Raw genomic sequence first — 103,835 nt, 5'->3', positions numbered from 1 at the left:
AGACTCAACCGAACAGCTCGAGGACGGGGTCTGGCTGACTGGCGAGGTGGGCCGCCAGGGCCACAGCAATGGCCTCGGCATCCTTCTCTTGAGAGGTCCAGCGATTGCTGCGGGCAAGGACCTGCCGGACGCTTTTGTCTTTGCCCACCTTGGAGAACGCTGTCCCGATGCTCAGTTCACACCCGCTGTGGCGCAACAGGATGTGTCCATATTCGTGCGCCACGATGTGCCTGACGAACGCATCGGACTGCACGCATCCCTCGTCATGGAAAATGTAGGACTGCGTCTCTGTCCTCATCCACACGCCAGTGACTGAACGACCAAGGCTCTGCGGAGCTGGTCCAACGCTGATCTTGTATCCGTGCTGCCGTTCAACGGCCGCGTGTATGTCCGGCCAGGACCTCAATGACGAGGCATTGGGTAGTAACTGGTCGAGATCAACGCTGGGAAGGCGCAGGGGGAGAGCCAGGACTTTCACCTCATGACTGTACCGGGAGTGGCGCGCACGAGTCGGCTCGCGCCTGAAGGGTGGGGCTAGTGCGTATGTCGGTAGAAGAGCCTACCGGTCATGTTCTACCATGAACATGTTCACGCTTCCTTGTAGAGCGCCTTGTGCAAATGTACTTCAGCTGGGAAACACGCCGCTTTGCTGTGGGCAAATGTGCATTTACCGTGGCAGACTGGCGCTATGACCGAGTACAAGCCACCGAAGATGATCGGGCGCAAAGTGCCGTTCAGCATGCGCCTGACCCTGGATCAACACCGGTTGGCAGCAGAGAACGCTTCTCACGTGGGGCTCTCCATGGCTGAGTACATCGGCGCGCTCATCGAGCGTGACTCGGGAAGGACCAACAAGCTCGACAACCCACAGGAGACAGAACTCCCCCTCAGCAACACCGCTTAAACGACTGACGGCCCGCCGGGCAAGGCGGGCCGTCGAAGTCAATCAGCTGTCCCAGGTCGCCAAACTCGTGACAGCTGGTTCAACAGAACTGAATCAGGAACCTCATGAACCCAATACCAGGGGACTGTTGTGTCCCCTAGTGTACCTGAGGCGCGTCCGCAAATGGACCCCTCTTCACTCAGTCACGCCGATTTTCGGTCACATTCCGCCCCTGACGTTGCCCTCGAGGCCGCTGGGGAGTTCCCCTCACGTCGCCGGCGGGTGCGGGTGGAGCACGAGCGTTCCAAGGCCGTCGTGCTGCGGGCGGTGCCCAAGGGTTGCCAGCTCGCCAAGCACGTCGCCGCCTGGCGCCGGGCGGTGCTGGAGCACCCCAGCCTCGACCAGCTGCGTGCCGATGCCCGAGCGAACCTGCTGGCCGTGGTCGAGATCATCTGCCACCAGCAGGACCCCGCCTCGCGCACCTGGCGCACGACCTGGGACTGGGTCGCTGCGAAGATCGACCGCTCCCGCTCCACCGTGGCGCGGGTGATCCGCCACTTGCGCGAGTGCGGGCTGCTGGCCGTGGTGGCCACCGGCCGCAGCGCGGGGCGCACCCCGGCCGCCACCGGTCGCACCCGGGGCGAGGCCCCCGTCTACGCGCTCATCCACAGCACCGTCCAGCCGGCAGTCGAGCCTGTGGAACTAACTGACACCCCGGTCCCCACGAAGTGGGAGAATCTTTCCCCGCACGCGCGCGAAGAGGTTTCCCCAAAGGACGCGGCTGCGCCGCGACCCACCCGAAAGCGCGCCGCGCAGCGGCGCGAGGTGGTCACCGCCCTGAAACGTCGTACAGCCCCGCTGTGGCCCCGTCATGCGACGACGGAGCCTTTGACGAAGCGGGTGACCCGTCGGGCGCAGAAGGAGACTCAGCGGGCGGCCGCCCTGGAGCTCCAGCACGAGGCCATCGTGCTGCGCCAGCTCACCACCGCCCACGTCACCAGCGTGTGCAAGCCGTTCTTCGAGGCCAGATGGACCATCGCCGACGTGCTCACCGCCCTGGACTGGACCCCTCAGGGCACCCGCTACGGCTTCCTCACCGTGGAGGGCATCGACAACCCCGCCGCCTGGCTGGCCGCCCGCATGCGCGCCTGGACCCACCCCGACGGCACCCCCCTACGCTCCCGCGACCAGCGTGTCGCCGCCGAGGCCGCCCAGCGCCGCGCGGCAGCACGGGCAGCCGCCGAACGCTACGCCGCCCGCACGGCTGCCTCCGCGGCCTCCCCAGCGTCCTCCCCCGTGCCTGGCCCCCGCCGGCCGTTCCGGCAACGCTGGGCCGCCCAGATCGCCGCCGGCCAGAACCAAGCCGCCGGCGCCGCCTCGGCTCCGTAGTCGGGCCCCTTGGCGTGTCCGGTCAGCGGGGGAGAATCCGCAGCATCGGCACTAGCCAAACCGTATATTTGTACGGTTCTATTGTGTTTATGGGCTGAGGTTTAGAATATGTGTTCTATTCTGACGGCATGAGACACCCAGTACCGCTCACCATTGACCGCCCCGTGCTGGTCTCTGCGGTCCTGGTCCGAGTCCCGGCTGGCTTCCCCTCCCCTGCCCAGGACAGCTTCGACGACGGCCGGATCGACCTCAACGAGGTCCTGATCAGAGACGTGACCTCCACCTACCTCTTCCGCGTCACCGGAGACTCCATGGAAGGCATCGGGATCTACTCCGGCGACGAAGTCCTCGTGGACCGCTCCCTGACCCCCAGGCACGGCGATGTCGTGATCGCCGTCCTCGACGGGGACTTCACCATCAAAACCCTCCACGTCCACCCCGAGAAGGTCGTGCTGCACCCGGAGAACCCGGCCTACCCCGACGTGGAGGTCCCGTCCCTGTCGACCCTGCAGATCTGGGGTGTCGTGGTCTACGGCATCCGCCACGTCAACCAGCGGAAGCTGCACTAGGACGGTGGCCCGCGGTGATCGCCCTGGTCGACGTGAACAACTTCTACGCCTCCTGCGAGGCCCTCTTCGAACCCTCGCTGGCCGGCAAGCCGCTGGTGGTGCTCTCCAACAACGACGGGTGTGTCGTTGCCCGCAGCGCTGAGGCCAAAGCCCTGGGGATCAAGATGGGTGACCCCTGGTTCCAGCTGCGCGCCGACGCGAGTCGGTGGGGACTGGAAAAGCGGTCCTCCAACTACCAGCTGTATGCGGATCTGTCCGAGCGGGTGATGCTGCTGCTGGCCCGCCACGCGCTGGGTCAGGAGGTGTACTCCATCGATGAGTGCTTCCTCCTGCCCCCGGAGGGCACCCCGGCCGATCAGGTGCGGTGGGCACGCCGGCTCAAAGCCACCGTGGCCCGCAATGTCGGGCTGCCGGTGAGCATTGGGATCGCCAGCTCGAAGACGCGGGCGAAGATCGCCACCGAGGCCGCGAAGAAGCTGCCGGCCACCGGTGGGGTGGTGCACTGGGACCAGGCCCCGGAGGGATACTGGGACCGGCTCATGGAGGCGTTGCCGGTCACAGAGGTCTGGGGGATCGCCGGGCGGCTGGCGAAACGACTGGAGGCGATGGGGATCGAGACCGTCGCCGACCTGCGCGATGCCGACCCGGTGGCCATCCGGCACCAGTTCTCCGTGGTGCAGATGCGCACGGTGCTCGAGCTCAACGGCTTCCCCGCCATCCCCGTCGAAGACGAGGTCGCGACCAAGCAACAGATCTTGGTCTCCCGGTCGTTTCCGGACCCGATTTGGGATCCGGAGATCGTCGGGGCGGCGGTGGCCGAGTTCTCCCAACGCGCCTCCCGTCGGCTCCGGAAGGAAGGCGAGGTCGCCGGACGCCTCACCGTCTTCGCCACCACCTCACCCCACCGGCCCGGACCCACCCACAATGTCTCCGCCCACGTGCGCCTGGCCGTGCCCACCAACGAGCCCGGACCCCTGGTGGCCGCAGCCCGGGCGGCCCTGGTGCCCAAGCTCATGCACGGGATGTCCTACATGCGCGCCGGGATCCTCTGCGCGGACCTCGCTCCCGAGGGCGCCGTGCCGGTTCTGCCCGGGGTGCTCGAGCAGCCCGCCCCGATCGGGGAGCTCATCGACGCGGTCAACCGACGCTTTGGCACCGGCACCCTCGCCCTGGGAAGGCTCGGCGCCCACTCCCCCGCCCCCTGGGCCAATCGCCAAGCAGATCTCTCCCCGCGCTACACCACCGACTGGAACGAGCTCCGCACCGTCTCCTGAACACGCGCTTCTTAGCTGGGCCGCATTAGGACTGACCTACTCCCCCAGCCGATCAAGGCGACAGTCCTCCTTGGGACTGGGGTGGCGGACGATGGCTGCCGCACATTTCCTCGGCCCTGGCGGGCCTCCAAAATGATTGCCCAAGGGAAGCTGCGGGAACCTGGGAGCCCGGACTGGACCGGGATCACTACCAGCACCTTGTTTGGGGTCGAGGTGGCGTACAACAGTTATGGGGTAAAAGGATAGTTTGGAAATAATGGAGGCTAATACTCCAATTAGGGAGTGTGAGGGGGTGGAGGTGTCCAGGGAGAATGGGAGCTTTGGGCGTCCGCTCAGCCCTCTGAGCTCCACCGGCTCAGTCATTTTCTGGGCACTGGGGTTCACGAGAAGTAGCAGGCTGGGGTGAGCCGGCATCCGCAGGCTTCGACGCATGCCCACCCCGCTGAAGCTTTAGCAGGGTGGGCATGTCGCTGCACGAAGAAGGAGCCCAACATGAAGATCGTCGGCAGGATCCGATTCACGGCGACCCAGGAGGTTGAAGCGGAGGCTGAGAATTATGTTGCCGCCCGCGAGCAGCTGCTCGCGTCCATCTCCGAGGGATTCGAGCTATTCCACGTTCGCAGGGACTCTTAGACGGCCATCCTTGCGCGTGATGTCCGCGCGGATGCTGACGCCCCCTGCCGACTGCTCGTTGGTGGGGGCTTTTGTCCGCCCGACTATCCCTAACTTCTTCCTCAAAATCATCCATTCACGCCATTTACCCCATTCATATAATGGAGTAAATCGATGGTATAAGTTCCGAAGTCAGACCGGTTGGCGAGGATGGCCTCAGTACTTCGACATCGCCCAAGTGCTCTACCCGTACGGTGTTCCCGGTGCAGGCACCGCCGGAGTCGTTGCCGTCCTCGACGATGACGATGACGGTGCGGTCGCCGGGCACAACCTCTACGTCAAGGACCTGCTCTTCCATTGAGCCCAGGAGGGCATCATGACCACCATCACCCTTTACACCCTCCCTGGGTGTGTGGACTGCCAGGCCGCCGGCCAGGCCATGGACCGCAAGGACATCCCCTTCGGCCTGATCAATGTCGCCTCCCTGCCCGCGGCCGCCGACTTCCTCCGCGACCTGGGCTACCAGGGAGTGCCCGTGACTGTCGTCCGCGACGGCGACGGCACAGTCCAGGACCACTGGCACGGCCTGCGCCCGGACAAGCTTCACGCCCTGGTGCGACAACGCGCCGAGCTGACCTGACCGATCACCCGCAGATCCACGGCACCCCTCACGTCCGGACCCCGCGAAGTCCATCCGCCCCCCAGGAGGACGCCATGACCGTCCAGCCCGAACACGCAACCAGCAAGCACCGGGCGACCGCCCAAGAAGCGACACGGGCCGCCCAGGAGGTCCTGGCCGAGATCGAGAAGCTACGCGCGGCCGCCCAGGCCGCTGCCGACAACGAGAAGTACACCCAGTGGCTCACCCGCCACGCCCAGCGCCTCGAGGTGCTGGCGCGGAAGGCCCAGCATCTGGCGGATGCCGCCACCGAGGCGTGCCTCAACGCCGGCCACCTCCACGGGGAGCACCTGGTGGAGGTCACCGCCACCGCCTGTCGCGCCCGCGACGACCTCTACCGCGTGTACTTCTCCATCACCGCCTGAGACCCGTCAACACACCTCTGCATTCCATTTACTTAACGACTCCATTTACTAAACTGAGGCAAACACTCAAAGGAGGCACCGTATGGACATCCTTGCCACCGTGCTGCAGAAGGGTGGCGTGGGCAAGACCACCACGGCCTACCACCTCATCCGCGCCGCCCAGCGCGCGGACAAGCGCGTGCTCGCCATCGACATGGACCCGCAGGGCAACCTCACCACCGCCCTAACCCCCGAACGGCTCCCCCTGGACGAGGTCAGCCTGGCCGATGTCATCAACCCCCAGCAGGCACCGGGGGAGGACCCTGTCACGCTGGCCGACGTCATCGTGTCGACCATCTGGCCCGGCGTGGACCTGGCCCCCACGGTGGGGCGGGCCCTGGCGATCATCGAGCAAGAACTCACCCAGGCACCCCGCACCGAGGAACGCGCCCGGACCCTCCAGCGCGCCCTTCAGGGGGTGGGGGAGCGCTACGACCTGGTCATCATCGACTGCCCGCCGAACCTGGGCATGCTCACCGTCAACGCCCTGGTGGCCGCCCACGGGGCCGTGCTGGTCACCGAGGCCGGCCTGTTCGCCGCCGATGGGGTGGCCCTGATGCGCGACACCATCGGCTCCGTGCAGCAGCACTACAACCCCGACCTCACCATCCGCGGGGTGCTACTCAACAAGTGGGAGCCGACGACCCTGGCCGGGCGCGAATGGCGACTGACCCTCCAAGAAGCCCTGGGGGAGCAGCTGCTGGACCCGCCCATCCCCAAACGCGCGGTGATCCGCGACGCCATCGAGACCGGCGACGCCCTGGACCACATCAAGGGCGGCCAGTCCATGGCCGAGCTCTACACCCGCCACCTGGCCAAGATCACCAGCCGCTGAGCCGTCCCGGCACGAAAGGAACGACCCCCACCATGAGCACCGCAGGACGCCGCCGGAAATCCACCTTCCTCACCGGCCAAGACGCCGTCGCCCCCTCCATCACCGACACCACCGCCCCCGCGCCGGAGGTCGCAGCACCCGCCGCACCACAGGAGACGGCGCCGGCGCCTGCGGCCGAGCAGAAGAAGGGGAACGCCACGGACACCCGCCGTCGCCTCCAGGTCCAGATGGACATCGACGACCTCGCCGAACTGCGCTCGGCCTACAACCACGTCGCCCAACGTGGGCAGACCCTCAGCGACTTCGTCGCCGGCATCATCACCGACCGGATCCACCAGTACCGCGACGAGATCAATGACGGACGGCCCTTCGGCGGTGCAGGCACCGTGACCCGGGGCCGCCCTCCCAAGTACTAGCCGAGAATCCAAACATCCCATTTACTCCATTAAATGAATGGGGTAAATGGGATGTTTTTGCATAAGGGGCCAAGTGGTCCAGCCGATGGCCCCGTGCCGGATCAGGGCGAGTAACTCGTCACCGGCTGCTCGCCGTGCGGAGGAACCGCCGTGACGGCCCCCGTGCTCGAGCCCTGCCCGAGACGTTCCATGGCCATGTCGCAGCGGTGGCCGGCCAGCATTGGGCCTGCCGTCGCGGAACGCCCGGAAAGTCGAGTGCTGTCCGGTGGGGGAGTGGGGGGTCTACTGGGCGGCGTAGTAGGCGTCTTTGACGGACTGGTGGATGCGGCCGCGGTCGGAGACCTCGTATCCGTTCTCCTTCGCCCAGGCCCGGATCTTCGCCGTCTCCGGGTTACCACCGGCGGAGGAACGGGGCCCGGTGGCCCGGGAGGGCTTGCCCTGGGCCCGCCGACCAGCGGCAGCATAAGGGCGCAGGGCCTCCCGCAGCTTCTCTGCGTTAGCGGTGGACAGGTCGATCTCGTACTGCCGGCCGTCCAAACCGAACTGGACGGTCTCATCAGCAGGACCACCCTCGAGGTCGTCCTCCAAAATGATCTGCACGCTCTGGGCCATCACAGCACCTTCCTCTCAATTTCTTCATAGCATTACTCGACACGCGTCCACGGCCAGAGAATCAGCACCGACCCGCTTTCCCACATGCGTTTTGAGGAAGTCGAGGGTGCCGATCATCGTGGTCGCTGTCGGACATTGACTCACCCTATCGAGAAAGGCCAATCATTTCTGGGTGCCACTGAAAGCACTGAGGTTGGCCACATGGAAGTCCTACGAAACGGTGCTTCGAGAAGGGCAGGATTGGGCGTGCCCCTATCGCCACCCTGGGGCAACAAAAACTGTTCGCACCACAGCCGCAGGGGCCGTTACGGCGGGAGTGCTCGCCGATGCTGGAAAGGTGTGGGGTGTCCACCCTGCGTTCATCGCCTCCAGTGCGGTCGTGGAGATGGTGGTCATGGAACAGCTCAATATGCACTGACCAGGCGGATGCGCCAGATAACCTGAACAGGTTCCATTTGAACGATTGCAAAGGCGGAAGTTGCTGTGGAGACCCTCGCTGACCTCACTGCTCGGATTGCTCATCGAGATCCGGCGAGGGCGGAAGTCATGCTTCAGGCCGATATCCGCAGCTTCATCCTTGAAGCCAAGTTGAATCTGCACGCCGAGCAGTTGGCTATGGACCCGGATCCGGTGTCGCTGGAGTCCCAGCTAGGGGATGGGACCAAGCGGCGAATCGACATCGAGGCCGGTACCACCGTCATCGAAGTCAAACGCAATCTGGCCCAAGGCACCGTGCTTGCAGACGCAGAAGAACAGCTGGGCGGATACGTCCGGCATCGGGTGAATAGCACCGGCGCCCGGTACCTGGGAGTGCTCACTGATGGGGCGCAATGGCGGCTCTATGTCCCTGATCTTGACGGGACCGGCGACATCATCCCCGCCGGTGAACCGTTGCACATCAGTAATGCTGCGGACGCCGAACGGTTGAGGCACTGGCTGGGCACCATCCTGGCCACTGACACGGCACTGCCGCCCACTCCGGAGAACATCGCTACCCGGCTTGGGGCCACCTCACCGGCCCACGAAGCTGATCACACCACCCTGCACGCGCTCTACGATGCCGGCAAAAACCACCCCACCGTGCAGATCAAACGCGAGCTATGGACCAAACTGCTCCGCACCGCCTTTGGTGAAGCCTTCGCCGAAGCCGATCACCTCTTCATCGACCACACCCTGCTAGTACTCACAGCTGAGGCCATCGCTCACGCCGTGCTGGGTTTCGACATCTCCCGCAACGGTCCAATCACCCCGCAAGCGCTGGCTGATGGGGAGCACTTCCGGGGAGCACAGATTCTTGGGGTGGTTGAGGCTGACTTCTTCGACTGGCCGCTGGAGCTACCTGGTGGGGAGCAGTTCGTGAGGTCCCTGGCCGATCGCATTTCTCGGTTCGATTGGTCGCATGTGCAGCACGATGTTCTGAAGCACCTGTATGAGTCCGTGATCAGTCAGCAGACCCGTGAGGCCCTGGGGGAGTACTACACTCCGGACTGGCTGGCGGATCGAGTAATTGATCATGCTGACACGGAGCCGTTGACCACCACTGTCATGGATGTCTCGGCCGGCTCGGGTACGTTCCTTTTCCACGCTGTGCGCGCATACCTGGCGGCGGCTCGCGAATCGGGGGTGGCGGACGGGGAAGCTGTGCACGGGGTGGTCCAGCACGTATTCGGCATGGACATTCATCCGGTGGCGGTCACGCTGGCTCGTGTGACCTATCTGCTGGCGATCGGTCGGGATCGCCTCACTGCACCGGGGCGGGGGACGATTACGATCCCGGTTCATCTGGGTGATGCTCTGCAATGGGAGCAAGGGTCGTCTCTGCTGGCTCGGGCTGATGTCATCACCGTTCCAACCACCGGTGAGGACATTCTTACCGGGTCCGGCGGCGGGGTGTTGTTCGGGGACGACCTATTGTTCCCGCATTCGGTGCTCGCCGATGCTCAGCGCTTCGATCAGTTGGTCTCCGAAATGGCTGACCTGGTACTCACTGCCACTCCCCACCATGTGAAGCAGGGCGGAGGTGCTAAGGCCAATGCGAGCGTCCGGCTTGTGGAACCGGTGCTGAAGCGTCACCACGTGCCGGAAGAGGACCGGCCGCTGCTGCGCGAGACCTTTGACACTATGCGCCGGCTCAACGACAGCGGCCGCAACCACATTTGGGGCTATTACGTTCGCAATCTGATCCGTCCCTTGTACTTCTCACTGCCTGAGCATCGAGTGGACCTACTGGTGGGCAACCCGCCATGGCTGCGTTACAGCAAGATGGGCAAGGCCATGCAGACCCGATATAAGCGGCTTGCTCAGGCCCGCAACCTGCTCTCTGGGGCACTTGGGGCTTCCGGACGTGATCTATCGACCCTGTTCGTGACTCGGGCCGTTGAGCTCTATCTCAAACCCGGGGGGCGTTTCAGCTACGTTATGCCGCACGGCACGCTCTCTCGGAAACCGCACCATGGATTCCGCACCGGCCGGTGGACGCGTGGACACGGAGCAGAGACTGGACTGGCGGTGCAGTTCGAGGAGTCTTGGGACCTGCATCAAGCTCCCACCGGATTTCCGATGAGTTCCTGCGTCATCTTCGGAATCCGCCACGATTACGCGAACCGTGCCATGCCTTCGACTGTGCAGAACTGGCACGGTCGTTTCAGCAACCCTGCCCACACTTGGGAACAGGTCGCGGACAAGTTCAGAATCACCTCGGCCACCGTCACCCAGCACGACCCTAACGACCCGGCCCCCGTGTCGCCTTACGCTTCGGTGTTCCGGGCCGGCGCCATTCTGTATCCACGGATGCTGATGTGCGGCGAAGAACTCCCCGCAGGCCCCTTGGGAGCGGGTGCTGGTCGTATCCGGATAACCTCACGACGGGGCAATCTCGACAAGCCACCTTGGAAGGATCTTCCCTCTGTCGAGGCTGCCGTGGGGCAGGAGTACCTCTTTCCAATGTTGCTGGGAGAAACGGTCGCACCCTACCGAGTTTTGGAACCTCTCCTGTCGGTGCTTCCAATCCATGAAAGGACGTTGCTGAAGACCGAAGAAGTGCATGAGCACCCCAACCTAGCCTCCTGGTGGCAGCAGGCTGAGGGTCTCTGGGAGGCTAACCGGGTTGCCAGCGAAACCAAATCCCTGGCCGAGCGTATCGACTACCACGGTCAACTCACCGCCCAGTTGGGACGCGAACACGACTACCGGGTGGTCTACAGCAGTTCCGGAAATCGCTTGGCCGCCGCGACACTCACAGACCCCCAAGGCATCGTCGAGCATAAGCTTTACTGGGCTCCGGTATCCACGCTCAACGAGGCGCGCTACCTCACAGCGATTCTCAACTCCGCGGCCCTGCTGGAGCGGGTAAAGCCCTTGCAGACCCTTGGGTTATTCGGTGCACGAGACTTCGACAAGTACGTGTTCAAAATTCCTTTCCCCCGCTACGACAACACCAACGATGCTCACGTGCACCTCACCACACTTGCGGCGCAGGCGGAGAATCTCGCAGCCGAAGTGGACGTCTCTCAGGTGCGGCGGTTCCAGGACGCCCGCAAATCCATTGATCATGCCTTGAAGACTGCAGGACTAGCTGAACAGCTTGAGGCGACAGTGCAAGCGGTGCTCCCCATCGTTGATGTGGCAGTCCTCGAGGAATGAAGGGTCGAAAGCCAAATGGTCCAGGCGCGGCTGAACCGATCCAGGGCTGGGGGTGGAGGCGCTGGGCATTCATTGTAGGTGTGGCCGTCCTCGTCACTGGATTAGTGCTGGGGTCGTGGTGGCTCACCGAGGTAGATGAGTCCGTGAACGGCAATACCTGGGTAGGGCTTGTCGGATCCGTGCTGGGAGGCGCGGTAGGTGGCCTGGTAGCTGTGCTGATCTACCGTCACACGGTAGAGGTCGAGCGAGTGAGAGAAAACCTGCGACAAGAAGAAGAACGGGAGCAACAGGCGGCTGCTTGGCAACGAGAACGAGAAGCACGCCGCGAAGCCATGCGCTCAGATGTGGGCCGTAAAGCCGCCGAGATTGTGCAGCCGATGTGGGCAGTGGAACATAGTCACGAGGTGCAGGTAAGACCTCGAAAAGCAGCAGAGTCGTTGGGTTCGTTAGCCTCGTTCTTGCACGAGGCCTGGGAGCCCGGAAGCAATCAAGATGTGCCCAGCCTCAATGCTTTGCAACAGCTTTGCATTTACTTCCTTATGTGGTCCGAAGATGAGCAAGGGAATCCGCCAGGACACCTTCAAGGAATTTCTTGGGACCAAGTTGGGCGGGCTGTTCTGGAGTGGGTTGCTGCGTTGACAGCGGGTGGGGGTCAGCGCATTTTCGAAACGTCACACCAACTTTACGGTACCGTCGTCGCCGCACGCGCGATGAGCACCCAGCCACCCCGGAATGGCTAAACGTCCAAGAGGACTAGGGGCTGCCGCACAAGGAGGTCAAGGCGTCGCCTATTTTTGTGCGGGAGTCCCTAGCATCCGCTAATGATCAAGGAGTTTTCTCGCGGCCTGCAAAATTTCAGCGATGGCACCTGATGGCGGAGTGGCGCATTGCTGGGCCGCGAGTCGATACGTTGCCTCATGTTTATCTGACGCAACCCCGTCGCCTCCATCGATAACGGATTGACGGGTCTCGAAAAACTCGGGCCAGTCGGCGGAAAGCATCGTTTCCAGCGTGTCCTCGACTGCATAGAGGTTCTTGGAAAGAAGACCTTTAGGGTAATCGTCCGTAAGTTTAACTCCCATGAATTCTGCAATTTGCTTATTGAAGCCGGCTGCGTCATTATACTTAGCGCGTTGAATATCTGCCAGTTCGATTTCAGTTAGCTCCCGCTTTTCCCCGGCCTTGCGAAGCTTTTCCAGTTTTTTAGTTCTAGCTCTTGTATCGACATCGGAGTCGTTGTCCCAAATAACCAAAACAGGGATTCCGAATTCTTTGAGAACAATCTGAGGTAGAAATAAAGAATTTTTGCCTCTGACGGAAGTCGCTGTGATGCCAAGGACGTCGAACGAGGCGGTGTGATTGCTCGCGCCTTCCAGTACAGCTGCATCATCCGCGCCTTCACACAATACAACCGCATTGGCAAAAAGGGCTTCACGTAAATCAAGGAGAATAAGCTTAGACCATTCTGAGGTGATGGTCCATGATTTCGACATGTATGATTGAACAAGATCGGATACGGCGTCCCGAGTCGTCGAGGAAACCTTGAAGTTCCCTAATGCATCTCTGGACACCCTTCTAACTTCGTGGAACTCGAAGGGGTCGACAAAGTACAGGCTATGGGTGGCATACGCAATTTGCAGCTTACGGTCTGCATCTCCAGCGAGCTTTCGTAGCACGGAGGCAAATGCTCGAGCTTGAGTGGGGTGCTGGAATAATTCAGGCTCCTCGATAGCTAGGAAGAGTGTGTTTTCCTCGAATGAATCTGTGGAATATTCGGCGAGGACTTGCAGGCTCGCAACAAGAGCAGCTCTTTGAAAACCGTGACCTTGATGCGTAAGAGGTGTTTCGACTATTTTATCGATTACCCTAATGTCAACCTTGGCCTTAGGCGGTGCGTACAAGGATCCCTGAGGTTGGAGTTTAATGTTCCGGCCAGCGGTGAATCTATTAATTCCTTCACTAAGGCGTTGGGATATGGTCTCCAGTTGCGGGCCGAGGTGTTCGTCATTGATGGCGTTGTGTTTTTGCGTCACTTCGTTTGCAAGATCGGTCAGGGCTGCTTCGGCAGGGGAGCGATCGAGGGCACGACTAAGGAGTTTTCCGAGAATCGTCTTGCTCGAGTCTTCAGCTTCGTCGTAGGCCCGCAAGTCAGCGTCAACGAAAACATATGTGAAGATTTTTGCAAGTTCTCCTTGGCCAGCAAATCCAAACATTTGATTATCTGTGACGAAATCTAATGCCAGTTCGCTCGGATTTTCCTTCTCCCATGCGTCCAGCGCTTTGATAATTGCGGGCTTGGTTTTGGCTTCTGGAAGTACAATTGAATTTTCCATCAACTTTTCGCGCACGTCATCGTAGGCGGATTTTACCGGCCCAGCGGGTCCGTCGATTAGTCTGCGAACAGGGACAAAGGCCGGGTATCCTTTAGATGCGCCTGCGAGGCGGTCGCCAGTTGCGGAGCTCCATTCACGTCTTACCGAAAACGTGTCTGATTGTGGCGGCGCATATCTTTCTGTTAGAACTTCACGGTCCCGCGGTGTAATTTCCGTGAAGGTAACTGTGACTGCGATTGTCTTATCGGTTTGCTCGAAGGCACCAAAAACGTCTGTGGGTGCAAGAGAGTCTTTCGCGCTATTAAATACCCAGTCGAGAGCCCGGAGCACCGTCGACTTCCCCGCTCCGTTGGGACCTATGAAACTAGTTATTTTTTCGAACTTTATCGAGTGATCAGCTACGCATCTGAAATTTTTTATGTGAATGGTGTCGATGATCACGAAGACTCCTGGAACTATAGGGTTCTGATTTGACCTTGAGTCGAGTGTCTCGCATGCGTAGCCGAGTAACGCGGCGACACGAAGGTCAGCAACTGACAGTTTCGACAGTCCGCATGTTCCGGGTTGCGACGTCCTGCTCGCGGAGACTTCTCGGATCCCAAGGGTTGTGCGACGCCTTGGTTGCGAGACTGGAGCCAGTAGGAGGAACGCGTGTCCTGGTGCCAGCTTGGAGTGCTTGACCTCGTAACAGTGTCAGGAGATCCTGACAGTGTCAGGGTTTCATTACACCCCGGAGGTGAACATGCTTGAGCATGATGGAAAGCAGGGCGTCACGGCGCCGCACGCGGCGTGGGAGCTGGGGGCGGCCCTGGCTGACCATTCCGTGCCGGTGGATGACCGTGACGGAGTGGCTGTAGCCCAGTTCCTGCGCATGGCTGCGGATGCGTGGGCGACCGCGAGGACCGAGGAGAGCACCGACCGTGCTTTGGAGCGAGTGAGGTTCCTGCGCCTGCTCGAGCGCGGTGCCGGCGTGGCGTTGCGCGATGCCGTGGGAGACGCTCGGGGGAGCGGGGCCTCGTGGGCCGGGGTGGGATGGGCGTTGAACACTTCCCGGCAGAGTGCCTATGAACGGTTCGCCGGCTGACCCTGTCTCTGGTGAAGGTTCGCCGGCGGGTGAGACCGAGTCTTATGGGCTTTCGGCGCGTTGTCACGTCTCGCAGGTCATGGGTTAGGAGGCGTTCTGGTTGCGAGACAGGTGCGGTGCTTGGCACCTACACCTGGTCTCATAACTCCCTCGTCTGGCGCAGTCGGCGGAGGTAGATGAGGGTGACGGCCAGTAGCAACAGTGGGAGCGGCGTGGTTGTGGTGCGGTCGTAGCGAAGCCCAAGACGCTTGAAGCGCAACACCCAGGAGATGATGTGCTCCACCACCCAGCGGTGCCGGTCGTTGCGCTGTGGTGTAGCCGGCGGCCAATGACGTACTGAATGCCTGGTGGCTGGGGCGGCTGGAGTGCTTGGGGCGGGTCTGTGGACCTCCAGTCACAGCGCGGGGAATTCGTGGGCAATAGGCATCTTGTGCTGGTGCAGGGGGCGGGCGACGTATGCCCTGCGACCGGCGACGGTGCCACCCAGGGTGGGAGGTACTGGGTAATGGGACATCTGCCGAAACTTCAAGTGATTTCATCGGAGTAGTCATGCCCGGGTAACGAGCATGGGTCGAAGCTGATCCCGTGGTTTCGTCCTTGTCGTCATGTTGTTTGGGGCAGGTTGGCAAGCGCCACCACATCACCTATCAGTGTGGATTGCCTAGGGAGCGATCCTTCAAAATCTAAGGAGCACATGATGGTCGAGCACAATGATGTAGCGGACTCACCGTCGCTCGGGCCTACGGCATGGTGGTCCCGGCGTAGCTTTTTGACGGCTGGTACAGCGTTGGCCTCGATGGCAGCCGTCGGCGCGGTGTCGCCAGTGGGGGCCGCGCCAGTGAGCACAGCGGCGATGTGGAGTGCCTGGTTCAACCTGGGCCGTCCCTCCTCCGGATTCATCGGCGGACCGGCCACGATTTCCCGGAACAAGGACGTGGCCAATATCTACGTCCGCGGCACGGACAACGCGCTGTGGCAACGGGCCTACTACAACAACAGGTGGCACAACTGGGCCCGCCACAACGACGGCGGCGTTCTCGCCTCCACGCCTGCCCTCGGATCCATGGGCCCGGACCACGAGCACGTCTTCGTGCGCGGCACCGACAACAACGTCTGGCAGAAGTACTGGACCCGCACCGGTGGATGGAGTGCCTGGTTCAACCTGGGCCGTCCCTCCTCCGGATTCATCGGCGGACCGGCCACGATTTCCCGGAACAAGGACGTGGCCAATATCTACGTCCGCGGCACGGACAACGCGCTGTGGCAACGGGCCTACTACAACAACAGGTGGCACAACTGGGCCCGCCACAACGACGGCGGCGTTCTCGCCTCCACGCCTGCCCTCGGATCCATGGGCCCGGACCACGAGCACGTCTTCGTGCGCGGCACCGACAACAACGTCTGGCAGAAGTACTGGACCCGCACCGGTGGATGGAGTGCCTGGTTCAACCTGGGCCGTCCCTCCTCCGGATTCATCGGCGGACCGGCCACGATTTCCCGGAACAAGGACGTGGCCAATATCTACGTCCGCGGCACGGACAACGCGCTGTGGCAACGGGCCTACTACAACAACAGGTGGCACAACTGGGCCCGCCACAACGACGGCGGCGTTCTCGCCTCCACGCCTGCCCTCGGATCCATGGGCCCGGACCACGAGCACGTCTTCGTGCGCGGCACCGACAACAACGTCTGGCAGAAGTACTGGAAGTAAGTAGCCCAAGAGACGGTTTCAATAGTCCTTCCGGGACAGTCGCCGGGCGCAGATGGCGGTGACGGCCAGGATCGCCACGGCGGCGATCGTGGTGCCGTTGCGGTCGTAGCGGACGGCCAGACGGCGAAAGGCCAGCAACCAGGAGATGGTGCAGTCCACGACCCAACGGTGCCGGCCCAGCCGTTCGCTGCTCTCCACCCCGATTCGGGCGGCCCGGGCGGTGATGCCGCGCCGGCGCAGGTAACGGCGCACCCGTTTGTTGTCGTAGGCCTTGTCCGCGCGCGGTTTCCCCGGCCGGCGGCGAGGTCGGCTGCGACCTCGCCCCTTGACCGGGACCAGTCCGTCCAGGATCGGCTCCACCAGCGTGGAGTCGTGCCGGTTGGCCTCGGTGATCGCCACCGCCAGGGGCAGTCCATCGGCCGTGACCAGCAGGTGGTACTTGGTGTCCGCCTTGCCGCGTCCTGGCTCAGTTGCTCGAGCACGGCGTGGTGGAGTTTCTTCCACACTCTGGCCTCACTCCAGGCCCGCCGTCGACGCCAGCAGGCGATCTAGATCGTTGCCGTGGTCTTGGTGCGGTTGCCGGTGATGACGGTGCCCTCAAAGGTGAGGTCCACACAGAGCATGCCGTCCTCGATGAACGGCTTTCACCGCCAGTGGCAACGGGGTCAATCCCGGAGTGGGCGGTGAAGGCGGTGCCCGAGACAATCGCCTGTCCGGGGCCGCGCCTGGACCCGGTGCGGACGGCATAGGCATGAGGGGAGGAGTTATCGGCGACGCGCAGTGACATGACCTGCCAGCTGCGGTCGTGAAGCAGTTCCACCGTTTTAGCGTTGTCTACCAGATCGTGGGCGGCCCTGTTGAGCAAAATCACTCCCCGCTTTGAATCGTGACACTGAGCGCCTGGGCCAGCGGCGTCATTCTTATGTTGAAAACTTCAAACGGTATGACTCCTCTCATAGTTGGTCGGTGTAGAGGGCGGTATGCATCGTATTCATTGCACCGTCTGCGTGCAGACTCACTGAGCACGTGCAGCGATGTGTCTTGGCAGGTAAGGGGTGCGAGACGTCTCGTCAAGCGTGCGGTGACTGTCCCACTTCCTTGGTGGTGGGACTGCCGACATTGGAGTCCCTGCTTGGGGGTCGGAACGGCGAGTGGCGTCCACGCCGCGGCGGGGCGAAGTTCGTTAGCTGGTGAGACTGAGTCTTGGGAACTTCTAGTGCACCTGTGTGTCCTGTAATTCAAGGGATGCAAGACGTCTCGTAAAAATTCTTAGAATGTCCCCTTGGTGGGAGGGCTGATTTGTGCGGTGTATGACAAATAATCAACAAAGGAGCCAGCGCACAGCCAGCGATATGGGCGCGCAGTTCAGCCAACATTGAGGAAAGTGACATTTACTGCATTATAGCGAGGATATTTGCTGAAAGCACTGAATCGCCATCAGTATTCTACTTTATTGAACTAGTTCTAAAATTCTTTTATATTTATTTTTTCGGCACCGTGGCGAGCAAGGTACTCGTTAAGATGCGCAGTCCATCGCATGGTAACTTTTTCGGGTGCATCGAGCCACTGGGTGGGTGTTGATGGAAGAGGGAGATTGATTGCTTTGAAGAAACACTCGACTGGAATCCATGCGACGGTTCTCTCTCGCACGTCAAGTATCTCCTCATAAAGGGTATCTAGACGGTCGCGGGATCCGACAAGCATAGCGTCACAGAACTCGGCCAATGCATATCGAGTTGAAACCGCCCCAGTAGTTGAAGATGACTGGTCCAGGGATTTTAGTCGACTAAGGGCTCCGGAGAGGTGTGCGGAATCACCCTCGTGATGCAACACGATGGCCAGTAGGGCACTTCGGATGGCCACGATATGCCCCACGAGCTCCGCCTCTTCGAGGAAGTCGTTGAGGGTGCGCGCGTCAATATCATTGCGAAGAAGGGCCCGTCGGACGAGGTAAGTTCCGCGTTCTTCTAGATACTCGCGTTGACGGCCAGCGGTCCGGCGTTGAGCGAGCTTATCCTTAATATCGGCGAAATATCGATCGGGGAGACCATGATAATATTCGGATTTACGCTTGACTAGAGCAGAGGCAGGAATGCCATCGGCTGCCTTTCGGGCTTCAATAAAACGCCGCGCCTCAACAAATACTTGGGATTTTTGTCCAAGGTTCAGGGGTGTGGGGGCGATCATGGATACCTCATCAAATACCGCCAATGCCTCATCCCAGTGATGCTTAAGTTTTAGGGTATATCCAAGATGCCTACCAGCCGCCAGTCGAAGGGGGTGGCTGGAGTTGAAAATATTCCGTAGTAACCGTAGGCGATCCTCAAATGGAGTACTGATCGACTTGGCGGTTATAAAGTCGAGTACGTGCTGACCATATTCGGTTTTACTGGTGCTGGGAATTCTGGGCTGTAGGCCTTGAATAGATGGACTGAAAACAATGGCTTTAGAAAGCCAGTCCTCGTATGAGTCGTTATCAGCTGGTTCAACGGTAGTTTCCTGACCGCACACCAAACTTATGGCAACGCCTATTGCATCAAGGACATCGCGATTGTTTTCTCGTTGTTTGGCGGCGATATGCATCTGGTGTGCTGCTGTGGCAGCACGACTTGCAGCCACCTGCCAGTCCCGTTCGGACCAGCCGCCGGCGAGCTGGTGACCTGCTTCACGAATGGCCTCGCGAACGGCATCATGCATGCGATAAGGGAATCGTTCGCTACCGTGACTATCAATCATTGGACGTCGGACTGCTCGCTCAGCGCACCCATGATCAACGTTAGCCGCAGCGGCCATAAGGTCGGCGTCGAAGGTGCGGAACAGGCAGGCGCCGCGTATTGCCCGTTGTTCGTCAGTAGGAATGTCGTCGAGTACCCTTTCCACTAAGGAGGCAAGAGAGCCGGTGACGTCGCTCACCGCCACCTGCCGACCGCCACCAGCATCTCTGATACCGACAGCTACTATTCGAGCCAATTCTAGGTACTGCGGCAGGCCACCCGAGGCAACGGTGAGCTCGTCGACGACTTCATCGCTCATAGGGAGTTCGAGTATTCGTCGCCCCCGAAGGATCACCGTTCGAGTGTCCTCAGGGGAGAGGTTGCCGACTAAATGTTGCCGTGGATTCTCTTGGGCACCTGGCACCAGGCCGGGCCATGTCCACGCCCCCCGGTGGGGTAAATCGACTCGGTTCTGGTCATACCAGTCCAGCATGTCACGGCCGGTGAGTACGAACAGGACGTTAGGCATTTGATGTATCAGCCTGTTCAAGTGTTTTTCGGAGACCCGACGAGGGTCAAGAGCGAGACGCTCGGTTGTGTCGACAAATGCCACCATAAGCGGGCATGGGGATAAGCGGGAAATTTCCCATGCCAATATGCCGGCAATCGTGCATGCCAGGTCCGGTCGAGGATCGGTCGGGCTAGGTTCGTCACCGCACTGAACGAGGAATTCTTTGAAGCCGGCGAAGGCCTCGATGCCAAGTTGCAGGTCATGCCGTCGACGAAGCTCACCAATGAGTTTACGAATACCGAGAACGCCCAGACCTGCCCCGGTGCCTGCAGCGGCAAGTTCGGCCCACGAACCGAGGTCGGTGAGAGAGTCGCGAATAGTTCCAACAACAGCGGCGTTGAGGTCATCACGACCTCCAATTCTCGGGAATGGTTCGCCAGGGCGCACCGCCGACCAGTAGGCGGCAAAGGCCAGATCAAAAAGCGGCCACCGGGGACGTACCTCCGCAACTCCAGCTCTAAAAGCGCTGAGCACCGTCAATAGATCCATTCGCCCGGCCGAGTTGTGCAGGTCAATACGGGCAGTCGCCTGCACTTTGGTGGCCGGCACCGATCCCCAGCCGCTGATCAAGGGCAACTTACCGTTCACCCAATGCTCCAGTCGCTCCGATAGAGACGACTTCCCGATGCCACCCAGTCCATAAAAGGTCAGCACATTACAGCGCGCGATCTCCGTTGCGTCACTGCTGTCGACGTACCGACGGAAACGGGCCAGTGCATCCTTGAAAGCCAGTGACTCACTCTGACGGTCGGTGAACAGCTCATCGACGGGCCCCAATGGAGCATGGTCTTGGGCGCTTCCAAGCGGATCAAGTTCCATAGGACGAATCTACTTCTGAATCGGTTCTTTTTGATACGCCTTCATCATCAAGTTGACACGTCCAGGGACTTGAGGGTTGCGAGACGTCTGGTCGAGCTCCACATGGGCGTCCCACTTCCTAGGTAGTGGGACGGCCTGTGCGGAGATCCTTGACCGATGTGCGTGATCGGCGTTTCCTGTACCAGAACTTGGACCAAAAGTACTGGCCTGTTTGGGTCGTACGGAACCGACTTTCGGTACGCTGGGGGCATGGAATTGGGGTATGCGCGGGTGTCGACGGCCAAACAGGACCTGGATCGGCAGATCGATGCCCTGCGGCAGGTCGGGATCGCACCGGAGCGGATCTATGTGGACAAGAGGTCCGGGGCCACCACTGACCGCCCTGGCCTGGCTGCGGCCCTGGCTTATGCCCGGGAGGGTGATGTGATCGTGGTGCACACCTTGGACCGGCTCGGGCGCACGGTGCGTGACACGTTGAACCTGATCCATGACCTGGCCGAGCGGGGGGTGGGGGTGCGGAATCTGGCGGATCCGATCACAGTGGATTCGACGAACCCGAATGATCCGATGGCGCAGTTGGCGGTGGTGCTGTTGGCGTTGTTCGGGCAGATGGAGCGCACCTACACCCTGGAGCGGGCCGCGCACGCGAGGTCGGTGGCCGCGGCCAAGGGGAGGCGGATCGGGCGGCCTTCGGTGGTGGATGCGGACAAGCTGGCTTATGCGGTGCATCTGCGCGATACCGGGCACACGATGGCGCAGATCGTGGCGAAGACCGGGATCACCCGCACCACCTTGTACCGGCATCTGCCGCCGCGGCCGGCGGAGTCGGTGACGGTAGAACCGATCACTGCTGCCGAGGCCGAGCGGAGCCCGGGGGACTGAGCAGGCCGCGGCATCGGCGGGTAGTCAGTGGTCGGTGTGGAGGTTGCGTTCCAGCCACAGGGTCAGCCACAGCTTCAGGCGGATCTCGTTCCAGTCCGGGGCGTCGATCACCAGCGCGTCGGGGCCGTAGCGGTAGACCGATGCGACCCCGTCACGGTCGGCGAGTTCGGTGATCAGCCGTTCCACCAGCCCGGGGTGGGCCTCGGGGAGGTCGGCGCGCAGGCCGACGTCGAAGCAGTCCACCTCGGCCACCACGGTGAGCAGCGGTTCTTCGGCTGTTGCGGCTACCGGGCCTTGTCCGCGCAGGGCGGTGATGGTGCGCCGGGTGTGGGCGGCCATCTCGGGGCCGCTCATCGGGTCGCGGCCGTGGGCGGACTGATAGGCGCTGTAGAGCGGGATGGCGGGCAGGAAGATCTGGTGGTGGTCGGCGACCAGCACGGGGTAGCCGGTCATGGGGTAGTGCTCCAGGCGGTGCTCCCCGACCTGCCACCGGGCCTGGGGCACGGCGGTGGTGAGGACGACGGCGAGGTAGGAGGTGAACCCGTCCACCAGGGCCAAGGTGGTGGCCGGGGGGTGCGGGTCCACGAGCATCCCGTGCCGGGCCCAGCTGGGCCAGGCAGGGCGGGTCGGGTCCTCCTCCAGGGGGTACGGGGCCACCCCGTGGGCGGCGGCCCGGGTGGTGATCCACTCCCACACCGGGGCCACGGAGGCCGGGGAGCCGTCGAGTAGGCGGCGGGGCGCGGCGTGGGCGGTGAGGGTGGCGCGCAGCCGGGTCAGGGCCGGGGCGCGTTCGGCGATGAACTCATCCAGGGCCTCAGCGGCCTGGTGGGGGGTCATCTCCTCGTACAGCGGACCGAGCATGGCAGTACTTGGGCTGCGCCGGGACGGGACCGGGTTACCGGTCCACGTCCTGGAGGTCATCGAGCAGCCATTCGGCCAGCTGCCCGGCCGGGACCACGGTCGCGGCCGCCCGCAGTCGCCGGGCTTCTGCCGGGGACAGGGGTGTCTCGGTGGTGCTGGCCGTCTCGGTGGCGTGCACCCGGCGTGCGGTGGCGTAGCCGGCAGCCAGAGCCGTGCTCCCGAGCGGGTGGCGGTGGTAGCAGGGGTGGTGCGGGTCGGGACTGCTCGCCTCCAGCCACCGCGCCGAGGTGGGGTGGCCGCCGGTGAGGGGCATCAGGTGCTGGTGCAACGGCCAGGTGACATCGGCCCAGCGTCCGGCGGGGGTGTGCACCATGGGGTAGTAGGTGGCGATCCAGTGGGTGGGGGAGTGCGGGTACAGCTCCACGGCGAGTGTCCCGGAGGTGGGGGCGTCCATGCCGGCTTTCTGGTTGCTGGTGAAGAATCACGTCGCGAAAGCGGCCAGGGGATGAACCCCACTGCGGACGAAGACGAAACCCAAGGGCGGTGATCCACCGTAGACGCACCCCGGACCCGGAGGGAAGCACACTGTCCAATGTGACCTGCGGCTTCCCCCGATGGAGGGGAAGGATGCAAGGCGTCCGCCTCGGGCAGGGGGTTCAAGTCCTCTCCGGTGGTGCAGACCGACATGGCCGGCCGCTGCCGGTGCTGCCCCAGGGCCCCGCCCCGGAGGCTCTGGGACCCCTACAGACCCGCAGCGATCGCGCGCAGCGCCTCGAGATGACCGGTGTAGGCGGTGCGCCCGGCGGGAGTGAGGGACAGCCAGGTGCGGGGGCGTTTGCCGACATAGCCTTTGCGGATCTTCACGTAGCCGGCCGCCTCGAGCTGGGTGGCCTGTTTGGAGAGCACCGAGTCGGAGACCTCCACGGTGTCCCGGACGTGGGCGAACTCGGCCTCGTCGACCTGGGCCAGGGCGGCGACGATGCTCAGGCGCACCGGGGCGTGGATGAGCTCGTCCAACCGGTGCCGGGCGTGGCGTCGATCGGTGGTGCTCACCGGGCCCCCCAGCGGATCACGGCCGCGGCGGCCAGGGCGGGGGTGGCGGCGACGGCGGCCCCGGCGGCGACCATGGGCCAGGTGTTGGGGGTGGTTTGGGCGGAGAGGTTCAACCACGGCAGCACCACGGTCAGCGTCAGCACGAAGGAGGCCACGATCCCGCCCCGCGACCACACCTTGGCCCGGCGCGGCACGGTGCGCGCCACCTGCTCGATCCACCACACCGTGACCAACCAGGCGGCCAGGAACACCGCGGTGCCGATGGTGTGGCTGACCCAGTCGGCCAAGATGTTCTGCGCGGCCATGTACAGCCCCGTGACCACCCCGAACACCGCGGTCGCGGCAGCGTGCACGGTCCGGTCACGGGAGGTGTCCAGGGTGCGCTCCTGGATGGTGGCCAGCTGCTCGCGGGCCTGGTCGGGGGTGAGGCGATGGCTCATGGGGTCCTCCTGGGGGTGATGCGATGATGCCACTATCAAAGCAAGTACTTGCCATCATGGCAAGTACTTGTCCAGGGTCGGGCATTGCCGGCCGAAACGCGGTGCCCTGCAAGCGATGGGATGCGAGACGTCTCGTCGGGAAAATTTGCGCCCGCATGATTTCGCAGTTCGGCCTGTCTCGCATCCTTGTGCTTTATCCATACACCTAAAATCTGATACTCAACGTCAGTTGCGAGACAGATGAGGCAGGTATGGGGAAGCTGATCGGGTACGCCAGGGTTTCGACGCGCCAGCAAGACGCAGACCGCCAAGTGTCTGACCTTCTGAATGCCGGCGTGCGACGTGATGACGTATACGTAGACAGTGGAGTGTCTGGAGGGCGTGCGTACCGTCCCGCCTTCGAGTCGGGCGACACCTTGGTCATCACCACCCTGAACCGTCTGGGTCGGTCAACGCAGAACATGCTGACCTTCGCCGAAGCGCTGCGGGGGAGGGGCGCCGGGCTGCGGGTGCTGAAACTGGGCGGGGGAGACGTGGACACCGCCACTCCGATGGGTTCCATGGTTTTCACCGTCATGGCGGCCCTGGCGCAGATGGAGCTGGAGATCAAGCGGGAGCGGATCACCGACTCGGTGGTCAAGCGTAGGGCGGCCGGTAAGGATCTCGGCGGACGCCGGCAGACCTTCACCGACTCCCAGATCCGCAACGCCCTGCGCCTGATCGACGGTGGGGAGCCGGCCACCCAGGTGGCACGGGACCTCGGGATGTCCCGGGCCACCCTCTACCGGCGAGTCCGGGAGCTCCCGCAGCTGGAAACTTAAGGCCATGTGCTGGATATAGGTTCAGACATTTCCTCTACGGGCCGTTTATTCAGTCCAGGAAACCAGGTTGTTGTAAATGGCCAGAGTATGGGGGTGGTCCGGGCCCAGGACTCGTCTCATGTCGGGGAGCAGGGCGGCGAACAGGTTGCGGGCGGCAACGGCGTCGCCGGTCTTGCCGGTCCAGTAAGCGAGGTTGTTGCGGATGGTTAGGGTTTCGAGGTGGTCTGGGCCCAGGACTCGTTTCATGTCGGGGAGCAGGGCGGCGAACAAATCAGAAGCTCCAATAGGGTCGCCTGCGTAACCGGTCCAGACGGCGAGGTTGTTGCGGGTCTTCAAGGTGTCGGGGTGGTCCGAGTCCAGAACTCGTTTCATGTCGGGGAGCAGGGCGGCGAACAGGTTGCGGGCGGCATCGGCGTCGCCTGCGTCGCCGGTGCATGAGGCGAGGTTGGAACGAGTGGTCAGGGTGTCGTGGTGATCCGGGCCAAGGACTCTTTCCATGTCGGGGAGCAGGGCGGCGAACAGGTTGCGGGCGGCATCGGCGTCGCCTGCGTCGCCGGTGCATGAGGCGAGGTTGGAACGAGTGGTCAGGGTGTGGCGGTGGTCCGGGCCAAGGACTCTTTCCATGTCGGGGAGCAGGGCGGCGTAGAGGTTGCGGGCGGCATCGGCGTCGCCAGCTTTCCCGGTCCAGGAGGCAAGGTTGGAGCGGGTGGTCAGGGTGTCGTGGTGATCCGGGCCTAGAGCGCGTTTCATGTCGCGGAGGAGGACGGCATAGAGGTTGCGGGCGGCAACGGTCCCGCCTGCGTAACCGGTCCAGGAGGCGAGGTCACCACGAGCCACTAAAGTCTCGGGGTGATCCGGGCCCAGGATTCTTTCCATGTAGGGAAGCAGGGTGGCGCAAAGGTTGCGGGCGGCAACAGCGTCGCCAGTCTCACCGATCCAGGAGGCGAGGTAAGCGTAAGCCACCAAGGTTTTGGGATGGTCCCTGCCGTAGCCCGGATGCTCCTCCATTTCCTGAAGGCACATGCCCATCTGAGGAATCGCCGCACTATAGCGGTGATGATCGGCCAACAGGTGCGCCAGAGTGTTTCGGGTCTGGAAAATACGATTGTCACCTGGTGGATTGTGGCGTATTTGGGCGTTGAGCAGTCGTTGATATAGCTCGATGGCGGTGTCGAAGTAAGGCCCTGCTTCGGGGTGTCCAGCGTGCATGCGGGCCCGGGCAGCCCAGGCAGCGGCCAGATTGGTAAGCGCCAGGAATGTTGGCGGTAGGTCCTTGCCCCACTTGGCGGTGACCCGGTCCAGCTCTTCGCGCAGTACCGCCAGTGAACGTTCAGTGTGGCCGGCCTCTAGAAGGGCTTCGGCCACGGAGATTTTCAGCCGTATCGAAGACGTCCCGGTCCGCAGGCGCTCTTCCAGAGCGGCAAGGGTGGGTTCATCAACGGCCAAACGAGCGGTTAGACGGCGTATTTGCATCAATTCCGCCACCAGGTCCGCCTCCAGTTCGAACCCGGTCTGAATGCTCTGCTGAGAGTGCAGTGCTGCCAGCACGGACTCACGCACCGGGTCGATGATGTTTTCCCAAGCCCCAATGGCACGGGCTGAAGCGATGTGGGCCGTAGCGGTAGTGAGGACCTGATGTTGCCGTTCAGGGGTGAGCTGGGCGGGGGTGTGGGCGAAGGCAGAGGTATGGGCGCGTCCGCTGCGGAAGCGCAGGGTCTGACTGAGGCGGTCCTCAGCGACCCAGCCGGTGGTGGCGGCCGCGGTGAGCTCTCCGTCGGTCAGCAGCGGTTCGACTGGCGGACACATATTGCTGTCGGGCGCTGTAGCAGTTAGCCAGGCGGACGGGGTTGTCGGGCCCAGCAGGCTGAGGGTAGCTAGAGCCTGCGTGGCTGGCGCGGGAAGAGCATCGAAAGCCCCCTCGGTGTAGGGGTCAAGACGCCAGGTGAGAGGCACCTGGGTGAGGTTGGTAAGCGTGCCTTTCCCCACGATGGCGTCCTGGATGGCTGGTCGGGTGAGGTAGTGGCGCAAAAGCCCGGGTCGGCCGTGGCTGGCGTCGATCACGGTGGCCAGATTCAGCTTGTCCAGCTGATCTCGGTCGGTTGCTTCCAGATCTTGCAGGGCCAGTTCAATCATCTCGTCAGAAGACAAAGGTTCCAAAGTTAGAGTGGTGAGTCTGCCCAGACGGGCATCTTCCTCCAGCCAGGTATCCACCTCCGCGTCGAGCGTCGGCAACGGCTGGCCAGCATCGTTGGTGGTGCGCAACAGCACCACCAACCCCTGATGGCTCGAGTCCCGGGCGATGGTCTTGAGCATCTCTGCTGAGGCCACATCTAGGTTCTCGGCCTCATCCACCACAATCACCGACGGAATCACCCCGGAGATCAGTCCAAACAAACGTCCGCTGTTGCGGGCCGCTTCGAGTGCGTCTTGGCGGGCGCCGGCCGTAAACGAGGTCATGGCCTCCCGTTCCAAACCTTTCCGTAAAATACTGTTGCGAGTGTGGAGTGCTGCTTGTAAGGCATTGCCTGCGCCAGGTGCATCTTTTGTCGCCGACAGCGACGCATGCCCAGCCTGCGCCCAACTGACCGCCGAAGACGCGGCGCCGGTAGGATCCATGGCCATGCCCACCAGTGCCACGACAGAAGGAATGAGGCAAGTGAGCTCGACGAGAGCACGCAACCGAGTTATGGGCAGGTCCTCAGCGGCTTGAACGGCCTTCGCGATAGGAGTGATGTGCTGTTGCAAATACCTATCGGCTTCCAAGGCGGCGCACTTGCCAGGAGTAGCGTGTAACGCCCACCAAAGGTAGTCCACCTGAGCCGCCATGCCATGATTTGGCAGCTGGGCATTGTCCTGCGACGGGTTGAGCATTTCCAGCGAGGCCGCAAGCAACGCATGGTGGCTGGCGCCGTCCCCGGCACACAGGGCTTGAGGCCAGTAGGAGGGCCCCTTTTGTTGCGTGGCGCAGTGCTTGTACAAGGCGCGCACCACGGTTCGACGTCCGGAGCCGGGGGGACCTTGCATAACCACCAACCGATTGGTGCCTAAGTCCCCAACCTCATTCCAGGCTGCACACAACGCCTGGAGCGCCCGCACTCTACTCGCCCCGACAGTGAGGTCACCGCCCATCTCGATCATGACCTCAGTGGAGCACAAGCCAGGGACTGCCGCACGCATGGGTGTCATATTGACCTGGCTTGTCTTTGGGCGGACCCGGAGGGATACGGCAAGCACCTAAGCTCGCGACCAGCAGAGGTTCTGCAAACGCCTTTACATATGGCGAGTTAGCGGTCGGCCTGGAACAGCCTTGAGTTTCTCGATTCCAGGACCCCCCGACAGGCCAACTGCGCCTGGAACCAGCTTCCGCTGATGCCAGGCGCCGTTTCACTGGAGTGGGATCATCCCGGTGATCTCCAGATCTGGTATTCGGTGGAGTCGATGAGCTTTCGCTCGTTGAAGGGGCCGTGTTGGATCCACAGGATGCCTTTGTGGGGAACCAGGGACTCGATCTTGCCTCGATAGTGGCCACTCCACGGGTGGCGGGCCTCGATGGTCTCGCCGCGGCGCAGCGTGCTCAAAGTTTGGGCGGGCACCATGTGTTCTGTCCTTGCTGCGAACATGTTGAGGGGCACTCCACGAAGCGGCGGGTGCGGGAGTTCTGTCGATGGGTCCATTCAGTAGGAACGGGGCAGGCCCAGGACCTTGGTGCCGACAAAGGCCTTGATGAGGTTGTTGTTGACCGGGGCGACCTGGTACATGCGGGTCTCGCGGAACTTCCGCTCCACGTCGTACTCGTCGACGAAGCCGTAGCCGCCGTAGGTGTTCAGGCACACGTTGGCTGCCTCCCAGCTGGCCTCCGAGGCCAGGTGCTTGGCCATGTTCGCCTCCGCTCCGCAGGGCTGGCCGGCGTCGAAGAGGCGGGCGGCCTCGTAGCGCATCATGTCCGCGGCCCGGATCTTCATGTAGGCGTCGGTGATGGGGAACTGCACGCCCTGGTTGGTGCCGATCTTGCGCCCGAAGACCTCCCGGGAGTTGGCGTAGGCCACTGCGCGGTCGGTGAACCAGTAGCCGTCGCCGATCGCCTCGGAAGCCAGCAGGATCCGTTCCGCGTTCCAGCCGTCGATGACGTAGCGGAAGCCGTTGCCCACCTCGCCCACCACAGCGGAGCTGGGTACGCGCAGGCCGTGGTAGTGGATCTGGTTGGTGGCGTAGTTGAACATGGTGCGCACCTTGGTGACTTCCAGCGCTTCCGGCTGTTCGGCGCGCACCTGGCGCAGGTCCACCAGGAACAGGGTGAGCCCACCGGTGCGGGCGCTCTCGTCCTTGTCGGTGGTGCGGGTGAGCACCAGCAGCAGGTCGGAGTCATCGATCCGGCTGGTCCAGCTCTTGTGCCCGGTGATCACCCATTCGTCGCCGTCCTTCACCGCGCGGGTCTGGATGCTGGAGGTGTCGGAGCCGGCGGCGTCCTCGGTGATGGAGAAGGCCTGCAGGCGCAGGGAGCCATCGGCGATGCCGGGCAGGTACTGCTGCTTCTGCCACTCGGAGCCGTGGTTGAGGACGGCCTTCATGGTGTAGAGCTGCGCGTGGCAGGCCGCGGAGTGGCCCCCGGACTTGTTGATCTCCTCCATGATCACCGACGCCTCGGTCAGCCCCACGCCGAGGCCGCCGTACTCGGTGGGGATCAGCGCGGAGAGCAGGCGGGCCTTGGTGAGGGTGTCGACGAACTCTTGGGGGTAGCGCCGGTTGCGGTCGGTCTCCCGCCAGTACTCGTCCGGGAACTGGGCGCACAGGATGCGGGTCTGCTCACGCAACTGCTCGAGATCCCTGTCACACAGAGGGGTGGTGGGGCGCTCAGAGGCCTGGACGGTCATGGGGTACTCCTCGATTCGATGGACAAGTGCACTAGGTCACACAAGAGCACTGTACATAATATATTTAGAGGCCACAAGGATTCAGCTGGCCTTCCGCATCACTCCCACATGGCCCTTGACAGTGGGCGCTTCACCGCTCACTGTGGAATACAACACAATATATTTCATGTTTCAACTGGTGAACGGTGAAGGAGTGGTCATGGTGACGAAGACGATCGCGGAGTCGGCGACGGGACAGCGTGAAGTGCCGGGGTGGACCGGCAGGTTGTTTGAGGACTTCACGGTGGGGGACGTCTACTATCACCCCTTCGGCAAGACCGTCACCGAGGCGGACAACCAGTGGTTCACCCTGGTCACGCAAAACGTGGCCAAGACCCACATCGACAGCAACTTCGCCGCCGGCACCGAGTTCGGCCGCCCGCTGGTGAACTCGACGTTCACCCTGGCCCTGGTTACGGGCCAGTCGACGATCGACCTGTCGATGAACGTGTTCGCCAATATGGGATGGGACGAGGTGCGCATGCCCGCCCCGGTGTTTGAGGGCGACACCATCTACTCCCGCTCCAAGGTCCTGGCAGTGCGCGAGTCGAAGTCCCGGCCGCACCTGGGTCTGGTGACGGTGGCCACCGAGGGTTACAACCAGGACGGCGTCGTGGTCATCAGCTACCGCCGCACCTTCATGGTCTACCGGCAGGGGCACCTGCCCTCCGTTGAATCGTCTCGACCGGATCCTTCGTCGTTGCCGGCTGTGGAGGACGTCCAGTGACTGTCGCAGCCGGCTCGCAGATCCGGTTGCACACTGCCGTGCAAGGGTGCGTCGCACAGGCCGTGACGGCTCTGTTCGTTCCCGGTGACCGCCCGGATCGGTACGCCAAGGCCGCGGCTGCTGGGGCGGGGGTCGTCATTGTCGATCTCGAGGACGCGGTGGCGCCGGAGGCCAAGGACCAGGCGCTCCTGGCGGTGTGCGAGGCGCTGTCGCAGGCCAGTGGCAGACAGGTGCAGGCGTTGGTGCGGGTCAACCCGGTCGAGGCGCCGACGCACGAGGCGGAGGTCTCGGCGTTGCTGGAGTTGGCCACTGCCCCGGGGCACGGGCTGTTGGGGCTGGTGGTGCCCAAGGCAGAGAGCGCGGAGGCTCTCCACGGACTGGGGCGGGATCTGCAGGAGCTCGGCCTGGGGCTGGTGCCGCTGGTGGAGTCAGCCGCGGGGGCCGTCCATGCGCTGGAGATCGCCCGGGTTCCCGGGGTGACACGGCTGGCTTTCGGGGCGGTGGACTATGCCTTGGACATCGACGCGCATGTCGATGACGAGGAACGGGTGCTCGACCATGTGCGCTCCACCCTGGTGATGGTCTCCCGGGCGGGGGGCCTGGCCGCTCCGCTGGACTCACCTGCCGTGCAGATCGGCGACGTCGACTGTGTGGGCGCAGCGGCCCGCCGGGCGCGGGCTTTCGGCTTCGGCGGGAAACTGTGCATCCACCCGCGCCAGGTGGAGACCGTTCAGAACGCTTTCCGTCCCGCGCAGACCGAGGTGCGGTGGGCCCGGTCGGTGGTCGAGGCAGGTGCGGGAGCCTCCCAGGTGGACGGTCAGATGATCGACCGCCCCGTGATCGAACGAGCCCGCCGCGTGCTGGCGCGCTCAGGAGAGGAGCAGTAGTGGGTGCCTTACCTTTGGCAGGAGTGACCGTGGTCGCTCTGGAACAAGCGGTGGCCGCTCCTTTCGCCACCCGGCAACTGGCGGATCTGGGGGCGCGGGTGATCAAGGTGGAGCGAGCCACCGGGGATTTCGCCCGCGGCTATGACACCACGGTGCACGGAATGGCCAGTTATTTCGTCTGGCTCAACCGCAGCAAGGAATCCATCGTCCTGGACCTGAAGTCCGAGGAGGGCAAGGCGGTCTTGCGAGAACTCGTGGCTCGGGCTGATGTGCTGGTCCAGAACCTGGCCCCGGGCGCGGTGGAACGGATGGGGCTGGGCGCCGACGAGGCTCTGGCACTGAACCCTCGGCTCATCCACGCTTCCCTGTCCGGTTACGGGCGCGGGGGCAGCTATGAGCAGAAAAAGGCTTACGACCTGTTGGTGCAGTGCGAGGCCGGGCTGCTCAGCGTGACCGGTACTCCGGATTCCCCGGCGAAGGTTGGGGTCTCGATCGCCGACATCTGTGCCGGGATGTACCTGTATTCGGGCATCCTCACCTCATTGCTGCAACGAGCGACCACGGGCCGTGGCGACGCGATCGAGGTGTCCATGCTCGAAGCGTTGGGGGAGTGGATGAGTCAGCCCTACTTCTACGCCCAGTACGGCGGGAAGCCTCCGGCGCGCAGCGGCGCCCAGCATGCCAGCATCGCCCCCTACGGGCCGTTCGCGGCCGCCGACGGCACCGTGTTCTTCGGTATCCAGAACGAACGGGAGTGGGCGACCTTCTGTTCCGATGTGCTTCAGGAACCCGCGTTGGCCCAAGACGCCCGTTTCGAGGGCAATGCTGCTCGGGTCGCTCATCGGGACGAGCTGCACGAGCAGATCAACGCGGTGCTCTCGAAGCTGCCGGCCGCCGAGGTGCTGGAGCGACTGGATGCGGCGCACATCGCCAATGCTCAACTGCGCACCATGGAGGAGTTTTCGGCCCACCCGCAGTTGGCCGAGCGTGATCGGTGGCGCCCGGTGCAGTCGCCGGTGGGTCCGGTGCGCAGCCTCCTGCCACCGGTCGTCTCCCGGGAGGCCACGGTTCGGATGGACCCGGTGCCAGAGGTGGGCGAGCACACGGCGGCGATCCTGGCAGAGCTAGGCTGGGTCCCAGAGTCCGTCTAACCCCGTCCTCGCGCCCGGTGCGCCCCTGGAGCCAGCCGGCCCGGGGGCGCACCGGGCGCGAGGTGCGAAGAGAGGTGTTTCAGATGAGCAGTGACCGAGCTCCCCGCCGGGTGCGTCGTCAGCTCAGCGACGAGGCCTCGGCCTATGTGCGTGCGCTGATCATGTCGGGCGAGCTGCGCCCCGGCACCTCGGTGCGCCCCGAGACGATCGGTGAGGCACTGGACATCTCCACCACCCCGGCCCGCGAAGCCTTACAGGCCCTGCGGGTGGAGGGATTCCTGGAGCTGGTGCCCCGTCGAGGGTTCCTCGTCGCCACCTTGACCGGCAAAGACATCCGCGACCTCTTCCAGGTCCAAGCGTTGATTGCCGGCGAGTTGACGGCCCGGGCGGCCGCGGCTGCCACCGAGGAGGACATCGCTGAGCTGGAGGCCCTTCATCACGAACTGATCGCCGCCGCCAGGCGAGCCGACCATGACCTGCTGGAGGAGAAGAACCACGCCTTCCACCGGCAGATCAACCTCATGGCGGACTCGCCCAAGATCATCTGGGCCTTGAGTCTGATCACCCGCTACGTCCCGCGGCAGTTCTACTCATCAATCGCCGGATGGCCGCAGGCCACGGTGGACGACCACGCCCAGCTGCTGGAAGGCATCCGCGCCCGCGACGCCGAAGCGACCCGGGCGTGCATGATCGAGCACATCGTTCACTCCGGGGAGCTGCTGGCCCAGCACTTCGACCAGCGCATGGCCGCGGCCGAGGCGGAGGGCGACGCCCGCGCCACGGCCTGAGACCTTCACCGGCGTGCCGGGGCTACAGCTGTCCGCTCCGATGATGATGTTCAGGTCGTTCCGGGTGTTGTGGCAGAAGGCCGTGCGCTGAGGGTGAGCGGGACTTTCCGGGCCTGGGCGAAGAAGTCCTTGCCCCGGTCATCGGTGATGAGGAACGCCGGGAATTTCCGCACGCGGATGCGGTGGACTGCTTCCATGCCTAGGTCAGGATGGTCGATGACCTCGCTGGAGACGATGCACTCCTGGGCGAGGTAGGCGGCAGGGCCTCCGACGGACCCGAGATAGAAGCCACCGTGCCGGCGACAGGCTTCGGCCACGGCGGGGGAGCGGTTGCCTTTGGCGAGCATCACCAGGGACCCGCCATGGGCCTGGAACTGTTCGACGTAGGAGTCCATTCGGCCGGCAGTGGTTGGCCCGAAGGATCCGGTGGCCATTCCATGGGGGGTCTTGGCCGGTCCCGCGTAGTAGATCACGTGGTCGCGGAAGTAGCCGGGCATCGGTTCTCCACGGTCGAGCAACTCGCGGGTTCTGGCGTGGACCAGGTCGCGGGCGACGACCATGGTCCCGGACAAGGACAGCCGCTGACCGACATCACACCCAGAGAGCACCTGGCGCACCTGCGCCATCGACGCGTCCAGGTCCACCTCGACCGGTTCCCCGGCGTCAGTACCCCCAGCGGGCAGGAGTCGTTGGGGGTTCTCCTCCAGGTCTTCCAGGAACCACCCCTGGGCAGTGATCCGGGCCAGGGCCTGACGGTCGGCCGAGCAGGACACCGACAGCGCCACCGGCAGCGACCCGTTGTGCCGCGGCAGCCGGATCACGCGCACGTCGTGGCAGAAGTACTTGCCCCCGAACTGCGCTCCGTAGCCGAGCCTGCGGGTCAGCTCGAGGACCTTGGCCTCGAAGCCCGTGTCCCGCAGCGCGTACCCGCCGGAGTCGTTCGGAGCGGCCGGCAGGGAGTCGAGGTACCGGGCCGAGGCCAGTTTGGCGGTCTTCAGCGCGTACTCCCCGGAGGTTCCGCCGATCACCAAGCCCAGGTGATAGGGCGGGCAGGCCGTGGTGCCGATGGCGGCGATCTTCTCCTGAAGGAACTCCAGCATGCGCTCCTCATCCAGCAGTGACGGGTTCTCCTGGAAGAGGAAGGACTTGTTGGCGGACCCGCCGCCTTTGGCCATGATCAGCAGCTCGTAGGCATCGCCCTCGGTGAGCGCGATCTCGATCTGGGCCGGGAGGTTGGTGCCGCTGTTGGCCTCCTCCCACATGGACCGAGGCACCAGCTGGGAGTAGCGCAGGTTCAGCTCCTGGTAGGCCCGGTGAATCCCCCGGGAGAGGTGCTCTTCGTCCCGGCCGTCGGTGAGCACTCGGTGTCCGCGGTGGGCGGTGATGATCACCGTGCCGGTGTCCTGGCACATGGGCAGCACCCCGTGGGAGGCCACTGCCGCGTTGCGCAGCAGGTCCAGGGCGACGAAGCGGTCGTTGGCCGTGGCCTCCGGGTCGTCGAGTATCGCGCGCAGCTGCTCCAGGTGGCCCGTTCGCAGACGGTGGGAGATCTCCAAGACGGCTTGGTAGGCCAGTTGCTCCAGAGTCTCACCGGCCACCGTCGCATAGCGTTCACCCCCCAGCGCTGCGCTTTCGGAGCCGTTGCCGCGACGCGACATCGGGACCTGGGAGTGCACCGGTCCCAGAAGCGGGCGGAATTCAAATGCGTCAGACATGAGTGGTCCGTCCTTGTCGTAGGGGTGGGGGTTGGGGGGTGCGGTCGGGGACGTCAGCGGCCTCAGGGCACCACGGCTGTCACTCCACCGTGGTGCCCTGAGGCCGAGGGAAACCGTCAGCCCAGCACGAAGGGCACCAAGGTCAGGGCGGCCACGATCACCACGAGCATGCCGATGAGGTTCATCCAGATGCCGGTCTTGACCATCTGCTGCATGGTCACCGCCCCGGAGCCGAACGCCACCGCGTTGGGCGGAGTGCCGACAGGCAGCATGAACGCGCACATGCAGGCGAATCCGGCGGCCATGACCAGAACGATCGGATCCGCTCCGAGACCGCCGGCGATCCCGCCGACCACCGGGACGAACGCGGCAGTGGTGGCGGTGCTGCTGGTGAACTCGGTCAGGCCCAGCAGCAGAACCACGATGACACCGATGACCACCCACAGCGGCCAGTTGTCGAGCCCGGCGACCTGGTTGCCGATCCACTCGGAGAGCCCCGAAGAGGTGATCTGACTGGACAGGGCCAGGCCACCGCCGAAGAGCAGCAGAACATCCCAGGGGATCTTCTTCGCCGAGGTCCAATTCATCAGCATCACTCCGCGGCGGGGATCCGCCGGGATCAGGAACACAGCGATGCCCACGATCATCGCGATCACCGCATCGGTGGCCCACGGATCGGCGAAGATCACCGGCACGAAGACCCATGCCAGAGCGGTCAGCGCAAAGCAGGCCGAGGTGAGCCGCTCACCGGTGGACATCGGGCCCATCCCGCGCAGCTGCTCCTCGAACAGTTCCCGGCCGCCGGGCAGCTCGTCCACCTCCGGCTTCCAAACCCACTTCGTCAGCACCAGCCAACCGATCACCAGCATCACGACCATGACCGGGACACCGACCGCCATCCACTGCACGAAGGTGATGTCGCGTCCGAGGGTTTCCCGGATGTAGCCGACGACGATGACGTTGACCGGGCTGCCGATCATGGTGCCGAAAGCCCCGATGGTCGCCGAGTAGGCAATGCCCAGCATCAGCGCCACGCCGAAGTTGGTGGTCTTCTGCAGGCCCTCCCTCCGCTCATTGACCAGAGCCAGAACGGACATGCCCATCGGGATCATCATCATCGCCGTGGCCGTGTTGGACACCCACATGCTCAACAAGGCTGTGGCGAGCATGAACCCGCCGACCAACCGGGTCGGGCGCGTGCCGATCAGCAGGACGATCCGCAGGGCGATGCGCTTGTGCAGGTTCCACCGTTCCAAGGTCAGCGCCAGCAGGAAGCCGCCGAGGAACAAGAAGATGATCGAGCTGGCGTAGGAGCTGGAGACTTCCTCCATCTCCACCACCCCGAACATCGGGAACAGCACCAGGGGAAGCAGGGCCGTCGCCGGGATCGGCACCGCCTCGGTCACCCACCACGAGCCCATCAGCACACCGACGGCCGCGGTGATCCGTGCAGCCTCCGACAGGTCCGTCGGCATCACCGCGTAGACGACCAACGCCAGTACTGGGCCGGCAAGAAGACCAATAATCTTGCGGCGCCAAACCGCGGTCGAATGCCCCGGGTCCTGTTGGCCGTGGGAGAGCTCATAGGTGCTCATCCCCTTGGTAGCGATCGACATGCGTGCCCCTTCCTGCGTCGACCAGATCCCCGAACCGACGTCCAATGTAAAATATATTGGTGATGGGCTTGAGTGTGACACACATCTCAACGCATGGGAAGGCTTGTTTCTAGCCGCTTCCAGTGTTCACCGCGTCGCGCTGCCGCAGGGCGCCGCCACGCGCCGCTTTGTAATATTTGATATATAGTGATCGGCAGAGTTCTGAAAGGTCCAAGGAAGTGCGGTAGAGCCGCGGCATGGAGGTCGACGTGCACGACGAGCACGGGGATCCTGCTCGGTGAGTGGAGGCGGAAATGCGTCACGGACAAGCAGCCAGGCCGGACTGGGCGAAGTGCCTGCGAACCGGCCGCGACCTGCAAGGGACGCTCGAGGTCATGCAAGGAGGTTGGAGGATCGCTCTTCTGGCGCCGGGCGGACGCCGCGCATCCGCTGTAGGACGAGGCGTGTAGTGCGCCCCGGGCAAGGGACTCTCGCGGTCGCCTCTGCCGTGGCTGTCACCGTCCTGACGAACATGCCGGTGTTTCTCCTCGGAGCGCTGGCCACCGAGATCACCGCCACGGTCCACGTCCCGGCCTACGGGATCGGCATGGCCGTGGGGGTTTACTGGGCCGCGGCCGCCCTCACCTCAGCCTGCGCCGGTGTAATCGGTCGGGTGCTCAACGAGAAAAGCATGGGCATCGCGGCCGTGCTGCTGGCAGTCGTGAGCCTGGCCGGTAGCGCGTCCTGGATTCCCGCGTGACCGTGGCTGATCGTGTGGGCCAGCCTGGGGGGACTGGGCAACGGACTGGGGCACCCCTCGTCGAACCACCTGCTCGTCACACACGTCCCAGCCACCTCACGCGGGCTGGCCTTCGGAGTAAAACAGGCCGCGGTCCCCCTGACAGGGCTGGTCGCCGGCGTCTCGATCCCGCTGGTGGCGCTGACCCTGGGCTGGCCATATGCATTCGTGCTGATGGCCGTTCTGGGCGTGCTCGTGCTGATTCCCACAGCCCTGACCCGCGCAACACCGATCGACGTCGGTGCGGCCCGGCCGGCGGCGCGACTGGAGCGCCACGTGCGCCGCGCGCTGGTGCTCATGGCCACGATGACGATGTTCGCCGCCGGTGCCGCCAACTCCGCCCTCGCCTTCGCCGTGATCGGCGCGCTGGAGCGGGGAATCACCGTGGGCCCGGCAGGTGTGCTCCTCGCCATCGGCAGCGCCTCAGGAGCCCTGACCCGTATCGTGGTCGGCCGGGTCGTCGATCGAGGCGGCGTGTCGGCTCTTCCGCTGATCCAGGCAGCCCTCGTGGCCTGCGTCCTCGGGCTTGCTCTCATGGCGATCCCCGCCACCTGGAGCTACGTGGTGGGCTTCCTCCTCGCGGCAGGCCTGGGATGGGGATGGCCGGGACTGGTGCACTTCCTGGTCTCGCACATGGCACCCGGCGCCACCGCGGCGGCCACCGGCATTGTCCAAACCGGCACCTACATCGGCAACACCATCGGCCCCGTGCTCACCGGGGTGGTCCTCAGCTTCGGTAACTCGACCCAGACCTGGGCAATGCTCGCCACCATGGCAGCCGTCGGCGGGGTCATCTCTTTCTTCTTCGGGCACCGACTGAGGGAAATCGACTCCCTGGAATAGGCGCTGAGTCGGAGCGATCCCTGCTCATCGACGTCACTGACCCCGGCCGTCGAATTCTTTGCAACACCACCAGGACCGTCTGGCGCCGCGACACGACCACCCTCATCGACGGCTTCCTCGCCAGCGTCCGGACCGCGATCACACGCTGAGGGCTCCCCATGACGCGTGCCCGAAGCAGCCGCCATTCCTGAGCACCGGGCCGCGGCAAAGATCGCCACGGGCGTCCCGCGCGTCGAGACCTCCCTGGCCGCCCATGCGGCGACCGGGCAAGTGGACTTTACATATGGCCGGTTCTCGGACACCTATCCACGGGAGTTCTTGCATCTACTGGTAATCCCGTCCGACCGATGCGGCCCGGCCATCGCGGTGTCGAGGTAGAGATGGCCTTTTGCGCGTTTGGGAGGCGGCAACACACACGGCTGACCTCTCCCTATAGCCAGCGCTACGAGCACTACCAGGTCCCCACCGCCGGACAGACTCCAAGCATGGGGAAGCAATGTCTAGGTACGTCGCCGCAACGTGTGATGATTGCTAACGGAATCAGCATGGGTGACCGTCAGCGGCTGCGCGTGGCAGGTAACGCATGTCCTCCGCACCTTCTGGTGGGCGACAGAGGCGCCGACACGCATGCTAGACCAACGCGCGATGGAGAGCGACATATGAGGCTGACCCGCCTGCAAGTCCAGAATCACGGCCGTCTCGTCGATCTGGAGATCGACATCAGGGATCACCTGGTGCTCGTCGGGGCGAATGACGTAGGAAAATCCTCGTTGCTACGCTGTCTTGACCTGCTTCTCGGCGCGAGCACTGCACAGCTCTACTCGCATATCTGCGCGGATGACTTTCGCGACCGGGAGCAGCCACTCATTATCGAGGCTGATATCGCGGGCTTCACCGGTGATGACAAGGCCCTGTTCCCCGACGAGATTTCGATCGATGCGACCACTGGCCGCGAAAGCCTGACCATCCGGCTTGCCGCAGCTATCGACACGAATGAAACGCTTACGGTCGAGCGCGCGGCCCCGGGAGGAGGAACGGGTCGGCAGCTGTCCCGTGACCAGTTGCTTGGCTTGGGCTGGAAGTTCCTGAGCGCAACCGCTCAAACGCGCGACCTCCGCGAGGGCCGAAAATCCGCCCTCGACGACATACTCCAAGCCGTAGATCTCGGCGCGGAGCAGGCAGGCTTCGACGCGATCACGACCTCGCTCGTCGAAAAACTGAAAAGCTCCAATGTGCTGATCGGTCTACGAACCGATCTCGCCAACCAACTTTCTCGCGCGTTACCGGAGAGGCTCGAAAGAGACGAACTTTCCTTTGTACCTGGCTCGGCCGTCGAAAACGATGTACTAAGCGACGTCCGGCTCCAGGTCGATAAGAACGGTACGCCGCACAACCTCTCTGAGCAGTCCGACGGCACCCGCGCTCTCTATGCCATTGCCCTTTACGACCTGATGAGTGTGGGTGCCAACATGGTTGGGATCGACGAACCGGAGATCCACCTTCATCCGACCAGTCAGCGCAGCCTCGCCCGACTCCTGCAAGCTAACCGGAACCAAAAGATCATCGCGACGCACTCAGCGGACATCGTCGGTGCGTTTGATCCAGACTCCATCGTCGTCGTTCGGGCTGGCGGCGTCGTGGTGCAACCGGTCAAAGGCTTTCTCTCGGACGACGAAAAACTCAGTGTCCGCTGGTGGGTGCGCGATAAACTCGAGCCACTTACCGCACGTCGTGTCGTGGCGGTTGAAGGCATCTCTGACCGCATCATCCTTGAGCGTGTCGCTGACCTCACGGACCGCAATCTCGACCGGCTCGGCGTATCGGTCATCGAAACCGGCGGTGCCGGGGATATGGGGGCAGTGGAAAAGCTTTTTGGGTCGACTGGCTTCCAGATCCCCATCTCGATGCTGGTCGATGAAGACGCAGAGGTCGCGACTGCCGAAAAGCTTGGCATTGATAGCACAGACCTGAATCAGCATTCAGTCTGGGTTTCTCGGATAGATCTGGAAGACGAGTACGTCGCGGCGCTCGGTGCGGCTGAGGTCTGGTCTGCTCTGCAGGCATCTAGTCTATTTAGCTCCAATGAGCTGACGAACTGTCAACCTACGGGCTTGGACGGCACTTACCTTAATGAGGATGTCGCGGCGTTCTGCCGTAGAAAAAAATATAAGGTGAAGGCCGCAATCGTAGTCTCGCCGCTGCTGGACACCGCGACGGCGCCACGGGTCTCCAGCGTCAATGACTTGCTGAGCCAGATCGCGGGAACCTGAGATGGTTACGCCTACATCGGCGCAACTGCGAATCCGCGACCACCGTCAGCTAAACCTACTCGCGATCGCGCCGGCGGGATGCGGAAAAACCGAGGCACTTGCCTTGCGCATCCAGGGACTCCTCCAGCGCGGGGTGATCGTCCCACCGCGGAAGATCCTCGTGACGACGTTTTCCAACCGGGCGCGCGACAACATCCGCGAACGGATCCAGACATACATCACGCCTGCGCAGCTCCGCGATCGCGTTAGCATCTCGAACTTTCACGGCCTCTCCACCCGAATTATCCGTGCGCACGCTACCGTTATAGGCATCGATCCGGAAGCTGTGTTGCCTGAAAATGACTGGATCGGCGAGCAATGCCGACGACGTGGACTCCAGTACAAAGCCATCGGAGTTGTTCAGGAACTATTCCGCCAGATCAAGCAGGAACCTGTCGATGACGTAGAGGTGGAACGCCGTCTCGCCGACGCAGGCAATATTCACGCTCTTGAAATCGAGCGATTGAGAAAAAATGAAAATCGGCTAACCTACGACGACTTGCCCCGGCTTGCAGAACTTATTCTACAGAACGACGGCGTCGCCGATTTGTACCGTAACCATTTCGCTGCTGTAGTCGTTGACGAGTTCCAGGATCTTACTCCGCAGCAACTCCGGATTGTCAATCGCATCGGTGATCAGAGGACGACCTACGCCGGTGACCTCGCTCAGGGAATCTACGGCTTCGCCGGTGCCCGCCCGATTGAGATCAACCGAGCGGTCCGGGCCGAGTGCGACGAAGTTATCGAGTTCTCAGACTCTCACCGCTCCTCGCCAGCCGTACTCAGTATGGTCAACTCGCTCGCTCCATGGACTGGTGGCCAACAACTGAACAGCGCCGCACCGGAATCTTGGCCCGGCGGAGGACTCGCTGGCATCGTCGACTTCGCTACTGTGGCCGAGGAAGCAGATTGGGCAACGAAACTCTCCAGAGCCGTGCTCACTAGAGCGCCCATGCACCGGATCGGCATTATCTCGCGCATCGCCTCGCGGCGGCGCTTCGCGGATGAGGCGATCATCGCAAGCGGCCTTCCGTACCACCGATGGGACGACGGAGTCCTCGATACAGATACCGCTAAGGTGATGAAAGCGATGCTTTCGCAAATCGACATCAGAGAGCTCGCCAAGGCGGCCGACCCGCTTGAGTTTCTTCGTGGAGCCGCGAATCTCGAAAGCATCCAGGATCCGAGCGGACGTGAAGCACTCGTCGACGCCCTCACCTGGTGCCACGATCTCCTGGCTGACGGACACAGCCCGGCCGCGGTCAAATCGAGAATCCGCGTGGGCGACAACACCACGCTTATCACTGTGCCTGGCGTTCATCTTCTCACCGGTCATGTCGGCAAGGGGCAGCAGTTTGACTGGGTTATCGTGATTGGAGCCGAAGAGGGGTGTATCCCCGATTTTCGCGCGACTACAGAGGATGCCCTCGCGGAAGAGGCACGTGTGCTCTCCGTGATGATCTCTCGTGCGCGTCACGGGGCCGTCGTCATGCGTGCACAGTCTGTCCCGGCTGCGTCGAGTGGCGTTGTGTACTCCAAGCGGGAGTCTCGGTTTTTGGCGTCCCTTCGCAACTCTAACCCACTTGACGCAGGCGGAATCATCGAATGGTTCAAGATAACAGACTGGGGCGTTATCGCATCCAGGTGATGGGCGCTGCGCCATCTTTAAAAAGGAACTAAAAAAATCAAGGTTATGGCATACATGCACCGTATGAATTGAATTAATAGATGCTCCACGAAGGAGCCCCCGGAATATTAAGAGTACCTCGTTTCAAGGTACGCTGCCATTGTGTCCAACAAGGTATGGCAAAAGGTGACAAAGCTAGGGCGTCAAAATTATTAGCACCAAAGGTGCCGGCAAGATGAACAGGTGCATACTGCGCGAGGTTTTAGGCTCTAACTGGCTGACTAGCCGGTCCGGCAAAATTTCATTACCCACAGTTGTACTTTCGGTTTCTTGCTGATAGTAACCGAATCGCTACAACGCGCTTAGTGGCTCGGGTTGATCAGGTACTTCTCGGATGTGTATTCCGTATCAACGGATAGGTCGGCCGACACCTGCGTGGGCAACGCATGGCCCGTACCGTGGTTCCCTCCAGCGCACGAGCACACGCACTCCCAGCGAGTGTCTGGGTTAGCGGCCCAGCACGCCGAGACGCACTTGGTCTGCGTTGCGCCGTAAAGGACTACCTCTACTGGCTGGCCGATCTCATCAGGAAGTACATCGATCAGCTTCACGAGGTGCTCGCGCGCCACTTCGAAATGCCGGCGTTCACGGTTCCACTCCGGGCGAGTTTGTTCACCGCAGATGGCCTTCAGTAGGCCGTAGTTCGCCCCGCCGGGTCGGTAGGGAAGCGTCACTTGGAGCTTGCCCTTCAAGGGGCGGATGATTTGCGCCATGAACTGATCCTAGAGCCACGGAGAAGCTGATCCGCGTTATGAAGCAGGCACGTAGTCGCCCGGACAGGGGTGAGCACCCCATTATGGCCGGTGGAACACTCAGTTCTGGGGGGCGAGGACGATGTCGAAGCGGGCCCGCGCCCACTCCGTTCCGCTTAGGTCGCGCCCGTCCGGGGTGGGGGTGCCGGCGGGCTGGGTCTCGAAGCGCTTGATCAGGGAGTCCTTGACTCCGAATACGGAGTCCCCGATCTCCAGCTGTGGGTCACCCTCGACGAAGATGTGGGTGACCAGGGTCCGGTGGTTCGGCGCGGTGACCATAAAGTGCAGGTGCGCGGCCCGCACGGGGGAGCGTCCGGTGGCTTCGAGCATCGCCCCGACGGGTCCGTCGTGCGGAATCGGGTACGGGGTCGGTGTCAGGCCCCAGAAGGCATAGTGCCCGTTCTCGTCCGAGTACAGGTGAGCGCGGCCAGCGACCCGGTCATCGTCGTACTGGACGTCGTAGAAGCCGTCCTCGTCGGCCTCCCACACCTCGATCCGCGCGTTCGGGACGGGCCCGCCCTGGGCGTCGGTGACGGTTCCCTCCACCCAGGCCGGCTGCCCGGTTGCGCCGCCGGCGATGTCCCCACCGATGGGGATCTGCGGGGCGGTCTCGATGAAGAAGGGCCCGAAGACGGTCGCTTCGGTGGTGTCCCCGGCCACGGGGTTGTTAACCGTAATGGTCTGCATCGAGGCCCCGAGCACGTCGGAGAGCAGGATGAACTCCTGGCGCCTCTCGTCGGTGATGTGTCCGACCTGGGTGAGGAACTTGATGGCGTTTTCCCATTCCTTCTCGGTGAGGCGGACCTCGCGGACGAAGGCATGCAGGTGCTTGGTGAGCGACTGCATCAGCTGCTTGAGGCGGGGGTCGGTGGTGTTGGCGAAGGAAGCGAGAACTTTCGCGGTCAGGGCCTCCTCGGCTGCCTGTTGCTCGGCGGACACGGCGGTGGTGGTCTCGGTCATGGGGGAACCCTTCTGGTGGCGGCGCGGTGATCAGCGAGGGGCCAGTGGCGCGGTGGTGGGCACCGCCCCGGTGAGGGCCTCGGTGAGCAAATCGGTGATGTTTGCCTCGGTGACGGTCACCGGGTTCGAGGCGGGGGCTGCTTTTAGCACCCGGTCGGCTGCCTCGGGGATGTTCTCAGCAGTGAGGCCGTAGTCGGCCAGTTTCGACGGCGCGTCCACCGTCCGGTAGAGCTCGCGCAGGGCGGTCACGGCGGTGGCGGCTGGAGTGTGGCTGTCGTCGACGGGCAGGCCGTGCAGCATCGCCACGGCCGGGTCCTCCCCCGCGGCCGACGGCGCCCGCCCCAGGGCCGTGGCCAGCCGGACCGCCAGCTCCGGCACCGCCGGGGCGTTGAAGGCCAGCACGTAGGGCAGCACGGCGGCGTGGGTCTGGGCATGGGGCAGGTCGAAGGTCCCGCCCAGGACGTGGCAGACCTTGTGGTGCAACCCGGACCCGGCCGAGGCGAAGGCGACCGCGGCCAGGTAGCAGCCGTAGAGCGCCTGCTCCCGGGCGGCGAGGTCGCCGGGGTCGGTCACGATCCCGCGCAGGGACAGATTCAGCGCCCGGGCCCCTTCCAAGGCCATCGCCTGGTTGATCGGATCCGCCTGGGGCGCCCACAGCGAGTCCACACAGTGGGCCAACCCGTTGAGCCCGGAGGCCACCGACAGTCCTACCGGCAGTGTCCTGGACAGCTCCGCGTCGTAGACCACGGACACGGGCAGCACGCGGGGATCGACCCCGGTGGTCTTGGTGCGGTCCCCGGTGAGTCCCCAGACGTTGGTCGCCTCGGACCCGGCGTAGGTAGTGGGCACCGCGAGCACCGGGATCCCGGTGGTCAGTGCCACGGCCTTGGCCAGCCCGGTGGTCGAGCCCCCACCGACGGAGACGATCACGTCGATCGACCGCTCGGTGGCCGCTCGACGGGCCCTCTCGGCGATCTCGACCGGCACGTGCTGGACCACCTTGTCCCACCACAGGGCTGCGGTGGTGCCGGTCGTGGCGGTCTCGGCCAGGGCCCGCTCGGAGGCCCCGGCGATGACCATCGGTCGGGACGCCCCAAGTCGGCCGACCTCCGTGGCCACGTGTTCGGCGGCTCGGCCGGTGCCGAACAGCACCCGCTGGCCCAGGGTCTCGTGCGTGAAGGTCATAGTCATTGGACTGATCCTTTCAAAAGGAAGAAAGTAGAGAACAGCCAGATGGAGGGGCCGGCGTGCTTGGAAGGCGCGCCGATTCGCAGATCCACTGGTTCCCGGCGAGATCGGCTGGTATGTGCCTGTACGGCAGTGTCCCCGTCAGCCGCGGCTGACGGGGACACTTGCAACTCGGTTGGAAGGGCGACGCGGTAGGGATCCGAGGAGACGGAATCCTTACTTGGTCTGGCCCTCCTTGGCGAGGACGTAGTCGTAGACGACCTCTTCACCCGCCCCGCCGTCGGTGCGCGGCTTCGGGTCCAGCATCAGCTCGGGCTTGACCGCCGAGGCGATGTCGTCCTCGTTGTGCGGATCTCCCGGGAAGTACAGCTGCTGGGTGACCAGCTGGTAGCCCGGGGCCGAGACCTTGATGTGGATGTGCGCCGGGCGCCAGGCGTGCCAGCCGGCCGCACCGATGAGCTGCCCGCAGGCCCCGTCGGTGGGGATCTGGTACGGGGCCGGGCGCATGGTGTTGATCTCGAAGTACCCGTTCTCGTCGGCCTTCACCGTGCCGCGGAACAGCCACTCGGGCAGCTCCGGCGCGTACTGGGAGTAGAAGCCGTTGGCGTCGGCGTGCCAGATCTCCACCTGGGCGCCCTGCAGCGGATTGCCCTCGGTGTCGGTGAAGCGGCCCTTGAACAGCAGCGGGGTGCCCGGCTCGTCCTCGCGCATCTCCAGCGTGGCCGGGGTGGGCAGCACCGGGGAGTCCGGCACGTAGTAGGGGCCCTCGATGGTGCCCACCGCACCCGGGCGCTCCTGGGAGTTGACGTCCTCGATGGTGTGCTCCAGCCACACGTCCAGGAACAGCGGCCACTCCCCGTCGGTGCCGACCTTGATCAGCCACGCCTTCAGCGCGTTGTACTCCTCGTAGGTGACCTGGTGCTCGACCGCGATGTCGTTGATCGCCTTGATCGCCGCACCGGCCAGCAGGGACACCCGCTCCTTCGGCACGTCCAGCTTCGCCAGCTTGCCCGAGGCGGTGAACCGCTCGGTCGCCTTGGACCCGGCCTCGACCGCGGTGCCCTCGTTCTCCTTGCGCGTTGCCGCGTGGGTCTCCGTCATGGTGTTCTCCACACTCCTCGTGGTTTTTCAGGTATGAGGCCGTGCTGCGGCCTGTTGATGGTGATGGTCGGATCGGTCAAGGGCGGTGCGGCGGTATCAGCCGATGCCGATGACGTCGAGGTCATGGCCGATGACCAGGCGTCCGTCGAAGCCTGCACCGGATCCAGCCCACACCTTGTCCGGGCGATTGCCGGGCACCAGGTGGGACAGGACGAGGGTGCCGACTCCGGCCTCTTGGGCGATGCCGCCCACGTCCTCGATCACAGTGTGGGCCTCGATGAGGTGGCGGTACAGACCCTCCTGAGCCTCGGTGCGTGGTTCAGGGAAGAGGGACTCCGGCCACGCCTTGTCGATCACCTCGTGGACCAGGACGTCGGCGCCCTGGGCGAGCCGGATGAGGTTCTTGCTGGGTCCGGTGTCACCGGAGAACACGACCGAGCCGTCGTCGGTGTCGAAGCGGTAGGCCAGGGCCGGGAACACCGGCGCGTGGTCGACCAGGGTGGCCGAGACCCGGATCCGGTCGTCTTCGAAGAAGGTGAACGGCTCCATCGCCGGGTGCGGGCTCCCGTTCGGGTCTTTGGTGTACTGCTTGGGGACCGGGACGTCGAAGGCCTCCCACAGCTGGTCCGGGGCGGGTTTGCGGTTGTCGAAGAGCCGGTCGTTGAAGTCGGTGGCGTAGGTCTGAACCATCAGCTCCAGCATCTCCTTGGTCCCCGGGGTGGGGTTTCGCGGGTTGATCGGCTTGGGCGCTTTGCCGGGCCCGAACAGTTCGGGGACTGCCCCGCGGTTGCCCGGTCCCCAGATCGGGATCCGGTCCACATGCTGGAAGCCGTTGAACAGCCCGACGGTGAGGATGTTGTTCAGATCGACGATGTGGTCCGAATGCAGATGGGTGAGGAAGATCCCCGCCAGAGTGTCCAGCGGGCCGTCCATGTCGGTGGCGGAGCGCGGGCTCAGCCCCGCGTCCCTGATCTGACGGATCACGCCGTGGCCGGCATCGACGAGGTAGTACCGGTCGCCGACGACCACGGCCGAGGCGATGCCGGAACGGTGCTCACCGGGCCAGTACGGCGGGCCCCCGGAAGTGCCCAGCAGCACCAGCCGCGTCCGGGCATCACCGGGGTCCACCGGCCCGTACTGACGTTCAGCAGGCAAGGAGCCGGCAGCGGAAGCCGGGCCCGCCGACGTCGCCAGGGCCACGGAGCCCACCCCGAGGCTGGTCAGGAGATTGCGTCGGGACACTCCCGCTGACGCGAGGTGGTTCACCACATCACACATAGTTTTCGGCTTTCTCGTGCGCCCCGAGGCCATCGCAGGTGATTCCGCCATCGGGAGGAACAGTGAAGGAAACCAGCGACCACGGCCGCAACGTACGGCCGGACATACCGGTCAGGTGGTGCCCTGCGGCCCCGAGGAGACGGATTCCCGGGACCGCAGGGAGCAAGGGGGATGGACTCAGCGGTCGCGCAGGGCGTTGCCGTGGCCGGCGGCGCGGTCGCGGTCGCGCTGGAGGTAGGCGTTGACGTCGGAACCGTCGAAGAGATCGGGCACGGTCCAGCCGTCGAGGTCGTACTCGGCCATGCAGTCCTCAACCATGCCGTGCATGGTGTCGGTGGTGCCGTTGTGCATGGCGTTCATGAGCATCTCCACGCGCACGTTCTCGTGGTTGCCGGAGTAGTTGCGCTCGTAGAGTTCGTGGCGGCCGCCGAACTCGGAGCCGATCGCGTCCCACAGCAGCTTCATCAGCTTCACCCGGTCCACGGCCTCGATGCCGTTGGAGCCACGCACGTACTTGTCCAGGTAGGGGCGGATCTCGGCGTTCTTGAAGTCCAGGGCACCGGAGGGCAGGTAGATCAGACCCGAAGCGACGTCCTGCTCGATAATCTCCTTGATCCGCGGGTAGCCCTGGGCCATGAACATGCGGTAGGCCAGCCCGTAGTCCATCTTCGGCAGCACCGACCCATTGGGGCCTTCATCGGGGTTGAGCATCATGGCGTCGGCCAGGGCCCAGAACATGTTGCGCCAGCCGATGACCTCCCCGGCCCGGGCCTGCACACCGCGGAAGTCCTGGGTGCCGGCGATCTCCAGGGCCTTGAGCAGCAGCCCGGCGATGAAGTCCAGTTTCACGGCCAGGCGGATGCAGCCCTGGTAGGTGAAGCGCTGGATGAACCCGGTCTGGGGCATGAACCCGTTGATCTGGTCCGGGTCCCCGTAGGCGAAGATGTTCTCCCACGGGACGAGGACCTTGTCGAAGATGAACACCGCGTCGTTCTCGTCCATCCGCGAGGACAGCGGGTAGTCGAACGGGGTGCCGGTGACCGCGGCGTTCTGGGCGTAGGAGGTCCGCGAGATCAGCTTGATCCCGGGGGCGTCCATGGGCACGGTGCAGATGATCGCGTACTCGGGCTTCTTGATCGGCAGCCCGTAGTGGGAGATGAAGTTGAAGTTGGTGATTGCCGAGCCGGTGGCCACGACCTTCGCCCCGGAGACGATGACCCCGTTGTCGGTCTCCTTCTCCACCTTCATGAAGACGTCCTCGACCTGGTCCGGGGGCAGGTGCCGGTCCACGGGCGGGTTGATGATCGCGTGGTTCCAGTACAGGACCTTCTCCTGGGACTCCTTGTACCAGCGCTGGGCGTTCTCCTGGTAGGGGGAGTAGAACTCCGGCATCGCCCCGAGGGTGCCCAGGAACGCGGCCTTGTAGTCGGGGGAGCGGCCGAACCAGCCGTAGCTCATCCGCGCCCAGGTCTCGATCGCGACCCGGGACTCCTTCAGGTCCTCCACGGACTTCGGGACCTTGAAGAAGGGGTGGGTCTTGCCCCCGGAACCGGTGTCCGTGTCGGAGAGCAGCTTGTCCGAGGTCGCCGGGTCGTGGAAGCCGTCGTACATCCGGGCGACCATGCGCACCGAGTTGCGGAAAGCAGGGTGGGTGGTGACGTCCTCGACGCGTTCCCCGTGCAGATAGATCTCCCGGCCGTCCTTGAGGGACTCGATGTACTCATCGCCGGTCATCGGCAGCAACGGGTTGGCCGGGGTGGTGCGCTCGGACATGTCGCCCTGACGGGTCTCCGGGGTGGCGGTCATGATGGGGTCCTCTCCTTCGATGTGGTGATGCTGTGCTGGATGGATCGTGAGTCAACGGTGCGGAACGGAAGTGACGGAGGAATCAGAAGGACGGGAACGAGGTGGAACCCTCGAACCAGCCCATCGCCATGCTGTCCCCGGAGGCCTCCCACGGGCTGCCCCCGGAGAATCCGCCGACCTCACGGAACTTCCCCGAGACGAACAGCAGGGGGTCGGCCTCGTTGATCTGCAGGTCGATGACCTCGCCGATGACGATGAGGTGATCACCACCGTCGTAGATGCGCCAGGGCTTGCACTCGATGGTCGCCGCATTGCCGCACAGCACGGGGATGCCCTCATCGGAGCGCCAGGCGGGGGCGTCCTTCATGGGCTTGCCGGCGAAGTGCAAGCAGGTGGCCAACTGATCGGCGGCCATGATGTTGATCGCGAACGGGGCATCCTCGAGGTACTGGGAGGCCTTATTCCCGCGGATTAGGGTCACCTGGGCCAGGGGCGGGTCCAGGGACACCGCGGTGAAGGCGTTGACGGTCGCCCCGTGCGGGGTACCGTCCGGGGTCCGGCAGGTCACCACAGTGACCCCGGTGGCGAACTTGCCGAAAGCCTTGCGCAGCTGATGGGCGTCAATGGCCGGTGACTGTTGCTCGGCTGCAGCGGTTTCGCTCATGAAATCGTCCTCCTCCTGGGTCGTGCACCGGACAGCGGTGCCGTCCGGTCATGCCCAGAAGTGTTCTGCATCACATGGCGACCATGAAGAGGCTGTCCTCTGCGGGACAGGCCATGTCCCGGGCAGGCCATCGTGATATCTCCGACCGTCGTATTGAGACGAAGGAGGAATCGGTGCGTGGTCTATGCTTCCGTTGCGCGCTGGAGCTCCAGCGGACTCACCCCGGTGCGAGCCTTGAAGACACGGGCGAAATGCGACGGTGAGGCGAAGCCGCACCGGCGGGCGATCTCGGCGACCGTCGTACGGGGCTCGGATACCAACAGGGCCTCCGCGGCCTGCAACCGGTGAGCCTGCAGATGATCAGCGAACGTCTTGTTCTGTGCGGCGAACAGGCGGGAGAGCTGGCGTTCGCTCACCCCCGCGGCCGCTGCGACCTGCGCCCGGTCCAGCGCAAGATCGGCGAAACGGTGCTCGATCTCCTGCACCGCCCGTCGATAGGCCGAATCCCGTCCAGTGTCCGTGGCGCGAGCCAACAACCGCTCCACCAGCCCGAAGGCCTCCTGCTCCACCCGGTGCGGGTCCTCCTGGGGCCGGCGCAGAGCGGAGTTGATTAGCGAGGCCAAACTCGTAGCCGCCGGGTCCTGCCCCGGGCTCCCCCCGCCCGGGGCGAAATTGAAGACCACCGGCTCCTTCAAGGGCTTTCCGTGCGTCAAGCGCACATACTCTTCGTGCGGAACGGTGAGCACCAGCTCCTGCAAGCCGCGGGAGAACCCGCGTACGAACGGCCGGTCGGCGTCGTAAAGCACCGCCTGGCCGGGCCGGAGCAGGATCATCCCCGTGGAGTGGTAGAAAAAAGCCTCCCCGCTCAGGGCGAAGAAAATCGCCACATCACCGGTCGGATGCTCAGCGATGATCCGTTCCGATCGCTCCACGATCTGGGACGAGCCCCTCACCCCGGCGAACCGCAGTGCCGGGAAATAGAGGTTGACCTCCTCCGCCACAAGAGGGGCGTTCTCCAGGGTGCGGATGTCCAAGCCGATGAGCGCCTTGGCGTTGTGGGACTCCCAGTACTCGATGCGGTGACTGGCGGGAATCTGGGCCGTCGAGAAACTGACCAAGCCCGAGGGCAGCTGGACGCCCTGAGGTTCTGTCACTGCATCACCCCTTCCGGCGAACGTGTGAGATACGGCACTCCCACAGTTATAGAGACTCCAAGAGCTTCAAACCACTGCCAGGCCAACTATCCCCGGGGCTTCGGTCGCCAACGTCCGTGGGCTGCGCCGTCCGCGCTCTCGAGGCCTCCTGCCGCGCCGAGCGCTTTCGGGCCGGGCCCCGGCTCGCCTAAGAAAGTGGTCATGGCTGCCGATCAGCGGATGCATACCCTTCTTGATGCTGCGCGACGTCCCCGTCCCGGAAGCGGCCTCCGTCCGGACGGTCAGACCCGCCAGGCCTTCCCCTGCAATGGCATCCAGGAAGCAGGAAGCCGCTGCAACAGCACCTTGGAGCCCTCTGCTTTACATATGGCCGGCTACCGGCCATTGTCCACGGGAACGACTTTGCAGTTGGGGTCTCTGCGCGAACATCCCGGCCGTGTGCTGGACAGCCGGCCGCTGCCGGCCGATAGATTTCGTCCAAGAGCGACAGCTGAAGGCACGCTAGTTCGGCGGCCAACCCGAAAGCAGAGGAGGGCCCGTGGGCGCGGTGGTCATGTACAGCTCGGTGTCGGTGGACGGCTTCATCGCCGACGAGAACGACCAGCCCGGGCCGCTGTTCGACTGGTTGCTCGGCGGTGACGTGCCGTTGGACGAGAGCGGGGCGTTGACAGTGTCGCAAGAGTCCTACGACTACACCAGGCCGTACTGGGACCAGATCGGGGCGACCGTTGTCGGCCGCCACGTCTTCGACATGACGGAGGGCTGGGACGGGAAGCCTCCGGGCGGAGTCGACCACGTGATCGTCGTGACGCACCGGCCGGCGCCCGCGGGGTGGGACCCCGAGGCGCCGTTCCACTTCGTCGATGGCGTCGAGGCAGCCGTGGCCAAGGCGCAGGAGCTCGCCGGTGAGCGCATCGTCGAGGTCGCCGCCGGCGACGTCGGGGGCCAGGTGTTTGCCGCGGGCCTGGTCGAGGAGGTGCGCATGGACGTCGTACCCGTCGTCTTCGGTTCCGGCAAGCGTTACTTCGGGTCGGTCCGCGCGCAGCACCTGTTGGAGGATCCCGACGTGGTGATTCAGGGCCACCGGGTGCTTCACCTGCGCTATCGGGTGCGCCGCTGACCGATTCGAGCGGGTCCGCGACGAGGCCCACTGCCAACGGTGACCCAAGATCGGGCCTCGGGACTGATGCGCAGGCAGATGGTGTCTGACTGTGTCTCCGCTCCCGATTTACACATGGGCCGATAGCGGCCATCAAGGCAGCTCTGATGCCATCTGCTGCAGCTGTCACGCTCGGGGAGGTGCTGGTGATGCGTAGGGTGAAGACCATTGACCCGAAAGGACGCCCCCATGCATCTTGCCCCGAGCAGGTTCACTGATCCGGTCTCCCCGGTGTTCGGCGCGACCTCGGCTGCCCTCTTCGGCGCACTGAGTCTGATCGACCCGTCGCGGTTGAGCCCGGCACGTCGACGGGTCTACCGGGCGGGGGTGGCTGCGACTACGGCGTGGTGGGCAGGTGTCACCACCGACCGGACCGCCCTGGTGCCGGCCAACGTGGTGGCCGGTGCAGCCGCCGGATCCGCGGTGCTCGCTCTCTCCGATGCTTCCGAGAACTTGGATGCCCGGATCGTGGGCCGGCTGGAGAGGGCCGGGGTGCGCCATCCGCGGCGGTGGCTGGCCGCAGCCTCGGTGGCCAGTGTGCTGGTGGGCTACGCCGTCGACCGTGCCGCTGCCCGCGCCGAGGCCCAGGCCCTGGAGATGGGGGAGGAGTCGGTGCGCACCCGGGCGCTCACACCTCAAGTGCGCGAGGTGGTCCATGGGATTCTGCAGGCCACGGACACCGCCGAGGCCCGGGTGCTGCTGGGGCAGCTGGCGGTGGCGCAGGAGTCCTTTTTCGATGACGGCGTCGAGGGGTTCTCCGCCACCGTGGAGTTCCAGGTGCCCGACGACGTGGTGCGCGTGGTGCCCCACCAGCAGACCTACCCCGTGCGGGCCCGGTACCAGGCAGCTGATGGCACGCAGCTGCAGATCAGCCTCCAGCTCCTGGAGGGCAAGCTGTCCCACCTGGCCATCGACTTCGCCGACGAAGCGCACTATGAGGATGAGAGCGCGATCGACGTTGTCGAGGAGCTCCTTGACCAGTGGCCGGACCCGGCCGATCTCCGGTACGTGCGCGAAGGCCCGGACGGTCACCTGATTCCGGTGACCTGACCGGCACTACGCTCCTCTCTGCTGCAGCGGTCGCTCGAGGGTTGTCCTGCGCAGGGGGTACAGGCAGCGACTGTATGCCTGCGGTGGGGTGGATCCGCAGGTGGATGTGGCGCCCGGGGACCGCCTATTACGGGTCAGTAGCATCGCCCTCACCTGCGCAGACGGTGGATCGACGTCACATCGGTGCTATTTGCTCTCGTGATGCCAGCATGAGGGGGCGCCGATCCAGGCGCCCCGATCCCTTTAATCCTGGAGGCTCCTCATGCCTTTCGCTCTGCTCTCACGCACCCGCTCCACCTCGTCCTCACCCACGGCGGGCGCGCACCGTGCGGGGTGGCGTGCCGCAGCCGCCTCCACGGTCGTGGCGGGTTTGCTCTTCACCGGTGGGGTGGCGCCGGCGCAGGCGGCGACCACCTACAGCGCCCCGCTGCGCACCGCGGTGAAGTCCCTGCCTGTGGCGGCCGAGAACAACGCCGGCTACAACCGGGACAAGCAGTTCGGCGACTGGAAAGACACCAACAAGGACTGCCAGAACACCCGGGCCGAGGTGCTGCAGAACGAGTCCAAGGTGAAGACCAGCTTCACCACCACCAAGCGCTGCACCGTGAAGGGCGGCAAGTGGGTCACCACCTGGGACGGGCGCACCCACACCTCGGCCACCACCGTGCAGATCGACCACACTGTGCCGGTGCACGAGGCCTGGGGCTCCGGGGCGAGGGGCTGGAGTCAGACCAAGCGGGTGGCGTTCTACAACGACCTCGGCGATCACCGCACGCTCAGCGCCCAGACCTCCAAGCTGAACTCCACCAAGCAGGCCCGCGGTCCGGAAGAGTGGATGCCGCCCAAGCACCGCTGCGCCTATGTGGGGGAGTGGGCGGCGGTGAAGATCCGCTGGGGCCTGAAGGTCGACAGCAAGGAAAAGGCAGCACTGACCCGGATCGCCGCGGCCTGCCCCAACGTGACCATCAAGGTCGCCAAGGCCTGACCGGGCTCACTGGGTGCCAGCGGGCCGGACACCGCAACGCTGTTCGGCCCGCTCAGCGCTGCGCCGACGGGGAACCACTCAACATGGACATGGCCCTTCACAATGAGAGCGATAGTCCCTCATCCACATTCGACGAAGCGACAAGTGCGTCAGTCGGAGGCCAGTGGCGGGCCGGTAAACACCCATTGCTTTACATGTGGACATTTCTCGGGCACTCAGCCGCAGGAAGTCCGGCGAGCATCCCTCACGAGCTCAGGTGTCGGCGGTGCTATGTCGTGTCCGGGGGTGAGCTGTCGGAAGTCGCGGTTCGGTCAGGGCCGCTCAGGGTGTCTACTGCGGTCATGAAGACCTGCCACTGGTTGCTCAGGTCGCGGAGGTGTTCATGTCCTGTGGTGGTCAGTTCGTACACTTTCCGTGCCGGGCCCGGTCCGCTTTGTTCCCACTGGGCCGTGATCGCCCCGTCGTCCTCGAGTCGTCCGAGGGCGGGGTAGAGCTGGGCTCCCTTGATGGGTTGGAGTCCTGCCGAGACGAGTGCCTGGGAGATGCCGTACCCATGCCGTGGTGCCACCGCGAGCACACGGAGGATGAGCATCGGCAGTGAGGCCCGTTGCCACGCGGGGAGGCTCATCGCCTGGTCATCCAGGGTCGGTCGCCCCAGGCGGTGCCCAGAGCCACGGCCGCGGACAGCACGAACGCCAGTACGACCGGGATCGTCAACGCCCCCCAGCTGTGGCTGGTGGCGATGAGGGCGGCGATGAGCAGCGGTGCGAACGTGCCGGTGAGAGTGAGCAGCCACCAGCGCCGGGTACGAGCGACACGGTTGGTCGCGGCCAGATCGCGCGCCAACACCAGCGGGTGCCCGAACTCGGTGTAGGCCGAGGTGCCGGCGAGCTCCAGGGCGTGCTCGATCTCGGTGACGTGGTCCCGGGCGGTTGGGGAGGGCATCAGGCGGGCGCGCAGACCGCTGGCGAAGCGACGCATCCACTGCTCATCGCTCCACTGTTGGCGAAGCTCCTGTTGCGGCATCCGCTGGGACACCATCAGCAGGACCACCCCGGGGGCAAGCATCGCCGCAGCCAGCAGTAGTACGGGGACATCACGTGCGGCGTAGTGCCCGGACCCCAGATTCGCCGCGAGGGCGATTCCCGCCACGACGACCGCGCCGAGGACCACAGTGACGCTGATCGTTGACCCCGGCCGGCCGGCCACGAAGAGAGCTCGCAGCACCACCCATCCGAGGAACACGAGGAGCACACTGGCGGCGACAAGGGCGTGGGCGATGTCCACGTCGATCGACCACCCGGAACGTAGGACCATGAGCAGCACCGCGACAGCGCCGATGCCCGTCAGCCTGCCTCCGATTTCCCGCAGCACCGGTCGCAGTCCTGCGCCCAGGGAGGTCCGGATCTCCTCGTCGGCTGTTGCGAGCTCGGCGGCATCCTCGATGGCCAGTGCTGTGGCGTCACCGAAGAGCTCGGCAGCGGGGGTCTGTGTCGCCCGGACCGCGTCGAGCAGTTCCTGCTCACGTTCCTGGAGCGAGGACGCCGGGACGTGCTTACTCGTCATCACCGTGCGGTAGCGCGTCGCCCACCCCTGGTCCTCCGCTGACCACTGATCTACGCCCATACCGGCCACCTCGTATCTAGGTCGAGAATATACCTACATACAACCAGAGGGGTGGTGGTGTTGGCAACGCTTTGCCTACGGCCTCGTTAGCGGCTGGCCCCGGGGAACACTTTCCGGATGATCCCCCTGGCGGGGGAGGTAGGGGAGGCACAAGGACTTCTAGGCTGGAAGTTCACAGACGCTAAGAGAACCCCAGGGCCCGTGCGGAGGAGCGAGAGGCTGACAGAGGCAGTAGAGAACACCACCTTTCTCAGGAGTGGCGCAGATCGGGTAGGGCTGTGCGGAAGCCGCTGACGCGCTCTCGCCACGGCCTCGGGATTTCTGTCTCATGGCGCGGTTCTGGGAAGGGTGACGGGACCGGAAGATCAGCAGTGGTAGCAGGCACGACAGTGGAGGCGCAATGACGGAATCGCTGGTGCACATCGAGAACTTCCGGATGATGTTCGGGGACACCACCGTCATCAACGACCTGTCCTTCGACGTGCACGCGGGGGAGACCTTCGGGTTCCTCGGGTCCAACGGGTCAGGGAAGACCACGACGCTGCGGGCGTTGTTGGGGATCTATCAGCCCACCGCCGGGAGACTGCACATCAACGGCAAGACCTTCGAACCCGCCGACGGCGCCAGGCTCGGGTACCTGCCGGAGGAGCGGGGGCTGTACAAGAAGGAACCGGTGCTCGAGACGATGACCTACTTCGGTCGGCTCAAAGGCCTCGACAAGGCCGCCGCCCGAGCCTGGTCGCTGGAGTATCTCGAGCGGGTTGGGTTGGCCGAGAAAGCCTCCGCCCGTCTGGACAAGCTTTCGGGGGGCCAGCAGCAGAAGGTGCAGTTGGGGGTGACGATCATGAACACCCCTCAGCTGCTCATCCTGGACGAGCCGACCAAAGGGTTCGACCCGGTCAACCGGCGGCTGCTGATGGACATCATCGAAGACCAACAGCGCGCCGGGGCGACAGTGGTGATGGTGACTCATCAGATGGAAGAGGTCGAACGACTGTGCGACCGGGTGATCCTGCTCAAGGACGGCACCTCCCACGCCTACGGCACCGTGCGGGCCGTGCAGGAGCAGTTCGGGGGCACCACCTACCGGGTCACCCACACCGGTGTGATACCAGCCTCACACCACTACACCGTGGCCAGCACTCAGCCGTCGGGGGAGGGGCAGATGTCGGAGCTCGCCCCGGCGCCGGGGGCCGATGAGGCCACCGTGCTGACCGAGCTCGTGGGCGCCGGTGTCCCGGTGTCCGGGTTCACCACCGCCCGGACCTCGTTGGAGGAGATCTTCATCCGGGTCTACGGCGCCGACAGCCTCCAGGACGCCGAGATCGAGATGGCGGGGGTGGGGGTCTGATGGCACAGCACAACCTCTCCACCGTGGTCGGGTTCGAGTTCCTGCGGACCGTGCGCAAGCGCGGGTTCTGGATCGCGATCCTGGCCGTACCGGTGGTCATTGCGATCATCTTCGCCCTGTCGTTCACCTCCAACTCCTCGATCAGTGAATCCGAGAACGCCCAGGCCGAGGCCGAGCTCGCCTTCGCCTACACGGACGCCTCCGGGACGATCCCGGACGAGTTGGCCGCCGGCTACGGCGGGGAACCCGTCACCGACCCCACTGCGGCGATCGAGGCGGTGAAGGCCGGGGAGTTGGATGCTTACTTCGCCTACCCGGACGACCCGGCCACTACCCCGATCGAGGTGACCGGGGCGGATCGGGGGCTCTTCGACAACGGCGCCTATGAGGCGGTGGCCGAGTCTCTGCTGACCACCGCAGCCCAGCAGCAGATCGGGGACCCGGGTTTGGCCGCGGCCGCGGCCGGGGACCTGTTGGTGGAGTCCACGATCTTCCGTGACGGGGAGGTCACCGGTGGGTTCACCGAGGCCATCGCCCCGTTGGGGTTGCTGGTGGTGTTCTTCCTGGTGATCGTGATGCTGTCGAACCAGATGCTCAACTCCACCCTGGAGGAGAAGGAGAACCGGGTCACCGAGATGATCCTCACCACGGTCAACCCCACGACCCTGGTGATGGGCAAGATCCTGGCGGTCTTCGCCGTCGGGGTGGTGCAGATCCTGGTGTTGCTGGCCCCGGTGGGGATCGGCTACGTCTTCTTCCGGGACCGATTGAACATCCCCGACCTCGACCTCTCAACCCTGCGGCTGGATCCGGGGACCATGGTCGTCGCGGTGCTGCTGCTGATCGGCGGGTTCGTGCTGTTCACCGGGGTGCTGGTGGCGATCGGGGCGATCATGCCCACCGCCAAGGACGCCGGGGTGATCTTCGGGCCGTTGATCTTCGCGATGTTCATCCCCTTCTACGCCATCAGCCTCATCATCTCCGACCCCGGTGCGCTGATCGTGCAGGTGTTCACGTTCTTCCCGCTCACGGCCCCGGTGACCGCGATGCTGCGCAACGGCTTCGGCACCCTCGACCCGCTCACGGCCGGGATCGTGATCGCCGAATTGTTCGTGCTCGGGGTGCTGGTGCTGCGGGTCGCGGTGCAGCTGTTCCGCTACGGCTCCATCGCCTACACCGACAAGCTCAACCCCCGGGCCGTGCTGGGGCGCCGGCGCCCGGTGGCGGTGAAGAAGTAGCCTCCACCGGCCACCGCTGATGGTGGTCGGGCGGGCAACGACTTAGGCCCCGGCGCGTGATGCGCCGGGGCCTAAGTCGTTCGTTCCGTCAGTGGTCTGCGGGTTCAGCCTTCGCAGTCGGTGCAGTACCGCGTCTCGCCGGACTGGCGGGCCAGCTGGGACCGGTGCCGGACCAGGAAGCAGGAGGCGCAGGTGAACTCGTCGACCTGCTCCGGGATGACGGCCACGGTGAGCTCTTCGTGGGAGAGGTCGGCGCCGGGCAGGTCGATGCCCTCGGCGGTGTCGAAGTCCTCGGCGTCGATGACCGCGGTCTGAGTGGTGGCGCTGCGCTGGACCTGGATCGCCTCCAGGGACTCGTTGGCCGGCTCGTCCTCAGGAGCGGTGCGCGGGGCGTCGTAATCGGTGGCCATGGTCGGGTGCGTGCTCCTTCGAGCAGAAAGGGGGTATCGGCACCGACCACAACTGGGACGGGAGCCCCGCTATTCCGGAAACGTGGGAGTGTGACGCGCCCCCTCGCACAGTTGTTGGCACATCAAGTTACCGGGGTGTATGAAATAGACTAAAGTCTAGATCGAGTCCCAGGAGGTCCTCTGATGGCAGGCGCACTGATGACCGTCACAGCCGGTGCCGGCGGGCTCGCCGCGGCAGTGGCCACCATCGGGCTGGGCTCGTCGGTGGCGGCGGGGCATGCACCGGACCCGGCGTCAATGGGTCTCCTGGTGGCCGCAGTGGTGGTGCTGATCCTCGGGTTCGTATCGAACTTCGAACACCAGTCCCGCCGATGGGCCGATGAGATGGACGCGCAGCTGCAAACGCGTCGACGCGACCTGCAGTCGCTGGGCGTGATCCCCGGTCCATCACCGCAGATGCGCCCAAGTATGCGGTAGATGCCCACGGCCGTTCCACTCGCTGCGGGGAACCCTGCATTTTTATTACTTTACATAAGGCCGGTTAGCGGACATCTGCGAGAACGGCATTGCGGTAAGGGTTGCGACTCGTGCCTGGCCACCGGGGTGAGCAGTGACGTTGCCCTACTAGCTGGCGCCAGTGACTATCGAAACGACAAGGGACGCCGCAGCGACCAAGACGGCTGTCACGGCCAAAAGCACGTTGATCCTGTCTTGCTTAGCCTGCTGGGCCGCCGCCTGCTCTCGATGGGCCTTGATCTCGACAGTGACGCGCTCCGTGTTGCGATTGCTGGTCTCCACGCTGGCCATCAACGTAGTCAGCTCGATCAATAGGTTGTTCGTCTCGTCCGCGGTGTCCTGGGCGCGTTTCACCTGCGCGTTCTTCTCGGCTTGGGCCTCTGCCATGCTTTCGGCAATCCCATCCAGGTCAGGAGGCTCGATGGCAGGCGGGCGCTGGTGCGCGAGGAGCTCGATCTTCTCGGGCTCCAGCCATGACGAGGCGTTCCCTTGGGACAGGTTGAGGTTCCGAGCGGTGATCCTGCGTGCTGCATCCTGCAGATGAGACAGATCCGGGGCCAGTCTTTCGCCCAGCTGATTCATGCTTTCCTGTAGCTGGCGAGAACCTTCTTGTGCCTCGTGAAGCTCTTCGGGGGGCACTTCGTGCTCGCGCCCATCCTTGATGAGCTTTTGGATTTCGCGAACGCGGCTCATCTTCATTCCGGTGGCCGGATACTTGCGTCGGATTTTGGGGGGTGTCGCTTCCGCCTCTCCGGGTGTGTTGCCCGCGTCCCGTTCGTCGGGGGTGTCAGTCATAGGCTCTCCTCGTGGTTGTCCCTCCATTGTTCACGCATCATGCGTAATGATGGGGAACGCCCCCAGTGCGGAACTGCCGCGCAATCAGGTGACGTTGGTCTGACTTGCCCGTGGGGAGGGGCGAGGTCCGGGGTGCCACTGTGCAGATTCCGGTCGGCCACGGACACCGAGGTTCGGACAGTTTGTCCTAATGACTTTACATAACGCAGATTATCGGCGTTCGCTGAGGACGTGTTCTTGCATCTGTTTGAACTCCCGTCGGACCGATTCTGGTGTGGTTCCGCGGCGGTCGGCGGGACTGCGCTGGGTACCGGATGGCTCATCCCGGGGGCTTGACCGGTTCGTCTCGTAAGGCTGCGCCACCCAAGGGCGCTGGAATCCCCCGAGGCGATGCCCTATTCGCCGGCCTCGGAAACCACGTCAGGCCACTGAAGCGTGCCACAGTAGAACATGCCTGTCCCCACCCAGGGAAGGATCCCCACGTACCACCTGGCGCAGCTTCCGAACTGCCGCGAGGCGCCACCGGCAGGCGGCGAGAAGGAGGCCTGATGCCGCGCATTCTGATCCCGTATCTACTGTGGTGGGTTCGCCTGTACTACCGCATCGGTCACGCGGTGGCGCACTGGTTCCTGCGCATCATTCCGATGCCCTCGGTGCTGCGGCACCGGCTGGCCGGGACCGTGTCCATCACCCCGTACCTGTTCATGGTCTGGGTTGTGGTCGGCGCCAACGACTTCACCTGGACGGCGATCGGTGTCGGTGCGTTGATCACCGCACTGTTGCTGGTGCTTGTCCATAAAGCGGAGGCCCGTCGTGCGTTCCTCCGACGTTGAGCGCTTCTACTCCCACGTTCTCAAAGGACCGGCCCCGGACTCGTGCTGGTTGTGGGTGGGCGCGATCAGCGATGACGGCTACGGCCGCTTCTGGATCAACACCACAGGCGGTCAACGAGCTGTCGCCGCCCACCGCTTCTCCCTGGCCACGGTGCACGGTGGCCTCACTGCGATCGATGGTCTGACCGCGCTGCACTGGTGCGATGTCCCGCTGTGCGTGCACGCCACCCTGGAGTCCTCGACGCACCTGCTGCTGGGGACACGGTCGGAGAACATGGCCGACCGGGCGATGAAGGGTCGGATGCCCTCGGCCACCGCCGCCCGGTGGCGCCGGCTGTCCCGTGCGGAGCGATCGGTGCGTTCCCGGCAGCTGCGCGAGGAGCTCAAGACCCATGGGTGGGATGAGGACCTGGTGCGCGAGCTCGTGCACGGCATCGACCCTGACCATCCCACCCTGTTCTAGAACCACCACGGTCTGCACATGCATCGAGAGATAAGGCTGAAAGACCCGATGGCCATCAACTTCAAGCTCTTCGACCGAAAGATCCTCGACCCGAAGGAGTCATGGGCGGGACGGCCCTGGCAGGGCTGGAATCCGGAGGCAGCTCTCGAAGAGGTCTGGGAGTACAACCGAGGAGTCTGGCGGTTCGGGGACCGCATCGAGGGCGAGCGGATCGCCACCTTCTCCTGGCGCGGAGAAGTCGTGCTGGTGGCCGTCATCACCGGGATCGAGGGCGTCGGTCCGCAGTTCTGGAAGAACGGCCAACGACGTCGAGCCCTCCGGGGGTTCGTGCTGCCCGAAGGCCATCGGGTGCACGACGCTCTCATGGGTGCCGGGCGGCCACGGAACCGGGCTGCGCTGACCTACCATCCGACACCGGAACACGATGAGGTCCTGGCGACCGATGAGCCCTTGTCCCCCGACTCCGAGGGACAAGGGCGGGTCCTGGACCCCCAGCGGCGAAAGGCCCTGGAAGACGCCGCCCAGTCCCGCCTGGAGACCTACTACCGCGATCGTGGGTGGGAGGTCGCCGACGTCCGCTTCGACGGCCCCTACGACGCCATCGCGCGGAAGAACGGACAGACCCGTTACCTGGAGGCCAAAGGCACGCAGTCCAACGGCGCGTCCGTGACCGTGACCAGCGGGGAAGTCGACCACGCTCGGCGACACCCCGGTGAATGCGTTATCGGCATCCTCAGCGGCCTGCGGTTCACCGAGGACGGTGAGCTCGAGGACAAGGATGCCCGGTTCACCGTGAGTCCATGGGATCCAGCAGACGAAGACCTGCAGGCGACCCAGTACCGGTGGGCCACCACACGCGAGACAGTCCTGGCCGCAGAGTGAGCTGACGAGTCACCGGGCAGGATCTACGCGTCGACGGTCTCTCGCTCCAGCTCACTGTCGGCTGGAGCCGTCACGTCGGCGAAACCGGCCTCCTTCGACGTCGCAGCGTCGTCACCCTTGTTGTCCTTCAAGAGAGCGCGCACCGCGGCCGCTGACAGCTCCAATCGCTGAGCAATATCGGCCACCGCCACCCGCTCCCCCTTCATGCGCACGACCACACCGGCCTGCGCCTGCCTGGCCTGAGCGGCCTCCTGCTCAGCCTTGGCACGAATCTCCGCGATGCGATGCTCGGCCGTCTCCAGGATCTGCTCGGCCTCGCCCTGAGCGACGAAGAACTCCTCGCCCATTTCCAGCAACCGCTCCTCCCGAGCCATCGACTCCGCAGCCGCCTTCCGGGCCCGTTCCCGCGCCTCGGTCTTCGTCGCACTCTTCCGCTGCGCCATCACCACTCCTTCACATCAGCAACAACATTCCCATCCATTGAACACCACCGCCCTAACGGTCATAACCCGGCTACTTCGCGCCGGCCCCGCCGCCGGCAGGTCTGGCGCACCCGGAAAGGGCGCCCCAGGGGGCGACAGTGTCCTGAGCTTTCGCGGGGGCTGTGGACCGGCTCCGGGATCAATCCTCCGGTCCCTTCACCGGACCCACAACCGCCCGCGAAACCTCGTGCAGGTTGCCCACCCGAAACCCGCGCGTGGACAACCTGGTTCGCTTGCACCCAGTCGACCTGGAGTGTGGACAGCTGATGCAACTTTGTCTGTCCTCGTTCCTCGTACGTTCAAGGGCATCACCTGCCCACACTCCAGGTCTCGTGGGCACAACCGCGTCACAGCCGTGACGGACACTCTGGGTCGCTCGACTCGATGACTCGCAAGCTCGCATCGGCCCTTCCCGCCCTACTAGACCGTCACACCTCATGCATCATTGATAAACGAGGATGAAAACGCGATAGATTGCTTCTGTGATGACCGTCCATAAGCTCAGTGCTGGGGACGGGTATGCCTACTACACCAGCGAGGTCGCCTCCGCTGATGAGCTGCGCGCGGAGGGCCGGGAGCTGGGCGACTACTACACCGTGGAGGGCATGCCTCCGGGGCAGTGGGTGGCTCACTCCGAGGCGCTGCTGGGGGTGTCCGGGGAGGTCACCGAGGCGCAGATGGCGGCCCTGTTCGGGGAGGGAATCCACCCGGACGCGGACCGCATCCTGGCCGCCGGCGGCACCGGCGAGAAGATCGGCCTGGGGCAGAAGTTCCACAAGTATGACCAGGCCAATACCGAGCTGACCCGCCGCCTGGACGAGGAAATCGCCCGGCACGAACGCACTACCGGGGCCGCTCCGACGCGGGAGGAGCGGCAGATCATCCGCGGCCGAGTCGGGGGGCAGCTGTTCCGTGAGACCCACGGACGCGACGTGCGGGACAAGGAGGAGCTGGGCCGGTTCATCACCGCCCAGACCACCCCGAAGCAGCAGACCGTGGCCGGTTATGACCTGGTGTTCTCCCCGGCCAAGTCCGTCTCTCTGCTCTGGGCCCTGGGCGGAGACGAGGCCCGCAAGGCCGTCGAGACCGCGCACAACGAGGCCATCGCGGAGACACTGAGCTTCCTGGAGCAGGAGGGCACGTACACCCGGCGCGGCCGCAACGGCGTGCGGCAGATCGACGTCGAGGGCGGGCTGGTGGCCACCCAGTTCCGCCACTACGACTCCCGCAATGGGGACCCGCAGCTGCATGATCACGTGGTGATCGCCAACAAGGTTTTGGGTGCGGACGGGAAGTGGTCCTCCCTGGACGGGCGCACCTTGTACCGGATGAACGTGGCCGCCTCGGAGACCTACAACGCCAAGGTGATGGAGAAAGTCACCGCCTCCCTCGGTGTCGCTGCCGTGCCCCGCATGGCCGGTGGGAACGAGCCGATCTATGAGATCGCCGGGGTGGACCTGGATGCCATCCACCACGCCTCTTCCCGCCGGGCCGACATTGCCGGGACCCTGGATCGGCTGCACGCGGAGTTCACCGACCGCCACGGATACGCCCCCAACGCCAAGCAGAAAATCGCTCTAGCTCAGCAAGCCACCCTGGAGTCCAGGCCGGCGAAGAAGTCGGCTCGGCGCCTGTCCGAACTGGTCGAGCAGTGGGCAGACGAGTACGGGCAGCAGGTACAGATGCCGGTCGGCGACGACCTGTTGGCCCACGTGCGGGCGGCCGCCAATGGGCTGCCGACCGGACCCGACGCCACCCAGATCAACGTCAGCGAGCACGCCCGCCTGGTCGTCCACGAGTTGTCACAGAAGCGGGCCACCTGGAGTGTGAACCACGTCCACGCCCAGACCCGCCGGCACCTGAAAGAGGCCATGATCGGGCGCACCGTGCCCGATGAGCTGGTGGCCGAGGTGGTCAAGGAAGCCACCGGCACCCACAGCCTGTCCGTCACCCCGCAGACGGACGTACCGCACCTGGCGGAGTTCACCCGGGCTGATGGCACCAGCCAGTTCATCCGTTCGGACGCCGCGGTGTTCACCTCCCGCGAGGTCCTGGAGACCGAGCACCAGGTGCTCGCCGCCGCCCAGCGCACCGTCATCCCGGCCGTGTCCGCCCAGACCTTTGAGGAGGTGCTGGCCGCCCACACCGGCCCCCTCAGTGACGGGCAGGTGGCCCTGGCCCGTGCCTTCGCGTGCGATGAGAAGCTGCTGGTCCTGGGTATCGGCCCGGCTGGTGCCGGCAAGACTACGAGCCTGTCCCTGGCCGCTGATGCGGTGCGCGCGACCGGCGGCAACGTCGTCGGGCTGGCCCCGACCGCGGCCGCGGCTGCCGTCATGTCCGCCGACATTGGGGCCCAAGCGACGACCATTGACGCTTTCCTGATCGCGCACCGCACCGGCCGCACTGGGGCCGCCCAGCTGCACTCCGGGGACGTGCTGATCCTGGACGAGGTGGGCATGGTCACCACCCCGAAGCTGGCCGAGCTCGTGAACGTGGCAGCCCGCCACGGGGCCGTCGTTCGAGCCATTGGTGATGACCGGCAACTCGGGGCGATCGGCTCCGGCGGGGCGCTGCGGCTGCTGGACCACGAGGTGGGCGCGACCCGCCTGGAAGCCGTGCACCGCTTCCACACCGAAGGGGAAGCGGCCGCGTCCCTGGCCTTGCGCGAGCCCCCGGCGGCCGGTGCGGACACCCCGTGGGCCTGGTACATGGACAACCGCCGTGTGGTCGCCGGGGACACCGAGGCCATGACCGACACCGCACTGCGGGCCTGGATCACCGACACCGAAGCGGGCAAGCGGTCCCTCCTGATCGCCACCGACAACACCACCGTCACTGACCTGAACGCCCGCGCCCAGGCGGCCCGGATCGCCACCGGGGCCTTGGACGCCACCGGAGAGTCCGTGGTGCTGCGCGACGGCCTCACCGCCCACACCGGGGACGTGGTGGTGACCCGCCGCAACGACCGCACCTTGCAGCTCAACGGCGGCAAGGACTTCGTGAAGAACAACGACGTCTGGACCGTCGAGAAGGTGGGAGCGGACACCGCCACGCTGCGCCACACCGGCCACGGCGGCAAGATCACCCTGGATGCCGAGTACCTGGCCAAGCACGGCCAGCTCGGATATGCCGCGACCGTGCACCGCGCCCAGGGTGCGACCGTGGACACCGCCCACGCGATCCTGGACGACTCCACCGACCGGGCCGCCGCCTATGTCGCTGCCACCCGAGGGCGGGAAAGCAATCAGCTCTACGTCGCATTGAGCGACGGGCAGAGCCGCGACGAGGTCCTGGAGGCCATCGCCGGGGCCTACGACCGGAACCTGTCCGCCCACGAGACGGTGGCCGCTGAGGCCATGCGTAACGGCGACGTCGCCATGTTGGGTGAGGTCTACCGCGAGACCGTTGAAGCTGCCTGGACGGCCAAGACGCGCACGATGGCCGTGGACGTCCTGGGCGCGGACAAGGCCGCCGACTTCACCAATAGCGAGGCGTGGGGCGCGGTGGCCACGCACCTGCACACCGCCCAGCAGGCCGGCATGGACCCGGCCGAACTACTGAACCGGGCAGTGCATCAGCGCGGCTTTGGTGGTGCGGAGGACCCGGCCGCCGTGCTGGCATGGCGGCTGGAACACCGGATCGAGGCCGCCCAGCGGATCATCGACGACACCGACCGCCGGCCCCTGGGCAACCTCACCGACGAGCACCTGGAGAAGCTGGCCCAGCGCGCTGGGGCCGCCCAGCACCCGTCCCAGGTCGAGGACCCGCAGTGGGCGGCCCACCCCTACGCCTGGATGCCCTCGGCGCAGCTGGCTGAGGCGAAGGCCAGTGCGGAGGCCGAGAACCTGGCCCTGCCCCCGGAGCTGTGGGAGTCCACCACATCGGTGCACCTGGACTGGGTGGCTCGCACGATGGGCGCCGAGCAGGAGCGCCGGGCGGGGATGTCCCCGGAGCAGACGGCGGTGGAGCAGATCGCCCGCGGTGAGCGCCTCCGCACCGACACGGGAGTGTCGATCGGGGAGGCGATCGCCGCCGAGCAGCATGTGCGCTCAGTGGCCGCTAAGACCCCAGCACCTGCCCCGGTGGCGGACGGGCGCCGGGTGAGCGAGGACCTGGCCCCGACCACGCTGATCAACGACCGGCAGGTGCCGGTGCAGTACCGGGAGCAGCTGGAGCGGCTGCGCACCCGGATGGAGGAGCGCGTCCAGGTGCGCGGGGCCGAGCTGGCCGAAGCGGCTCCGGAGTGGACCGCGGCCCTGGGGCCGGTGCCGGCAAAGCCCGCCAAGGCGGCCGAGTGGCACCAGGTCGCCGCTGAGGTCGAGGCGTATCGGAACCGCTACAACATCGCCGCCCACGAGGCCGCGCTGATTCCCAAGGCTCATCAGGAGGATCCGGTGGCGGCCGCGCTGGTGGCTCGCGCTACCGCGCTGCACAAGCACTCCGCGCTCACCACCGCGGCCCCGCAGACGCCCGCGCAGATCCGTCAGGCCGTCGATGAGGCGCACGTGGCTGAGCGGGTGCGCGCTACCCCGGCCCCGGCCCAGGAGGCCGTGGAGGCGCTGCGCACTACCCGCGCCCAGGCCACTGATCCGCTTCCCGCCCCCCAGGCGCGGGAGGCCGCAGCCACCGAAGCCGCCACGGCCCCGGTAGCCGAGGAGCCCCGGCGCGTGCTGACCACAGACGAGTTGATCGCCCGCGCAGTGGCCCGCCACCGGGCCCAGACCCAACAGGCCACCCCGACCACCGATGCAGCTACCACCCAGGAGCCGGTCTTTCCCGCGCCGGAGCCACAGAAGAAGGAGCCCGCCGTGTCCGAGAACGCCGAGCAGTCCCGCCAGCAAACCTCCGGTCCCTCCTGGCACGCCAAGCATGCCGAGGTGGCTAAGCGCATCAAGGTTGCCGAACGCGTCGAGCGGAAGGCCAACCGACAAGAGGACCGCGCCGCGGCCACTCGTCGCGCCGCCGACAACTCCCGCCGCGACGGTGGCCGAAGCCTATGAATCCTGACCTCAGTCGGGGCTGACGACGGTGAGGCAGAAGGGATGCCCGGCAGGATCAAGAAGCACCCGCCACTGCTCAGGGGCGGGCTGGTGCTGGGCGGGACGGGCGCCGGCTGCTACGGCAGCGGTGACGGCCGGCTCCAGGTCCTCTACGGCCACGTCCAGGTGCATCTGCTGGTGCTGGGAACCTTCGGGCCAAGACGGCTTGACGTAGTTTTCGGCGCGCATCAGCGTGAGCATCGGGCCCGCCCCAGCCAGGGCGATGACCCCGCGGTCCGGGGTGGCAAATGCTTCCTCAAGCCCCAGTAGCCGGGAGTAGAAAGCCGCCAGCTGGTCGGGGTCCGGGCAATCGAGGGAGATCGAGGCGAGCTGTCCTACGCGTTGAGTCATGTCCCCACGCTACTGCCGCGTCCCGGCGCGGCCGGACCGCCTGATGCCCGGCCCACTGAGTAGTGATCAGTAGTCTGCAGGTGGCTTTCCCCGCTCTGCCCCCGGTGCCCAGAAGGAAAACGATGAAGCGAGCAATGGTGTCCGTAGTAGCGCTGGGGCTGATGATCCTGGCCTCCGGCTGCGGTGGTGAGACCTCCGCGCCAGGAAGTGGAGCTGAGGCTGTGGAGCAGGCGATGAGTCCGCAGCCGAGAACCCGGGAAGAGTCTTGCGCGGCGATCGCCCGGGCCGAGCAAACCCTGCACGACTCTGCCCTCCAGGAACACCCGGAAATCTTGGATCGAACCGATAGCGAGCTCACCCCCGAACAACAGGACTTCGCCCGAGGTCTCATCAGCGATTACGCCGAGACTCTCGCAGACATCGAACGGGAGGCGCCTGAGGAAGTAGCCGTCGAGCTGCGCAACGTCGCCCCGGCGGTCGTCCCGATCATGTCGGCCGCTGAGGGCGACTCCCCGGCAATCTCCGCCGGGATGATGCAAGACGCCCTCGACAGCATGTGCGGCCAGGGCGAGATGTTCGACGGAAACGCAGACACCTGATACACCAGCCCACTGTCCGGCTCATCGTCTTCGGGGCCCGCTGCCTTCGAAGCGGGCAACTCGCCCCGGTCATGACCCATGTGCTTCGGGGACAGGTCCGCGTCCACTCTTGGCGTCGGTTATGCCAGCGGCTGCTGGCGGGGGCGTGGGAAGGGCCTGACGGTACCGCGATCCAACGGGATGATTCGGGGCGGTCCACGTCCAAGGTATCCCCTGCCTAGATGTACTGACCGGACACGTTGGTCAATCGTGAGAAGGGCGGCTGGTTGCTGCAGGCTGTGTGGGGCCGGTGATGGTTGTAGTAGTGCAGCCAGCCGTCGAGTTCGCCGCGACGCTCCGTCTCGGAGGTGTAGCAGCGGGCGTAGGCCCAGCCGTCGGCCAGGGTGCGGTGGAAGCGCTCGATCTTGCCGTTGGTCTGCGGGCGATACGGCCTGGTCCGTTTGTGCCTGATTCCCAGCTCGGCGCAGGTGTCGCGCCACAGGTGTGAGCGATAGGCGCCACCGTTGTCCGACAGGACCCGCTCGACGGTCACCCCGCGGGCGTTGAACCACTTGACGGCCCTGGCCAGGACCGCTGTGGCGGTGTGGGCTGTTTCGTCGTCGTGGATCTCGGCGTAGGCGACGCGGGAGTGGTCGTCGATGACGGTGTGGACGTAGGCCTTGCCCATCAACGGGTCGTAGTGCTTGTTCTTGGGCTTGTCGGGTGTGGCTGCGCGGTTCTTCTCGCCTTGTCGTCGGCCGACGTAGCGCCAGCCTCCGCCGTCTGGGATGTTGCCGAGCTTCTTCACGTCGACGTGCAGCATCGCCCCGGGGTGGTCGTGCTCGTAGCGACGAACAGGCTCTCCAGTGGCACGGTCGACGTGCGACAGGCGGTTCAAGTGGACGTCGACCAAGATCCGGTGGACTGTCGACGGAGCAACGCCAATCCGGTATGCCAACTGAACCGGACCTTCCCGCAGACGCAGCCGGAGCTGGATACAGCGCTTCGCAGTCGTGGGGCTGGTCTTGTTCGGGGAGCGGTGAGGCCGTGAGCTGCGGTCCTGCATGGACTGACCGGCCCGGTAGCGGTCAGCCCAGCGCTTCACGGTGGGCCAGGAGACCTGGAACCGGGCAGCGACCTCGCTGATCGGCCATCCGTGGTCAACAACCAGCTGGGCAACCTTGAGGCGGTGACGCGGAGTGAGGGCGGCATTGGCGTGGGACATGGTGGTCTTCCTGGTGACGAGCGGGTGGAGACAGTGATGGGGCTGCACCCTGTGGTGCAGCCCCATCGATTCGGTATGTCAGTTGCCGTCCGTGTCCTCGCTGTTCGGCGCTGAAGAGGCAGCCGTCTCGGTGGGTGTTCCCTGCTCGCTCTGGGGCTGGTCGTCATCGTCGGGCACGATCTGGGCCCCGCAGCAACTGCTGTCCTGCTTGCGTGCGGTGAAGAGGTCCTTGAGTCCCATGGTTGCTTGTTCTCCTCGTGTGGTTGGGAATGTGGTGGTTGGGTCAGGCGATCAGTGGGATGAGGTAGCCGGCGGCGATGGCCGTGCCGATGACAGTGACCACGAAAGTGACGACCAGTCGGGGCTTGAACAAGGTGGTGAGCATCGAGATCTCGGGGATCGAGGCTCCGGCGCCGCCGATCATCAGCGCGAACACTGCACCTAGCCCCATGCCGGTCGAGCTGAGGGCCAAGCCGATGGGCAGCATCGTCTCGATACGCACGTAAAGCGGAACGCCAAGCACGGCGGCCAACGGCACGGCCCACGGTTTGTCGTCGCCAGCGACCGCGGCGAGTTGGTCCTGAGGCACGAAACCGTAGATAAATGCACCGACCGAGACACCCAGCACCATCGGGACGAGCAGCGGTCTCAGATCGGCCCAGGCCTCGCCGAGTGCGGGCCGGATCTCGTTGCGCAGGCCTGCCCAGGGGTGGGGGGTGCTGTCGTCGCCGACGACCTTGACTCGCTTGAGCTGGCTGGCCATGCCGAGTCGTTCCCATACTAGGGGGGCGAGCAGGGACCATGCGGCGGTGACCACCGTGTAGACCAACGCGATACGCCAGTCGAACAGCAGCACCACCCCGGCCACGATGATGGGATCCAGCAGCGGTGACGAGATCAGGAAGGTCATCGACGTCCGGAACGCCACCCCCGACTTCAACATCCCAGCCAGCACCGGCAGCGTCGAACAGGAACAGAACGGCGTGATCGCCCCCAGCAGTAGCCCCTTGAGCGGGCCGGGAAGGCGCCCATCGGCCATCCAGCTCTGGATCCGATCCGGCCCGAACCGCCGGTTCACCAGCGCAACGAGCACCGAGATCAGCGAGAACAGGACGAGCAACTCGACCAGGATCAACCCGAAGGTCTGTACCGCATGAATCACCGCGCAGCACCCTCAGTCGATGCCTGACCCTCCCCTGCTGGGGCAGTGCAGCACGCCTTCTGTCCCTCTGGAGTGAGAGTCGCCAAGTGAGCGAGCCACTGCACCGGCGCCGCCAACTGCTCACAACACAGCGCGTAGATGTTGGACCGGCCCTCGGCCCGCACACTGATCAGCTGCGCTTGCCGCAAGGCTGCCACATGGTGACTCACCAGCGCCTGGCTCAACCCGGTGGCCTCCTGCAACTTCTTGTTCGAGCACGCCCCCGCCGCAAGCGTCAGCACGATCATCAGTCTGTTCTCGTCTGACAAAGGCTTCAACAACGGAGCAAGCATCCGCGCGTGATCCCGCGCCGACAGGTCCGTGCGCGGCAGGGCAACATCCAGTGAAACTGTCATACCCACACTATAGACAAGCGTGGCCTTCTGTCACAAGTGGCGACTTGTCTATCGATCAACGTGTCCGGTCAGTACACCTAGATCACCAAACTGGTGACTCGGGGTGGTTTCACGATGTTGTGCTGAGAGTCAGCTGCTTGCGGTGGTGGTCGTAGTGCTGGGTGCCGTAGTGGTAGAGCTCGGTCAGGCTCATCCAGTCCCGGAAGTAGGGGTCCCAGTGCACGGGCATGTGCATTCCTCGGGCCAGCACGTCCTCCGGTTCGGCCTGAAGCCGGGTCTGCAGGGTGTCAAGGGTGCGGTCGAACCACCGGAGCAGCCGCGGGCCGTGGATCACACCGGCGGCACCGCGGTCGCTGAGGTAGTTGATCACGTGGAAGGGCCTGGTGCCGGCCTCCAGGACCCTGGCGAAGGTGCGGCCGACCGCATCCGGGAGCCGGCCCATCAGGCGCACCAGGGGCAGCAGGCGCAGGACGACCAGGTAGCCGAAGAACATGTGGAACAGCAGCTGGCCGTTGGTCCAGCGGGTGCCGGCCGAGGGGCGGCGCAGATCCGCCGGGCTCGCTGCGGTCACCAAGGTGTGGAAGTCCGACCGGACCCGCTCCAGCTCCTCGTGGATCGCCCGGCGGGTGAGGGGTGAGCTGTTCACCGGCTCCTCCTCGACGCGATGTCGATGTCGTTGTCGTTGTCGGGAGGGTCCTGCGTGCTGGTCGGCTTCTGGGCGATAAAGCGCAGCACCCCACCACCGAAGGAATCGCGCAGGTGCACCGGCTTGAGGCCGGCTTGCCTGAGGGCGGGTTCGAAGGCTCCCGGCTCGATGAGCCTATGAGGGGACCGGTCGGCCAGGTGTACCCAGGAAGCGGCGCGGGAGGCGAGCAGGTCGTATCCCACGAAAGCCCCACCCGGCCGCAGGACCCGGGCGACCTCAGTCACCGTGCGTTCCCACTCGATGACGTGGTGGAGCATCAGGAAGCTCAACACCGTGTCGAACGATCCGTCCTCGAAGGGCAACCGGGTGGCATCGGCCTCACGCGCCTCCGCCAGGGGGAATCCGGTCAGGCGTTTCTGGGCGGCTTCGACCATCACCGGGTCGGCATCGGTGGTGGTGAGTCGCACCTGGGGATGGGATCGGGCGAGGGCGGCGGCCATAGCGGCGCTGCCCCCACCGATCTCCAGCACGTCCCCGGTGAGGGGAAAGCCCTGGGTCGCCCAAGGAATCATCCGCCGGGCCACCAGACCCCACGGCGCGCTGCGGCAGAAGGAGGCCTCCAGAGCGGACATCTTCGGCATAGTCTCCACCTCTCGGGGCACCCGCGTGGTTTCCGCCGAGCCTAGCTTTCCGATGGACGGCAGTGAACCGTCCGGGCAAACCCCGGCACACCCTCACCGGTCACCCCACCCTCAGCCCTGCCCGGACGTTGATCCAAGGGATCCTGGGGCCCCACCACAGGGCTGAGGTCCGCCGACGGGTGGCCTAGAGGCCGAAAGCGCCGCCTTCGAGGAGAATGACCACGCCCAGGCCGATCAGCACGATCGGGAACAGGATGTGCTCCCACCGTTCCAGGACCTCGGCGATGGGCTTGCGGGTGGCGACGTACTTGGCGATGGCCACCAACACCGCGACCATGGCCAAAAAGGCGATGCAGTAAGCCACCATCGCGGTGGGGCCCACGGTGACGAACACGGGCACGTAGACCCCGATGTTGTCCCCGCCGTTGGCAAAGGTCACTGCCGCGACGGTCCAAATGCTGACCTGTTTGCCGGCAACCTTCCCCTCGTCATCGTCATCATCGTCGTCGCTGCGCCAGACCTTCCAGGCCGCGATGAGGCCCAGCACCAGGGGGATGAGGCCGAAATAGGGAATGGCCTCAGGGGGCAAGAAGGTGCTGGCGCCCAGGGTCACCAGCACGGAGGCGACCAAGATGCCGCCGAAGCCTACGTACTGGCCGATCCCGATCTTGGCGGTGGTGCCGCGGGCCCCGGCTCCGCGGGCGAAGAACAGGGAGAGCACGATGATGTCGTCGATGTTGGTGGCCGCGAACAGGCCGATCGCCTGCAGCACGGGGGAGATGAGTTCCATAACCTGTCTTTCCTTTGGAATCGGGGGTCCTCGGCCGGGACCTGGCCTGCTGCGCTGTGCCGGGTGGCCGACCGGGGAAGCATGGGAAGGCTGTCGGGAGCCGATGCCCCTGGCCCTACCACCGGGGCACTGTCACCGGGGGTGGGCCTCGGCGCCCGTCATGGGCGCCCGGAGGCGTACCAGCGCCAACGTCACCCTCACGTTGTGGGTGGGCCCGGTGATGGTGGGGTATTGGTCAGTGCTCTTGAACGGAGGTGCCGTAGGCGGGGCACAGCGCGACCTGGGAGCCGGTGGATGCCAGCAGGGTCTCGGCGGCGGCGAGTACATCCATCAGCTCCGGGCGGGTCAGAGCGTAGAAGATCTGCCGCCCCTCGACGCGTCCGGCCACCAGCCCGCAGTCACGCAGACACGCCACATGGGTGGAGACGGTGGACTGGGCCAGGCCTGTTTCCTCCACCAGGTCCCGCACCCGGGCTTCACCACCGGCCAGGCGGGCCACGATGGCCAGGCGAGTGGGATCGGACAGGGAGTGGAACAGGGCCACGGCCGGGGCCAGGACGGGGGCACAAGCAGTGTTCGTCATAAAACGATCATATCGCTTAAATCCGATTGATTTGGCGGAATTGATGCGATGCCGATCACCGGGAACGGCGCACAGACTTCATTCCCAGTCATGGTGGGTCTCGGCGGCCCTGGTAATGGGGTGCGCGGGGGCGGTTAATCGGTGGAGGCGCTCCGAGGTGCCGGGGCCATCAGGGTGCCCAGGATCAGGAGCCCGGCCCCGGTGGTGACGAAGACGTCGGCGAGGTTGAAGGTGGGAAACCACCCGGTGTGCAGGTAGTCCACCACCCCTCCCCCGTCGAGGCGGTCCAGGATATTCCCCACCGCGCCCCCCAGCATCAGGGTTGCTCCGGTGTGGGCCAGCCGGTTCAGGGTGGGTGCTGCAACGAGCAGATACCAGATCAGCCCGACGATGATCGCCCCGGTCGCGGCGATGACCACCCCGGTGGGCAGGCCCGCGCCGAGGCTGAAGGCCACCCCGGTGTTGTGGTGCAGCTGCAGCGTGAGCAGTCCCAGGTCTACCGTGGTCCCGTCGGCGAGACGGGCTGAGGCCACGGCTTTGAGAACCAGATCGACGGCGGCCAGCACCGCCGACCCGGCCAGCAGGACGATCCGGGACCGGCGAGCAGATCGAGACGAAGAGCCAGCCTGCCCGGCGACGGGGGCGCTCATGCGGCCGGCTCCAGGGCCGGGGCGGGCTGGGTAGTGGGCAGCTGGGTGCGGCGGGAGAGCCGGCCGGCGCGCACCCCGTTGCCGATGATCAGGATCTCGGCCACCTCGTGCACCAGCACCACCGCGGCCAGGCCCAGGATGCCGAACAGGGCCAGGGGGATCAGCACCGCGATCAGCGCCAGGGACACCCCGACGTTCTGGAGCATGATCGACCGGGTCCGCCGGGCGTGCTCGAGCGCCTGGGGCAGGTGGTGGAGGTCCTCGCCCATCAGGGCGATGTCGGCGGTCTCGATGGCCACGTCGGTGCCCATCGCCCCCATGGCGATGCCGATGTCGGCGGTGGCCAGGGCCGGGGCGTCGTTGACGCCGTCACCGACCATCGCCGTGGGGTGCTGCTCCTTGAGGGTGCGGATGATCTCTGCCTTGTCCTCCGGGCGCAGATCGGCGTGGACCTGGGTGATCCCGGCGGCTTCGGCCAGGGCGGTGGCGGTGAGGGTGTTGTCCCCGGTGAGCATCGCGGTGGTGTACCCGGCGCGGTTGAGCCGGGTGATCACTTCCCGGGCTTCCGGGCGCAGCTCATCGCGCACCGCGATCGCCCCGATGACGGCCCCGTCCTGCTCGATGAGCACTGCGGTGGCCCCGGCCCGCTGCATCCGCTCGATCTCCGCCGCCAGGGGTCCGGGGGTGATCCACCCGGGGCGGCCCAGGCGCAGGCGCGCATCCTCGAAGGTGCCGTAGAGCCCGGCCCCGGGAACGGTGTCCACATGGGTCACCTCGGCCCGCTGGTCGGTGGCGGCGAGGATGGCCCGGGCCAGGGGGTGTTCGCTGCGGGCCTCCAGTCCGGCAGCCAGCCCCAGCACCCGTTCCCGGCTCACCCCGGGCGTGGTGGCGACCTCGATGACGGCCGGGTTGTTGCGGGTGAGGGTGCCGGTCTTGTCCAGGGCGATGGTGCCGATCTTGCCCAAAGTCTCCACCGCGGCCCCGCCCTTGATCAGCACCCCGATGCGGCTGGCCGCGCCTACCGAGGCGACCACGGTGACGGGCACCGAGATCGCCAGGGCACACGGAGAGGCCGCGACCAGCACGACCAGGGCGCGTTCGAACCACAGCGCCGGCTCCCCGACGACGAACCCGTAGGCGATGATCAGCGCGGCGACGATGAGGATCCCCGGCACCAGCTTGCTCGCGATGGCATCGGCCAGGCGCTGTCCGGGGCCCTTGCGGGACTGCTCAGTCTCGACGATGTGCACGATCTTCGCCAGAGAGTTGTTCTCGGCCGTGCTGGTGACCTCCACCTCCAGCGGACCGGTGCCGTTGATGGACCCGGCGTAGACCTCCGAGCCCGGGCCGACCTCCACCGGCACGGACTCCCCGGTCAGCGCCGAGGTGTCCACCGAGGTGCGCCCGGTGAGGATCCGTCCGTCGGTGGCCACCCGCTCCCCGGGCCGGACCACCATCAGGTCCCCGGGCACCAGCTCGGCCGGGGCCACGGTGACCTGCACCCCGCCGCGCAGCACCGTGGCCTGATCCGGGACCAGGTCCAGCAGCGCGCGCAGCCCGCGCCGGGTGCGTGCCACCGAGTACTCCTCCAGGGCCTCGGCAATGGCGTAGAGGAAGGCCAGCATCGCTGCTTCCTCGATCTGCCCCAAGGCCACGGCACCAACGGCGGCGATGGTCATCAGCGTGCCGACCCCGATCTTGCCCCGGGCCAGCCGGCGCAGGGTGGAGGGCACGAACGTCCACCCGGCCACCAGCAGCGCCGCCGTCTCCAGGCTCAGCGCCACCCACAGGGGGACCCCAACCATCGACAGGACCCACCCCGCCAGCAGCAGCACCCCGGCGATCGCGGCGGCACGGACCTCACGCACCTGCCAGAATCCCTCGGCTTCCTCCCCGGACTCGCCGGTCTCGTTCTTCTCGTCGCCGCACCCGCAGGCATCGCTCATCGGACAGTCTCCTTCATCACAGGGGTCTCAGGCACCAGGGGAACGTAGGTGGTGCACGGCTCCACGGCAGTGCCGGTGGCCGGCACCAAGGTCTGGGTGGTGGAGGGCAGTTCCTCCACCTCGGGGCGGGTCAGGGAGTAGCAGATGCTGCGCCCCCGGGCCCGGACTGGGAGCAGCGCGCAGCCGCGCAGGCAGGCCGCCTGGGCCAGGCCCGCTTCCCAGCCAACTCGCTGACGCCTACTTCCCCACCCGTCATGCGCAGGAGCATGGTCAGCGGAGTCGGGTTGCTGAGCGCGTAGAACAAGGCCGCTGCTCTCAACGGTGGGCAGGAAGCGAAAGCCCCAACCCGTCCGATCGTCATGGGGCGATATTAGCGTAAAGGACAGGTGTCCCTGATCGGTCTTGCGAGTCCTCGTTACCCCTGCCGGCCATGAAGTGATGGATGGAGTGGACACCCATGGCGAGGATGCCAGGGGCGAGCACGCCAAGGCCGGGGATTGATGCACTGCCCGCCACGGCGGGGCCCAGTCCCTGAAGGGGCGCCACTGCAAGTGCCGGGCACCCCGCAGCCGTGCCCTGGAGGACCCCGGCAGCCACACGAGCCGTGCCGGGTGCCGGTGGAATCCCCGCTACTATGATCGATAAATGGCGATCATCCCCGGGGGGTGGTGCTCCAGCGCCCCGACTTCTCCAGGGAGCTCGAGGTGGACCCACCGTGTGGTGTCCAGGAGCCGATCAGCTTCCCGGTCCCTGGTGACCGGGGCACGTTCAACCCCTCCTTGTCCGCGAATCCGTTCCGATGTTCAGGTGAAACTCCCGTGACCTCATCCTCTTCCCTCTCCGCTTATCCGTCTCGACGCCGGGTGCTTTCTCTGGCCGGGTGGGGGGTGCTCGGGGTGGCCCTGGCCGGCTGTGGCGCGGAGGAGGACTCGCTGGCCCAGCAGGCGAACGCGGGCGATGAGAAGGGCTACATCGCCGGAGACGGCACCGTCTCGGAGTACCCCGCCGGGGAACGAGGGGAGCCCGTGCAGTTCGCCGGCACCCTCTTCGACGGCACCACCGTGACCGCCGAAGACCTGCGCGGAACGCCGGTACTGCTGAACTTCTGGTACGCCGGGTGCGCCCCGTGCCGAGTGGAGGCCCCCGACCTGAAGGAACTCGCCCAACGCTTCGACGGGTCGGTCGCCTTCTACGGGGTGAACCTGCGCGACGAGAAGGCCACCGCCGAGGCCTTCGAGCGCACCTTCGGGATTCCTTACCCCTCCTTCGAGGACAAGGACGGAGGTGTGCTGATGGCCTTGAGCGCCTACGTGCCGCCGCAGGCGGTGCCCACCACGCTGGTGCTCGACGCCGACGGGCGGGTCGCGGCGCGCATCCTGGGCCTGGCCGACCGGTCGATCCTCGAAACTCTCCTGGCGGACGTGGCAGGCGAGACGGCATGAGCACCGGCACCTCCTCCGGTCCCCACCCCGGGAGCAGAACCACCCACAACGCTGAGGGCACCACCGCCGGTGGCTCCTGGGGCACCTCGTCCGGCGGTCCCGTCACGGGTTCCGGTGATGTCGAGGTTCCGGCGCTGGGGCCGGTGGGCATGGCCCGGTGGGCGTGGACGCAGCTGACGAAGATGAACACCGCGCTGTTCCTGCTGCTGCTACTGGCCGTCGCGGCGGTGCCCGGCTCGATCTTCCCGCAGCGGATCCAGGACCCCGCTCGGGTGAGCGACTACATCGACAACAACCCCGTCCTGGGGCCGTGGCTGGACCGGTTGCAGCTCTTCGACGTGTTCTCCTCGGCGTGGTTCTCGGCCATCTACATCCTCCTGTTCGTCTCCCTCGTGGGGTGTGTGCTCCCGCGGGCGGGGAAGCACTGGCGGGCCTGGCGGGCCCAGCCCCCGCGCACCCCTAAGCGGCTTCAGCGGCTGCCCGAGCACCGGACCCTGACTCTGGGCGGGCGGACCGGTGCTGCGGCACCGACCCCGGACGAGGTCGTGGCTGAGGCCGCCCAGCTGCTGCGCAGACGCGGCTATCGGGTGGCCGTGCGCGAGATCGGCACGGCCGCCCCGTCGGTGGCGGCCGAGCGGGGGATGTGGAAGGAGGTCGGCAACGTCGTCTTCCACCTGGCGCTGCTGGGGGTGCTGATCTCCGTGGCCGTGGGCTCCCTGTTCGGCTACAAGGGACAGAAGATCCTGGTGGAGGGCGAGTCCTTCGTGAACACCCTGATCGGCTACGACTCCTTCACCCCGGGCACCAACTACAACCCCGAATGGCTCGAACCCTTGTCCTTGCGCTTGGACGACTTCTCCTCCGAGTTCTACCGCGACACCACCAACCCCCGGAACTACGGGGCCCCGATCGACTTCACCGCCGAGGTCACCGTCCAGGACGCCCCGGGAGCGGCCCCGCGCCAGGAGACGCTGAAAGTCAACGCTCCGGTCAACGTCGACGGGGTGAAAGCCTTTCTGGTGGGCAACGGCTACGCCCCGGTGATCCGGGTGACCGACGGCAACGGGGACGTGGCGTTCGAGGGCCCGGTGGTGACGATCCCGGTCGACGGGGTCTACACCTCCAACCTGACCCTCAAGGTCCCCGACGCGCGCCCCGATCAGCTGGGCTTCACCGGGCTGCTGCTGCCCACCGCGGTCACCGGCCCGGACGGGATGCCGCGGTCGGCCGACCCGGGTCTGGCCAATCCCCGGTTGATCCTGTCCTCCTACTCCGGGGACCTGGGCCTGGACACCGGGGCCCCGCAGAACGTGTACGTGCTCGACGTCGAGCCGCTCACCGAGCTCAATTCGATGATGAGCGACAACGGGGCGATCACCCTGGATGCCGCGAACCCCGTGCACGAGCTGCCCGAGGGCAAGGGCACCATCGAGTTCCTGGACGTGAAGCGCTACGTGGGCCTGGACATCGTCTATGACCCCGGACGCACCGGGGCCTTCATCTCCTTTGTGGCCGCGTTCACGGGGCTGCTGATGTCGATGTTCATCGCCCGCCGCCGCGTGTGGGTGCGCGCCACCACCGACCTCGACGACCAGGGCCGGCCGGCCACCGTCCTGGAGTACGGACTGCTGGCCCGCGGGGAGGACCCGCGGCTGCGTGCGGAGGCCGAGTCGCTGGGCGAGGTGTTCACTACCCGCTGGGAGGCGATCGGAGTGCACGACAGCGCCGATGCCCCCGCAGTGTCTGCCCTCGAGAAGACCACACACCGGGCCCACCGCGGCCCCACCAACGACTGAGAGGACGAGGAGCCCATGCCCGTCAACGAGACCCTGGGCACCTGGAGCGAACTGTTCATGCTCCTGGCCGCCCTGACCTATCTGGTCAGCTTCATCGCCTTCGCCTGGGACATGGCCTCCCACGCCAAGACCCTCCACGCACCCGGACAGACCGACCGGCACACCGAGGCCGACCGCGCCCTAGTCGGCGCCGCGCCGGCCGGCACCGGCACCGGGAACCGGGGGCGCGGCTACCACACGAGCGCGCGCTCCGTCCTGGCCGGGCACGTGGCGGACGAGCAGATGCGCTACACCGGGGAACGCCGTCCCGCCGCCCGGGTGGCGGTGGCCGTTATGGTCCTGGCCTTCGTGCTCCACCTCGCCGCGGTGGTGGCCCGCTCGATCGCCGCGGCACGGGTGCCGTGGGGCAACATGTACGAGTTCTGCACCACCGGCGCCCTGGTCGTCGCCGGGGTCTACCTCGTCTCCTTGTGGATGCGCGACCTGCGCTTCGTGGGCTCGCTGGTGGCCGGGCTCGTGGTGATCATGCTCTGCGCGGCCACCATCGGCTTCCCCACCCCTGTGGGACCGCTGGTCCCGGCGCTGCAGTCCTGGTGGCTGGTGATCCACGTGTCCATCGCCGTGGCCGCCTCCGGGGTCTTCACCATCACCTTCGCCATGGCGCTCCTGCAGCTGCTGCAGGCCCGGCGGGAGCAGGCGATCCTGTCCGGCGACCGGCCCGGCATGGGCTTCCTGGCGATGGTCCCGTCCTCCCAGGCGCTGGAGAACCTGTCCTTCCGGCTCAATGCGGTGGGCTTCGCGTTCTGGACCTTTATCCTCGCCGCCGGCGCGATTTGGGCTGAGCAGGCCTGGGGCCGCTACTGGGGCTGGGACACCAAGGAGGTCTGGACCTTCGTGATCTGGGTGGTCTACGCCGCCTACATGCACGCCCGCGCCACCCGGGGCTGGACCGGCAACCGGTCGGCGTGGCTGTCGATCGTCGGCTACCTCTGCGTCATCTTCAACTTCACCGTGGTCAACACGGTCTTCCCCGGACTGCACTCCTACTCCGGGCTGTAATCCCGCGCAGCGCGAGCCTCCGACTAACCGCGGGGTGGGCCGATCGTGGCCCCCGGCCCGCACCTTGAGGAACTCCCGATGCCGAGAGCAGTTCTTTCGCGTGGTTGTCCCGGCGCCGCCACGGCCCGGTGGATAACTTTTTAACGTCCCGAGCAGGATGCACCGTTGCCCGGTCCTCGCCAACTCGCGAAGGTCACCCGTGCGGTGCGCTGCTGCGGCGCGATGAGCATGGGGCTGTGGCTCCTGCTGCTCATAGTGGTGGTGCTGATCGGCGTCCTGGCATTCGGGGCGCTGCGCGACCGCGCGATCATCGATTGCCCCAGCGGAAGCGGACCCCCCGCGGTGACGGCCGACGCACCCAGGCGATCCTGCAGGAGCGCTGTGCCCGCGCAGAGATCTCACCGAGGAACACCCGGAACAGCTGCACACCCTGATGCAGGGCCGTCCTGTCCCCTGCTCCCGCACAGACTGCGACCCCGGCACCTCTCCCCGAGAGGCGTCGGGGCCGAGGCCTGTTCAAGGGTTGGTCACAGACCGGTGAAGGCGGTGAAGAAGCGGAAGAACACCGAAGCGGCCACGGCCACGTAGGCGATGGCGACCAGGGTCCAGGCCCACTCGGAAGCGAAGCGCACCAACCCCGGCGGGGCAGGGATGACGCCGTGGGCGAGATTGCGCACGGTGAGCAGGATGAACAGCGGGATCATCGCCGCCCACACGATCATGCAGTACAGGCACAGGATGTAGATCGAAAACAACGCCTGGGACCACAACCAGATCACGAACACCATGCCCAGAGTGACCCCGACCTGCAGCCCTACCCAGTACCAGCGACCAAGCCGCGCCCCGGAGAGGGCTGCCATGGCGGTGGTGATGACCACGGCGAAGGCGACGATGCCGATCAACGGATTGGGGAAGCCGAACAGCTCCGACTGCCAGGTGCCCATCACCTGCCCGCACGACACCCACGGGTTGATGTCACAACTGGTGACATGGTCGGGGTCTTTGTAGAGCTGAAGGCGTTCGAGCACCAGGATCGCCGAGGCAATCCAGCCGATGATCCCGGTGACCAGTAGCAGGGTCGCAAAGGGCCCGTGACGGGCGAAACGGGGCAGGTCCGCCTCGACTGCCGGCTCGATACCGCGGGAGCGGGCGATAGTGGACTGGTCGGTCATGACGGTTCCCATCGATGGTGCGTGCGGTGTTGGTGGGGTGGGTCAGTCGGTGGCGGCGGTCTCGACCTCGGCCCGGAACTGCTCCAGTGATTCCGGGTTCAGGACTTCCCCGTCGAGGTAGAAGGTGGGGGTACCGCCTACACCCAGGGCCTCACCGTCGGCCACATCGAGCTTGATCCGCTCGGTGGTGGCCGGATCGGCCACTGCGGCATCAAAGGCGGCCATGTCCAGGCCGAGGTCTACGGCGAAGCCGCGGAAGACCGCGCTCTTGTCCTCGCCCGACTCCCCCCATTCGGCCTGGGTCTCGTACATGCGCTGGTACATCGGCTCGTACTGTCCCTGCTGAGCGGCGGCCTCGACCGCGAGGGCGGCGTTCATGGAGTTGCGGTGGCCCGGCAGTGGGAAGTAGCGGTGGACGAAGGTGACGGTGTCGGCGTACTCGGCGCGCAGGTCCTCGATGAAGGGGTAGGCGGCCCGGCAGGACTCGCACTCGTAGTCCAGGAACTCCACCAGCACGGCCTGTTCGTTCGGGGCCTTCGAGAGCACCCGGCTGTTCTCCCGCACCACCTGCCCGGCATCCTCCGGGGCGGCGGCAGTGGAGGTGCCGCGGGTGGTGAAAAAGGCGATGACCGCAGCGACCACCACAGCGGCCAGCAGAATCCACACCAGAATCTTGGGCTTCGCCGAGGTCTTCTGCGACGTCTTTTTCGAGGTGTTGGTGGAGGTGCTCACGCAAAATCCATTCTGTATCAGGCCGTAGTGCCGTAGTGCTGATGGAGGAACGGGAGGGACGGTTGCCCAGGGGTTACCGGTCAGGGGCAGAGGGGGATCTTGGGGCCGGTGGGCGGATCGGACAAGCTCGGCGCCCCCGGCATTGTAGAGGCCGGATCTGGAGCCCAGCCGAGTGCAAGCCTGTGCCGGCGACACCAGGCGCCAAGGCTGGCCGGTGGCCCGCAGACGCCGTTCGCCGCATAGGGGCGTCGACTGCCCCTCCCGGTCATCGCTTTCTGACGATATTAGCGCAATAATCGGTCCAGGTTGCTGGCTCGTGTCCGGGCCGGCACCCGCGCACACCATGGCTTCCGGGACCCCGGGGCCAGATAGCTTCCCCACAGACTCAGGACACGGCATGCCAGCGCACACTCTCCGCCTGTTGCTTGACGCCCGTGCTTCCCGCAGAGGTGAGGCCGAGGGCCTGGCCCGCCGGCAACGGGACCGCCTGGCAGAAATGGTGCGGCATGCCCGGACCTCCTCGCCGTACTACCGCCGGCACTATCAGGGCCTGCCGGCCCACATCACCGACCCGCAGCTGTTGCCGGCCACTGCCAAGGCCGAGCTGATGGTCCACTTCGACGAGTGGGTGACCGATCCGGCCGTCACCCTGGCTGACGTCGAAGCGTTCGTGGCCGATCCCGCCCTGATCGGTCACCAGTTATTGGGTCGCTACACCGTGGCCACCACTTCCGGGACCACCGGTGTCCGCGGGCTGTTCCTGGTCGATGACCGCTCCATGGCGGTGACCTCTGCGATGGCCTGGCGCATGCTCACCGACTGGCTCACCCCGGCAGATCTGGCCCGCATCCTCACCCGGGGCGGGCGCCTGGCCATGGTGGTCGCCACCGGGGGGCACTTCGCCTCCGGTGCCGCCGCAGCAGGGCTGCGCCGGGGCCGGGCCGCCTCCCGGATTGGGGCCTTCTCGGTCCAAGACCCCGTGCCGCAGCTGGTGGCCCAGCTCAACGCTTTCGACCCGGCCGTGCTGGCCCCCTACGCCTCGACCTTGCGGTTGCTGACCGATGAACAGGAGGCCGGGCGTTTGCACATCCACCCCGCCCTGGTCGTACCTGCCGCTGAGGGCCTCCCGGACCGGGAGTACGCCCGGATCGCCGCTGCGTTCGGGGCCCTGGTGCGTCATAGCTACGCCGCCACCGAATGCCCGTTTCTGAGCTACAGCTGCACCGAGGGCTGGTTGCACGTCAACAGTGACTGGGTGCTGCTGGAGCCCGTCGACGCCGACCACCGGCCCGTGGCCGCCGGGCAGCCCTCGCACACCGTGCTGGTGTCCAACCTGGCCAATCGCATCCAGCCGGTCATCCGCTACGACCTCGGCGACAGTGTGCTGGCCCGCCCCGAGCCCTGCCCGTGCGGCAATCCGTTGCCGGCCATCCGTGTCCAGGGCCGTACTGCCGACCTGCTCACCTTCTCCCACCCCGACGGCACCACCGCCACACTGACCCCGCTGACACTGAGCTCGGTGATGGACCGGATCCCCGGAGTGCAGCAGTCCCAGCTCCTCCAGACCGGACCCACCGAGCTCAGCCTGCGCCTGCGCCCGGCCCCCGGCGCGGACCCGACCCGTGCCGAACAGGAAGCCCGGCAACAGATCACCCGCGTGCTGACCGACCACGGCCTGGGGCACGTGCATCTCACTGTGGACCCGGACCCGCCGCAGCTCACCGCCGGGGGAAAACTGCGCATGATCATCCCCTTGGACCCGTCCTAACCGCAGGACCACCATCACGGGCCCTACCCCGCTGCATGGGAGTGGATCGGCCACCGCAACCCCGAGGGCGGGAAGCCCCATTGCTATGATCGATTCATGACGATCATCTCTGACTGTGCAGGTGCCGGCCTGGATCCGGCCGCGGCCCTGTTCCACTCCCTGGGAGACCCCAAACGTCTGGCCATCGTGCAGCGGATGGCCCAGGGCGAGGTGCGCGTGGCAGAGCTGACCGCCGAACTGGGCTTGGCCCAGTCCACCATCTCGGCCCATGTGGCCTGCCTGCGCGACTGCGGTCTCGTGCAGGGCCGCACCCAGGGGCGAAGCATCTACTACTCCCTGACACGTCCCGAGCTGATGGATCTGCTCGCCGCCGCCGAGGCCCTCCTGGCCGCCACCGGCAACGCGGTGGACCTGTGCCCGACCTACGGCACGGTCGCCCAGCAGCCCCGACCGGATCACGCCCACACCCGGTAAGCACCTCCACGGTGCAGACCCCGCTGTACTGCGCCCGCCCGGGCCAGCCGAAGGCGCTGGGACGCCGGTTTCAACGGTGAGCCCGCCCCCGATTCCAGGAGACTTCCCCAGCCGTGTTCCACCCTGCCCCTTCATGCCCTTGCCCGATCGCTGTGGGCGTTCACCCCAGAAGCCGTTGCGGCGCCCGTCCTGACTCACCGTTCTGCAGTGGCGGGGAGGGACGGGCGTGAGCATCGGGGGCTACTTCGCCGAGACCGTGAATTCCGGGGCCCTGCTCATCGCCGCGCCCCTGGCAGTGATCGCCGGAATCGTCTCCTTCATCTCCCCCTGCATCCTGCCGCTGGTGCCCGGCTACCTCGGCTACGTCTCCGGACTCACCAACCCCACCAGCCCGGACAACCGCCGACGAGTGCTTTCCGGGGTGGGGCTGTTCATCCTCGGCTTCGCCGCCGTCTTCACCCTCTACGGGGCCGCCTTCGGCACCCTGGGCGGGTGGCTGGTGCGCTGGCAAGACCCCATGATCCGCACCCTGGGCCTACTGGTCGTTCTCATGGGCCTGGTCATGGTGGGGAAATTCTCCCTTCTCCAGCGCACCCTCAAACCCACCTTCGCTCCGCAGACCGGCATCGCCGGGGCCCCGCTGCTGGGGGTGGTCTTCGGCCTGGGCTGGACCCCCTGCATGGGCCCGACGCTGAGCGCGGTCCTGGCGCTGAGCACCACCACCGGCGGGGCCTGGCGCGGGGCGCTGCTGGGCTTCCTCTACTGCCTGGGACTGGGCATCCCCTTCATCCTGGTCGCCGCCGGCCTCAACTGGGTCACCACGACCCTGACCTACATCCGCCGCAACATCCGCACCTTCAACATCGCCGGCGGAGCCGTGCTGATCGCCGTGGGGCTGCTGATGGTGACCGGAATCTGGATGCAGTGGATCTACCAGCTCCAAAGCCTCGCCGGAACCTTCATCACCCCCGTCTGAGCCCCGCAGGGCGCCGCTCATGAGCGCCCGATCCTACGAAGGCCGCCCCAGCATGGGCTGACCAACCCATCCAGGAGGACGATGATGATGACCGACCTGGCCCCGGCCCTCGCGCTGGGGCTGTATTGGACCGGTCTGGTGGCCGCGTTCGGTGTGCGGTCCTGGATCCACCGGGCCCGCACCGGCTCCACCGGCTTCCGCGGCATCAGCGGAGCACCCGGGACGGCCGAGTGGTGGGGCGGGCTCCTCTTCGCCGTGGCCCTGATGCTCGGCGCAGCCGCACCCGTCCTGACTCTCACCGACACCGTAACCGCACCCCGCATGCCCGATGTCATCCCGTGGGCCGGTCTGGTCATCACCGTCCTAGGGTTCGCCGGCGTGCTGGCCTCCCAGGCCGGCATGGGTGCTTCCTGGCGGATCGGGGTCGATGCCACCGAGCGCACCGAGCTGGTCACCACCGGGGCCTTCGCGGTCATCCGCAACCCCATCTTCACCGCGATGCTCACCACCCTGTTCGGCCTGATGCTCATGGTGCCCACTGTGGTCAGCGCCGCGGCGTGGCTGTGCCTGCTGCTGGCCGTCGAGCTTCAGGTCCGCCTGGTGGAGGAGCCCTACCTGCTGGCCACCCACCGTCAGAACTATGCCGCCTACGCTGCCCGGGTCGGCCGTTTTCTGCCCGGCATTGGTCGGCTGCCTCGCGCACCCCGTAGCGAGAAGGTGTCCTGAGACAAGGGCGGCCACGACGCAAGGGCTGAACCAACAGGAGCATGGCGGGAGCGGAAACTATCAAGGGGCCCGGTGGTGCCACGACATCGGGGTTCCCGAGGCCATACCCGGTCAGGTGTCAGGTTAGTGTTCCTGGTCCTCGCCTGAGTGGTCGATGGGCCGTCCATCCTTGAAGTTCTCGGAGGCCACAGCCCAGTCCTCGGGGTGAGAGACAGGCAGCAGGCGGAACTGCTGTTCGTGAGTGCTGTCATACGGGGTGACTGCTTCCCGCTTCATCCGAGTGTGATCGCGGATGAGCAGCATCTCAACAACCTGCGCGGCGGTCTGGAGGTCCTGGGCAACGGTGCCGGTCTCGATGCTCGTAGGTGAAAGGACAGCGCCGTCATCATCACGGTCCACGTAGAACCCACGCTGCTTAGCCAGGTTGGCCTCGACCGCAGCGGCTTCGGCCTCCTTCTTCCTCCGATCCCAGGCTTCTTCCCAGGACTCTCCCTCCCGCATGAATCTGGACATCAAGCTGTAATCGCCCCAAAAGGACGCAAGCTCATCGCCATAGACGACCGCTTCTAGGTACTTCTTCGTATGGTTGCGTCCGTGCTGCCTGAGTACGCTCATGGCGCGGGGCGAGTCATCACCAACGCTCCATGCACGCTCGAAGGCGTCATAGATCCACAGCGCCTTGCCCAGCTCCTCCTGCGCCAGAACAGTAAGCGACCTCGCGCGCCCATAGGACTCAGCAGCGAGGAGGACATGGGCATCGGAAATCAGTGCGGACGCGTTATCCACCAGTGCCTTCCAGAACTCCCGCGCTTCTACGGCACTCTTTTTGGTCATAGTCCCAGTGTCGCCCAGTGGCCCGACAGGACTGAGGTGCGGATCGGGGTCGTCTCACGCACCGTTTAGCGCGACACCCTCAATTCCGCCAGCTGATGCACTGACTGCTTGAGTCCGCGATGTTATTGACCATGATGGCAACGGCTCGATCACTGCTGTCCTAGATGGCCAAGCGAAGCCCGTCGTGATCTCAGTGGAGGAACCCGGCGCCTGTTGGAAAGAGATGGCGCTGTGCTCCTGGTCTAGATGCTCACCAGGTCCATTCGGCGGGGGGCTGTTCGGTTGCGAGGGTGCGGCGGATGCCTTTCTCGACGTGCTTGGTGCCGCATCCTCCGAAGGGGCCGTGTGGGGAGAACAGGATGGAGGCGTGGCGGTCGAAGTGATCCACCCACCAGGAGGACAAGCTGTTCTCTTCCGATGCCATCAACCACTGGGTGTGCAGGGCAGACAGGCGGTCCACGGCCTCGGTGTGGGCCCACCACTGCGGACACCAATGCCTGTTGGAGGAGCGGTCCACCGACTCCAGCCGGGAGACGAACTCCTCGACCCAGGTCACGAACTCCCTTTGCGTGGGGCGTTCCACGGTCTCCGTGTCCTGCTCAACTGCTTCACTCACCACCGCTGTCCTTCCGTGATCCGGTCCAGGACCGGGCTGATGCGGGCTGTCAGGTCCTTGTCCTCGAACCACCGCACGGTGCGCACGATGGTGCCGCCGCCGGTGGAGGTTTTCACCCAGGCGTACCCAGCGGGGAGCTCGGAGAGCTTGGAGACGGGCATGATGTCGCGCTGGACGGTCTGCACCGACCGGGACGCCACGCCCCGGGAGGTGGAGGTGCTGCGTACCTTCGCGTCGTAGGTGCCGATGAGCTTGCGTAGCGACTCCAGGAAATCCGCGTCATCGGAGCCACCGCCGTAGACCTTCACCGCGGCCGCCGACCACAGGGTGTCCCACCCGGTGCGCTGGAGCATGTCTACGCCTTGGCCTTTGGTCTGGAAGTAGGCGGAGACGACGATGCCCATCGACCCGAAGAACGAGTACCACTCGGGCAGCTGCTTGAGCTTCACCACGTTGCCGACCTCATCGAGGTCAGCCACCAGCGGCACCGGCAGCCGGCCCCCAGTCCGGCGGGCGGCGTGCTGGGCGGCGGTGACCACCGCGTAGACCAGTGTGGAGACGAACGCCGCCCCAGACCCGACAGCGTCTTGGGTGAGCAGGATCAGGGTGTCCTTGCTGGTGACGAACCGGTGCGGGTCGAACACCGGCACCCCCGGGGTGGGGGTGGACCAGGCCAGCAACTCGTCGTGCACCAGGGCCGAGGACATGCGCTGGGCACTGGCAGCCACCGACCCCCGGGTGTCCTCGGGCTGACGCCCCATGCCCTGCAACGCCGATGCCGGGCCGGTGTGCCCGGCCTGTTCCAGATCCTCGGCCGGTTCCAGGAAGTTGGCCGAGGACACCCAGGCCAGCACGTCCGAGAGCGTTTTGCCGCTTTTGGCGGCCGCCAGCAGGCACCAGGACAGGTAGTCCCGGCCTTGGGAGTCGAACTGCGGATCGCCCTTGCCCCCGGCCGACCCAGAGGCCGAGGCCGTCTCGAAGATCGAGGCGACCTCCCCGGCCGAGACGGTATCGGTGACGGTGGCCAGGAGGTTGAAGATCATGGCCGGGCGGGAGCTGTCGCGCCAGATGCGTTGCGGGTCGAACAGCCACACGGTGCTGCCCGGCGTGGTGCGGGCGGCCAGGACCTCGGCCACGCCGTCCACCTTGTTCGACGTCATCACGAACGCTCCAGGCGCCTCGGTGGCATGCCGGATCACCTGGGAGGTGGTCTTGCCCCGTCCGGTGCCCCACACATGGGCCGAGCACTCCCGCCACCCCTGATAGATCGGGTTCTTACCCACCAGCCCGATCGTCAGCCCCGGACCAATGCCCTGTGCCTCCGGGTGCAGCCGGTGCGCCTCCGTGGTGCGCGCCGCAGTCATGGCCGGGTTGATCCGACCCGGAGGGCTCATCCGCTGTGCAGCCTCCTGAGTCTTGGACGGGGTGCGGGTGCCCCACACCATCAGCGCGGCCACACCGGCCACCACCTCCAGGCCCACGAGGAAGGTCGCGGCCATCGGCCAGTCCACGGCCCCGGTGGCCAGCTGGATGCCCAAGGTGAACGGGTTCCAGGGCAGGTCCCCGGTGATCGGGGTCAGCACGTTGCCCAGGTGCACCAGGCCCACCGCGCCCATCACGGCGGTGAACAGGATCAGGATGCCGATGAAGCTCTTGTTCTGGTCGTTGGTGTTCATGCGTTCACCCGTGCCTGTGCGGCCGCCCAGGCGGCGTTCGTGTCGTGGACCCGCAGTTCCCCGGCGGTGAGGTTGGTCTGGAAGGGCACCCCGGGGGCTTCCCCGGTCTTCAACATGAACCGGCCGCGTCCTGGAGGGGGCGAGGTGCGCCCGGTCTTGGGGTTCACCGAGCCTTCGGCGGACCAGGCCACCAGCAGCGCCTTCTCCTGCTCGGAGAGCGGGAAGACCGTCTCGAGCATCCCCATCTCGTTCTGGGCCAGCCCACCGAGGACCTTCATGGAGGAGCGCTCCATGAACCCGGTGGCGATCTTCGTCAGCTCCTCGGTGCTCAGCTGGAGGTCTTTCATGGAGTGGGTGATCAACAGCTGCCCCAGGCCCTTGGTGCGGTTGAGCCGGGTGATGCCGTCGATCTGGTGGACCAGCAGCTCGGAGGCGCGCAGGGCCTGCCACAGTTCGTCCATGATCATCAGGTGGTGGCGTTCTTCCATCAGCCCGGCCTCGGCCAGGGTCTTGGCTGCGGAGATCCCGGCTTGGGCGTAGGACCAGCACACGATCTGCACGGCTGCCCGCAGATCCAGCAGCGTCTCGTCGATGGCCGACAGATCGAAGTCCACCGACTGATCAATCTGCATTTCCTCGGAGGTCTGGCGGCAGAACACGTCCCCGAACGGCCCGTGTGCACCCAGGGCGTTGAGCCCGGCCAACAGGTTGCGCACCTGCCCCCGGTAGGCCGTCTCGTCGTCGACCAGGATCGCGGCCATGATCGCCGGCCGGGCGGCGGTGATCACGTCCACCACGTCTTGGATGATCGGCTGCCGGCCCTGGCTCTCGGCGTGCTCGGCGGCCTCGGTGATCGCCATTGACAGCACCGTGGGCTCCTGCTGTCGGGCATCCAGCGGTGCTTTGAAGACCAGCTCCAGTAGTCCGGTGAGGGCGTTGAGGCGGCGGCTGTGGATCTCCGCGTGCATCTGCCGTTGCAGCGCCTCGGGCAGCTCAGCCAGCCGGCGCCACAACGGCCCAGCATCGAGCGGGTTGATCGAGCCCACCCCGGGGGCGACCCGGATCACCTGGCCACCGACCTCGACGGTCAGCCCGGCCAGGTCCGGCTTCACATCGCTGGCCCCGACGAACAGGAACCCCTGGTCGACTAGGGCCAGGGCCATACGCACCGCCACCGAGGACTTCCCCCGGGCCTGCAAGCCCAGGATGAAGCAGGACGGGGAGGAAATGATCCCGCGCAGGAACAGGTTGATCGGGTCCCCGCACACCACCGAGCCGTTGAGCTGATTGCGCCCCAACACCGCCCCCACCAACGGGGAGGAAGTGCCCACGGCAAACGGCCACAGCCCGGCCGTCTGATTGGAGGTCGCGGTGAACTCCGGCGGGGCCTCCACCCAGGAGGCCATCCCGCCGTGGGTGACGTCCATGCCCTTCTCCGTGAGCTCCCGGAATTGCCCGTTGCTCTGAGCAGCGGACCGGCCGAAGAACTTATTGAGGACCGCATCGGTGAGCTGGTCGAAAACAGACATCACAGCGCCTTTCGCACATCAGCCGGAATCGTCGCCACGGCATCGGGCACCACGCCCAGACCGAGGTTGAACGCGAACGCCGCGTCGTCGTTGTAGTCGCACTCCCGTAGGCCCAGCTGCACGCCCTGGGAAGCGTTGCGCCGCAACGTGGCCGCCACCCGCGGCAACTGCTCGGGCCGCTCGACGGTGGCGGTCACGACGATCGAGAACCGCACCAGCGACGCGCCCTCGGCCTGCTCGCGTTCGGCCTTCCGCGCCTTCTCCAGGGCGATGATCTGGGAGCTGGTGGGCCGGCGGTTCTTCTGGTTCGCCGCGAACTGCGCGTTGGTGAGGGACTGCTGGACCTGGGTGGCGGACTTGTCCGGGGACTGGGGCCGGTAGAACACCGTGACCCGCTTCTGCACCATCTCCGCGTTCGGGGCCAGCAACGCCACCAGCGCGTTTTCCCGGAAGGTGCCGGCGGGGGGACGCCACATCTGCCAGGACTTCGACACCACCCCGCCGTGCTCATACCTTCCAGGGGAACCGACCACGCGGGCGGCGGAGGGGCCGACTTCCTCCCAGCGCAGCCCGGTGCCGGCCTCGGACAGCCGGGCCTTCTCGACGGCGGCAGCGGCCAACGGGTTGTAGGCCACATAGGTCTGGTCGATCAGATCACTCTCCTGCATCAGTGACACCGATCCGGCCCCGGCCTGCTCCAGCTGCTCCAGGAACCCACTGAGCAGCGAGGAGACGTCCGTGGCCAGCTCCTCGGCGGTGCGCTCGGGCACCCCCTCACCCTCATTGGCCTTGGCGCTGAACGTGAGCGCGATCCACTGCTCCAGCTTGGGCACGTCCTGATTGAGGTCGGTGACCACCTCGTCCATCGTCGCCCTCGCGAAGGCCGGCACCGACTGGGACCCCGCCTGAGCCCGTCCCACCGCCACCGCATCCGGCAGCCGCTCCCCGGGGTCGGTGGTGGACTGGGTGGTGACCGAGACCTGCACCAGCTCGGTGTTGGCCCCGGCGTCACGCTGGAACGCCGCCCAGGTGCCCACCATCCGGTCCACCCGGTCCTGGTCCAGCAACCCCAGCCCGGAGGAGTTGGCGATGACGAACACGGTTCCGGTCTTCAGCTTCGGGTGCCACAGCATCACCCCCTGGTGGCCGAACAGGTCGGTGAAGGTCACCGGCTCGGTCGCCGCCAGCACGCCCGGGGCGCGGAACGAACCATCCGGGATCTGCGAGGTCGGACCGGCCTTGTAGGTGGTGCGATTCTTCTTCTCCGCCCGGGAGAACATCTTGCGCGCCACCCACCGCTCCGGCTTGGATCGGCCGTTGCGGTCCTTGGCGCCGAGCACGGTGGCCACGATGAACGCGGCCACCGCGATGCCGGCGGCCACCCAGATCTGAGAGGCCATGATGAACAAGAACACCAGCACCGACCCCACCCCGAGGACCACGGTGGAGGCCATCGAGAACCCCAGCAGCCCGGCCGTCTTGTCCTCAGCGATGTTGCCGTACTGCCGCACGATTACCTGGTTGCTACTCACAGATCCTCACCACTTTCAATGGAGTGCTCAGCGTCCCGGACGACTTCCCGCAGCCCGAATTCCAGCCGTTGGCCGTTGATCAACGGTTTCTTGGCCCCCGTCACCGAGGACCCTTCCCCGCCCGGATGCCCGGTCGGCCCAGCACCATTCGTCGGAGCCACCGCCTCGGCAGCGGCCGGCCCAGACGCCTCAGATGCCCCACCGGCAGCGGCCGGGGACGGGCTCGAGCTCTGCACCTGCTCCGCACCGGAGGCCCCGCCCGTGCCGGTGCCTGCTGCACTGTTGGGGGCAGCACCCGTGGTGGGACTTTGCACGTTCTCCGCGCCCGAGGCACCACCGGTCGTGGTCCCTGGTGCGGAGGTAGGAGCTGCACCGGCTGTGGTGCTCTCCACGTTCTCGGCACCGGCCGGTCCACCAGCCGAGGGAGAGCCACCACCAGCACCAGTCGATCCCGGCGCCCCGGTCGAACTGGAGGCACTGGAGCCGGTGGAGGAACCACCCCCAGCACCCGAACTGGCACCAGCGCCGGAGGCACCGGCTCCGGCCCCCGAAGCACCGGCCCCAGCACCAGAGCCAGCCCCGGCAACTCCAGCGCCACCAGCTCCACCACCGGCAGCACCAGCAGCTCCCGCACCGGCCCCGGCAGCACCGGCAGCTCCGGCACCGGCCCCGGCAGCACCAGCACCCGCGCCGGCAGCACCCGCGGCGGCCGCTCCGGCGGCGGCCGTGCCGACACCAGCGGTGAGCGCGCCGATGGCCACCGCACCACCGAGCATCGCCAGCCCACCAGCACCCATACCGCGCGGCCCGGCGCTGACGGCCGGGACCATGACACGGGCCAGGGCGGGCATCGACAGGCAGGCGGAGAAGATGATCACGGTGCCGGTGAGCAGGGTGATGACCTGGTTGGCCACCTCACCGTCACCGGTACCGCTGATCCCGTTCATCAGCGCCAGGCCGAAGCCGTAGAGCACGGCCGCGACCGGCTTGAACAGGATCACCGAGATCAGCCAGCCCACCGCTTTGTCGAATGCCTTTCGTCCCCGCTCCGTGGTAGAGGCGGCGGCGAAGATCGGCAGGATGCCGCACAGGGCACCGGCCACCCCGTAGGAGAAGATCACCAGGGCCGCGTTGAGGATCGCCCCGAGGATGGCGAAGGGCGCCAACACGATCAGAATTCCAGCGGTGGTCAGCGCCATCGTTGACCCGGTCACAGCATCCAGGCCCATCGACTGCCCCAGCCCGTCCCGGGCCGCGTTGCCGGCGATGGTGTCCACCAGCCACGGGGCGACCTCATCGGTGACCGCCAGGGACAGCGCGACCATCGATACCGCCAGCCCGGAGACCACCACGGTGCGGATCAGCCCCATCACCAGGTTCTCGGCCGACTCCCGACTGTGATCCCTGGCGATGCGCAGCACGGCGAAGGCTGTTCCGACGATGCCCGCGACCCCGACAAAGGTCGTCGTGGCGGTCTGCACCCGTTCGGTGGCCGAGCCTGCGCCCATTTCGGGGGCGCCGATGTTCAGCCACCAGGTGCCCACGAAATCGAGCATGGTGGTGAAGATTTCGATCAGCCACCCGGCCATGAACAGGATCAGCTTCTCCACCGTGTCCCCGGCGATGCTGCTCGCCATGTCACTGATGAACTCCATCAGACCTTGGGTCCCCACTGGACGTAAGGCTGGCCCTGGTACTGATCACCGGTGATCATGTCCGTGCCCGAGGCCGGGTCCAGCTTCCAGTCCCCGTCCTCCCACACCACATCGACCTGGCCGGTGATTTTTTGCGTGAGGCCGTTACCCGAGGGCAGGTCATAGACCAGCCGGTAGGAGGCAGCCTCATCGGTGTAGTGGTCTTGGGAGTAGCCGATCAGCGTTGAGGAGGCCGTGGCCGAGCCATCGGTGCCTTCTTCCACACCGTCGCGGATGCGCTGAGCTTTTTCCTCGATTCGGTCCCGGTTGGGACCTTCCACCATTGCCACTTCGACGTCCTCCGCGGCCTCCTCGCTCACTGAGGGGTCCAGCGCCATCGCGTAGGTCGCCGCAGCCATCAGCGCCCCGGCTTCGGAGCGGGCATAGCCGACTCGCAGTCCGGAGTCCCGTCGCTCACAGCCGCCGAACTCCGGGGAGGAGGGCACCACGTTGTAGCCGGCGGCCACCCAGTCCTGCACCTCGGGGGCCTCATCAGCCACCGACACCGCGTCCTGGTTCAGCTGTGCTTGGCAGTCCCAGGCGAAGTCCTCCCCCAGCTGGGGGGCAACGGCCTCGGCTGCCCCGGGGGTGGGGGCGGTCGAGGCAGCAGGGGTCTCGGGGTCCTGGGCCCGGCTTTCATCGGTGGTGAGGTTGCGGATGGTCACCCCGGCCACCGCGACCAGCAGCAGCACCAGGGCGATCAGGGCCGGGCCGAACCAGCGGGGGCGGGTCCGGGTTGCGTCGTTGTTGTTCGTGTCCATCGGGGGTCTCCCTGTCGTTGCGGTGCCGGTTGAGGATCTGGGACCGGCTCAGCCGCCGGTGATCATGTTCCAGATCGCCCCGGCCGCCCCGAGCAGAGCAGCAGCGACCAGCGGCCACACCGGGGCCTCGACCTCATCACCGCGGCGGCGGTTCCGCCCGGCCGTGACGAGTCCGAAGATGAAGTAGACGAACAGCACCAAGCCGGCGGCCCAGAGAATCCAACCGAGGATCATGGTCACGTTTTCCATGCCCGGGGGCTGGGTGGGGGTGGCGTTGATGGCCGGGATCATCAGGGCGTTGAGGGTGTTGACGAACATTGGGGGGTTCCTTTCTCAGTGCCCGGTGTGGGCGATTTTTTCGATCTTCCGCAGCACGGTTTTCAGCCGGGTGCTGGAAGGGCTGGGGGTGACGCCGACCTCGCGCCACGACGACTCGTAGGGGACTGTCATGGCCACCGGGAACATGCGCGCCACACCCCGGGCGAAGCTCAGGGTGGGCTTGGTGATCCGGTTCTTGGGCCGGTCATGGACAATGACCAGACCGACCAGCTCATAGGGCAGCTGCCCGGTGGCGGACTTGCGCGCCAGCTGGGCCGCTGACTCCAGGGAGGACGCGCTGGTGGAGCACACCAGCAGCGCCCGTCCCGCCCACTCCGGCTCCTGCACCGCCGCGTCCACGACCTGCTCGGAGCACAGCCCGGCCAGAGTGGAGGTGCCCACTCCGCCGGAGGCACCGACCAGCCACAGCGTGGCCGGGGTGACCTCCACCGGGGCCGCCGACTCCTCGGCGGGCACTGGTTCCTCGGCCAGCCTCTGCTGGGGGTTCTGCGGGCCGCGGATGGAGTCCCGGGACCCCAGGATCGGGTCCTCCTCCATCGGGTCCTCCTCTTCGACGACCTCCGGCGCTGCCACGAAGGGGTTGCGGGGACTGTCCACGATCACAGGCCCTCCCGCACTGCTGCCCCGGCTCGGAGCCAGGCCCGGCGGGTGGCCGGGGTCATCGCGGAGAACCGCACCCGACCCTCCACCAGCGCCCGGTCATAGGGGATCGTGACCACCGCCCGGGCGTAGGGAGCGAATTCGGCGGCCAGTTCCGTGGCCTTGGTCTTCTGGTGGCCGGGCTCGCAGCACAGCACCACCACCACCGCGTTGCGCGCCAGCTCCTGGGCGTGGGTGTCTCCGGTGTGCAGGGCGGCCAGTACCCGGGAGGCGCCTTCGGCGGCGTCATCGACGGACTTCACCGGGATCACCACCTGATCGGCGTGGCTGATCATCGCCTGCCAGTTCGCCCCGCGTTCGGTGTTGCCCGAATCCATCACGATCGCCCGGTAATACTTCGCGGCCACCGCGTGCAGCCGGTCCACCTCATCCCCGGTGACCATGTGCCGCTCCTGGTCCCCGGAGCGGTCATCGGAGCGCAGCACGTCGTACCGGTCGGCCGGCTGGTGGTGGACGTAGCCGGACAGGTCCCCCACCCGGGCATCGGAAGTCATGAAGTGCTCGGTGCGCCCCAACAGATCCACCACGGTCGCCTCGTGCCCGGCATCGAAGGTGCGCCACCCCAGGGAGCCCAGGGAGTTGTTGTTGTCCCAGGCCAGCACCCCACCACCGGAGAGGCGGGCGAACACAGCGGCCAGGCAGATCACCGTGGGGGTCTTCCCGGCCCCGCCCTTGGGGTTCAGGACGGCGATCGTGCGCGGGCCGGCCCAGTGGGCCGACACCGCGGCCTCATCCTGGCGCTGGCTCAGCTCCGCGGCCGAGGGCGCCAGGCTCAGACCTATCGAGTTCAGCGCACCACGCCACCCGCGCTGGGCCGGGGCGTCCACCTCGGGGCGATCCACGAAGGACGGCAACGACTCCCGCCGGCTGCCAGCCGACTCGGACTCCGCCACCGCCTGAGCCGTGGAGGGGCGGCCGCCGAGGAACGGATTAGGTGCGGGAGCAGCCGCCGCAGCCGGTGCAACAGCCTGATCCTCCTCAGCCGCAGCAGTCACCGGGGCCGTCTCCACCGACGCCGGCACCACCGACTCCACTGCAGGCACCGACTCAGGCTCAGGAGACTCGACCGGGGCAGCCACCGGCTCCACCGTGGCCACGGACTCAGCCGGGACCTGCACGGTGGCCGGTGCCGCGCTCTCCTGCCGGGAGGTGCCATCGGCACCGACCAGGAACGTGCGGGACCCGGAGGGGTCCTCGATGTGCAGCTGCATGTCCTGGTTGGTTTGCTCCGCCAGGGTCTTTGCCGTGGCTATCACCGAGCGGCGGGCATCGCCCACGGAGGAGTGGTTCTCCTGGGTCGCCTCCCCGTCGGTGTCCAGGTGCACGGCACCGGTGGAGTCGATCGTCGCGGTCATTCTCATCAGGGGGTCTCCTTGGCAGCGGGGGTAGGGCTCGCAGTCGGTGAAGTGCTGGCAGTGGGGCTGGCTGTGGGGGTGGGGCCGGAAACGAGAAGGGCGTAGAGGGAGCCATCGGTGGACCCGGCCACCCGAGTCATCGCCATCCCGCTGTCCGTGATGACGTCAGGCACCGCCGCCTGATCCGCCCTGGTGGTCGCCTCCGTCTGTCCGTCGCGGGTGACCTGGGCCTGCTTGCCGTTGTCGGTGACCCAGGCATAGCCGGCGGCCAGCTTGGCTTGGCCATCGAGGCGGTGGGCGGTGGTGGCTTCCACATCGACCAGCACCGTGGAGGCCAGCAGCAGCCCGTGGACCCGATCGGCCTGCACGGTGGAGGTGGTGATCTGGGCGCCGTCGAGCTCGCGCATCGCGACCTGCTTCACCGAGGTCGCCTCGGTGGCCTCGTCGACGTCGTAGAAGCCGACCACGGTCTGCTTGCCGTCCTTCCACGCGGCCACCACCCGGCCCTGAACACTGCCGAGCACGGCGGTGAGTTCCGCGCCCTTGGCCGGGGCCGGCAGGGTCGCCGGCTTAGGCAGGGCGGCGGAGTCGGTGCCGACCCGCCACACCTTCCCAGCCTTGGTATCGGCAGCGATCAGATCCGCATCCTGGGCTTCCAGCGGTTTGGCGGCCGCCGGAACCACCCGGGAGACGGTGGACCCGTCCGCCTTCACCAGCAGGGACTTCTTGGTGGGCAGATCCAGCCGGGGCACCGTGCCGCCGTCCAGGACCACACTGGCCTCCTGGGGGACTTCCACCCGGATCGGGTCCGAGGAGTCCGGGGTGAACAGCACCAGCTCCTTGCCGGTGGCGGCCGCCAGGCGGATCTGCCCGTCCACGGTGAACATCGCCAGCTGGGTCACGGTGAACGGCGCGCTACGGCTCCACTGCTCCACCCCGGTGTCGGGGTCGTGGCCAATGAGCTTGCTGCCCTCGACACTGACCGGGCGGCCTTCCCAGTCCAGGACCGCCTTCACCTGGGACCCGGACATGGGCGTGGCCCAGGCGCCGTAGGTGTCCCATCCGGCAGGGGCCGGCACCGGCAGCTGCGCTGGGGGCGGGGTGTGCACCACCGCGACCGGCTCCCGGTCATCGTCGGTCAGGTTCATCGCCACCGAGGTGCCGGCCGTCAATCCCAGAATCCCGACGCTGCCCCAGATCGCCAGGGCACGACGACGCTGGTTCCCAGACCGGGCACCCGCCGTGCGCGTGCTGGTGCTGCTCCCGCCCTGCCGGACCCCATTGCTGGTGGCAGGCCCGGGGCCAGCCGGGGGCTCGTACTCCTCCAGGGTGCCGAGTTCGGCGTCCACGACCATCTCGAACACGGACCCGTCCTCGGTGTGGCCCTGCACCCGGCACGCCTTCAACCCCAGCCGCCGGCAGGCTTCTGTGGCCGCGTCCGCGGCGACCTCGTGGGTAGCACCGGCATCGAGCACCGGATAGGTCAGCACCTCTCCCTGTGCATCGGCCACGATCTGCTCCGCGCCGAAGGCCAGGGTGATCACCGGCCAGGAGTGCACGGCCGGGCTCACGAGGCGGCCTCCCCGGCGGGCAGGTCGTGGGACTGGTGGCCCACGACGTCCCAGGCCCCGGAGTGCTTCTCCAGGTAGATCGTCACGTGCCGGGTACCGGTGCCGTCGGCCGGTTCCCCGTCGCGGCTGGCCCACCGCCAAGTCACCTTGTACGCCCGCACCGCCTTGTCCTGCCCGACGTCGCGGGTCACGTCCCCGATCGCCGACACCGCCTGAGCCCGGCTGTAGGCCCCGTGCGAGGCGGGCTCCAGCCACGCCCCCTGGGAGGCATTGCGCTCCGGCTCGACCTGCTGAGCCGCCCACTCGTCCGACATGAGCGGCTTGGTGCGGACCGCGGCCGCCGTCTCGGTGCGATCGCTGGCCGTGTCCCAGGAGTGCAGCAGGAGCGCGGCCGCTCGGGCGGTGGAGTCCACATCGGTGCGGTCCACGTCCTGAACACGCGGGAACGTCCCCTCCCCGGGCACCTCCGGGGTGGGGAAGCTGCTGTGCGTAGGCCAGGCGGCCGGAGACGAGCTGGCCGAGGCCGCAGCACTGGACGGGGCGGACGTCTCCTGAGCCGGGCTGGTTGAGCACGCCGCCAGGGGCAGGGCGCCCAGGGCCAGGGCAGTGATCAGGTGGGGGTAGTGGCGGCTCATTGCGGCCACGCTCCTTTCTCTCGCAGGATCGGCTCGGGGTCGATGTTGAAGCCCTGATAGGGGAAAACGACGTCGGGGGCCCCGGGCCGGTAGATCTCAAAGTGCAGGTGCGTGGCCATGCCGAACTGTCCCCGGTTGCCCTCCGTGCCGATCACCTCACCGCGGGTGAGGCGCTGGCCCCTCTTCACGCCCCAGGAGTTCAGGTGGCAGAAGGCGAACCCAAAATCGGGATCGTCGTCGTTGTCGACCTTGGCGATCACGCACCCATCGGTGTCGTTGAACCCGGTAATCCGCAGATCGGTCGGGGCGATCACCGGCCCACCAGCCCCGGAACCGGCACCAGGGGTGGCGAAGTCCAGCCCCACGTGGTTCTGCGCCCACTGGGGCACCTCGGGCACATTGCGGCCCCCGTAGCCGGAGGTGAACTTCCCACCCGGCAGGGGCGCGGTCCACTCCCCGTCGCCCAGGTCCCCGTCCCATGCCTTGCCCCCGGTGGGGGCCTCACACCCGGGCGAGAACTCGATCTGTCCACCGGAGAGGATCGTCTCCACGTAGCGCTGGGTCTCCGCGAACGGCGGCACACCCTCGTGCTGGGCGACCGCGCCGGGGCCGGCGTTGTAGGCAGCCAGGGTCAGACGCACCAGCTGGTCCGCGTCGTCGCCGGCCAGGGACTTCACCTCATTCCTGAGCTCTGCCATGTAGCGCCCATAGGCAGGGATCGCGTCCTCGGGATCAGTCACGTCCCCACCGTTCCCGTACTGAGCCCAGGTCTCGGGCATGAACTGGGCGATGCCCCGGGCCCCGGCGGAACTGCCGGCGTTCGGGTTCCAGTTGGACTCCTGCTCGAGCTGGGCGGCCGCGACACTGGCAGGGAGTCCGGCCGTTTTGGCAGCCTCCTCCACCAACGGTCTCCAACCGTTAGGGACGTTGATCACGCCATCGGCGGAGTCCTCACCGGAGACGACCGTGGCAGGGGTGCACCCGCCGGCCGATACCTGCATGTCCGACACCAACGCGAGGCCGGCCACACCCACCACGGGCACGCCCACAGCCACCACCCCGACCAGCGCCAGAGCAGCGAAAACCACACCGGAGGAACCCTTGGACTTGTCTTCTTCCACGAGCCACCTCCCTTTCCTGGTCACCATCCATTTAACTGTCTTAGACAGTTCTAAAAACTAGCATGTCTCGTCTATGTAAAGCAGCCATAAGAGTCCTTCAAGGAGTGTTGGAAGCTGCTGGTTGAGGGTGCGGAGTCGGGTGTTCAGCGCGGGTGCGCCACAATGGCTTTTGTGCCGTCCATAGTCCGTCCCGCAGGCCAGTCCGAACTCGTCGCTCAAGCCGCCAAGGTCTTCGGCAACACCGTCCGGCTGTCGATCATCCATGCCCTCGGGCACGGGCCGGCACTACGCGCGGAACTGGTGGCCCAAACAGGACTCCCAGCCAAAACCATCGGTGCCCAGCTGACCGAGCTCGAGGCCGTAGGTGCCGTCAAAGCAGAGGCGCAGTGCGGACGGGGGCGCCCCATGCTGTACTACGCGAACCAGGTGCACTTAGAGAAGTTGCTATCCGCCCTCGCGGAATACGCGCTTGGGGGCATGCCCGATAAGGGCGCAGTGGTGCCCTGAAGTCTTACTCGAACCTCCCTTCCCGTGACCGCCCCATCGAATGGTTCGTGAACCTGTTCATGAACGTGTTCATGGCTAACTATAGGGGTACACGAAGCGGCATCACAACGAGAGGAAGTGGCTACTGGGGTGTCTCGTCCGCAGACGACTTCTCGTTCTTTTCGATCACGTCAAGGATGGCCTGAAGTCCCGCGGGGTCGATGTCCCCGAGGGCGCGCATGGCGAAATCACGGACCTGTGCGCGGCGCATGGAAATGATCATGTTCAGTTCCCGCTCGACCTGGTCGGGTAAGGGGCCGTCCTCGTGCATGAGGAATCCAGGATCGACACCGAATAGATCAGCGATGGCGCTCAGCAGCTCGCGGTCGGTGCGAAGAGCTGGGTGACCGGTGGTGAGGTAATACCACTTGGTGCGCCCCAGAGTGACACCCCGCTCCTGCAAGCCAGCCTGAATCGCAGGAAAGTTCAGGGGTTTGCCGTCCTCGCCGGGCAGGGCGTCGAGCAACAAATTGACCTTATTGGCCAGGACCTGCTGCGGGGTCCGCTCGTCCTGTTCCATGCCTGCTCCCTCTACCCGACTAGCAGTCGGTACGTCACAGCGTAGATGCCTCCGATGACGGCCACACCGAAAGTCGCCCCCGCTATCACCTGACTGGCGGTATGGGCGCGCAACACCACCCGGCTGATGCACACGAAGGCACACACCGGGATGGCCAACAGCCCCCAGAGGCCCCATGACAACGTGGCAATGGCTGCCACACTTCCTGCCGTCATGGCGTGTCCGGAGATCTTCCACCACGGGCTGATGATGATCAGCCCCACCATCCCGGAGGCGAAAGCCACAGCGAGAGCGAGCAGAATCGATGGACCTTGCCACGTCAACAAAGCCATCATATAAAGCGCCGCCAGCGCGAAGGTGGCGGCCATGACGGGGGCACGTTCCCTCTTGTCGCTGACGTGATGGTCAGACAGGACACCTCGACGGGCCAGGACGATGACTACCGCGAAGGGGATCAGGCAGATCGCACACGCCCCTAAGAATCCCCACAGGACTCCGGCAAGCCCTGCTCCCTGGACCAGGGAAGGCATCGTCACAAATAAGGCGGAAAGCACCAGAGGAGGTTGAAACGCCTCGCTGAATGCAACAGCGATCTTCCGGGCACGGTGTTCGGTCGTTGTTGCTGTACTAACTACCAAAGCGAGCCTCCACGGCTTCCATCATCTTGTTCCTCTTGGAGCAGGGAGGGATGTCCCCACGGGATTCGGCATCGTAGGCGGCGATCATGGCCTTGTAGAGATCCTGCCGAGGACGCGGACTGCGGGCCGCTACGGCCAAGCCGTGGCCCACCCTCCCCTGGCGCTCCGCCACGAGACGGCCCAGATGGTAGCGATCGCCCAGGTGCCAACGCCGAAGCGCCGCCGAGGTTGCCAGAACCAACAGGCCGACGGCCAGCAAACCGGCCCCGGATAGGTACAGCGGTCCGAATGCCGCATGCGTGACCATGATGAACCGGCCGTCAGTAGCGTGGAGGTGATCCGCGGCCATGTAGAGACACTCGATTACTGAGGCGATACCCATGCTCAGCGCCCCCGCACACACCAAGGACAGTGCCACCTGCACCCGGGCGGGCCGCCGGCGCTTTTCTCGCAGTCCATCGAGTACGCGCCAGAAGGTATCGAACATCAACCCCGCGGCCGCGGCCATGTAGACCGTGCCGTAGACCAGCGTGGGCAACTGGTCGATGTGCTCCGGGATAAATGCCATTGAGGTCGGCGACTTGTCGATGCCCCAGAACGAGAACGTCATCAGGCCAATGGTGATGGCCGCGGTCATCGTTTCTAGACGTTGCCGCTGCCGGGACCAAGGGTCTGCCTGTAGCGCCTTCAGCAGGGCCACTCGCAAAAACCACATGGCTCCCAGGACGAGAACGTTGCGTACGAGATGGAACCAGTTGTGTCCACCAAGTAGGGCATCGACCTCGTACTCCGTGATGAAGACCGGATTGATCGACAGGGCGAAGGCGCCCAGGAGGGTGCCCAGCCAAGCGGCATGGCTGCGAGACCGGTCGAAGATAACGGGCAGGCGCAGCAGCGTGATGGCAAATAGGACCAGCGCGGCGCAGGGCTTGAGTAGGTCAATCAGCAC

General features: G+C 65.8%; 98 protein-coding genes and 2 pseudogenes. 42 read left to right on the top strand and 58 right to left on the bottom strand.

What is annotated here, in order from left to right; genetic code table 11:
* Positions 1–4: 4 nt before the first annotated feature.
* Entirely contained in the window at positions 5–478 is a 474-nt protein-coding gene (locus tag ACZ2G1_RS19525; RefSeq protein ID WP_284563913.1) for a hypothetical protein, read from the bottom strand.
* Between the two features lie 210 nt (positions 479–688).
* Between ACZ2G1_RS19525 and ACZ2G1_RS19520 the strand changes: the two genes are divergently transcribed.
* From ACZ2G1_RS19520 to ACZ2G1_RS19500, 5 genes are all read left to right on the top strand, one after another.
* On the top strand, positions 689–904 hold the full coding sequence (locus ACZ2G1_RS19520; protein ID WP_176338312.1) for a hypothetical protein: 216 nt from the start codon (positions 689–691) through the stop codon (positions 902–904).
* A gap of 267 nt (positions 905–1,171) precedes the next feature.
* Positions 1,172–2,272: a hypothetical protein gene (locus ACZ2G1_RS19515; RefSeq protein ID WP_470377934.1), complete on the top strand. Its 1,101-nt coding sequence runs from the start codon at positions 1,172–1,174 to the stop codon at positions 2,270–2,272.
* Positions 2,273–2,400: 128 nt separating this feature from the next.
* Complete coding sequence (locus ACZ2G1_RS19510) at positions 2,401–2,841, top strand: LexA family protein (protein WP_470377933.1); 441 nt, start codon at positions 2,401–2,403, stop codon at positions 2,839–2,841.
* 14 nt (positions 2,842–2,855) lie between these two features.
* Positions 2,856–4,115, top strand: coding sequence for a Y-family DNA polymerase (locus ACZ2G1_RS19505; protein WP_470377932.1), 1,260 nt, complete (start codon positions 2,856–2,858; stop codon positions 4,113–4,115).
* A gap of 492 nt (positions 4,116–4,607) precedes the next feature.
* The gene (locus ACZ2G1_RS19500; protein WP_470377931.1) at positions 4,608–4,748 is read left to right on the top strand and encodes a hypothetical protein; all 141 of its coding nucleotides are present in this window, start codon (positions 4,608–4,610) and stop codon (positions 4,746–4,748) included.
* A 133-nt stretch (positions 4,749–4,881) separates the two neighbouring features.
* Here ACZ2G1_RS19500 and ACZ2G1_RS19495 read toward each other — a convergent pair whose 3' ends face one another.
* Positions 4,882–5,085, bottom strand: coding sequence for a hypothetical protein (locus ACZ2G1_RS19495; protein WP_470377930.1), 204 nt, complete (start codon positions 5,083–5,085; stop codon positions 4,882–4,884).
* Positions 5,086–5,103: 18 nt separating this feature from the next.
* Between ACZ2G1_RS19495 and ACZ2G1_RS19490 the strand changes: the two genes are divergently transcribed.
* The 4 genes from ACZ2G1_RS19490 to ACZ2G1_RS19475 all read left to right on the top strand — a co-directional run bounded on the left by ACZ2G1_RS19490 (position 5,104) and on the right by ACZ2G1_RS19475 (position 7,061).
* Entirely contained in the window at positions 5,104–5,367 is a 264-nt protein-coding gene (locus tag ACZ2G1_RS19490; protein ID WP_470377929.1) for a glutaredoxin domain-containing protein, read from the top strand.
* A gap of 74 nt (positions 5,368–5,441) precedes the next feature.
* On the top strand, positions 5,442–5,771 hold the full coding sequence (locus tag ACZ2G1_RS19485) for a hypothetical protein (protein WP_470377928.1): 330 nt from the start codon (positions 5,442–5,444) through the stop codon (positions 5,769–5,771).
* Positions 5,772–5,853: 82 nt separating this feature from the next.
* A complete protein-coding gene (locus ACZ2G1_RS19480) occupies positions 5,854–6,645 on the top strand; it encodes a ParA family protein (RefSeq protein WP_470377927.1) in 792 nt (263 codons plus the stop codon).
* 32 nt (positions 6,646–6,677) lie between these two features.
* Positions 6,678–7,061 carry a hypothetical protein gene (locus ACZ2G1_RS19475; RefSeq protein ID WP_470377926.1) on the top strand — a complete coding sequence of 128 codons (384 nt, stop codon included), beginning with the start codon at positions 6,678–6,680 and terminating at the stop codon, positions 7,059–7,061.
* 282 nt (positions 7,062–7,343) lie between these two features.
* On the opposite strand, the gene ACZ2G1_RS19470 is transcribed toward ACZ2G1_RS19475, so the two are convergent.
* Positions 7,344–7,673, bottom strand: coding sequence for a histone-like nucleoid-structuring protein Lsr2 (locus ACZ2G1_RS19470; RefSeq protein ID WP_470377925.1), 330 nt, complete (start codon positions 7,671–7,673; stop codon positions 7,344–7,346).
* 483 nt (positions 7,674–8,156) lie between these two features.
* Between ACZ2G1_RS19470 and ACZ2G1_RS19465 the strand changes: the two genes are divergently transcribed.
* Both ACZ2G1_RS19465 and ACZ2G1_RS19460 read left to right on the top strand, forming a co-directional pair.
* Positions 8,157–11,315 carry an N-6 DNA methylase gene (locus ACZ2G1_RS19465; RefSeq protein WP_470377924.1) on the top strand — a complete coding sequence of 1,053 codons (3,159 nt, stop codon included), beginning with the start codon at positions 8,157–8,159 and terminating at the stop codon, positions 11,313–11,315.
* An 80-nt stretch (positions 11,316–11,395) separates the two neighbouring features.
* Positions 11,396–12,055: a hypothetical protein gene (locus tag ACZ2G1_RS19460; RefSeq protein WP_470377923.1), complete on the top strand. Its 660-nt coding sequence runs from the start codon at positions 11,396–11,398 to the stop codon at positions 12,053–12,055.
* Positions 12,056–12,133: 78 nt separating this feature from the next.
* Here the strand turns inward: ACZ2G1_RS19460 and ACZ2G1_RS19455 are convergent, their stop codons facing one another.
* Positions 12,134–14,089: an ATP-dependent nuclease gene (locus tag ACZ2G1_RS19455; protein WP_470377922.1), complete on the bottom strand. Its 1,956-nt coding sequence runs from the start codon at positions 14,087–14,089 to the stop codon at positions 12,134–12,136.
* A gap of 295 nt (positions 14,090–14,384) precedes the next feature.
* Between ACZ2G1_RS19455 and ACZ2G1_RS19450 the strand changes: the two genes are divergently transcribed.
* The gene (locus tag ACZ2G1_RS19450) at positions 14,385–14,732 is read left to right on the top strand and encodes a hypothetical protein (RefSeq protein ID WP_470377921.1); all 348 of its coding nucleotides are present in this window, start codon (positions 14,385–14,387) and stop codon (positions 14,730–14,732) included.
* Positions 14,733–14,871: 139 nt separating this feature from the next.
* Here ACZ2G1_RS19450 and ACZ2G1_RS19445 read toward each other — a convergent pair.
* A pseudogene (locus ACZ2G1_RS19445) lies at positions 14,872–15,039 on the bottom strand (IS5/IS1182 family transposase); the annotation flags it as partial.
* 546 nt (positions 15,040–15,585) lie between these two features.
* Here ACZ2G1_RS19445 and ACZ2G1_RS19440 point away from each other — a divergent pair.
* The gene (locus tag ACZ2G1_RS19440; RefSeq protein ID WP_470377920.1) at positions 15,586–16,443 is read left to right on the top strand and encodes a DUF8189 domain-containing protein; all 858 of its coding nucleotides are present in this window, start codon (positions 15,586–15,588) and stop codon (positions 16,441–16,443) included.
* Between the two features lie 18 nt (positions 16,444–16,461).
* On the opposite strand, the pseudogene ACZ2G1_RS19435 reads toward ACZ2G1_RS19440, so the two are convergent.
* A pseudogene (locus ACZ2G1_RS19435) lies at positions 16,462–16,985 on the bottom strand (transposase); the annotation flags it as partial.
* 922 nt (positions 16,986–17,907) lie between these two features.
* On the bottom strand, positions 17,908–20,547 hold the full coding sequence (locus ACZ2G1_RS19430; RefSeq protein WP_470377919.1) for a hypothetical protein: 2,640 nt from the start codon (positions 20,545–20,547) through the stop codon (positions 17,908–17,910).
* A 249-nt stretch (positions 20,548–20,796) separates the two neighbouring features.
* Here ACZ2G1_RS19430 and ACZ2G1_RS19425 point away from each other — a divergent pair, with 249 nt between their 5' ends.
* Entirely contained in the window at positions 20,797–21,429 is a 633-nt protein-coding gene (locus tag ACZ2G1_RS19425) for a recombinase family protein (RefSeq protein ID WP_470377918.1), read from the top strand.
* Between the two features lie 24 nt (positions 21,430–21,453).
* On the opposite strand, the gene ACZ2G1_RS19420 is transcribed toward ACZ2G1_RS19425, so the two are convergent.
* From ACZ2G1_RS19420 to ACZ2G1_RS19405, 4 genes are all read right to left on the bottom strand, one after another.
* Positions 21,454–22,290, bottom strand: a complete 837-nt coding sequence (locus ACZ2G1_RS19420) for a hypothetical protein (protein WP_470377917.1) — start codon at positions 22,288–22,290, stop codon at positions 21,454–21,456.
* Positions 22,291–22,324: 34 nt separating this feature from the next.
* Positions 22,325–22,744: a hypothetical protein gene (locus ACZ2G1_RS19415; RefSeq protein ID WP_470377916.1), complete on the bottom strand. Its 420-nt coding sequence runs from the start codon at positions 22,742–22,744 to the stop codon at positions 22,325–22,327.
* 287 nt (positions 22,745–23,031) lie between these two features.
* Positions 23,032–23,343: a winged helix-turn-helix domain-containing protein gene (locus ACZ2G1_RS19410; RefSeq protein WP_470377915.1), complete on the bottom strand. Its 312-nt coding sequence runs from the start codon at positions 23,341–23,343 to the stop codon at positions 23,032–23,034.
* A complete protein-coding gene (locus ACZ2G1_RS19405) occupies positions 23,340–23,783 on the bottom strand; it encodes a hypothetical protein (protein ID WP_470377914.1) in 444 nt (147 codons plus the stop codon). Before ACZ2G1_RS19405 ends, ACZ2G1_RS19410 begins: the two co-directional genes overlap by 4 nt.
* Positions 23,784–24,034: 251 nt before the next feature.
* Here ACZ2G1_RS19405 and ACZ2G1_RS19400 point away from each other — a divergent pair, with 251 nt between their 5' ends.
* Entirely contained in the window at positions 24,035–24,604 is a 570-nt protein-coding gene (locus ACZ2G1_RS19400) for a recombinase family protein (RefSeq protein ID WP_470377913.1), read from the top strand.
* A gap of 45 nt (positions 24,605–24,649) precedes the next feature.
* Here ACZ2G1_RS19400 and ACZ2G1_RS19395 read toward each other — a convergent pair whose 3' ends face one another.
* From ACZ2G1_RS19395 to ACZ2G1_RS19385, 3 genes are all read right to left on the bottom strand, one after another.
* Positions 24,650–27,742: a tetratricopeptide repeat protein gene (locus ACZ2G1_RS19395; RefSeq protein ID WP_470377912.1), complete on the bottom strand. Its 3,093-nt coding sequence runs from the start codon at positions 27,740–27,742 to the stop codon at positions 24,650–24,652.
* A 260-nt stretch (positions 27,743–28,002) separates the two neighbouring features.
* Positions 28,003–28,200, bottom strand: a complete 198-nt coding sequence (locus tag ACZ2G1_RS19390) for a hypothetical protein (RefSeq protein WP_470377911.1) — start codon at positions 28,198–28,200, stop codon at positions 28,003–28,005.
* Positions 28,201–28,278: 78 nt separating this feature from the next.
* Positions 28,279–29,475: an acyl-CoA dehydrogenase family protein gene (locus tag ACZ2G1_RS19385; protein ID WP_470377910.1), complete on the bottom strand. Its 1,197-nt coding sequence runs from the start codon at positions 29,473–29,475 to the stop codon at positions 28,279–28,281.
* A gap of 199 nt (positions 29,476–29,674) precedes the next feature.
* Between ACZ2G1_RS19385 and ACZ2G1_RS19380 the strand changes: the two genes are divergently transcribed.
* The 4 genes from ACZ2G1_RS19380 (at position 29,675) to ACZ2G1_RS19365 (ending at position 33,067) form a co-directional block, all read left to right on the top strand.
* Entirely contained in the window at positions 29,675–30,241 is a 567-nt protein-coding gene (locus tag ACZ2G1_RS19380) for a MaoC family dehydratase (RefSeq protein ID WP_470377909.1), read from the top strand.
* A complete protein-coding gene (locus ACZ2G1_RS19375; protein ID WP_470377908.1) occupies positions 30,238–31,128 on the top strand; it encodes an HpcH/HpaI aldolase/citrate lyase family protein in 891 nt (296 codons plus the stop codon). The genes ACZ2G1_RS19380 and ACZ2G1_RS19375 overlap by 4 nt, the downstream gene beginning before the upstream one ends.
* Positions 31,128–32,279 carry a CaiB/BaiF CoA transferase family protein gene (locus ACZ2G1_RS19370; RefSeq protein ID WP_470377907.1) on the top strand — a complete coding sequence of 384 codons (1,152 nt, stop codon included), beginning with the start codon at positions 31,128–31,130 and terminating at the stop codon, positions 32,277–32,279. The genes ACZ2G1_RS19375 and ACZ2G1_RS19370 overlap by 1 nt, the downstream gene beginning before the upstream one ends.
* 83 nt (positions 32,280–32,362) lie before the next feature.
* Positions 32,363–33,067 (top strand): GntR family transcriptional regulator, encoded by a 705-nt coding sequence (locus tag ACZ2G1_RS19365; RefSeq protein WP_470377906.1) that lies wholly within the window; start codon positions 32,363–32,365, stop codon positions 33,065–33,067.
* A gap of 50 nt (positions 33,068–33,117) precedes the next feature.
* On the opposite strand, the gene ACZ2G1_RS19360 is transcribed toward ACZ2G1_RS19365, so the two are convergent.
* Both ACZ2G1_RS19360 and ACZ2G1_RS19355 read right to left on the bottom strand, forming a co-directional pair.
* Complete coding sequence (locus tag ACZ2G1_RS19360) at positions 33,118–34,782, bottom strand: FumA C-terminus/TtdB family hydratase beta subunit (RefSeq protein WP_470377905.1); 1,665 nt, start codon at positions 34,780–34,782, stop codon at positions 33,118–33,120.
* A 116-nt stretch (positions 34,783–34,898) separates the two neighbouring features.
* Positions 34,899–36,398 carry an SLC13 family permease gene (locus ACZ2G1_RS19355; RefSeq protein WP_470377904.1) on the bottom strand — a complete coding sequence of 500 codons (1,500 nt, stop codon included), beginning with the start codon at positions 36,396–36,398 and terminating at the stop codon, positions 34,899–34,901.
* 487 nt (positions 36,399–36,885) lie between these two features.
* Between ACZ2G1_RS19355 and ACZ2G1_RS19350 the strand changes: the two genes are divergently transcribed.
* From ACZ2G1_RS19350 to ACZ2G1_RS19335, 4 genes are all read left to right on the top strand, one after another.
* Positions 36,886–37,137, top strand: a complete 252-nt coding sequence (locus ACZ2G1_RS19350) for a hypothetical protein (protein ID WP_470377903.1) — start codon at positions 36,886–36,888, stop codon at positions 37,135–37,137.
* Between the two features lie 12 nt (positions 37,138–37,149).
* Positions 37,150–38,019 carry an MFS transporter gene (locus ACZ2G1_RS19345; RefSeq protein ID WP_470377902.1) on the top strand — a complete coding sequence of 290 codons (870 nt, stop codon included), beginning with the start codon at positions 37,150–37,152 and terminating at the stop codon, positions 38,017–38,019.
* A gap of 659 nt (positions 38,020–38,678) precedes the next feature.
* Entirely contained in the window at positions 38,679–40,289 is a 1,611-nt protein-coding gene (locus ACZ2G1_RS19340) for an ATP-dependent nuclease (protein WP_470377901.1), read from the top strand.
* A gap of 1 nt (position 40,290) precedes the next feature.
* Complete coding sequence (locus tag ACZ2G1_RS19335) at positions 40,291–41,976, top strand: UvrD-helicase domain-containing protein (RefSeq protein WP_470377900.1); 1,686 nt, start codon at positions 40,291–40,293, stop codon at positions 41,974–41,976.
* Between the two features lie 341 nt (positions 41,977–42,317).
* On the opposite strand, the gene ACZ2G1_RS19330 is transcribed toward ACZ2G1_RS19335, so the two are convergent.
* From ACZ2G1_RS19330 to ACZ2G1_RS19295, 8 genes are all read right to left on the bottom strand, one after another.
* The gene (locus ACZ2G1_RS19330; protein ID WP_470377899.1) at positions 42,318–42,728 is read right to left on the bottom strand and encodes a hypothetical protein; all 411 of its coding nucleotides are present in this window, start codon (positions 42,726–42,728) and stop codon (positions 42,318–42,320) included.
* Positions 42,729–42,827: 99 nt separating this feature from the next.
* Positions 42,828–43,727 (bottom strand): dioxygenase family protein, encoded by a 900-nt coding sequence (locus ACZ2G1_RS19325; protein WP_470377898.1) that lies wholly within the window; start codon positions 43,725–43,727, stop codon positions 42,828–42,830.
* A gap of 30 nt (positions 43,728–43,757) precedes the next feature.
* Positions 43,758–44,918 carry a maleylacetate reductase gene (locus ACZ2G1_RS19320; protein WP_470377897.1) on the bottom strand — a complete coding sequence of 387 codons (1,161 nt, stop codon included), beginning with the start codon at positions 44,916–44,918 and terminating at the stop codon, positions 43,758–43,760.
* A 213-nt stretch (positions 44,919–45,131) separates the two neighbouring features.
* Positions 45,132–46,016, bottom strand: a complete 885-nt coding sequence (gene catA, locus ACZ2G1_RS19315; protein ID WP_470377896.1) for a catechol 1,2-dioxygenase — start codon at positions 46,014–46,016, stop codon at positions 45,132–45,134.
* Between the two features lie 96 nt (positions 46,017–46,112).
* The gene (locus ACZ2G1_RS19310) at positions 46,113–47,171 is read right to left on the bottom strand and encodes an MBL fold metallo-hydrolase (protein ID WP_470377895.1); all 1,059 of its coding nucleotides are present in this window, start codon (positions 47,169–47,171) and stop codon (positions 46,113–46,115) included.
* Positions 47,172–47,471: 300 nt separating this feature from the next.
* Positions 47,472–49,100 (bottom strand): 4-hydroxyphenylacetate 3-hydroxylase family protein, encoded by a 1,629-nt coding sequence (locus tag ACZ2G1_RS19305; protein WP_470377894.1) that lies wholly within the window; start codon positions 49,098–49,100, stop codon positions 47,472–47,474.
* Between the two features lie 82 nt (positions 49,101–49,182).
* On the bottom strand, positions 49,183–49,764 hold the full coding sequence (locus tag ACZ2G1_RS19300; protein WP_112254718.1) for a flavin reductase family protein: 582 nt from the start codon (positions 49,762–49,764) through the stop codon (positions 49,183–49,185).
* A gap of 182 nt (positions 49,765–49,946) precedes the next feature.
* Entirely contained in the window at positions 49,947–50,918 is a 972-nt protein-coding gene (locus tag ACZ2G1_RS19295; RefSeq protein ID WP_470377893.1) for a helix-turn-helix domain-containing protein, read from the bottom strand.
* 538 nt (positions 50,919–51,456) lie between these two features.
* Between ACZ2G1_RS19295 and ACZ2G1_RS19290 the strand changes: the two genes are divergently transcribed.
* The 3 genes from ACZ2G1_RS19290 to ACZ2G1_RS19280 all read left to right on the top strand — a co-directional run bounded on the left by ACZ2G1_RS19290 (position 51,457) and on the right by ACZ2G1_RS19280 (position 54,112).
* Positions 51,457–52,038 carry a dihydrofolate reductase family protein gene (locus tag ACZ2G1_RS19290; protein WP_470377958.1) on the top strand — a complete coding sequence of 194 codons (582 nt, stop codon included), beginning with the start codon at positions 51,457–51,459 and terminating at the stop codon, positions 52,036–52,038.
* A 228-nt stretch (positions 52,039–52,266) separates the two neighbouring features.
* Positions 52,267–53,127 (top strand): hypothetical protein, encoded by an 861-nt coding sequence (locus ACZ2G1_RS19285; RefSeq protein WP_470377957.1) that lies wholly within the window; start codon positions 52,267–52,269, stop codon positions 53,125–53,127.
* Between the two features lie 262 nt (positions 53,128–53,389).
* Complete coding sequence (locus ACZ2G1_RS19280) at positions 53,390–54,112, top strand: HNH endonuclease family protein (RefSeq protein WP_470377956.1); 723 nt, start codon at positions 53,390–53,392, stop codon at positions 54,110–54,112.
* Positions 54,113–54,380: 268 nt separating this feature from the next.
* Here the strand turns inward: ACZ2G1_RS19280 and ACZ2G1_RS19275 are convergent, their stop codons facing one another.
* Positions 54,381–54,704 carry a PadR family transcriptional regulator gene (locus tag ACZ2G1_RS19275; protein ID WP_470377961.1) on the bottom strand — a complete coding sequence of 108 codons (324 nt, stop codon included), beginning with the start codon at positions 54,702–54,704 and terminating at the stop codon, positions 54,381–54,383.
* Positions 54,705–54,736: 32 nt separating this feature from the next.
* Positions 54,737–55,678, bottom strand: coding sequence for a hypothetical protein (locus ACZ2G1_RS19270; protein ID WP_470377955.1), 942 nt, complete (start codon positions 55,676–55,678; stop codon positions 54,737–54,739).
* 460 nt (positions 55,679–56,138) lie between these two features.
* Between ACZ2G1_RS19270 and ACZ2G1_RS19265 the strand changes: the two genes are divergently transcribed.
* Both ACZ2G1_RS19265 and ACZ2G1_RS19260 read left to right on the top strand, forming a co-directional pair.
* Positions 56,139–57,089 (top strand): ABC transporter ATP-binding protein, encoded by a 951-nt coding sequence (locus tag ACZ2G1_RS19265; protein WP_470377954.1) that lies wholly within the window; start codon positions 56,139–56,141, stop codon positions 57,087–57,089.
* A complete protein-coding gene (locus ACZ2G1_RS19260; protein WP_470377953.1) occupies positions 57,089–58,327 on the top strand; it encodes an ABC transporter permease in 1,239 nt (412 codons plus the stop codon). The genes ACZ2G1_RS19265 and ACZ2G1_RS19260 overlap by 1 nt, the downstream gene beginning before the upstream one ends.
* A 104-nt stretch (positions 58,328–58,431) precedes the next feature.
* Here ACZ2G1_RS19260 and ACZ2G1_RS19255 read toward each other — a convergent pair whose 3' ends face one another.
* Positions 58,432–58,737, bottom strand: a complete 306-nt coding sequence (locus ACZ2G1_RS19255) for a DUF4193 domain-containing protein (protein WP_470377952.1) — start codon at positions 58,735–58,737, stop codon at positions 58,432–58,434.
* A 183-nt stretch (positions 58,738–58,920) separates the two neighbouring features.
* On the opposite strand from ACZ2G1_RS19255, the gene ACZ2G1_RS19250 reads away from it, so the two are divergent.
* The gene (locus tag ACZ2G1_RS19250) at positions 58,921–59,214 is read left to right on the top strand and encodes a hypothetical protein (RefSeq protein ID WP_470377951.1); all 294 of its coding nucleotides are present in this window, start codon (positions 58,921–58,923) and stop codon (positions 59,212–59,214) included.
* Between the two features lie 147 nt (positions 59,215–59,361).
* Here ACZ2G1_RS19250 and ACZ2G1_RS19245 read toward each other — a convergent pair whose 3' ends face one another.
* Positions 59,362–60,048, bottom strand: coding sequence for a hypothetical protein (locus ACZ2G1_RS19245; RefSeq protein WP_470377950.1), 687 nt, complete (start codon positions 60,046–60,048; stop codon positions 59,362–59,364).
* Between the two features lie 548 nt (positions 60,049–60,596).
* Here ACZ2G1_RS19245 and ACZ2G1_RS19240 point away from each other — a divergent pair.
* The 3 genes from ACZ2G1_RS19240 to ACZ2G1_RS19230 are packed head-to-tail and all read left to right on the top strand — an operon-like array spanning position 60,597 to position 62,226.
* Entirely contained in the window at positions 60,597–60,881 is a 285-nt protein-coding gene (locus ACZ2G1_RS19240; protein ID WP_470377949.1) for a hypothetical protein, read from the top strand.
* On the top strand, positions 60,862–61,344 hold the full coding sequence (locus tag ACZ2G1_RS19235; protein ID WP_336650631.1) for a regulatory protein RecX: 483 nt from the start codon (positions 60,862–60,864) through the stop codon (positions 61,342–61,344). The genes ACZ2G1_RS19240 and ACZ2G1_RS19235 overlap by 20 nt, the downstream gene beginning before the upstream one ends.
* Before the next feature lie 18 nt (positions 61,345–61,362).
* A complete protein-coding gene (locus ACZ2G1_RS19230) occupies positions 61,363–62,226 on the top strand; it encodes a protein NO VEIN domain-containing protein (protein WP_470377948.1) in 864 nt (287 codons plus the stop codon).
* A 23-nt stretch (positions 62,227–62,249) separates the two neighbouring features.
* Here ACZ2G1_RS19230 and ACZ2G1_RS19225 read toward each other — a convergent pair whose 3' ends face one another.
* Positions 62,250–62,669, bottom strand: coding sequence for a hypothetical protein (locus ACZ2G1_RS19225; protein ID WP_470377947.1), 420 nt, complete (start codon positions 62,667–62,669; stop codon positions 62,250–62,252).
* Positions 62,670–63,193: 524 nt separating this feature from the next.
* Between ACZ2G1_RS19225 and mobF the strand changes: the two genes are divergently transcribed.
* Positions 63,194–67,708, top strand: coding sequence for a MobF family relaxase (gene mobF, locus ACZ2G1_RS19220; protein WP_470377960.1), 4,515 nt, complete (start codon positions 63,194–63,196; stop codon positions 67,706–67,708).
* Between the two features lie 9 nt (positions 67,709–67,717).
* Here the strand turns inward: mobF and ACZ2G1_RS19215 are convergent, their stop codons facing one another.
* A complete protein-coding gene (locus tag ACZ2G1_RS19215) occupies positions 67,718–68,098 on the bottom strand; it encodes a VOC family protein (RefSeq protein ID WP_336650627.1) in 381 nt (126 codons plus the stop codon).
* Between the two features lie 221 nt (positions 68,099–68,319).
* On the opposite strand from ACZ2G1_RS19215, the gene ACZ2G1_RS19210 reads away from it, so the two are divergent.
* A complete protein-coding gene (locus tag ACZ2G1_RS19210) occupies positions 68,320–68,697 on the top strand; it encodes a hypothetical protein (protein WP_470377946.1) in 378 nt (125 codons plus the stop codon).
* A 217-nt stretch (positions 68,698–68,914) separates the two neighbouring features.
* Here the strand turns inward: ACZ2G1_RS19210 and ACZ2G1_RS19205 are convergent, their stop codons facing one another.
* From ACZ2G1_RS19205 to ACZ2G1_RS19160, 10 genes are all read right to left on the bottom strand, one after another.
* Positions 68,915–69,901 carry an IS481 family transposase gene (locus tag ACZ2G1_RS19205; RefSeq protein ID WP_048896402.1) on the bottom strand — a complete coding sequence of 329 codons (987 nt, stop codon included), beginning with the start codon at positions 69,899–69,901 and terminating at the stop codon, positions 68,915–68,917.
* Between the two features lie 78 nt (positions 69,902–69,979).
* The gene (locus tag ACZ2G1_RS19200; RefSeq protein WP_154676754.1) at positions 69,980–70,141 is read right to left on the bottom strand and encodes a hypothetical protein; all 162 of its coding nucleotides are present in this window, start codon (positions 70,139–70,141) and stop codon (positions 69,980–69,982) included.
* A gap of 43 nt (positions 70,142–70,184) precedes the next feature.
* Positions 70,185–71,063: a permease gene (locus ACZ2G1_RS19195; protein ID WP_176338507.1), complete on the bottom strand. Its 879-nt coding sequence runs from the start codon at positions 71,061–71,063 to the stop codon at positions 70,185–70,187.
* Complete coding sequence (locus ACZ2G1_RS19190; protein WP_048896403.1) at positions 71,060–71,458, bottom strand: ArsR/SmtB family transcription factor; 399 nt, start codon at positions 71,456–71,458, stop codon at positions 71,060–71,062. Before ACZ2G1_RS19190 ends, ACZ2G1_RS19195 begins: the two co-directional genes overlap by 4 nt.
* A 109-nt stretch (positions 71,459–71,567) precedes the next feature.
* On the bottom strand, positions 71,568–72,104 hold the full coding sequence (locus tag ACZ2G1_RS19185; protein WP_336650625.1) for a DinB family protein: 537 nt from the start codon (positions 72,102–72,104) through the stop codon (positions 71,568–71,570).
* Positions 72,101–72,745, bottom strand: coding sequence for a class I SAM-dependent methyltransferase (locus ACZ2G1_RS19180; protein ID WP_336650624.1), 645 nt, complete (start codon positions 72,743–72,745; stop codon positions 72,101–72,103). Before ACZ2G1_RS19180 ends, ACZ2G1_RS19185 begins: the two co-directional genes overlap by 4 nt.
* A gap of 184 nt (positions 72,746–72,929) precedes the next feature.
* A complete protein-coding gene (locus tag ACZ2G1_RS19175; protein ID WP_336650623.1) occupies positions 72,930–73,535 on the bottom strand; it encodes a cadmium resistance transporter in 606 nt (201 codons plus the stop codon).
* Positions 73,536–73,770: 235 nt separating this feature from the next.
* The gene (locus ACZ2G1_RS19170; RefSeq protein WP_336650622.1) at positions 73,771–74,118 is read right to left on the bottom strand and encodes an ArsR/SmtB family transcription factor; all 348 of its coding nucleotides are present in this window, start codon (positions 74,116–74,118) and stop codon (positions 73,771–73,773) included.
* A 134-nt stretch (positions 74,119–74,252) separates the two neighbouring features.
* Positions 74,253–74,768 (bottom strand): signal peptidase II, encoded by a 516-nt coding sequence (lspA, locus tag ACZ2G1_RS19165; RefSeq protein WP_336650621.1) that lies wholly within the window; start codon positions 74,766–74,768, stop codon positions 74,253–74,255.
* Positions 74,765–76,714, bottom strand: coding sequence for a heavy metal translocating P-type ATPase (locus tag ACZ2G1_RS19160; RefSeq protein ID WP_336650620.1), 1,950 nt, complete (start codon positions 76,712–76,714; stop codon positions 74,765–74,767). Before ACZ2G1_RS19160 ends, lspA begins: the two co-directional genes overlap by 4 nt.
* 863 nt (positions 76,715–77,577) lie before the next feature.
* Here ACZ2G1_RS19160 and ACZ2G1_RS19155 point away from each other — a divergent pair.
* Genes ACZ2G1_RS19155 through ccsB form a run of 3 tightly spaced genes read left to right on the top strand, consistent with a single transcriptional unit; the run spans position 77,578 to position 81,011 of the window.
* Positions 77,578–78,156: a TlpA family protein disulfide reductase gene (locus tag ACZ2G1_RS19155; protein WP_336650619.1), complete on the top strand. Its 579-nt coding sequence runs from the start codon at positions 77,578–77,580 to the stop codon at positions 78,154–78,156.
* Positions 78,153–79,952 carry a cytochrome c biogenesis protein ResB gene (resB, locus tag ACZ2G1_RS19150; protein WP_336650618.1) on the top strand — a complete coding sequence of 600 codons (1,800 nt, stop codon included), beginning with the start codon at positions 78,153–78,155 and terminating at the stop codon, positions 79,950–79,952. The genes ACZ2G1_RS19155 and resB overlap by 4 nt, the downstream gene beginning before the upstream one ends.
* Before the next feature lie 15 nt (positions 79,953–79,967).
* Positions 79,968–81,011: a c-type cytochrome biogenesis protein CcsB gene (gene ccsB / locus ACZ2G1_RS19145; protein ID WP_336650617.1), complete on the top strand. Its 1,044-nt coding sequence runs from the start codon at positions 79,968–79,970 to the stop codon at positions 81,009–81,011.
* 527 nt (positions 81,012–81,538) lie between these two features.
* Here ccsB and ACZ2G1_RS19140 read toward each other — a convergent pair.
* Entirely contained in the window at positions 81,539–82,183 is a 645-nt protein-coding gene (locus ACZ2G1_RS19140) for a vitamin K epoxide reductase family protein (protein WP_336650616.1), read from the bottom strand.
* Between the two features lie 42 nt (positions 82,184–82,225).
* The gene (locus ACZ2G1_RS19135; RefSeq protein ID WP_336650615.1) at positions 82,226–82,915 is read right to left on the bottom strand and encodes a DsbA family protein; all 690 of its coding nucleotides are present in this window, start codon (positions 82,913–82,915) and stop codon (positions 82,226–82,228) included.
* A gap of 397 nt (positions 82,916–83,312) precedes the next feature.
* On the opposite strand from ACZ2G1_RS19135, the gene ACZ2G1_RS19130 reads away from it, so the two are divergent.
* The 4 genes from ACZ2G1_RS19130 (at position 83,313) to ACZ2G1_RS19115 (ending at position 86,859) form a co-directional block, all read left to right on the top strand.
* Positions 83,313–84,683 (top strand): phenylacetate--CoA ligase family protein, encoded by a 1,371-nt coding sequence (locus ACZ2G1_RS19130; protein WP_336650614.1) that lies wholly within the window; start codon positions 83,313–83,315, stop codon positions 84,681–84,683.
* Between the two features lie 96 nt (positions 84,684–84,779).
* Positions 84,780–85,157 (top strand): ArsR/SmtB family transcription factor, encoded by a 378-nt coding sequence (locus tag ACZ2G1_RS19125; protein WP_336650613.1) that lies wholly within the window; start codon positions 84,780–84,782, stop codon positions 85,155–85,157.
* A 226-nt stretch (positions 85,158–85,383) separates the two neighbouring features.
* Positions 85,384–86,133 carry a cytochrome c biogenesis CcdA family protein gene (locus tag ACZ2G1_RS19120; protein ID WP_336650612.1) on the top strand — a complete coding sequence of 250 codons (750 nt, stop codon included), beginning with the start codon at positions 85,384–85,386 and terminating at the stop codon, positions 86,131–86,133.
* 84 nt (positions 86,134–86,217) lie between these two features.
* Positions 86,218–86,859 (top strand): methyltransferase family protein, encoded by a 642-nt coding sequence (locus ACZ2G1_RS19115; RefSeq protein WP_470377959.1) that lies wholly within the window; start codon positions 86,218–86,220, stop codon positions 86,857–86,859.
* Positions 86,860–86,982: 123 nt separating this feature from the next.
* On the opposite strand, the gene ACZ2G1_RS19110 is transcribed toward ACZ2G1_RS19115, so the two are convergent.
* From ACZ2G1_RS19110 to ACZ2G1_RS19050, 13 genes are all read right to left on the bottom strand, one after another.
* Positions 86,983–87,693 (bottom strand): AbiV family abortive infection protein, encoded by a 711-nt coding sequence (locus ACZ2G1_RS19110; RefSeq protein WP_336650610.1) that lies wholly within the window; start codon positions 87,691–87,693, stop codon positions 86,983–86,985.
* Positions 87,694–87,943: 250 nt separating this feature from the next.
* Entirely contained in the window at positions 87,944–88,312 is a 369-nt protein-coding gene (locus tag ACZ2G1_RS19105; protein ID WP_470377945.1) for a DUF4913 domain-containing protein, read from the bottom strand.
* Positions 88,306–89,985 (bottom strand): type IV secretory system conjugative DNA transfer family protein, encoded by a 1,680-nt coding sequence (locus ACZ2G1_RS19100; RefSeq protein WP_336650608.1) that lies wholly within the window; start codon positions 89,983–89,985, stop codon positions 88,306–88,308. Before ACZ2G1_RS19100 ends, ACZ2G1_RS19105 begins: the two co-directional genes overlap by 7 nt.
* Positions 89,982–91,514, bottom strand: a complete 1,533-nt coding sequence (locus ACZ2G1_RS19095) for a hypothetical protein (RefSeq protein ID WP_470377944.1) — start codon at positions 91,512–91,514, stop codon at positions 89,982–89,984. Before ACZ2G1_RS19095 ends, ACZ2G1_RS19100 begins: the two co-directional genes overlap by 4 nt.
* The gene (locus ACZ2G1_RS19090; protein WP_470377943.1) at positions 91,514–93,046 is read right to left on the bottom strand and encodes an SCO6880 family protein; all 1,533 of its coding nucleotides are present in this window, start codon (positions 93,044–93,046) and stop codon (positions 91,514–91,516) included. Before ACZ2G1_RS19090 ends, ACZ2G1_RS19095 begins: the two co-directional genes overlap by 1 nt.
* Positions 93,043–94,701, bottom strand: coding sequence for a TrbL/VirB6 family protein (locus ACZ2G1_RS19085; protein WP_470377942.1), 1,659 nt, complete (start codon positions 94,699–94,701; stop codon positions 93,043–93,045). The genes ACZ2G1_RS19090 and ACZ2G1_RS19085 overlap by 4 nt, the downstream gene beginning before the upstream one ends.
* On the bottom strand, positions 94,701–95,501 hold the full coding sequence (locus tag ACZ2G1_RS19080) for a DUF8175 domain-containg protein (RefSeq protein ID WP_470377941.1): 801 nt from the start codon (positions 95,499–95,501) through the stop codon (positions 94,701–94,703). The genes ACZ2G1_RS19085 and ACZ2G1_RS19080 overlap by 1 nt, the downstream gene beginning before the upstream one ends.
* 48 nt (positions 95,502–95,549) lie before the next feature.
* A complete protein-coding gene (locus ACZ2G1_RS19075; RefSeq protein WP_075872775.1) occupies positions 95,550–95,819 on the bottom strand; it encodes a hypothetical protein in 270 nt (89 codons plus the stop codon).
* Between the two features lie 15 nt (positions 95,820–95,834).
* A complete protein-coding gene (locus ACZ2G1_RS19070; RefSeq protein ID WP_470377940.1) occupies positions 95,835–96,443 on the bottom strand; it encodes a DUF6668 family protein in 609 nt (202 codons plus the stop codon).
* A complete protein-coding gene (locus ACZ2G1_RS19065) occupies positions 96,440–97,861 on the bottom strand; it encodes a MinD/ParA family ATP-binding protein (protein ID WP_470377939.1) in 1,422 nt (473 codons plus the stop codon). Before ACZ2G1_RS19065 ends, ACZ2G1_RS19070 begins: the two co-directional genes overlap by 4 nt.
* Entirely contained in the window at positions 97,861–99,426 is a 1,566-nt protein-coding gene (locus ACZ2G1_RS19060) for a hypothetical protein (RefSeq protein WP_470377938.1), read from the bottom strand. The genes ACZ2G1_RS19065 and ACZ2G1_RS19060 overlap by 1 nt, the downstream gene beginning before the upstream one ends.
* Entirely contained in the window at positions 99,423–100,061 is a 639-nt protein-coding gene (locus tag ACZ2G1_RS19055; RefSeq protein ID WP_470377937.1) for a hypothetical protein, read from the bottom strand. The genes ACZ2G1_RS19060 and ACZ2G1_RS19055 overlap by 4 nt, the downstream gene beginning before the upstream one ends.
* Positions 100,058–101,182, bottom strand: coding sequence for a transglycosylase SLT domain-containing protein (locus tag ACZ2G1_RS19050; protein ID WP_470377936.1), 1,125 nt, complete (start codon positions 101,180–101,182; stop codon positions 100,058–100,060). Before ACZ2G1_RS19050 ends, ACZ2G1_RS19055 begins: the two co-directional genes overlap by 4 nt.
* A 162-nt stretch (positions 101,183–101,344) precedes the next feature.
* On the opposite strand from ACZ2G1_RS19050, the gene ACZ2G1_RS19045 reads away from it, so the two are divergent.
* Positions 101,345–101,689, top strand: a complete 345-nt coding sequence (locus tag ACZ2G1_RS19045) for an ArsR/SmtB family transcription factor (RefSeq protein ID WP_284563909.1) — start codon at positions 101,345–101,347, stop codon at positions 101,687–101,689.
* Positions 101,690–101,810: 121 nt separating this feature from the next.
* Here the strand turns inward: ACZ2G1_RS19045 and ACZ2G1_RS19040 are convergent, their stop codons facing one another.
* The 3 genes from ACZ2G1_RS19040 to ACZ2G1_RS19030 form a co-directional block, all read right to left on the bottom strand.
* On the bottom strand, positions 101,811–102,248 hold the full coding sequence (locus ACZ2G1_RS19040) for a hypothetical protein (protein ID WP_284563910.1): 438 nt from the start codon (positions 102,246–102,248) through the stop codon (positions 101,811–101,813).
* A gap of 11 nt (positions 102,249–102,259) precedes the next feature.
* Complete coding sequence (locus ACZ2G1_RS19035; protein WP_470377935.1) at positions 102,260–102,616, bottom strand: phosphatase PAP2 family protein; 357 nt, start codon at positions 102,614–102,616, stop codon at positions 102,260–102,262.
* A 259-nt stretch (positions 102,617–102,875) separates the two neighbouring features.
* Complete coding sequence (locus ACZ2G1_RS19030; RefSeq protein ID WP_284563912.1) at positions 102,876–103,835, bottom strand: hypothetical protein; 960 nt, start codon at positions 103,833–103,835, stop codon at positions 102,876–102,878.

The organism is Kocuria sp. KKT182 (assembly GCF_055635395.1).
The sequence above is the reverse complement of the archived record's forward strand: the minus strand, read 5'-3'. Positions and strand labels throughout refer to the sequence as shown.

What these genes read in the sequence shown, in the direction of transcription:
- ACZ2G1_RS19075 (WP_075872775.1), bottom strand. Translation starts at nt 95,819, where the DNA reads ATGTTCGTCAACACCCTCAACGCCCTGATGATCCCGGCCATCAACGCC.
- ACZ2G1_RS19065 (WP_470377939.1), bottom strand. Translation starts at nt 97,861, where the DNA reads ATGAGAATGACCGCGACGATCGACTCCACCGGTGCCGTGCACCTGGAC.
- ACZ2G1_RS19100 (WP_336650608.1), bottom strand. Translation starts at nt 89,985, where the DNA reads ATGAACACCAACGACCAGAACAAGAGCTTCATCGGCATCCTGATCCTG.
- ACZ2G1_RS19055 (WP_470377937.1), bottom strand. Translation starts at nt 100,061, where the DNA reads ATGAGCCGCCACTACCCCCACCTGATCACTGCCCTGGCCCTGGGCGCC.
- ACZ2G1_RS19335 (WP_470377900.1), top strand. Translation starts at nt 40,291, where the DNA reads ATGGTTACGCCTACATCGGCGCAACTGCGAATCCGCGACCACCGTCAG.
- ACZ2G1_RS19430 (WP_470377919.1), bottom strand. Translation starts at nt 20,547, where the DNA reads ATGGAACTTGATCCGCTTGGAAGCGCCCAAGACCATGCTCCATTGGGG.
- ACZ2G1_RS19240 (WP_470377949.1), top strand. Translation starts at nt 60,597, where the DNA reads ATGCCGCGCATTCTGATCCCGTATCTACTGTGGTGGGTTCGCCTGTAC.
- ACZ2G1_RS19230 (WP_470377948.1), top strand. Translation starts at nt 61,363, where the DNA reads ATGCATCGAGAGATAAGGCTGAAAGACCCGATGGCCATCAACTTCAAG.
- ACZ2G1_RS19270 (WP_470377955.1), bottom strand. Translation starts at nt 55,678, where the DNA reads ATGACGAGTAAGCACGTCCCGGCGTCCTCGCTCCAGGAACGTGAGCAG.
- ACZ2G1_RS19390 (WP_470377911.1), bottom strand. Translation starts at nt 28,200, where the DNA reads ATGGTGCCCGCCCAAACTTTGAGCACGCTGCGCCGCGGCGAGACCATC.
- ACZ2G1_RS19385 (WP_470377910.1), bottom strand. Translation starts at nt 29,475, where the DNA reads ATGACCGTCCAGGCCTCTGAGCGCCCCACCACCCCTCTGTGTGACAGG.
- ACZ2G1_RS19510 (WP_470377933.1), top strand. Translation starts at nt 2,401, where the DNA reads ATGAGACACCCAGTACCGCTCACCATTGACCGCCCCGTGCTGGTCTCT.
- ACZ2G1_RS19215 (WP_336650627.1), bottom strand. Translation starts at nt 68,098, where the DNA reads ATGACTCAACGCGTAGGACAGCTCGCCTCGATCTCCCTCGATTGCCCG.
- ACZ2G1_RS19495 (WP_470377930.1), bottom strand. Translation starts at nt 5,085, where the DNA reads ATGGAAGAGCAGGTCCTTGACGTAGAGGTTGTGCCCGGCGACCGCACC.
- ACZ2G1_RS19325 (WP_470377898.1), bottom strand. Translation starts at nt 43,727, where the DNA reads ATGACCGAGACCACCACCGCCGTGTCCGCCGAGCAACAGGCAGCCGAG.
- ACZ2G1_RS19245 (WP_470377950.1), bottom strand. Translation starts at nt 60,048, where the DNA reads ATGACTGACACCCCCGACGAACGGGACGCGGGCAACACACCCGGAGAG.
- resB (WP_336650618.1), top strand. Translation starts at nt 78,153, where the DNA reads ATGAGCACCGGCACCTCCTCCGGTCCCCACCCCGGGAGCAGAACCACC.
- ACZ2G1_RS19380 (WP_470377909.1), top strand. Translation starts at nt 29,675, where the DNA reads ATGGTGACGAAGACGATCGCGGAGTCGGCGACGGGACAGCGTGAAGTG.
- ACZ2G1_RS19125 (WP_336650613.1), top strand. Translation starts at nt 84,780, where the DNA reads ATGACGATCATCTCTGACTGTGCAGGTGCCGGCCTGGATCCGGCCGCG.
- ACZ2G1_RS19085 (WP_470377942.1), bottom strand. Translation starts at nt 94,701, where the DNA reads ATGGAGTTCATCAGTGACATGGCGAGCAGCATCGCCGGGGACACGGTG.
- ACZ2G1_RS19255 (WP_470377952.1), bottom strand. Translation starts at nt 58,737, where the DNA reads ATGGCCACCGATTACGACGCCCCGCGCACCGCTCCTGAGGACGAGCCG.
- ACZ2G1_RS19260 (WP_470377953.1), top strand. Translation starts at nt 57,089, where the DNA reads ATGGCACAGCACAACCTCTCCACCGTGGTCGGGTTCGAGTTCCTGCGG.
- ACZ2G1_RS19160 (WP_336650620.1), bottom strand. Translation starts at nt 76,714, where the DNA reads ATGAGCGATGCCTGCGGGTGCGGCGACGAGAAGAACGAGACCGGCGAG.
- ACZ2G1_RS19175 (WP_336650623.1), bottom strand. Translation starts at nt 73,535, where the DNA reads ATGGAACTCATCTCCCCCGTGCTGCAGGCGATCGGCCTGTTCGCGGCC.
- ACZ2G1_RS19130 (WP_336650614.1), top strand. Translation starts at nt 83,313, where the DNA reads ATGCCAGCGCACACTCTCCGCCTGTTGCTTGACGCCCGTGCTTCCCGC.
- ACZ2G1_RS19170 (WP_336650622.1), bottom strand. Translation starts at nt 74,118, where the DNA reads ATGACGAACACTGCTTGTGCCCCCGTCCTGGCCCCGGCCGTGGCCCTG.
- ACZ2G1_RS19355 (WP_470377904.1), bottom strand. Translation starts at nt 36,398, where the DNA reads ATGTCGATCGCTACCAAGGGGATGAGCACCTATGAGCTCTCCCACGGC.
- ACZ2G1_RS19040 (WP_284563910.1), bottom strand. Translation starts at nt 102,248, where the DNA reads ATGGAACAGGACGAGCGGACCCCGCAGCAGGTCCTGGCCAATAAGGTC.
- ACZ2G1_RS19225 (WP_470377947.1), bottom strand. Translation starts at nt 62,669, where the DNA reads ATGGCGCAGCGGAAGAGTGCGACGAAGACCGAGGCGCGGGAACGGGCC.
- ACZ2G1_RS19305 (WP_470377894.1), bottom strand. Translation starts at nt 49,100, where the DNA reads ATGACCGCCACCCCGGAGACCCGTCAGGGCGACATGTCCGAGCGCACC.
- ACZ2G1_RS19480 (WP_470377927.1), top strand. Translation starts at nt 5,854, where the DNA reads ATGGACATCCTTGCCACCGTGCTGCAGAAGGGTGGCGTGGGCAAGACC.
- ACZ2G1_RS19490 (WP_470377929.1), top strand. Translation starts at nt 5,104, where the DNA reads ATGACCACCATCACCCTTTACACCCTCCCTGGGTGTGTGGACTGCCAG.
- ACZ2G1_RS19140 (WP_336650616.1), bottom strand. Translation starts at nt 82,183, where the DNA reads ATGACCGACCAGTCCACTATCGCCCGCTCCCGCGGTATCGAGCCGGCA.
- ACZ2G1_RS19395 (WP_470377912.1), bottom strand. Translation starts at nt 27,742, where the DNA reads ATGATCGAGATGGGCGGTGACCTCACTGTCGGGGCGAGTAGAGTGCGG.
- ACZ2G1_RS19415 (WP_470377916.1), bottom strand. Translation starts at nt 22,744, where the DNA reads ATGGACGCCCCCACCTCCGGGACACTCGCCGTGGAGCTGTACCCGCAC.
- ACZ2G1_RS19250 (WP_470377951.1), top strand. Translation starts at nt 58,921, where the DNA reads ATGGCAGGCGCACTGATGACCGTCACAGCCGGTGCCGGCGGGCTCGCC.
- ACZ2G1_RS19400 (WP_470377913.1), top strand. Translation starts at nt 24,035, where the DNA reads ATGGGGAAGCTGATCGGGTACGCCAGGGTTTCGACGCGCCAGCAAGAC.
- ACZ2G1_RS19285 (WP_470377957.1), top strand. Translation starts at nt 52,267, where the DNA reads ATGCATCTTGCCCCGAGCAGGTTCACTGATCCGGTCTCCCCGGTGTTC.
- catA (WP_470377896.1), bottom strand. Translation starts at nt 46,016, where the DNA reads ATGACGGAGACCCACGCGGCAACGCGCAAGGAGAACGAGGGCACCGCG.
- ACZ2G1_RS19200 (WP_154676754.1), bottom strand. Translation starts at nt 70,141, where the DNA reads ATGGGACTCAAGGACCTCTTCACCGCACGCAAGCAGGACAGCAGTTGC.
- ACZ2G1_RS19300 (WP_112254718.1), bottom strand. Translation starts at nt 49,764, where the DNA reads ATGAGCGAAACCGCTGCAGCCGAGCAACAGTCACCGGCCATTGACGCC.
- ACZ2G1_RS19045 (WP_284563909.1), top strand. Translation starts at nt 101,345, where the DNA reads ATGGCTTTTGTGCCGTCCATAGTCCGTCCCGCAGGCCAGTCCGAACTC.
- ACZ2G1_RS19095 (WP_470377944.1), bottom strand. Translation starts at nt 91,514, where the DNA reads ATGTCTGTTTTCGACCAGCTCACCGATGCGGTCCTCAATAAGTTCTTC.
- ACZ2G1_RS19275 (WP_470377961.1), bottom strand. Translation starts at nt 54,704, where the DNA reads ATGCTCATCCTCCGTGTGCTCGCGGTGGCACCACGGCATGGGTACGGC.
- ACZ2G1_RS19500 (WP_470377931.1), top strand. Translation starts at nt 4,608, where the DNA reads ATGAAGATCGTCGGCAGGATCCGATTCACGGCGACCCAGGAGGTTGAA.
- ACZ2G1_RS19320 (WP_470377897.1), bottom strand. Translation starts at nt 44,918, where the DNA reads ATGACTATGACCTTCACGCACGAGACCCTGGGCCAGCGGGTGCTGTTC.
- ACZ2G1_RS19340 (WP_470377901.1), top strand. Translation starts at nt 38,679, where the DNA reads ATGAGGCTGACCCGCCTGCAAGTCCAGAATCACGGCCGTCTCGTCGAT.
- ACZ2G1_RS19265 (WP_470377954.1), top strand. Translation starts at nt 56,139, where the DNA reads ATGACGGAATCGCTGGTGCACATCGAGAACTTCCGGATGATGTTCGGG.
- ACZ2G1_RS19365 (WP_470377906.1), top strand. Translation starts at nt 32,363, where the DNA reads ATGAGCAGTGACCGAGCTCCCCGCCGGGTGCGTCGTCAGCTCAGCGAC.
- mobF (WP_470377960.1), top strand. Translation starts at nt 63,194, where the DNA reads ATGACCGTCCATAAGCTCAGTGCTGGGGACGGGTATGCCTACTACACC.
- ACZ2G1_RS19520 (WP_176338312.1), top strand. Translation starts at nt 689, where the DNA reads ATGACCGAGTACAAGCCACCGAAGATGATCGGGCGCAAAGTGCCGTTC.
- ACZ2G1_RS19280 (WP_470377956.1), top strand. Translation starts at nt 53,390, where the DNA reads ATGCCTTTCGCTCTGCTCTCACGCACCCGCTCCACCTCGTCCTCACCC.
- ACZ2G1_RS19360 (WP_470377905.1), bottom strand. Translation starts at nt 34,782, where the DNA reads ATGTCTGACGCATTTGAATTCCGCCCGCTTCTGGGACCGGTGCACTCC.
- lspA (WP_336650621.1), bottom strand. Translation starts at nt 74,768, where the DNA reads ATGAGCGCCCCCGTCGCCGGGCAGGCTGGCTCTTCGTCTCGATCTGCT.
- ACZ2G1_RS19470 (WP_470377925.1), bottom strand. Translation starts at nt 7,673, where the DNA reads ATGGCCCAGAGCGTGCAGATCATTTTGGAGGACGACCTCGAGGGTGGT.
- ACZ2G1_RS19420 (WP_470377917.1), bottom strand. Translation starts at nt 22,290, where the DNA reads ATGCTCGGTCCGCTGTACGAGGAGATGACCCCCCACCAGGCCGCTGAG.
- ACZ2G1_RS19205 (WP_048896402.1), bottom strand. Translation starts at nt 69,901, where the DNA reads ATGTCCCACGCCAATGCCGCCCTCACTCCGCGTCACCGCCTCAAGGTT.
- ACZ2G1_RS19110 (WP_336650610.1), bottom strand. Translation starts at nt 87,693, where the DNA reads ATGACCAAAAAGAGTGCCGTAGAAGCGCGGGAGTTCTGGAAGGCACTG.
- ACZ2G1_RS19035 (WP_470377935.1), bottom strand. Translation starts at nt 102,616, where the DNA reads ATGGCCGCCACCTTCGCGCTGGCGGCGCTTTATATGATGGCTTTGTTG.
- ACZ2G1_RS19330 (WP_470377899.1), bottom strand. Translation starts at nt 42,728, where the DNA reads ATGGCGCAAATCATCCGCCCCTTGAAGGGCAAGCTCCAAGTGACGCTT.
- ACZ2G1_RS19405 (WP_470377914.1), bottom strand. Translation starts at nt 23,783, where the DNA reads ATGAGCCATCGCCTCACCCCCGACCAGGCCCGCGAGCAGCTGGCCACC.
- ACZ2G1_RS19190 (WP_048896403.1), bottom strand. Translation starts at nt 71,458, where the DNA reads ATGACAGTTTCACTGGATGTTGCCCTGCCGCGCACGGACCTGTCGGCG.
- ACZ2G1_RS19485 (WP_470377928.1), top strand. Translation starts at nt 5,442, where the DNA reads ATGACCGTCCAGCCCGAACACGCAACCAGCAAGCACCGGGCGACCGCC.
- ACZ2G1_RS19425 (WP_470377918.1), top strand. Translation starts at nt 20,797, where the DNA reads ATGGAATTGGGGTATGCGCGGGTGTCGACGGCCAAACAGGACCTGGAT.
- ACZ2G1_RS19180 (WP_336650624.1), bottom strand. Translation starts at nt 72,745, where the DNA reads ATGCCGAAGATGTCCGCTCTGGAGGCCTCCTTCTGCCGCAGCGCGCCG.
- ACZ2G1_RS19115 (WP_470377959.1), top strand. Translation starts at nt 86,218, where the DNA reads ATGATGACCGACCTGGCCCCGGCCCTCGCGCTGGGGCTGTATTGGACC.
- ACZ2G1_RS19440 (WP_470377920.1), top strand. Translation starts at nt 15,586, where the DNA reads ATGTGGAGTGCCTGGTTCAACCTGGGCCGTCCCTCCTCCGGATTCATC.
- ccsB (WP_336650617.1), top strand. Translation starts at nt 79,968, where the DNA reads ATGCCCGTCAACGAGACCCTGGGCACCTGGAGCGAACTGTTCATGCTC.
- ACZ2G1_RS19475 (WP_470377926.1), top strand. Translation starts at nt 6,678, where the DNA reads ATGAGCACCGCAGGACGCCGCCGGAAATCCACCTTCCTCACCGGCCAA.
- ACZ2G1_RS19080 (WP_470377941.1), bottom strand. Translation starts at nt 95,501, where the DNA reads ATGGACACGAACAACAACGACGCAACCCGGACCCGCCCCCGCTGGTTC.